109 protein-coding genes (2 of these 109 cut by a window edge) are annotated in these 112,916 nt (G+C 70.8%); 78 read left to right on the forward strand and 31 right to left on the reverse strand.

The window, feature by feature from the left end:
- The 3 genes in view from ACZ3I4_RS28595 to cofC are tightly spaced (at most 55 nt apart) and all read right to left on the reverse strand, a layout consistent with a single transcriptional unit that may run on beyond the window.
- A protein-coding gene (locus ACZ3I4_RS28595) for an RNA degradosome polyphosphate kinase (RefSeq protein ID WP_465385114.1) crosses the window boundary here: on the reverse strand, positions 1–1,614 show its 5' portion. The gene continues 648 nt to the left of window position 1, outside the view; only the first 1,614 of its 2,262 coding nucleotides appear in the window; it begins with the start codon at positions 1,612–1,614; its stop codon lies beyond the left edge, outside the window.
- A gap of 55 nt (positions 1,615–1,669) precedes the next feature.
- On the reverse strand, positions 1,670–1,867 hold the full coding sequence (locus ACZ3I4_RS28600; RefSeq protein ID WP_465385115.1) for a cold-shock protein: 198 nt from the start codon (positions 1,865–1,867) through the stop codon (positions 1,670–1,672).
- Between the two features lie 16 nt (positions 1,868–1,883).
- On the reverse strand, positions 1,884–2,531 hold the full coding sequence (gene cofC / locus ACZ3I4_RS28605) for a 2-phospho-L-lactate guanylyltransferase (protein WP_465385116.1): 648 nt from the start codon (positions 2,529–2,531) through the stop codon (positions 1,884–1,886).
- Between the two features lie 142 nt (positions 2,532–2,673).
- On the opposite strand from cofC, the gene ACZ3I4_RS28610 reads away from it, so the two are divergent.
- From ACZ3I4_RS28610 to ACZ3I4_RS28640, 7 genes are all read left to right on the forward strand, one after another.
- The gene (locus tag ACZ3I4_RS28610; RefSeq protein ID WP_465385117.1) at positions 2,674–3,402 is read left to right on the forward strand and encodes a lysophospholipid acyltransferase family protein; all 729 of its coding nucleotides are present in this window, start codon (positions 2,674–2,676) and stop codon (positions 3,400–3,402) included.
- Positions 3,402–4,397 (forward strand): NAD(P)H-dependent glycerol-3-phosphate dehydrogenase, encoded by a 996-nt coding sequence (locus ACZ3I4_RS28615; protein WP_465385118.1) that lies wholly within the window; start codon positions 3,402–3,404, stop codon positions 4,395–4,397. The genes ACZ3I4_RS28610 and ACZ3I4_RS28615 overlap by 1 nt, the downstream gene beginning before the upstream one ends.
- Positions 4,394–5,497, forward strand: coding sequence for a cystathionine gamma-lyase (locus ACZ3I4_RS28620; RefSeq protein WP_465385119.1), 1,104 nt, complete (start codon positions 4,394–4,396; stop codon positions 5,495–5,497). The genes ACZ3I4_RS28615 and ACZ3I4_RS28620 overlap by 4 nt, the downstream gene beginning before the upstream one ends.
- Before the next feature lie 14 nt (positions 5,498–5,511).
- Positions 5,512–5,868 carry a hypothetical protein gene (locus ACZ3I4_RS28625; RefSeq protein ID WP_465385120.1) on the forward strand — a complete coding sequence of 119 codons (357 nt, stop codon included), beginning with the start codon at positions 5,512–5,514 and terminating at the stop codon, positions 5,866–5,868.
- 84 nt (positions 5,869–5,952) lie between these two features.
- Positions 5,953–6,306 carry a GntR family transcriptional regulator gene (locus ACZ3I4_RS28630; protein ID WP_465385121.1) on the forward strand — a complete coding sequence of 118 codons (354 nt, stop codon included), beginning with the start codon at positions 5,953–5,955 and terminating at the stop codon, positions 6,304–6,306.
- Positions 6,303–7,184 carry an ABC transporter ATP-binding protein gene (locus ACZ3I4_RS28635; protein WP_465385122.1) on the forward strand — a complete coding sequence of 294 codons (882 nt, stop codon included), beginning with the start codon at positions 6,303–6,305 and terminating at the stop codon, positions 7,182–7,184. The genes ACZ3I4_RS28630 and ACZ3I4_RS28635 overlap by 4 nt, the downstream gene beginning before the upstream one ends.
- Entirely contained in the window at positions 7,181–7,858 is a 678-nt protein-coding gene (locus ACZ3I4_RS28640) for a hypothetical protein (RefSeq protein WP_465385123.1), read from the forward strand. The genes ACZ3I4_RS28635 and ACZ3I4_RS28640 overlap by 4 nt, the downstream gene beginning before the upstream one ends.
- 13 nt (positions 7,859–7,871) lie before the next feature.
- Here the strand turns inward: ACZ3I4_RS28640 and ACZ3I4_RS28645 are convergent, their stop codons facing one another.
- Positions 7,872–8,378, reverse strand: a complete 507-nt coding sequence (locus tag ACZ3I4_RS28645) for a protein-tyrosine phosphatase family protein (protein ID WP_465385124.1) — start codon at positions 8,376–8,378, stop codon at positions 7,872–7,874.
- 107 nt (positions 8,379–8,485) lie between these two features.
- Between ACZ3I4_RS28645 and ACZ3I4_RS28650 the strand changes: the two genes are divergently transcribed.
- Positions 8,486–9,580 (forward strand): D-alanine--D-alanine ligase family protein, encoded by a 1,095-nt coding sequence (locus tag ACZ3I4_RS28650; RefSeq protein ID WP_465385125.1) that lies wholly within the window; start codon positions 8,486–8,488, stop codon positions 9,578–9,580.
- On the opposite strand, the gene ACZ3I4_RS28655 is transcribed toward ACZ3I4_RS28650, so the two are convergent.
- Positions 9,577–10,212: a DUF3515 family protein gene (locus ACZ3I4_RS28655; protein WP_465385126.1), complete on the reverse strand. Its 636-nt coding sequence runs from the start codon at positions 10,210–10,212 to the stop codon at positions 9,577–9,579. The genes ACZ3I4_RS28650 and ACZ3I4_RS28655 overlap by 4 nt on opposite strands.
- Before the next feature lies 1 nt (position 10,213).
- Positions 10,214–10,447: an Lrp/AsnC ligand binding domain-containing protein gene (locus tag ACZ3I4_RS28660; RefSeq protein WP_465385127.1), complete on the reverse strand. Its 234-nt coding sequence runs from the start codon at positions 10,445–10,447 to the stop codon at positions 10,214–10,216.
- 102 nt (positions 10,448–10,549) lie between these two features.
- Here ACZ3I4_RS28660 and ACZ3I4_RS28665 point away from each other — a divergent pair, with 102 nt between their 5' ends.
- Together ACZ3I4_RS28665 and ACZ3I4_RS28670 are read left to right on the forward strand one after the other, a co-directional pair.
- Positions 10,550–11,488: a thiamine-phosphate kinase gene (locus ACZ3I4_RS28665; RefSeq protein ID WP_465385128.1), complete on the forward strand. Its 939-nt coding sequence runs from the start codon at positions 10,550–10,552 to the stop codon at positions 11,486–11,488.
- A 93-nt stretch (positions 11,489–11,581) separates the two neighbouring features.
- Positions 11,582–11,986: a GNAT family N-acetyltransferase gene (locus ACZ3I4_RS28670; RefSeq protein WP_465385129.1), complete on the forward strand. Its 405-nt coding sequence runs from the start codon at positions 11,582–11,584 to the stop codon at positions 11,984–11,986.
- A gap of 505 nt (positions 11,987–12,491) precedes the next feature.
- Here ACZ3I4_RS28670 and rpmB read toward each other — a convergent pair.
- The gene (rpmB, locus tag ACZ3I4_RS28675) at positions 12,492–12,683 is read right to left on the reverse strand and encodes a 50S ribosomal protein L28 (protein ID WP_026207002.1); all 192 of its coding nucleotides are present in this window, start codon (positions 12,681–12,683) and stop codon (positions 12,492–12,494) included.
- Positions 12,684–13,084: 401 nt separating this feature from the next.
- Here rpmB and ACZ3I4_RS28680 point away from each other — a divergent pair, with 401 nt between their 5' ends.
- Genes ACZ3I4_RS28680 through ACZ3I4_RS28690 form a run of 3 tightly spaced genes read left to right on the forward strand, consistent with a single transcriptional unit; the run spans position 13,085 to position 17,555 of the window.
- A complete protein-coding gene (locus ACZ3I4_RS28680) occupies positions 13,085–15,004 on the forward strand; it encodes a DAK2 domain-containing protein (protein WP_465385130.1) in 1,920 nt (639 codons plus the stop codon).
- On the forward strand, positions 15,001–17,223 hold the full coding sequence (gene recG / locus ACZ3I4_RS28685; protein WP_465385131.1) for an ATP-dependent DNA helicase RecG: 2,223 nt from the start codon (positions 15,001–15,003) through the stop codon (positions 17,221–17,223). The genes ACZ3I4_RS28680 and recG overlap by 4 nt, the downstream gene beginning before the upstream one ends.
- 2 nt (positions 17,224–17,225) lie before the next feature.
- A complete protein-coding gene (locus tag ACZ3I4_RS28690; protein WP_465385132.1) occupies positions 17,226–17,555 on the forward strand; it encodes a DUF952 domain-containing protein in 330 nt (109 codons plus the stop codon).
- Positions 17,556–17,610: 55 nt separating this feature from the next.
- Here ACZ3I4_RS28690 and ACZ3I4_RS28695 read toward each other — a convergent pair whose 3' ends face one another.
- The gene (locus ACZ3I4_RS28695) at positions 17,611–18,765 is read right to left on the reverse strand and encodes a cell wall anchor protein (protein ID WP_465385133.1); all 1,155 of its coding nucleotides are present in this window, start codon (positions 18,763–18,765) and stop codon (positions 17,611–17,613) included.
- Positions 18,766–19,109: 344 nt separating this feature from the next.
- On the opposite strand from ACZ3I4_RS28695, the gene rsmD reads away from it, so the two are divergent.
- From rsmD to mutM, 9 genes are all read left to right on the forward strand, one after another.
- The gene (gene rsmD, locus ACZ3I4_RS28700; protein ID WP_465385134.1) at positions 19,110–19,673 is read left to right on the forward strand and encodes a 16S rRNA (guanine(966)-N(2))-methyltransferase RsmD; all 564 of its coding nucleotides are present in this window, start codon (positions 19,110–19,112) and stop codon (positions 19,671–19,673) included.
- Positions 19,670–20,149: a pantetheine-phosphate adenylyltransferase gene (gene coaD / locus ACZ3I4_RS28705; protein WP_465385135.1), complete on the forward strand. Its 480-nt coding sequence runs from the start codon at positions 19,670–19,672 to the stop codon at positions 20,147–20,149. The genes rsmD and coaD overlap by 4 nt, the downstream gene beginning before the upstream one ends.
- Before the next feature lie 145 nt (positions 20,150–20,294).
- On the forward strand, positions 20,295–20,792 hold the full coding sequence (locus ACZ3I4_RS28710; protein ID WP_465385136.1) for an ATP synthase subunit B family protein: 498 nt from the start codon (positions 20,295–20,297) through the stop codon (positions 20,790–20,792).
- A 90-nt stretch (positions 20,793–20,882) separates the two neighbouring features.
- Positions 20,883–21,446 carry a YceD family protein gene (locus tag ACZ3I4_RS28715; protein ID WP_465385137.1) on the forward strand — a complete coding sequence of 188 codons (564 nt, stop codon included), beginning with the start codon at positions 20,883–20,885 and terminating at the stop codon, positions 21,444–21,446.
- 5 nt (positions 21,447–21,451) lie between these two features.
- A complete protein-coding gene (rpmF, locus tag ACZ3I4_RS28720) occupies positions 21,452–21,625 on the forward strand; it encodes a 50S ribosomal protein L32 (protein WP_465385138.1) in 174 nt (57 codons plus the stop codon).
- A gap of 68 nt (positions 21,626–21,693) precedes the next feature.
- Complete coding sequence (locus ACZ3I4_RS28725) at positions 21,694–22,647, forward strand: phosphate acyltransferase PlsX (protein WP_465385139.1); 954 nt, start codon at positions 21,694–21,696, stop codon at positions 22,645–22,647.
- Complete coding sequence (gene rnc / locus ACZ3I4_RS28730; protein WP_465385140.1) at positions 22,644–23,432, forward strand: ribonuclease III; 789 nt, start codon at positions 22,644–22,646, stop codon at positions 23,430–23,432. Before ACZ3I4_RS28725 ends, rnc begins: the two co-directional genes overlap by 4 nt.
- The gene (locus tag ACZ3I4_RS28735) at positions 23,429–24,595 is read left to right on the forward strand and encodes a hypothetical protein (RefSeq protein ID WP_465385141.1); all 1,167 of its coding nucleotides are present in this window, start codon (positions 23,429–23,431) and stop codon (positions 24,593–24,595) included. The genes rnc and ACZ3I4_RS28735 overlap by 4 nt, the downstream gene beginning before the upstream one ends.
- 19 nt (positions 24,596–24,614) lie before the next feature.
- The gene (gene mutM, locus ACZ3I4_RS28740; RefSeq protein WP_465385142.1) at positions 24,615–25,469 is read left to right on the forward strand and encodes a bifunctional DNA-formamidopyrimidine glycosylase/DNA-(apurinic or apyrimidinic site) lyase; all 855 of its coding nucleotides are present in this window, start codon (positions 24,615–24,617) and stop codon (positions 25,467–25,469) included.
- 3 nt (positions 25,470–25,472) lie between these two features.
- Here the strand turns inward: mutM and ACZ3I4_RS28745 are convergent, their stop codons facing one another.
- The 3 genes from ACZ3I4_RS28745 to ACZ3I4_RS28755 are packed head-to-tail and all read right to left on the reverse strand — an operon-like array spanning position 25,473 to position 28,944.
- Positions 25,473–26,048 carry a spherulation-specific family 4 protein gene (locus ACZ3I4_RS28745; RefSeq protein WP_465385143.1) on the reverse strand — a complete coding sequence of 192 codons (576 nt, stop codon included), beginning with the start codon at positions 26,046–26,048 and terminating at the stop codon, positions 25,473–25,475.
- Complete coding sequence (locus tag ACZ3I4_RS28750) at positions 26,045–27,361, reverse strand: hypothetical protein (protein ID WP_465385144.1); 1,317 nt, start codon at positions 27,359–27,361, stop codon at positions 26,045–26,047. Before ACZ3I4_RS28750 ends, ACZ3I4_RS28745 begins: the two co-directional genes overlap by 4 nt.
- Positions 27,358–28,944, reverse strand: coding sequence for a DUF3492 domain-containing protein (locus tag ACZ3I4_RS28755; protein ID WP_465385145.1), 1,587 nt, complete (start codon positions 28,942–28,944; stop codon positions 27,358–27,360). Before ACZ3I4_RS28755 ends, ACZ3I4_RS28750 begins: the two co-directional genes overlap by 4 nt.
- Before the next feature lie 1,474 nt (positions 28,945–30,418).
- Here ACZ3I4_RS28755 and ACZ3I4_RS28760 point away from each other — a divergent pair.
- The 3 genes from ACZ3I4_RS28760 (at position 30,419) to ACZ3I4_RS28770 (ending at position 35,094) form a co-directional block, all read left to right on the forward strand.
- Positions 30,419–30,613 (forward strand): hypothetical protein, encoded by a 195-nt coding sequence (locus tag ACZ3I4_RS28760; RefSeq protein WP_127497323.1) that lies wholly within the window; start codon positions 30,419–30,421, stop codon positions 30,611–30,613.
- 281 nt (positions 30,614–30,894) lie between these two features.
- Entirely contained in the window at positions 30,895–34,476 is a 3,582-nt protein-coding gene (gene smc / locus ACZ3I4_RS28765; protein ID WP_465385146.1) for a chromosome segregation protein SMC, read from the forward strand.
- 6 nt (positions 34,477–34,482) lie between these two features.
- Complete coding sequence (locus tag ACZ3I4_RS28770; protein ID WP_465385147.1) at positions 34,483–35,094, forward strand: HAD family hydrolase; 612 nt, start codon at positions 34,483–34,485, stop codon at positions 35,092–35,094.
- On the opposite strand, the gene ACZ3I4_RS28775 is transcribed toward ACZ3I4_RS28770, so the two are convergent.
- Positions 35,067–36,761, reverse strand: a complete 1,695-nt coding sequence (locus tag ACZ3I4_RS28775) for an alkaline phosphatase D family protein (RefSeq protein WP_465385148.1) — start codon at positions 36,759–36,761, stop codon at positions 35,067–35,069. The genes ACZ3I4_RS28770 and ACZ3I4_RS28775 overlap by 28 nt on opposite strands.
- 139 nt (positions 36,762–36,900) lie before the next feature.
- Between ACZ3I4_RS28775 and ftsY the strand changes: the two genes are divergently transcribed.
- The 7 genes from ftsY (at position 36,901) to ACZ3I4_RS28810 (ending at position 46,887) form a co-directional block, all read left to right on the forward strand.
- A complete protein-coding gene (gene ftsY, locus ACZ3I4_RS28780; protein WP_465385149.1) occupies positions 36,901–38,097 on the forward strand; it encodes a signal recognition particle-docking protein FtsY in 1,197 nt (398 codons plus the stop codon).
- A 48-nt stretch (positions 38,098–38,145) separates the two neighbouring features.
- Complete coding sequence (locus tag ACZ3I4_RS28785; protein ID WP_465385150.1) at positions 38,146–38,943, forward strand: phosphotransferase; 798 nt, start codon at positions 38,146–38,148, stop codon at positions 38,941–38,943.
- 235 nt (positions 38,944–39,178) lie between these two features.
- Positions 39,179–40,546 carry an ammonium transporter gene (locus tag ACZ3I4_RS28790; RefSeq protein WP_465385151.1) on the forward strand — a complete coding sequence of 456 codons (1,368 nt, stop codon included), beginning with the start codon at positions 39,179–39,181 and terminating at the stop codon, positions 40,544–40,546.
- Positions 40,547–40,581: 35 nt separating this feature from the next.
- Positions 40,582–40,920, forward strand: coding sequence for a P-II family nitrogen regulator (locus tag ACZ3I4_RS28795; RefSeq protein WP_166661209.1), 339 nt, complete (start codon positions 40,582–40,584; stop codon positions 40,918–40,920).
- 28 nt (positions 40,921–40,948) lie between these two features.
- Positions 40,949–43,216 (forward strand): [protein-PII] uridylyltransferase, encoded by a 2,268-nt coding sequence (locus tag ACZ3I4_RS28800; protein ID WP_465385152.1) that lies wholly within the window; start codon positions 40,949–40,951, stop codon positions 43,214–43,216.
- A 31-nt stretch (positions 43,217–43,247) separates the two neighbouring features.
- Entirely contained in the window at positions 43,248–45,839 is a 2,592-nt protein-coding gene (locus ACZ3I4_RS28805; RefSeq protein ID WP_465385153.1) for a glycosyltransferase family A protein, read from the forward strand.
- A gap of 43 nt (positions 45,840–45,882) precedes the next feature.
- Positions 45,883–46,887, forward strand: coding sequence for a class I SAM-dependent methyltransferase (locus ACZ3I4_RS28810; RefSeq protein ID WP_465385154.1), 1,005 nt, complete (start codon positions 45,883–45,885; stop codon positions 46,885–46,887).
- 435 nt (positions 46,888–47,322) lie between these two features.
- On the opposite strand, the gene ACZ3I4_RS28815 is transcribed toward ACZ3I4_RS28810, so the two are convergent.
- Positions 47,323–49,581, reverse strand: a complete 2,259-nt coding sequence (locus ACZ3I4_RS28815; RefSeq protein ID WP_465385155.1) for a glycosyltransferase family A protein — start codon at positions 49,579–49,581, stop codon at positions 47,323–47,325.
- A 73-nt stretch (positions 49,582–49,654) separates the two neighbouring features.
- On the opposite strand from ACZ3I4_RS28815, the gene ACZ3I4_RS28820 reads away from it, so the two are divergent.
- Genes ACZ3I4_RS28820 through ACZ3I4_RS28835 form a run of 4 tightly spaced genes read left to right on the forward strand, consistent with a single transcriptional unit; the run spans position 49,655 to position 54,889 of the window.
- Positions 49,655–51,646, forward strand: a complete 1,992-nt coding sequence (locus ACZ3I4_RS28820; RefSeq protein ID WP_465385156.1) for a glycosyltransferase family protein — start codon at positions 49,655–49,657, stop codon at positions 51,644–51,646.
- Positions 51,636–52,307, forward strand: a complete 672-nt coding sequence (locus ACZ3I4_RS28825; RefSeq protein ID WP_465385157.1) for a hypothetical protein — start codon at positions 51,636–51,638, stop codon at positions 52,305–52,307. Before ACZ3I4_RS28820 ends, ACZ3I4_RS28825 begins: the two co-directional genes overlap by 11 nt.
- Positions 52,304–53,911 (forward strand): hypothetical protein, encoded by a 1,608-nt coding sequence (locus tag ACZ3I4_RS28830; protein ID WP_465385158.1) that lies wholly within the window; start codon positions 52,304–52,306, stop codon positions 53,909–53,911. Before ACZ3I4_RS28825 ends, ACZ3I4_RS28830 begins: the two co-directional genes overlap by 4 nt.
- 42 nt (positions 53,912–53,953) lie before the next feature.
- Positions 53,954–54,889 (forward strand): class I SAM-dependent methyltransferase, encoded by a 936-nt coding sequence (locus tag ACZ3I4_RS28835; protein ID WP_465385159.1) that lies wholly within the window; start codon positions 53,954–53,956, stop codon positions 54,887–54,889.
- Here ACZ3I4_RS28835 and ACZ3I4_RS28840 read toward each other — a convergent pair.
- Positions 54,883–55,416 (reverse strand): CAP domain-containing protein, encoded by a 534-nt coding sequence (locus tag ACZ3I4_RS28840; RefSeq protein ID WP_465385160.1) that lies wholly within the window; start codon positions 55,414–55,416, stop codon positions 54,883–54,885. The two genes, ACZ3I4_RS28835 and ACZ3I4_RS28840, sit on opposite strands and share 7 nt — an antisense overlap.
- A gap of 180 nt (positions 55,417–55,596) precedes the next feature.
- Here ACZ3I4_RS28840 and ACZ3I4_RS28845 point away from each other — a divergent pair, with 180 nt between their 5' ends.
- From ACZ3I4_RS28845 to ACZ3I4_RS28875, 7 genes are read left to right on the forward strand one after another with little or no spacing between them, the layout of a single operon-like run.
- Entirely contained in the window at positions 55,597–57,147 is a 1,551-nt protein-coding gene (locus tag ACZ3I4_RS28845) for a glycosyltransferase (RefSeq protein WP_465385161.1), read from the forward strand.
- A gap of 1 nt (position 57,148) precedes the next feature.
- Positions 57,149–57,850 carry a hypothetical protein gene (locus ACZ3I4_RS28850; RefSeq protein WP_465385162.1) on the forward strand — a complete coding sequence of 234 codons (702 nt, stop codon included), beginning with the start codon at positions 57,149–57,151 and terminating at the stop codon, positions 57,848–57,850.
- A 60-nt stretch (positions 57,851–57,910) separates the two neighbouring features.
- Positions 57,911–58,879: a glycosyltransferase family 2 protein gene (locus ACZ3I4_RS28855; protein ID WP_465385163.1), complete on the forward strand. Its 969-nt coding sequence runs from the start codon at positions 57,911–57,913 to the stop codon at positions 58,877–58,879.
- Positions 58,866–59,243: a GtrA family protein gene (locus ACZ3I4_RS28860; protein WP_465385164.1), complete on the forward strand. Its 378-nt coding sequence runs from the start codon at positions 58,866–58,868 to the stop codon at positions 59,241–59,243. Before ACZ3I4_RS28855 ends, ACZ3I4_RS28860 begins: the two co-directional genes overlap by 14 nt.
- A 31-nt stretch (positions 59,244–59,274) precedes the next feature.
- The gene (locus ACZ3I4_RS28865; protein WP_465385165.1) at positions 59,275–60,162 is read left to right on the forward strand and encodes a helix-turn-helix domain-containing protein; all 888 of its coding nucleotides are present in this window, start codon (positions 59,275–59,277) and stop codon (positions 60,160–60,162) included.
- Between the two features lie 39 nt (positions 60,163–60,201).
- Positions 60,202–62,124, forward strand: coding sequence for a maleylacetate reductase and hydroxyquinol 1,2-dioxygenase domain-containing protein (locus tag ACZ3I4_RS28870; RefSeq protein ID WP_465385166.1), 1,923 nt, complete (start codon positions 60,202–60,204; stop codon positions 62,122–62,124).
- A complete protein-coding gene (locus ACZ3I4_RS28875) occupies positions 62,117–63,853 on the forward strand; it encodes an FAD-dependent oxidoreductase (protein WP_465385167.1) in 1,737 nt (578 codons plus the stop codon). The genes ACZ3I4_RS28870 and ACZ3I4_RS28875 overlap by 8 nt, the downstream gene beginning before the upstream one ends.
- Here ACZ3I4_RS28875 and ACZ3I4_RS28880 read toward each other — a convergent pair.
- A complete protein-coding gene (locus ACZ3I4_RS28880) occupies positions 63,848–65,095 on the reverse strand; it encodes a nucleotide sugar dehydrogenase (RefSeq protein WP_465385168.1) in 1,248 nt (415 codons plus the stop codon). The genes ACZ3I4_RS28875 and ACZ3I4_RS28880 overlap by 6 nt on opposite strands.
- The gene (locus ACZ3I4_RS28885) at positions 65,092–66,804 is read right to left on the reverse strand and encodes a stealth conserved region 3 domain-containing protein (RefSeq protein ID WP_465385169.1); all 1,713 of its coding nucleotides are present in this window, start codon (positions 66,802–66,804) and stop codon (positions 65,092–65,094) included. The genes ACZ3I4_RS28880 and ACZ3I4_RS28885 overlap by 4 nt, the downstream gene beginning before the upstream one ends.
- A gap of 202 nt (positions 66,805–67,006) precedes the next feature.
- On the opposite strand from ACZ3I4_RS28885, the gene ACZ3I4_RS28890 reads away from it, so the two are divergent.
- From ACZ3I4_RS28890 to ACZ3I4_RS28910, 5 genes are all read left to right on the forward strand, one after another.
- The gene (locus tag ACZ3I4_RS28890; RefSeq protein WP_465385170.1) at positions 67,007–67,237 is read left to right on the forward strand and encodes a hypothetical protein; all 231 of its coding nucleotides are present in this window, start codon (positions 67,007–67,009) and stop codon (positions 67,235–67,237) included.
- A gap of 65 nt (positions 67,238–67,302) precedes the next feature.
- Positions 67,303–68,859: a signal recognition particle protein gene (gene ffh, locus ACZ3I4_RS28895; protein WP_465385171.1), complete on the forward strand. Its 1,557-nt coding sequence runs from the start codon at positions 67,303–67,305 to the stop codon at positions 68,857–68,859.
- Positions 68,860–68,903: 44 nt separating this feature from the next.
- The gene (locus tag ACZ3I4_RS28900; RefSeq protein ID WP_465385172.1) at positions 68,904–69,485 is read left to right on the forward strand and encodes a Uma2 family endonuclease; all 582 of its coding nucleotides are present in this window, start codon (positions 68,904–68,906) and stop codon (positions 69,483–69,485) included.
- 70 nt (positions 69,486–69,555) lie between these two features.
- Positions 69,556–70,191 carry a Uma2 family endonuclease gene (locus ACZ3I4_RS28905; protein ID WP_465385173.1) on the forward strand — a complete coding sequence of 212 codons (636 nt, stop codon included), beginning with the start codon at positions 69,556–69,558 and terminating at the stop codon, positions 70,189–70,191.
- A 25-nt stretch (positions 70,192–70,216) separates the two neighbouring features.
- On the forward strand, positions 70,217–71,296 hold the full coding sequence (locus ACZ3I4_RS28910) for an amidohydrolase family protein (RefSeq protein ID WP_465385174.1): 1,080 nt from the start codon (positions 70,217–70,219) through the stop codon (positions 71,294–71,296).
- On the opposite strand, the gene ACZ3I4_RS28915 is transcribed toward ACZ3I4_RS28910, so the two are convergent.
- Positions 71,286–72,698: an outer membrane protein assembly factor BamB family protein gene (locus tag ACZ3I4_RS28915; protein WP_465385175.1), complete on the reverse strand. Its 1,413-nt coding sequence runs from the start codon at positions 72,696–72,698 to the stop codon at positions 71,286–71,288. The genes ACZ3I4_RS28910 and ACZ3I4_RS28915 overlap by 11 nt on opposite strands.
- A complete protein-coding gene (locus ACZ3I4_RS28920) occupies positions 72,688–73,227 on the reverse strand; it encodes a SigE family RNA polymerase sigma factor (RefSeq protein WP_465385176.1) in 540 nt (179 codons plus the stop codon). Before ACZ3I4_RS28920 ends, ACZ3I4_RS28915 begins: the two co-directional genes overlap by 11 nt.
- 76 nt (positions 73,228–73,303) lie before the next feature.
- Between ACZ3I4_RS28920 and proS the strand changes: the two genes are divergently transcribed.
- The 13 genes from proS to ACZ3I4_RS28985 all read left to right on the forward strand — a co-directional run bounded on the left by proS (position 73,304) and on the right by ACZ3I4_RS28985 (position 82,135).
- Positions 73,304–74,710 carry a proline--tRNA ligase gene (proS, locus tag ACZ3I4_RS28925; protein ID WP_465385177.1) on the forward strand — a complete coding sequence of 469 codons (1,407 nt, stop codon included), beginning with the start codon at positions 73,304–73,306 and terminating at the stop codon, positions 74,708–74,710.
- Positions 74,710–75,381, forward strand: coding sequence for a ribonuclease FAU-1 family protein (locus tag ACZ3I4_RS28930; RefSeq protein ID WP_465385178.1), 672 nt, complete (start codon positions 74,710–74,712; stop codon positions 75,379–75,381). The genes proS and ACZ3I4_RS28930 overlap by 1 nt, the downstream gene beginning before the upstream one ends.
- A 300-nt stretch (positions 75,382–75,681) precedes the next feature.
- Positions 75,682–76,197: a 30S ribosomal protein S16 gene (gene rpsP, locus ACZ3I4_RS28935; protein ID WP_465385179.1), complete on the forward strand. Its 516-nt coding sequence runs from the start codon at positions 75,682–75,684 to the stop codon at positions 76,195–76,197.
- A complete protein-coding gene (locus ACZ3I4_RS28940; RefSeq protein ID WP_014447131.1) occupies positions 76,175–76,432 on the forward strand; it encodes an RNA-binding protein in 258 nt (85 codons plus the stop codon). Before rpsP ends, ACZ3I4_RS28940 begins: the two co-directional genes overlap by 23 nt.
- A gap of 44 nt (positions 76,433–76,476) precedes the next feature.
- A complete protein-coding gene (gene rimM, locus ACZ3I4_RS28945) occupies positions 76,477–77,040 on the forward strand; it encodes a ribosome maturation factor RimM (RefSeq protein WP_465385180.1) in 564 nt (187 codons plus the stop codon).
- Between the two features lie 3 nt (positions 77,041–77,043).
- The gene (trmD, locus tag ACZ3I4_RS28950) at positions 77,044–77,802 is read left to right on the forward strand and encodes a tRNA (guanosine(37)-N1)-methyltransferase TrmD (RefSeq protein WP_465385181.1); all 759 of its coding nucleotides are present in this window, start codon (positions 77,044–77,046) and stop codon (positions 77,800–77,802) included.
- 123 nt (positions 77,803–77,925) lie between these two features.
- On the forward strand, positions 77,926–78,282 hold the full coding sequence (gene rplS / locus ACZ3I4_RS28955) for a 50S ribosomal protein L19 (RefSeq protein ID WP_465385182.1): 357 nt from the start codon (positions 77,926–77,928) through the stop codon (positions 78,280–78,282).
- Between the two features lie 166 nt (positions 78,283–78,448).
- Positions 78,449–79,336, forward strand: coding sequence for a signal peptidase I (gene lepB / locus ACZ3I4_RS28960; RefSeq protein WP_465385183.1), 888 nt, complete (start codon positions 78,449–78,451; stop codon positions 79,334–79,336).
- Entirely contained in the window at positions 79,333–79,974 is a 642-nt protein-coding gene (gene lepB, locus ACZ3I4_RS28965) for a signal peptidase I (protein WP_465385184.1), read from the forward strand. Before lepB (ACZ3I4_RS28960) ends, lepB (ACZ3I4_RS28965) begins: the two co-directional genes overlap by 4 nt.
- A 43-nt stretch (positions 79,975–80,017) precedes the next feature.
- Positions 80,018–80,464 (forward strand): NUDIX hydrolase, encoded by a 447-nt coding sequence (locus tag ACZ3I4_RS28970; RefSeq protein WP_465385185.1) that lies wholly within the window; start codon positions 80,018–80,020, stop codon positions 80,462–80,464.
- Positions 80,464–81,315, forward strand: coding sequence for a ribonuclease HII (locus ACZ3I4_RS28975; protein ID WP_465385186.1), 852 nt, complete (start codon positions 80,464–80,466; stop codon positions 81,313–81,315). The genes ACZ3I4_RS28970 and ACZ3I4_RS28975 overlap by 1 nt, the downstream gene beginning before the upstream one ends.
- On the forward strand, positions 81,312–81,635 hold the full coding sequence (locus tag ACZ3I4_RS28980) for a DUF2469 domain-containing protein (RefSeq protein WP_127497241.1): 324 nt from the start codon (positions 81,312–81,314) through the stop codon (positions 81,633–81,635). The genes ACZ3I4_RS28975 and ACZ3I4_RS28980 overlap by 4 nt, the downstream gene beginning before the upstream one ends.
- Before the next feature lie 50 nt (positions 81,636–81,685).
- Complete coding sequence (locus tag ACZ3I4_RS28985; RefSeq protein WP_465385187.1) at positions 81,686–82,135, forward strand: murein hydrolase activator EnvC family protein; 450 nt, start codon at positions 81,686–81,688, stop codon at positions 82,133–82,135.
- On the opposite strand, the gene ACZ3I4_RS28990 is transcribed toward ACZ3I4_RS28985, so the two are convergent.
- Together ACZ3I4_RS28990 and ACZ3I4_RS28995 are read right to left on the reverse strand one after the other, a co-directional pair.
- Positions 82,123–83,304, reverse strand: coding sequence for an aminotransferase class V-fold PLP-dependent enzyme (locus ACZ3I4_RS28990; protein WP_465385188.1), 1,182 nt, complete (start codon positions 83,302–83,304; stop codon positions 82,123–82,125). The genes ACZ3I4_RS28985 and ACZ3I4_RS28990 overlap by 13 nt on opposite strands.
- Before the next feature lie 17 nt (positions 83,305–83,321).
- Complete coding sequence (locus ACZ3I4_RS28995; protein ID WP_465385372.1) at positions 83,322–84,209, reverse strand: tyrosine recombinase XerC; 888 nt, start codon at positions 84,207–84,209, stop codon at positions 83,322–83,324.
- 119 nt (positions 84,210–84,328) lie between these two features.
- Between ACZ3I4_RS28995 and ACZ3I4_RS29000 the strand changes: the two genes are divergently transcribed.
- Positions 84,329–84,820 carry a DUF6636 domain-containing protein gene (locus ACZ3I4_RS29000; protein ID WP_465385189.1) on the forward strand — a complete coding sequence of 164 codons (492 nt, stop codon included), beginning with the start codon at positions 84,329–84,331 and terminating at the stop codon, positions 84,818–84,820.
- A gap of 30 nt (positions 84,821–84,850) precedes the next feature.
- Positions 84,851–85,315 (forward strand): pyridoxamine 5'-phosphate oxidase family protein, encoded by a 465-nt coding sequence (locus ACZ3I4_RS29005; RefSeq protein ID WP_465385190.1) that lies wholly within the window; start codon positions 84,851–84,853, stop codon positions 85,313–85,315.
- Positions 85,316–85,367: 52 nt separating this feature from the next.
- Here the strand turns inward: ACZ3I4_RS29005 and ACZ3I4_RS29010 are convergent, their stop codons facing one another.
- Both ACZ3I4_RS29010 and ACZ3I4_RS29015 read right to left on the reverse strand, forming a co-directional pair.
- Positions 85,368–85,772: a GntR family transcriptional regulator gene (locus ACZ3I4_RS29010; RefSeq protein WP_465385191.1), complete on the reverse strand. Its 405-nt coding sequence runs from the start codon at positions 85,770–85,772 to the stop codon at positions 85,368–85,370.
- Between the two features lie 476 nt (positions 85,773–86,248).
- Entirely contained in the window at positions 86,249–86,491 is a 243-nt protein-coding gene (locus ACZ3I4_RS29015) for a hypothetical protein (RefSeq protein WP_465385192.1), read from the reverse strand.
- 1,199 nt (positions 86,492–87,690) lie between these two features.
- Here ACZ3I4_RS29015 and ACZ3I4_RS29020 point away from each other — a divergent pair.
- Positions 87,691–87,876, forward strand: a complete 186-nt coding sequence (locus ACZ3I4_RS29020; protein WP_215784742.1) for a DNA-binding protein — start codon at positions 87,691–87,693, stop codon at positions 87,874–87,876.
- A gap of 88 nt (positions 87,877–87,964) precedes the next feature.
- Here the strand turns inward: ACZ3I4_RS29020 and dprA are convergent, their stop codons facing one another.
- From dprA to ACZ3I4_RS29035, 3 genes are read right to left on the reverse strand one after another with little or no spacing between them, the layout of a single operon-like run.
- Complete coding sequence (dprA, locus tag ACZ3I4_RS29025) at positions 87,965–89,173, reverse strand: DNA-processing protein DprA (RefSeq protein WP_465385193.1); 1,209 nt, start codon at positions 89,171–89,173, stop codon at positions 87,965–87,967.
- On the reverse strand, positions 89,166–90,692 hold the full coding sequence (locus tag ACZ3I4_RS29030) for a YifB family Mg chelatase-like AAA ATPase (RefSeq protein WP_465385194.1): 1,527 nt from the start codon (positions 90,690–90,692) through the stop codon (positions 89,166–89,168). The genes dprA and ACZ3I4_RS29030 overlap by 8 nt, the downstream gene beginning before the upstream one ends.
- Position 90,693: 1 nt before the next feature.
- Positions 90,694–91,053, reverse strand: a complete 360-nt coding sequence (locus ACZ3I4_RS29035; protein WP_465385373.1) for a YraN family protein — start codon at positions 91,051–91,053, stop codon at positions 90,694–90,696.
- Positions 91,054–91,208: 155 nt separating this feature from the next.
- Between ACZ3I4_RS29035 and ACZ3I4_RS29040 the strand changes: the two genes are divergently transcribed.
- From ACZ3I4_RS29040 to ACZ3I4_RS29075, 8 genes are all read left to right on the forward strand, one after another.
- Positions 91,209–91,898 carry a hypothetical protein gene (locus tag ACZ3I4_RS29040; RefSeq protein ID WP_465385195.1) on the forward strand — a complete coding sequence of 230 codons (690 nt, stop codon included), beginning with the start codon at positions 91,209–91,211 and terminating at the stop codon, positions 91,896–91,898.
- Positions 91,899–92,108: 210 nt separating this feature from the next.
- Complete coding sequence (gene rpsB, locus ACZ3I4_RS29045; protein WP_465385196.1) at positions 92,109–93,050, forward strand: 30S ribosomal protein S2; 942 nt, start codon at positions 92,109–92,111, stop codon at positions 93,048–93,050.
- Positions 93,051–93,082: 32 nt separating this feature from the next.
- Entirely contained in the window at positions 93,083–93,913 is an 831-nt protein-coding gene (gene tsf, locus ACZ3I4_RS29050; RefSeq protein WP_465385197.1) for a translation elongation factor Ts, read from the forward strand.
- A 101-nt stretch (positions 93,914–94,014) separates the two neighbouring features.
- Complete coding sequence (pyrH, locus tag ACZ3I4_RS29055; RefSeq protein WP_465385198.1) at positions 94,015–94,776, forward strand: UMP kinase; 762 nt, start codon at positions 94,015–94,017, stop codon at positions 94,774–94,776.
- A gap of 54 nt (positions 94,777–94,830) precedes the next feature.
- Positions 94,831–95,388: a ribosome recycling factor gene (gene frr, locus ACZ3I4_RS29060; RefSeq protein WP_465385199.1), complete on the forward strand. Its 558-nt coding sequence runs from the start codon at positions 94,831–94,833 to the stop codon at positions 95,386–95,388.
- Positions 95,388–96,383 (forward strand): phosphatidate cytidylyltransferase, encoded by a 996-nt coding sequence (locus tag ACZ3I4_RS29065; protein ID WP_465385200.1) that lies wholly within the window; start codon positions 95,388–95,390, stop codon positions 96,381–96,383. Before frr ends, ACZ3I4_RS29065 begins: the two co-directional genes overlap by 1 nt.
- 40 nt (positions 96,384–96,423) lie before the next feature.
- A complete protein-coding gene (gene rlmN / locus ACZ3I4_RS29070; RefSeq protein ID WP_465385201.1) occupies positions 96,424–97,602 on the forward strand; it encodes a dual-specificity RNA methyltransferase RlmN in 1,179 nt (392 codons plus the stop codon).
- 37 nt (positions 97,603–97,639) lie between these two features.
- Entirely contained in the window at positions 97,640–98,782 is a 1,143-nt protein-coding gene (locus ACZ3I4_RS29075; RefSeq protein WP_465385202.1) for a DivIVA domain-containing protein, read from the forward strand.
- Positions 98,783–98,829: 47 nt separating this feature from the next.
- On the opposite strand, the gene ACZ3I4_RS29080 is transcribed toward ACZ3I4_RS29075, so the two are convergent.
- Positions 98,830–99,063, reverse strand: a complete 234-nt coding sequence (locus tag ACZ3I4_RS29080) for a DUF2631 domain-containing protein (RefSeq protein ID WP_465385203.1) — start codon at positions 99,061–99,063, stop codon at positions 98,830–98,832.
- A 126-nt stretch (positions 99,064–99,189) separates the two neighbouring features.
- Between ACZ3I4_RS29080 and ACZ3I4_RS29085 the strand changes: the two genes are divergently transcribed.
- Positions 99,190–100,755: a Rieske 2Fe-2S domain-containing protein gene (locus tag ACZ3I4_RS29085; protein WP_465385204.1), complete on the forward strand. Its 1,566-nt coding sequence runs from the start codon at positions 99,190–99,192 to the stop codon at positions 100,753–100,755.
- A 265-nt stretch (positions 100,756–101,020) separates the two neighbouring features.
- Here the strand turns inward: ACZ3I4_RS29085 and ACZ3I4_RS29090 are convergent, their stop codons facing one another.
- A complete protein-coding gene (locus ACZ3I4_RS29090; RefSeq protein WP_465385205.1) occupies positions 101,021–102,634 on the reverse strand; it encodes a phytoene desaturase family protein in 1,614 nt (537 codons plus the stop codon).
- Between the two features lie 65 nt (positions 102,635–102,699).
- A complete protein-coding gene (locus ACZ3I4_RS29095; protein ID WP_465385206.1) occupies positions 102,700–103,533 on the reverse strand; it encodes a YhjD/YihY/BrkB family envelope integrity protein in 834 nt (277 codons plus the stop codon).
- A gap of 88 nt (positions 103,534–103,621) precedes the next feature.
- Here ACZ3I4_RS29095 and dxr point away from each other — a divergent pair, with 88 nt between their 5' ends.
- From dxr to ispG, 3 genes are read left to right on the forward strand one after another with little or no spacing between them, the layout of a single operon-like run.
- Positions 103,622–104,830, forward strand: coding sequence for a 1-deoxy-D-xylulose-5-phosphate reductoisomerase (dxr, locus tag ACZ3I4_RS29100; protein WP_465385374.1), 1,209 nt, complete (start codon positions 103,622–103,624; stop codon positions 104,828–104,830).
- Positions 104,830–106,092: a M50 family metallopeptidase gene (locus ACZ3I4_RS29105; RefSeq protein ID WP_465385207.1), complete on the forward strand. Its 1,263-nt coding sequence runs from the start codon at positions 104,830–104,832 to the stop codon at positions 106,090–106,092. The genes dxr and ACZ3I4_RS29105 overlap by 1 nt, the downstream gene beginning before the upstream one ends.
- Positions 106,093–106,103: 11 nt before the next feature.
- Entirely contained in the window at positions 106,104–107,276 is a 1,173-nt protein-coding gene (gene ispG, locus ACZ3I4_RS29110; protein ID WP_465385208.1) for a flavodoxin-dependent (E)-4-hydroxy-3-methylbut-2-enyl-diphosphate synthase, read from the forward strand.
- A gap of 693 nt (positions 107,277–107,969) precedes the next feature.
- On the opposite strand, the gene ACZ3I4_RS29115 is transcribed toward ispG, so the two are convergent.
- Positions 107,970–108,809 carry a GNAT family N-acetyltransferase gene (locus ACZ3I4_RS29115; protein WP_465385209.1) on the reverse strand — a complete coding sequence of 280 codons (840 nt, stop codon included), beginning with the start codon at positions 108,807–108,809 and terminating at the stop codon, positions 107,970–107,972.
- 125 nt (positions 108,810–108,934) lie between these two features.
- Between ACZ3I4_RS29115 and ACZ3I4_RS29120 the strand changes: the two genes are divergently transcribed.
- A complete protein-coding gene (locus ACZ3I4_RS29120; protein ID WP_465385210.1) occupies positions 108,935–109,519 on the forward strand; it encodes a PadR family transcriptional regulator in 585 nt (194 codons plus the stop codon).
- 727 nt (positions 109,520–110,246) lie between these two features.
- Here ACZ3I4_RS29120 and ACZ3I4_RS29125 read toward each other — a convergent pair.
- Positions 110,247–110,882 carry a CG0192-related protein gene (locus ACZ3I4_RS29125; RefSeq protein WP_465385211.1) on the reverse strand — a complete coding sequence of 212 codons (636 nt, stop codon included), beginning with the start codon at positions 110,880–110,882 and terminating at the stop codon, positions 110,247–110,249.
- Between the two features lie 93 nt (positions 110,883–110,975).
- On the reverse strand, positions 110,976–111,938 hold the full coding sequence (locus tag ACZ3I4_RS29130; protein WP_465385375.1) for an LLM class F420-dependent oxidoreductase: 963 nt from the start codon (positions 111,936–111,938) through the stop codon (positions 110,976–110,978).
- A gap of 131 nt (positions 111,939–112,069) precedes the next feature.
- On the opposite strand from ACZ3I4_RS29130, the gene ACZ3I4_RS29135 reads away from it, so the two are divergent.
- Positions 112,070–112,916, forward strand: the 5' portion of a protein-coding gene (locus ACZ3I4_RS29135) for an ABC transporter ATP-binding protein (RefSeq protein ID WP_465385212.1). The gene runs 176 nt beyond the window's last position; 847 of the gene's 1,023 nt are visible here — the first part of the coding sequence; it begins with the start codon at positions 112,070–112,072; the stop codon falls past the right edge of the window.

Here is a 112,916-nt window from a genome sequence, read left to right on the forward strand (position 1 = left end):
GCCGAAATCCTCGTACAGGCGGGCGGTCTTGGGGTGGTAGTTGCCCGTCCCGATGTGGCAGTAGCGGCGGATCTGGTTGCCCTCCTGTCGCACGACCAGAGCCGTCTTGCAGTGCGTCTTGAGACCGACGAGGCCGTAGACGACGTGGCAGCCGGCCCGCTCCAGCGTGCGTGCCCAGGCGATGTTGGCCACCTCGTCGAAGCGCGCCTTCACCTCGACCAGCACCACCACCTGCTTGCCGGCCGCGGCCGCGTCGACCAGCGCGTCGACTATCGGCGAGTCACCGGAGGTGCGGTAGAGCGTCTGCTTGATGGCCAGCACGTTCGGGTCGGCCGCGGCCTGCTCGATGAAGCGCTGAACGCTCGTCGAGAACGAGTGATACGGGTGGTGCACCATGATGTCGCTCTCGCGCAGCCGGTTGAAGACGCTGCGCGGCACCTCGCCGTCGGCCAGCTGCGGGTGCGTCGACGGCACGAAGGGGCGGTCTTTCAGATCGTCGCGGTCGCACTCGCCGAACACCTGCCACAGGGCCGACATGTCGAGCAGACCGGGCACCCGCTGCACGTCCGAGCTGACCACGTCGAGCTCGCGCACGAGCAGGTCGAGTACGTGATCGCTGATCGAGGCGGCCACCTCGAGACGCACCGGCGGGCCGAAACGGCGCTGCGCCAGCTCGCGCTCGAGGGCCTGCAGCAGATCCTCGTCGCGGTCCTCGTCGACCTCGAGCTCGGCGTTGCGGGTGACCCGGAACGGGTGCCACTCCTGCAGTTCCATGCCCGGGAACAGCTGATCGAGGTGCACGGCGATGAGTTCCTCGACCGGCAGGAAACGCACCGCCCGGCTGTCGTTCTGCACGGTCACGAACCGCGGCACGTTGTTCGGCACCTTGATGCGCGCGAACAGCTCGCCCCCGGCGTCCTCGGGGTCACGCAGCACGACCGCGAGGTTCAAGGAGCGGTTCGAGATGTACGGGAACGGGTGCGCCGGGTCGACGGCGAGCGGGGTCAGCACGGGGAAGACCTGCTCGCGGAAATACGTGCGCTGGCGCTCGCGCTCGGGGGCGTCCAGATCGGCCCACTTCACGATCTCGATGCCCTCGGCCTGCAGCTTAGGCCGCACCTCGTCGGCGAAGCAGGCGGAGTGCCGGGTCACCAGGTCGGCCGTGCGCTGCGAGATCGTCTCGAGCTGGTTGCGCAGCGACGACCGGTCGCCGCCGCGCATGGGCAGGCCCGCGTTGAGCCGCCGCTTCAGGCCCGCCACCCGCACCATGTAGAACTCGTCGAGGTTGCTGGCGAAGATGGCCAGGAACTTGGCCCGTTCGAGCAGCGGGGTCTCCGGGTCCTCGGCGAGGGTCAGCACCCGCGCGTTGAAGTCGAGCCAGGAGAGCTCGCGGTTGAGGAACCGGTCATCCGGCAGCTCGGGCCGCTCGGGCTCGGCCTGCTCGGTGCGGTCGCTGGTCTCGGTGCTGCTGGTCACCACTTGCTCCGTCGGTGTCGGATCTGCGGCTACCACGGTCTCGCCCACGGGTGCCGGATCGGTCGGGGTGGTACGGGGGAGATAGCGGCCGTTCGGGCCACGCCGGCGGGGTTCGGGGGTCCGGGGCGAGGTGTGCATCGCACCATCATTGCCGGTTTCCGCGGAACGTGAAACGGACGAGCTTTCGATGGTCTCAGGCAACTCCGGGAATTCTCACCTGCCGGACGCCTCCGTCGTGATCGGCCTCGATGTCGACGCGTTGGCCGAGCCGGAGTTTGCGCAGCCCCGAGGCGTCGAAGGCGGGTGCCCCGAAGGCCAGCTCAGTGCCGTCGTCGAGCAGCAGCGTGCCGCTGCGGGAGGCGGGGTCGAAGGTCGCGATGGTGCCCTGCATGCCTAGAAACTACCGGTCACGCCGCTGAGACGCAGGCCACCTCGAGTCCCAGGTCACGCAGCAGCTCACAGGTGTGCCGCCCGGCGCCCAGGCCGAGCACGGTGGTCAGGTCGGCCGGGGTGTCGACGTCCTGCCGCAGACCGGGCCAGTCGCCCTCCAGCGGGCTCGCCCCGGAGGCCGCGTGCGCCGCCGCCGAGCCGGGGCCGAAGTGCGGGTCGAGCGGCTCGCCCGGCCCCACGGCCAGCAGCACCGTGCCGGTGCCCGCGGCGTCGGCCACGAAGCCGCGCCCGGCCCGGGCCGCGGCCAGCGCCGCGTCCAGTTGCCCGGGACGCAGCGCGGGCAGGTCGCCGGCCAGCACGGCCCGATGCCGGCCCAGCCCGGCCACCTCGTCGGCGCCGTAGGCCATCGCCTCGTTGAGCCCCGCGTCCGGCCGGTCCGGCACCACCCGGGCGCCCAGGCCGGTCACCGCGGCCGCGGCCACCGGGTCGTCGGTCACCACCAGCAGCTCGGCCACCGCCGAGGCGGCCAGCACCGCCGACGCCGTGTCCCGCACCATCGCCAGCGCCAGGTCCCCGTGCCGGGCGGCCGGAACCGCGCCACGCAGCCGGCTCTTGGCGGCGCCCAGCCGCTTGACCGGCATCACCGCAGTCCAGTCCCGCACCATTGGGCCAAGTCTGCCAGCGATCGCCGCCGGCACCCCTACCTGGTACCGCAGCCCCGGAGCAGGCATGATTTCGTCGCAGGTAGGACGACAGGGTGGCGGGGGCCATGCCGCGTCAGAGCAGGATCAGCAGGCAGGAGGGGCCGTGGCACACCGCAGGCTCGGGTTCTGGCGGCGTTTCGCGGCGCTTCTGGTCATCCCGGTGCTGAAGGTCTGGACCAGACGGACCTGGCTGAACACCGACAAGATCCCGCCGTCCGGCGGCGTGATCATCGCCTCCAATCACGTGTCGCACTTCGATCCGGTCGTCGTCGGTTACTACCTCTTCAGCGCCGGCCGCTGGCCCCGCTTCCTCGGCAAGGCCAGCCTGTGGAAGGTGCCGCTGCTCGGCGGCTTCCTCCGCAAGGTCCAGCAGATCCCGGTCGAACGCGGCAGCGTCGAGGCCGTGAAGTCCCTCGACGTGCTGGTCGACGCGCTGCGGCAGGGCGGCGCGGTGGTCATCTATCCCGAGGGCACGACCACCCGCGAGCCCGATCTGTGGCCGATGCGCGGCAAGACCGGCGCGGCCCGGCTGGCCCTGCTGACCGGCGCGCCGGTGATCCCCGTGGCCACCTGGGGGCCCGAGGAGATCTTCGACCCGCGCACGAGCAAGTTGCGTTTCCGCCCGCGTACGCCCGTGACCGTCACCGCCGGAAAGCCGGTCGACCTGAGCAAGTGGCAGGGCGCGACCCCGACCCGCGCCGTGCTCGAGGAGATGACCGAAACGATCATGTACGACATCAGCGCACTGCTGGGCGAGCTGCGCGGCCAGACGCCGCCGGCCACCCTCTACGACCGCCCCCACAAGCGGATCACGAACGCCGAGGACGCCTGATGGCCCGCGCGGCGGTGATCGGGGCCGGCGCCTGGGGCACGGCCTTCGCCAAGATGCTGGCCGAGGCGGGCGCCGATGTCACGATCTGGGCCCGGCGCGAGTCCGTGGCCGCCTCGATCCGTGAGCAGCATCTCAACGAGAGCGCGCTGCCCGGGCTCAAGCTGCCCGAGCGGATCACCGCCACCAGCGACGTCGCCGAGGCGGTGTCCGGCGCCGAGCTGGTGGCGATCGCGGTGCCGTCGCAGACGCTGCGCGGCAACCTGGCCGAGTGGGCGGGCGCGTTCGAGCCCGACTCCACGGTCGTCTCGCTGATGAAGGGCATCGAGCTCGGCACGACCAAGCGGATGAGCCAGGTCATCGTCGAGACGGCACGCGTCGATCCCCGGCGCGTGGTGGTCGTGTCGGGGCCCAACCTGGCGCCCGAGATCGCCGCCGAGCAGCCCGCCGCGACGGTCGTGGCGGGCCACGACCACGACCGCTGCCGGGCCGTGCAGCACGCCCTCGCCCTGCCCTACATGCGGCCGTACACGAGCGAGGACGTGGTCGGCTGCGAGCTGGGCGGGGCCGTGAAGAACGTGATCGCCCTGGCCTACGGCATGGCCGCGGCGATGGGCCTGGGCGACAACACCAAGGCGTCGCTGATCACCCGCGGACTGGCCGAGACGGCCCGCCTGGGTGTCGCGCTGGGCGCCGACCCGCTCACCTTCGCCGGTCTGGCCGGCCTGGGCGACCTGGTCGCGACGTGTTCGTCGCCACTGTCGCGCAACCGCACTTTCGGCGAGCAGCTGGGACTCGGTAAGACTCTGGAGCAGGCGCAGGTCGCGGCCCGGCAGACCGCCGAGGGCGTGAAGAGCTGCCTGGCGATCCGCGATCTGTCGCGCGCCCACGGGGTCGAGATGCCCATCACCGAACAGGTGGAGCGCGTCTGCCACGAGGGTGTGGACCCGCGGGTCGCCGTCAAGCTGCTGATGGGTCGGGAGATGAAGCCAGAGTGACTTACTCGGACGGCACGCGGGTTGTACACGCCGGACTGCCGGAGGCCGAGGCGGGCGATCCGTTCCTGCCCGGCCCGGTCTTCGCCGCGCCCTACCACCTCGACCCGGCCGAGGGTCAGGTCGGCGACAACGGTTACGGCCGCCCCGACAACCCGACCCGGCGCCTGCTCGAGTCGGCGATCGGCGAGCTCGAGGGCGGCCCGGCGCTGACCTTCGCGAGCGGGCAGGCCGCCATCACCGCTCTGCTGCTCTCTGTGCTCCGTACGGGCGACACGGTGGCCCTGCCCTCCGACGGCTACTTCACGGTCCGCAGCTTCGCCGAGAGCACCCTTCGCGACCTCGGTGTGAAGTCGATCGCCGTGCCGACCGCCGGCCCCTATCCCGACTTCGCGGGCGTACGCCTCGTTCTGCTCGAGACGCCGGCCAATCCGGGCCTGGACGTCTGCGACATCCGCGCGGTCGCCGGCCTGGCCCACGCGGCCGGCGCGCTGGTCGCCGTCGACAACACCACCGCCACCCCGCTGGGTCAGAATCCGCTCGCGCTCGGGGCCGACCTGGTCGTCGCCTCCGGCACCAAGGCGCTGACCGGCCACTCCGACGTGCTGCTGGGCTACGTGGCCACCAACGACGCCGAGCTGTACGCCAAGGTCGAGAGCTGGCGCAAGCACACCGGCGCGGTCCCCGGCGCCTTCGACGCGTGGCTGGCCCACCGCTCGATCGCCACGCTCGACCTGCGCCTGGCCCGGCAGAGCCAGAACGCGGCCGCCGTGGCCGCGCTGCTGAGCGGGCGGGACGACGTCACCGGCGTACGGTGGCCGGGGTTGAGCTCCGACCCGTCCTATGCGGTGGCCTCGACCCAGATGCGGCGCATCCCCGGCGTGGTGTCGTTCGACCTCGGCGATGCCCAGCGGGTGGCCCGGTTCCTGACGGCGGCGTCGCTGGTCTTCGCGGCCACCTCGTTCGGCGGCGTGCACACCACGGCCGACCGGCGGGCCCAGTGGGGCGACGACACCACCCCGGGTTTCGTACGCCTTTCGTGCGGCATCGAAGACACGGTGGACCTGCTGGCCGACCTGACGGCCGCGCTCGACGAAGCCTGATCTACCGTGCCGGAGTGAGTTGGGACAGCTTCTCCGGTGACCAGGTAGCGGCGATGACGCAGGGCGAGAGCTTCTTCGCCTCGCCCGGCGAACGCGAATGCCCGGCGTGCGGCGCGGTGACTTTGCGGGCCTACGTGAACGCGCCCGCCAACGCCCGCCGCCCGACGCTGGTCAGCTACGTGTGGTGCCGCTCGTGCCGCAAGTTCGTCGGCACCCGGGCCAAGCACCCCGAGGGCCTGGTCTTCAGCGATCCCCTGGCCACGCTTCCGCCGGCCGAGCGGCGGGAGCTGGAGCGCAGCCTGGTCGGCTTCCTCGACCACCTGGACCGGCTCTGGGACGACGGCGTGCTGCCCCAGACTTTCGCGGCCTGAATCCAACACACCCTTGCCTCCGTTGTCCCGCGGGCTCTATGGTTCGTTACATCAGTAGTGAACCGCTGAACGAGGGAGGCTCGGGTGTTCCACGACCGCAGCCCCATCTATCTGCAGATCGCCGACGGCATCAAGAACGACATCCTGAGCGGGACCCTCAAGGAGGACGACCAGGTCATGTCCACGAATCAGTACGCCGCCTTCTACCGCATCAACCCGGCCACCGCGGCCAAGGGCTTCGCCCAGCTGGTCGACGAGGGCGTGCTCTACAAGAGGCGTGGCATCGGCATGTTCGTCAGCCCGGACTCGCCCGCCAAGCTGCGGGCCGAGCGGCGGCAGCGGTTCTTCGCCGAGGTGGTCGAGCCGATGCTCGACGAGGCCAAGCGGGTGGGCATCGACGTCGACGAGATCACCGACTATCTGGGGAGCCGGCGATGATCGAGATGCGGGGCGTCACGGTCCGGTACGGCAGCACGGTCGCCGTCGACAACGTCGATCTGACCCTGCCTGCCGACACCATCTACGGCCTGCTCGGCCGCAACGGCTCGGGAAAGACCAGCCTGCTCAGCGTCCTCGCCTCCTATCGCAGGCCAAGCTCCGGCTCGGTGCTGGCCGACGGCGAGGAGGCGTTCGAAAATCCGCGGATCATGCGGCGGACCAGCTTCATCCGCGACACCCTCGACCTGAGCGACTCCGACCGGGTCCGGCACGTGCTGGCCGTCGCCGGATGGCTGCGCCCGACCTGGGACGCCGAATACGCCGGCAAGCTGCTGGACATCTTCGAGCTCGACCCGCGCAAGCGTGTCTCGGCGCTGTCCCGCGGCCAGCGATCGATGCTCGGCGCGACCCTCGGGCTGGCCTCCCGCGCGCCGCTGACCATCCTCGACGAGACCTACCTGGGCATGGACGCGGTGGCCCGCACGCTCTTCTACCGCGAGCTGCTCGCCGACTACCTGGCCCATCCGCGCACGATCGTGCTCTCCACCCATCTCATCGAGGAGGTGGCCGAGCTGTTCGAGCGAGTGATCATCATGGACCGGGGCCGGATCCTGCTGCACGACGAGACCGATGCCCTGCGCGGCCGGGGTGTCACCGTGACCGGGCCGGCCGGGCGGGTCACCGCGTTCGCCGCCGGCCACACCGTGCTCGGCGAGCAGAGCCTCGGCGGCGTACGAGCCCTGACCCTGGACGGCCCCCTCGACCCGGACGAGGTGGCCCGCGGCGAGCGCGACGGCCTGACCTTCGGCCCGCTCGGCATCCAGGACCTCTTCGTCCACCTCACCTCGCAGCCGCAGACCCTGGAGGCGTCCCGATGAGCGTCAACGCGGTCCTGCTCCGCATCTTCCGGCCGATCATCCTCTGGGGCCTGGCGATCCTCGTCACGGTCGAGATCGCCGCCGTGCCGGTGATCCTGCTCGCCGGCCCGCTCCGGTTCAGCTTCTGGCTGGTCGTCTTCGGTTCGGCCGCCAAATACTGGCCGCTCGTCAGCGGCATCCTGCTGATCAGCTCGTTCTTCCGGCTGTTCGTCACCAACGGCGTGACCCGGCACGAGTTCCTGCGCGGGCTGGCCACCTTCTGGCTGGCCATCGTCCTCGTCGTCCCGGCGCTGGTCGTGCTCGGCCACGCCGCCGAGAGCCTGGTGCTGGGCCTGGCCGATGAGCGCGCCGGCAGCTACCCGGTGTTCCGCTTGGGCGACGCCGCGGCCGAATACCTGCATGTGCTTCCGGCCACGGCGGCCTACCTGACGTCGGGCATCCTGATTGCGGCCGGGTTCTACCGGTTCCGGCCGTGGACCGGGGTGCTGCTGATCATCCCCGCCGCGCTTCCGGCCGCGGCGGCCGACGGGCTCATCCGGATGGACGAGTTCGGGCACCTGACCCAGCGGGCGCCGTTCGCGGTCGCGCTGACCGTCTCGCTGGCGGCCACCATGGCGGCCGGACTCGCCGTGCATCGGCTGATGCGCGATGTGGCGGTCCGGCGTACGGGCTGAGGGTCCGGCTCTTTCAGGCCGAGTCGGCGAGCCGGCGCAACGGGTGCGACGAGACGAAGTCGTAGAGCCAGTCCTGGGTCACCGGCATCTCCGTGCCGCCGGTGACCCGGCTCAGCGCCTCACCCGGAGCGATTCCCAGCAGCACCAGCGTCGTGCAGGCCAGCAGCGTCGAACGTCCTATCCCGCCGAAGCACTGGGTCACGACGAAGCGCCCGGCCCGCACCTGGCCCGCCAGCTGACCGGCCAGCGCGACGACCTGCACGGCTTCGTCACGCGGGACGCCGCCGTCGGGCACCGGGAACGAGACGAACTGCAGCCCGTACGACGCGGCCACCGAGACGGTCTCGCCGAAGCCCAGCCGATGCTGTTCGACAGTGGTCAGGGCCGAGACGAGCACGTTGACCCCGGCGCGGGCCAGCGCGCCGAACTGCTCGACCGGCCAGGCGTCGGCGCGCGGGTGCGCGATCGTCGCCAATTGCCCGGGCCCCGGCCCGGCGATCACGTGGAGTGCTGCTCTCATGAACTGCCCGTTCCCCTGTCCCGGCCCCGAGGCCGGGTGATCCCGCGAGTGGCTAACGCAGAGTAGGGTCACCCCCGGCATGACCGCTAGCGAGAGGCCCAAAGAAAGTGACGACCCCTCGGAAAACCCGCGTCGCGATCGTCTTCGGCGGTCGCAGCTCCGAGCACGCCATCTCGTGTGTGAGCGCCGGAAGCATCCTGCGCGCGCTCGACCCGGACGAGTACGAGGTGCTTCCGGTCGGCATCACCCGTGAGGGCCGGTGGGTGCTTTCCGGTGACGATCCCTCGACGCTGGCGATCCGCGACAAGAAGCTGCCCGAGGTCACGGCGGCCAGCGGCCACGCGGTGGTGCTGGCGGCCGACCCGACGGCCACCGAGCTGATCGTGCACGATCCCGCCGAGGGCATGTCCTCGCTGGCCGGGGTCGACGTCGTCTTCCCGGTGCTGCACGGGGCCTACGGGGAGGACGGCACCATCCAGGGCATGCTCGAGATGGCCGGTCTGCCCTACGTGGGAGCCAACGTCTTCGCCTCGGCCGCGGCCATGGACAAGGAGTTCACCAAGAAGCTCGCGGTCGCCGAGGGGATCCCCGTCGGGCCGTACGTGGTGCTCCGGGCCGGGGTCTCGCTGGCCGAGGAAGACAAGGAACGGCTCGGACTGCCCGTCTTCGTGAAGCCGTCACGCGCGGGCTCGTCGCACGGCATCACCAAGGTCACCGACTGGGCCGACCTCGACACGGCCGTCGCCACCGCGCGCGAGATCGACCCCAAGGTGCTGATCGAGGCCGCGATCGTGGGCCGTGAGATCGAATGCGGCGTGCTCGAGGGTGAGGCCGGGGGAGCGCCCGAGGCGTCCCTGCTGGCCGAGATCCACGTCGACGCCAACGACTGGTACGACTTCGAGACGAAATACCTGCAGGGCAGCCGCTACGACATCCCGGCCGACCTGCCCGCCGACGTGACCCGTCAGGTGCAGGAATACGCGCGCCGCACGTTCACCGCGCTCGACTGCGCCGGCCTGGCCCGGGTCGACTTCTTCGTCACCGCCGACCACCAGGTCTACCTCAACGAGATCAACACGATGCCCGGCATGACCCCGACCTCGATGTTCCCGCTGATGTGGGCGGCCACCGGCCTCGAATACCCGAAGGTCGTCGACCGTCTGATCCGGACGGCGCTGCGCCGCGGAACCGGCCTGCACTAACCCTTGCAGCCGCTGGGCACGCCCTTGGTCGTGGACTTCACGGTCTTGACCACGGGCTCGGAGAACTCGTTGGCCCACTGCCCGGTCTGCTCGTAGCTGCCGGGCACACTCACCCGCACGGCGACCTCACGGTCCATCGTGGTGAACACGTCGGTGGCCGGCCCGTCGTCGGCCCACCAGCAGACGCCGTCCATCGCCAGCATCGTGGCGTCCAGCGGCACACAGCCGTCGGCGCCACCGTCGACCCGCTCGCACATCACCGGCTGCTTCACGCCGCAGGCGAGGGTGATCGCCGGCTCCCCCCAGGCCGCGTTCTGCTCGGGGCCGGCGGTCACCTTGCGGCCCGGCAGCCCGCGCAGTTCGGTCGGCAGCTGCGACGTGACCGCGAGACACACCTGGGTGGTGTGCGCGTCGAGAGCCGGGGCCGCCATCTGCACCGGCGTCGACGGCACCGGCGCCGGCGCGGACGCGCTCGGGGCCGCCGCCGTCTGTTCGCTTCCGGGCGTGAACTGCCAGAACGCGACGAGACCCACGATCACGGCGACGGGAACGGCGACCAGGGTGGCCCACAGGGCCGCGCTGCGCGTCGCTTTGTCCGTTGTCTTCGCCGGCGGGTTCTCGAGGTCGACCATGTCAGAGGTTTACCACGGAGCAGGTGAGGGTTCGCATGATGCCGGGCACGTACTGGACTTTGCTCACAATGAGACCACCGAGGTCGTCAACGGTGTGCGCCTGGGCCAGAACAACCACGTCATAGGGGCCGGTAACAGCGTCGACGCGGACCACACCGGGGATTTTGCCGATCGCCGCGGCCACGTCATGAGCCCTTCCGACCTCAGTTTGGATCAGGATGTATGCCTGTACCACGCTCCGACTCCATTCCGCCTCCGCCGTAACCCGAACGTGAAACTACCGTACGGATCCGCCCGACAGCGGGACGCCATCACCGCAGACGAAAGGCCGCACACCGTGAGCATTGCCGAGGCCGGAGAGTTCGGGCTCATCGCCCGGGTGGTCGCACGTCTCGAGAACGGTCCGGCGACCCTTCTCGGTCCGGGCGACGACAGCGCAATCGTCGCCGCACCCGACGGCCGGATCGTAGCCTCCACCGACGTTCTGGTCGAGGGCCGCCACTTCCGCCGCGACTGGTCGTCCGGCGCCGACGTGGGCCACCGGGCCGCCGCCGCCAACCTGGCCGACATAGCCGCCATGGGCGCGGTGCCGACCGCGCTGCTGGTCGGGCTGTGCGCGCCGAACGACCTCGAACTGTCCTGGGCCGAAGATCTGGCCGGCGGGCTCTCCGACGAGGCCGCGCTGACCGGCGCCTCGGTGGTCGGCGGCGACACGTCGGCCAGCCCCACCCTCACCATTGCGGTGACTGCCCTGGGCGACCTCGGCGGCCGCAAGCCCGTGCTGCGCAGCGGAGCCCAGCCCGGCGACGTGATCGCGATCGCCGGCCGGATCGGGCACGCCGCCGCCGGCTACACGGTCCTGTCCCGCGGCTTCCGCACCCCCAAGGCGCTCGTCGAGGCGTACCGGCGCCCCGCAGTCCCCTACGAGGCCGGCCCCGCCGCCGCCGACGCAGGCGCCACCGCGATGATCGACGTCTCCGACGGCCTGCTGCAAGACTTGGGCCACATCGCCCGGGCCAGCATCGTCGGCGTCGACGTGCGTACCGAAGCCTTCGAGGTGTCCGACCAGATGCGCGACGCCGCGGCCGCACTGGGCGTCGACCCGTTGCAGTGGATCCTCGGCGGCGGCGACGACCACGCGCTGGCCGCCACCTTCCCGCCCGGGGTCGCGTTGCCGCCCGGCTGGCTGGCCGTCGGCAAGGTCCACGAGGGCACCGGAGTCACCGTCGACGGCAAGCCGTGGGGCGGCCCGGTGGGCTGGGATCACTTCCGATAGGCGGCTATTAAACTCGGGCCCGTGCTACAAGGTTCCTCAGCTTCACTGTTCAAAATCAGGCAGGCCGATTTCGCCGAGCCGGCCGTGCGAGCGTTGCTCGTCGACGTGCTCGGCGAACTCTCCGAACGCTACGGCGGCACCGGCGACGACACCCCGATCGCCGACGACGACTTCACCGCCCCCAACGGCGCTTTCTTCGTGGCCGACGACGGCGAGCGCCTGATCGGTTGCGCCGGTTGGCGCCGCCACGGCGACGACGCCGAACTGAAACGAATGTTCACCGCCCGAACGGCCCGCGGCCAAGGCCTGGGCCGCCGCATGCTGGCCACGATCGAAACATCGGCCCGAGAATCCGGCTGCCGTCGCGTGATCCTCGAAACGGGCGACAAGCAGCCGGAGGCGGTCGCGTTGTATGTGTCGGCCGGCTACGAGCGGATCGAGGATTTCGGCTATTACGCGGGTCACGACAGCGTGCTTTCCTACGCCAAGACCCTTTAAGGCGTCTGCGTCGGGCAGCTTCTCCAGGTGGCGGTTAGCGCGGTACCCGGCAGCCGGTCGGTCCGTGCTGCGCGAAGCGCAGCTCGGCCTGAACGGACGTCGCTTGGCCCGGAGGTTGCTTGGCGCGAACGCGGCTTGGGGCCGGACATCTTGGCGCGGACGTCGCTTGGTTCGGATGGCTCATGCGCGGGCGCAGCTTGGCTGGATGGCTCTTGGCGCGGGCGCTGCTTGGCCCGGACGGCTCCTGGCGCGGACGTCGCTGGCTGGACGTTTTGGCGCCGGACGTCACTTATCCCGTACGCCTTGTCGCGCCGGACAGAAGCACTCGGCCGTTCGCGCTGTGCCGGCGACCGCTGTGCAACACCGGGCCGTAGCGCCCGACCGGGATGGGTCGTAGCGCCCAGCGGGGATGTTGCCGGTGGCTCCGCGGGCCTTCGTTCCGGCCTCGGAAGCACAACCAGCCCTCCGGTCACGTGGACCGCAGGGCTGGTTGTTCAAGCCTGAATCAGGCGCGGACGACCTTGCCGGCCTTGATGCACGAGGTGCAAACCTTGAGCTTCTTGGTCGTGCCGCCACCGGCCGGGGTGCGCACCGACTGGATGTTCGGGTTCCAGCGGCGGTTGGTCCGCCGGTGCGAGTGGGACACGTTGTGGCCGAAGCCCGGTCCCTTGCCACAGACGTCGCACACGCTAGCCACGGGATAACTCCTGAGTCGAAACGAAAGTAAAAAGGCGCCCAGCGAAGACAACCCCGCAGGCAACCCGGCAAGGTTACCCGATGCCGCCCCCCAACAGCTAATCGCCCCCGCTCCCCAGCGCATCCCGCCTCCCACCAGCTCATCCGCCCGCGGCGAACAGCCCAGCCCGCCCCGCGGCAGCCAGCCCAGTCCGATCGGCTGCCGCCAGTCAACCCGGGCCCCAACTAGCCCAACCCACCCGACCGGGGGCCTCCACCCTAAAGAGGAAAGGGCGCGCGTAGCTGAGTTATCCACAGCTGGCGGGCCGAAACGGCTGGGCGAAACGGAGTCGTCCACAGGCCGCGACACGGGGTCTGGTGCGCTCCCGAGAAGTTGTCGGGGGTCGTTAGTACGATTTTCGAGTGCTCGAGACGCTGGACGCCGCAGCCGTCCGCCGCTGGTGCGGCGGGGGGCTCATTGCGCTCCGGGTTCATCAGCGCGAGATCGACGAGCTGAACGTCTATCCCGTGCCCGATGGCGACACCGGCACAAACTTGGTGCTTACTCTCACATCGGCGCACGAGGCGCTGGAGGCTGCCGCGGCGGCGGAACCCGGGGGAGGCGCCGAGCAGCCCGGCCCGCCGGCGAATGCTTTGCGGCGTATGGCTCGTGGTGCGCTCCTCGGTGCTCGTGGCAATTCGGGCGTTATCGTGTCGCAGATTCTGCGGGGTATGGCTGACAGCCTTGCCGCGTCCGTCGCCGTCCGGGGGGCCGATCTGGCTCGCGCCTTACGTTCGGCTTCCGAGGCTGCCTATGCCGCGGTGGCGCGGCCGGTCGAGGGCACGGTGCTGTCGGTCGTGGCGGCTGCCGCCGATGCCGCGGGCCGGCTGAAGTCCGACGATCTCGTGGCTGTGGCCCGGGCGGCCGCGGTCGCGGCCGCCGAGGCCCTCGCTCGCACGCCGCAGCAGCTGCCCGCCCTGGCCCGCGCGGGCGTGGTCGACGCCGGCGGCCGTGGCCTGGTGGTCCTGCTCGAGGCCCTAGTCGAGGCCCTGACCTCCGCCGACAGCCGCCGCTCCGACCCGAAGAACGTCGACTCGCCGAGCCGCAACCCCGACGGTTCCACCCCGCCCGCTATCGCATCACACGGTTCCGACGATTCCCCGCCCCAAGCCCAGTCTGGTCTCGCGTCACACGGGCCCAGCGGATCCGCGTCGCAGGCCCCGCTTGGTCTCGGGGCGGATGGCTCCGCCGGTTCCACGCCGCAAGCGCCGCCGGGTTCTGTGTTCGGCGGAGCCGACGGGTTGCCGGGGGAGCCCGGCGGTGCCTCACCGGGCGGGCGCGACGACTCGGTGCAGCAGCGCAGCGCTGTCGGGGTCCCGGCGACGGAGAGGGAGACGGCGGAGGCGGCGGGGCACCACGGTCATCAGGGCGGCGAGGGGGCGTACGGGTACGAGGTTCAGTATCTGCTCGATGCCGGCGCTGACGCGGTCGACCGGCTGCGACTTGAGCTTGCGGGGCTCGGGGACTCGCTCGTGGTGGTTGGCACGGGGGATGGCGGCGTCGCCACCTGGAATGTTCATGTGCATGTGCCGGCCGCGAATATCGGGCCGGCGGTCGAGGCCGGTGTCGTCGCGGGGCGGCCGCATCGGATCACTGTTACGCCGCTCGATCATGGGCGGCGGGAGCAGCCCAGCGGGCGGGGCGCCGTTGTGGTGGCGGCGGGGGACGGGCTGACGTCGCTGTTCGAGGCCGAAGGGGCGACCGTGGTGGGGCGCAACCCGTCCACGGCCGAGATGCTCGAGGCCATCGAACGGTCCGGCGCCCGCTGCGTGGTGCTGCTGCCCAACGACGCCAACACCCAGGCCGTGGCGGTCGAGGCGGCGCGCGAGGCGGGGGAGTCGGGGCGTCAGGTCAGCGTCGTTCCCACGCGGTCGCCGGTGCAGGCGCTGGCGGCCCTCGCCGTACGGGATCCGGGGCGGCCGTTCGCCGATGATGTCATCGCCATGGCCGAGGCCGCGGGGGCCTGTCGTTACGGCGAGGTCTGCACGGCCCAGCGTGACTCGCTCACGGTGGCGGGGCCGTGCCGGGCCGGTGATCTGCTGGGGCTGGTCGACGGTGAGGTGCATGTCATCGGTGACGACCTGGCCCAGGTCAGCGCCTATCTGATCGATCGCATGCTCGGCGGCGGCGGGGAGTTGGCGACGCTTGTGCTCGGGGCCGACGCCCCGGCCGAGCTCGAGGGGAAGTTGCGCGATCATGTGGGCCGCGGCTGGCCCTTCGTCGAGCTGGAGTGCTATGCGGGCGGACAGCCCCGCTACCACCTGCTGGTTGGAGTGGAATGAGCGAGAGCGGGACCGAGACGCCAACCGAGGTCAAGGAGTGCACGACCGGCACGCCCCTGGCCGCGGTGCTCAAGAAACAGGAGGCCAAGGCCCTCGCCACCCACCTCGACCTGCACACCGCGGGCGACCTGATCTATCACTTCCCCCGGCGCTACGACGAGCGCGGCGAGCACACCGACATGCACGGCCTGCAGATCGGCGAGCAGGTCACCGTCCTGGCCCAGGTGCAGTCGATGAACGTCAAGCCGATGCGCCAGCGCCGCGGCAACATGCTCGAGATCACCATCGGGGACGGGTCGGGGGCCACGCTGACCTGCACGTTCTTCAACCAGGCGTGGCGCGAGCGGGAGCTGCGGCGGGGGCGCTGGGGGCTGTTCGCCGGCAAGGTCACCGATTTTCGGGGCAAGCGCCAGCTCAACAGCCCGGCGTATCAGCTGCTCAGCGCCGACGCCACGCAGGACGAGGCGGCCGAGGAGATCGAGGAGTTCGCCGGCGCGCTGATCCCGGTCTATCCGGCCGCGCAGGCCGTGCCCACGTGGACGATCGCCCGCTGCGTGCGCACGGTCCTCGACACGTTCAAGCCGCCCAAGGATCCACTGCCGGCCGCCGTACGGGCCAATCGTGATCTCGTCGGCATCGGCATGGCTCTGCGGGAGATCCATCGTCCGAGCTCGCGGGGTGCCCTCGAGACGGCCAAGAAGCGCCTCAAGTGGGACGAGGCCTTCGCGGTGCAGCTCACGCTCGTGCAGCGCCGGGCCCGGGCCGCCGCGTCTCCCGGCCGTTCCCGTCCCCGTTCCGAGGGCGGCATTCTGGCCAAGTTCGACGCCGGTCTCCCGTACGAGTTGACCGAGGGCCAGGCGCAGGTGGGCGAGGAGATCGCCGCCGACCTGGCCAAGCCGCACCCGATGCACCGCCTGCTGCAGGGCGAGGTCGGTTCGGGCAAGACGCTGGTCTCCGTACGGGCGATGCTGCAGGTCGTCGACGCCGGGGGGCAGGCCGCGCTGCTGGCGCCGACCGAGGTGCTCGCCACCCAGCACTACCGCGGCATCGGCGCGCAACTGGGCGCCCTGGGCCGGGCCGGTGAGATCGACGGCGACCCCGCGGGCACCCAGCTCACCCTGGTCACGGGCTCGCTCGGCGCGGCCGCCCGGCGCGCGGCGCTGGCCAAGGTCGCGGACGGCACGGCGGGCATCGTCGTCGGCACGCACGCCCTGCTCTACGAGGGCGTCGACTTCCACGACCTCGGGCTGGTCGTGGTCGACGAGCAGCACCGGTTCGGCGTCGAGCAGCGGGACGCCCTGCGCGCCAAGGCCGCGACCCCACCCCACGTCCTGGTCATGACGGCCACCCCGATCCCTCGTACGGTGGCCATGACCGTCTACGGCGATCTCGAGACGTCGGTGTTGTCGCAGCTTCCGCGTGGCCGCTCACCGATCGCGTCGCACGTCGTGCCGCCCGAGAAGCCCGCCTTCCTCGACCGGGCCTGGCGTCGTGTGCGCGAGGAGGTTCAGAAGGGCCATCAGGCGTACGTGGTCTGCCCGCGCATCGGCGACGGCGGCAGCGAGGAGGACGCCGAGCCGCCGGGCGACAACGAACCCGCACGCCGCCCCCCACTGGCGGTCACCGAGGTGGCGCCGATCCTGGCCGAGGGCCCGCTGCACGGCCTGCGGATCGGGGTGCTGCACGGCAAGCTGCCGGCCGACGAGAAGGACGCCGTGATGCGCCGGTTCGCCGCGGGCGACCTGGACGTGCTGGTGGCGACCACGGTGATCGAGGTCGGCGTCGACGTCCCCAACTCCACGGTCATGATCATCATGGATGCCGACCGGTTCGGCGTCTCGCAGCTGCACCAGTTGCGGGGCCGGGTCGGCCGGGGCTCGGCGCCGGGCATCTGCCTGCTGGTCACCGAGTCGGTCGAGGGCACGCCGGCCCGGGAGCGGCTGGACGCGGTCGCCTCGACCACCGACGGCTTCAAGCTCAGCGAGATCGACCTGGAGCAGCGCCGCGAGGGCGACGTGCTGGGCGCCTCGCAGTCGGGCAAGCACTCGCACCTGCGGCTGCTGTCGCTGCTGCGCGACGCGAAGCTGATCACCGAGGCCCGCGCCGAGGCCGACGCGCTGGTCGGCGACGACCCGGACCTGGCCAAATACCCCGCGCTGGCCGCCTCGGTGGCCGCGCTGGTCGACGAGGAACGCGCCGAGTACCTGGAGAAGGGCTGACGATGATCCTGCACATAGTCCCGCGCACGGCGTGGGAGGCGGCGCGGGCGGCCGGCGTCTACGAGGGCGACACGCTGGCCACCGAGGGCTTCATCCACTGCTCGACCGAGCATCAGGTGCACAAGCCGGCCACGTTCCTGTTCCGCGGCCGCGACGACCTGCTGCTGCTCGTGCTCGACGAGTCGCGCCTGCCCGTCCCGCTCCGCTGGGAAGAGTCCGACGGCGACGTCTTCCCGCACCTGTACGCGGCCCTGCCGCTCGACGCCGTAGCCGCCGTTCACGACTATCGCCCGGGCCCGGACGGGTCGTTCCAGCCGCCGACCGGCCTCTGAGCAACAAAAAAGGCGCCCCGGCCGAAGCCGGGGCGCCTTTCTCGTCTGACGACTATCAGGCGGTGAACTTCACCTTGCGGCGGCGGGCCATGAAGAACAGCACCGCGCCCAGGGCCAGCAGGACACCGGCGCCACCGGCGATGCTGCCGGCGACCGGACCGGTGACGGGCAGGCCGCCACCCTCACCCGGGGAGGTCTCGGTCGGGGTCGGGGTCGGAGTCGCGTCGCAGTCCTCGGGCTTCTCCAGCGAGTCCCACTTCAGCGCTTCCTGCGCCTCACCGTTGATCGTGGCGTTGACGATCAGGCCCTTCTGGCCCTTGATGGTGACGGTCTTGGTCTCGCCCGGCTTGGCCACCAGGGTCTGGGCCTCGCCCTTGTTCGGCTTGAGGGCCAGGGTGATGGTCTCGTCGCCCTTGGTGTTGTCGATCCCGAAGATCAGCGAGTCACAGGTGACCTCGTAGCCGACCTCGGCCTGACCACCCTCGGCCGGCGGGGTGCAGTCGCCCGGCTTCTCCCACTTGCCGACCAGGATCGGCTTGCGGCTGTTGCCCTCGAAGACCAGAACCTTCTCGGCGTTCCCGGCCGGGATGGCAACCGTCACCGGCTCGTCGCCGGCCTTGACGGTGACCTTCTTCTCGAAGTCCTTCGAGCCCTTGATCGTGAACACGGCGTCGGCGGTGGCGTCCTTGCCGTTGGCCAGGGTGACGTTCACGCCCTCACACGAGGAGGCGATCTGCGCGTCCGGCTTCGGCGACTCCTCCTTGGAGCAGGTGCCGTGGAACTTGACGAAGCCCTTCTTGTGGTCGTACTGGACCCACTCGTCGCTCCACTTGACCTGGACCTCGAGCTTCGCGCCGCGGGCACCGCTGTCGCCCTTGACCCGCTGCGTGCCGACGAGCGGCTCGTTGCTCTTGTGCGGGAAGGCCGGGTCGGCGTCGTCCGGCGTGTGGGCGATGCCCTCGACCGGGGTGGGGTACGCGTCGACCGCGAGGAAGCGGTAGTTCTCCGCGCCGGGCTCGTTGCCGTTGTCGGTGTTCACTTGCCAGGTGACGACCCAGTCACCCGTGGTGGTGTCACACGCCGCGCTGCCCTTGACGAAGCTGTCGTGGGCGGAAGCGGGCGAGGAGAAGAACGCAACACCGGACAGACCGATGAGCGTTCCGGCAGCCACGGCGGTAAAGCGCCGCAGCTTGGACTTCAGCAGGTTCACGCCTACTCCTGTCTGGGGAAATCAGGGGTACGGCGCAAGGAAGCGGCGGGCCTTTCGCCGGCGGTTCGGGCGATGGCCTGCGACAACGCCTCCCCACGTCGCCAGCCGGCAGTCGGTGGAGACGCCGGCAACAGCGCCTGACCCTAACGACTAATGAGAATCTGGGAAATCCCTCAGAGGCGCTTAAAGGTGTTGATGCAGATCCGTGATTTTCCATTTACCGAACGGGTTCGCGTCGATGCCCAGAGTGGCCGGCCGCTGCGGAATTGTTCACTCCTCGGTTGCGGTGTGTAAGTGGTGAAGTAGCTTCGAGTCGTGTTCACCGCAGAACCCCGCGAGGCGCCATGACCAGGATCATCGCCGGTTCGCACGGCGGGCGGCGACTGTCCGCTCCGGCCGGTGCGCTGACCCGGCCCACATCGGACCGTGTCCGTGAGGCCTTCTTCAGTGCGCTCGATTCGATGATCGACCTCAAGGGCGTCCGGTTCGCGGATTTTTACGCCGGTTCGGGGGCCGTCGGTCTGGAGGCCCTGAGTCGGGGGGCAAGTCACGCCCTTCTGGTCGAATCGGACGCTCGGGCGGCGCGGACCATCCGCGACAACATCGTGGCGCTGAAGGTCGGCGGCGCGGCCCGTCTGGTCACCGGCAAGGTGGCCCAGGTCGTCGCCGGCCCGCCGGACGGGGGCGCCTACGACGTGGTGTTCGCCGACCCGCCGTACGCGGTGACCGACGCCGAGCTGGTCGAGGTGCAGCAGTCGCTGATCGACTTCGGATGGCTGGCGCCGGACGCGGTCGTGATTCTCGAACGGGCCACCCGTGGCGGGGCAGTGAGCTGGGTGGACGGCGTCACTGCCGACCGCAGCCGGAAGTACGGGGAGACCACGCTTTGGTACGGTCGCCGATCATGAGACGAGCGGTGTGTCCCGGCTCCTTCGACCCGGTCACCAACGGCCACCTCGACATCGTGGGCCGGGCCTCCCGGCTGTTCGACGAGGTCATCATCGGCGTTCTGATCAATCAGTCGAAAACGGGCCTCTTCACGATCGAGGAGCGGATCGAGATGCTCGGCGAGGCGACCGCCTCGTACGAGAACGTCCGGGTGGCCTCGTTTCACGGGCTACTCGTCGACTTCTGCCGGGATCAGGGCGCGGCCGTCGTGATCAAGGGGCTGCGCGCGGTCAGCGACTTCGACTACGAGTTGCAGATGGCGCAGATGAACATCGGGTTGTCCGGCGTGGAGACCCTCTTCATGCCCACCAACCCGCTCTACTCTTTCCTCTCGTCGAGCCTGGTGAAAGACGTCGTCAAGTGGGGTGGCGACGCCTCGGCGTACGTGCCCGACTTCGTCGGCGAGCGGCTGGTCACGCGCCTGAAGCAGATCTAGCCCGTACGCGGGGCTTCGGCGCGGCGAAAACGGGCACGCCGGTGACGCAGTAACGTGATCGCACTACCCTGCGTGGGGCAGTGTCAGCGCCTCCGCCCGGTCTTGGGTGGCGGGCGGGGCGGTTGGATGGAGGAATGAGGCACCGGTGGATCCGCTGGACCGCATCGACGAGCTCATCGAGATCGTGCAGGAGTCGCGCTCCGTCCCCATGTCGCGAACGAATTTCATGTTCGACCGCGCGGAGATGATCGAGCGGCTCGACGAGCTCCGGTCCGAGCTGCCGTCCGAGCTGCGCAAGGCGGCCGCCGTGCTGGACGAGCGCGATCGGATCATCGAGGCCGGCCGTCGCGAGGCCGACCGGATCATCAGCGAGGGTGAGACCGAGCACGCCCGTCTCGTCTCGGTGAACGAGATCACCGTGTCGGCCGAGCACGAGGGCGCCCGGATCATCGCCGAGGCCCGCACCGAGGCCCAGCGGCTTCGTGAGGAGGTCGACGACTACGTCGACACCGCCCTGGCCAACTTCGAGCAGTTCCTGACCAGGGCGCTGGCGTCGATAGAGCGTGGCCGCGACAAGATGCACGCGCTGCGCGAGATCGGCACCTTCCAAGGGGAAGACAGCGAGCGCCCTTTGCCGTTCTAGATGAGTCCGAGGTAACCACCCCGGATTCGACGGTAGGGCGGCAGCTCAGGTAACCTTTTCTGTCGGCCTACCCATGGCTGAGGAAACACTATGCCTAAGACACCACAGAGTCACCTGGACCCCAGGCAGCCGCTTGTCGTCGACACGACGAAGCTTCCCCGGCAGCCTGGTGCGACGCGTGCCCTGACCAGGGTGATCCCGGCACCGGTCGACCTCGGTGTGGAAATGATTTCGGTCCCCGAGGGGTCGGACGTCGAGCTCGATCTGATGCTCACGTCGGTCTCCGAGGGGGTTTATGTCAGCGGCAGGGTCCGCGGTTCGCTCACGGGCGAGTGCGGTCGCTGCCTCAACGAGATCAACGAGTCCTTCGACGTCAAGATCGCGGAGTTGTTCGCGTACGCGGACAGCACCACGGAGGAGACGACCGACGAGGACGAGGTTGGCCGGATGCAGGGCGACCTGTTCGACCTGGAACCGGCGTTGCGGGACGCGGTGGTGCTGACGCTGCCGACCACCCCGCTTTGCCGGCCGGACTGCCCAGGCCTGTGCCCCGAGTGCGGGGTGCATTTCGACGACCTTCCGGCCGATCACAGCCACGAGGACGTCGATCCCCGCTGGGCCGCTTTGCGTAACCTGTCACAGACTGAGGAGTAGGAACCGTGGCCGTCCCCAAGCGCAAGATGTCGCGCAGCAACACCCGGTCTCGCCGGGCGAACTGGAAGGCGACCGCGGTCTCGACCGTGGAGTGCCCCCAGTGCAAGTCGCCGAAGCTGCCGCACACCGCCTGCTCGGTCTGCGGCACCTACAACGGCCGTCAGGTCCTCGAGGTCTGAGCCGCGCTTAAGTGACTCGCCCCCTTGCCGGGCGGGTCGCACCTGCGCAACGGCGACCGATCGGTGCCATGGCTCCCGGACAGGCAACTGTCGGGGAGCCGGGCACCGCGCGGATCGCCGTCGACCTCCTCGGCGGGGACCAAGCTCCCGCCGTCGTGGTTGACGGCGCTCTGCGTGCCTGCCAGGCCGACCCGGCCCTTCACCTGTTGCTCGTCGGCCCCCTAGAGGCAGCCGGCGAGATTCTTGGCGCCCTCCCACCGAGCGATCACGCCCGGATCAGCACGCTGCCCATAGCCCCGGGCGACCCGGTCGACAGCTGGGTCGAGTCCGGGGTGCGTTCGGCCGTGCTCGCCGTCGCCCAGGGCGCCGCCGACGCCGTTCTCTCCGCGGGCAACACCGGCGCCACCGTCACCTCGGCCGCGCTCGGTCTGGGCCGCCGCCCGGGAGTGCGCCGTCCTCCGCTGGCCGCCGTGCTGCCCACCCGGGCCGGGCGGATCGTCCTGCTCGACGTGGGCTCCTCGGTCGACCCCGACGAGGAGACCGTGGCCATGCACGCCCGGCTCGGTTCCGCGTACGCGAACGTGGTCCACGGAATCGATGAGCCCCGTGTCGGCCTGCTGACCATCGGCACCGAACGCGGCAAGGGCGACCGCCTCCGTCGTGCCCTCCCACCCCTGCTCGCCGGTCTCGACCTGCCCGGCGGTGGCCGCTACGTGGGCCTCATCGAGGGCAACGACGTGGTCACCGGCTCGATCGCCGACGTCGTCGTGACCGACGGTTTCACGGGCAATGTCCTGCTCAAGGGGCTCGAGACGGCGTACGCGGAAATCGGCAGCCCGAATCCGCAGATCCCGCCCCGCGCCGCCCTGCTCCTTGGCGTCGACGGCACCGTCGTGGTCTGTCACGGCGCCGCGTCCGGCCCCGACCTGGCGGCCGGCATCGCCTTCGCCGCCCAGCTCCATCGCCAAGCCGCGGTCGCGGCAATGGCCGAGATGATCGAAACACAACGAGGTGTCTCATGATTGACAAGCGCCGCCGGCCGCCCACCCTGCCGCTGGAGGAGGCCTTCGGCGTTCCCCTCGAGCCGGAGCTGCTCGAGCGTGCGCTCACCCACCGGTCGTACGCGTACGAGCACGGTGGCCTGCCGACCAACGAGCGCCTGGAGTTCCTGGGCGACTCGGTGCTCGGCGTCGTGATCACCTCGGCGCTCTTCCACAACCACCCCGACCTGCCCGAGGGCCAGCTGGCCAAGCTGCGCGCGAGCGTGGTCAACATGCACGCGCTGGCCGACGTGGCCCGCGGCCTGGGCGAGCACGGACTGGGCCGGCACCTGCTGCTGGGCAAGGGCGAGGAGACGACCGGCGGCCGCGACAAGGCCAGCATCCTGGCCGACACGCTCGAGGCGCTGCTCGGCGCGATCTATCTCGAGCACGGCCTGGACGTCGCCGGCGAGGTGATCCACCGCCTGTTCGACCCGCTGATGGCCGAGTCGGCCGGCCGCGGCGCCGCCCTCGACTGGAAGACCAGCCTGCAGGAGCTCACGGCCGCGCTCGGCCTGGGCGTGCCCGACTATGTGATCGAGGACTCCGGCCCGGACCACGCCAAGACCTTCACGGCCTGGGTGGTCGTGGCGGGCGAGCGCTACGGCGGCTCCGAGGGGCGCAGCAAGAAGCAGGCCGAGCAGCGGGCCGCCGCGGCCGCCTGGCGCATTCTCACCGAGCGTACGAGCGAACCCGACGGCGCCGTGCTCGACAAGGCGGCCGGCGTCCCGATCGGCGACGAGAAGCCGGACGACGACAGCCAGTGAGCCTCGCGGTGGACGAGCGCGCCGGGCCGAAGCGGCTCTGGGACCTGGCCGACGGCTGGCGCGGCGCCGGCATCGCGGCCGGCATCTTCGCGCTGACCCGGATCGCGCAGCTGATCATCCTGGGCTGGCTCGACGCGGCCGATGACCAGCCGGTGGGCGTACGGGACCGCCTGCTCGTCTGGGACGGCGGATGGTTCCTGCGCGTGGCCGTCGACGGCTACCCGCACGGCTACACGTTCGACGCGGCCGGCCGCATGGAGGGCAACGAGCTCGCGTTCTTCCCGGTCTATCCGATGCTCATCCGGATCGTGGCCGCGCTCGGCATCCCGGCCGGCACGGCCGCGCTGATCGTCAGCTGGCTGGCCGCCCTGGCCGCGGCGGTCGCGGTCTATCTGCTCGCCACCTCGCTCTACGACAGGCGCGTCGGCTGGGCCCTGGTGGCCATCTGCTTCAGCGCTCCGGTGGCGATCGTCTTCTCCATGGCGTACTCGGAAGGGGTTTTCCTCGCCCTGGTCGCCGGGATGCTGGTCGCCGCGCACCGGCGCGTGTGGTGGGCGGCGGGGCTGCTCGGTCTGGCCGCGGCGCTGACCCGGCCCACCGGCGCCGCCGCGGCCGTCGGGCTCGCCGTGGCCGCGCTGCTGGCGATCCGCCAGGACCGCAGGCGGGCCTGGGAACCGCTCGGGGCCGCGGCGCTCGCGCTGCTCGGCGTTCCGCTGTTCCTGGCCTGGGTGGGCTGGCGTGTCGGCGACCCCTCGGCGTGGTTCCGCATCCAGGCCGCCGGGTGGGGCACAGCCTTCGACTACGGCTCGAGCACGCTGCGCTTCCTCGGCTCAACGCTGTCCACCGGGGACGGCTGGGTGCCGGTCAGCGTCGCCTTCCTCCTGCTCGCCGCCGTGGCCGCGGCCGGGGTCGCGCTGGCCGGGCGGCCGTGGCTGCCGCTGGCCGTCTACGGATTGATCGCCATGGTGCTCGTCTACGGCCAGGCCGGTTTCTACCACTCGAAGCCGCGCCTGCTCGTGCCCGTACTGTTGACGCTGCTCCCGGCCGCGGTCGCCGCCGGCCGGGCCCGTCCGCGGGTCGCGGTGCTGTCGATCGCCGCGTGGGCCGCGTTCGGCCTCTGGTACGGCGCCTACCTGGTCGCCGTCTGGCCCTACACGCTCTGATCTTTCACAAGGAGTCGAAGTGCCCGAGTTGCCCGAGGTCGAGACCGTGCGGCAGGGTCTGGCCAAGTGGGTCGTCGGCCGCACGATCCGGACCGTCGAGGTGCATCACCCCCGCGCGATCCGCCGCCACTTGACGGGCGACGCGCACTTCATCGCCCTGCTGACCGGCCAGACGATCACCGACGTGTCGCGCCGCGGCAAATACCTGTGGTTCCCGCTCGATTCCGGCGACGCGATCATCGGCCACCTGGGAATGAGCGGCCAGCTGCTTATGCAACCGGCCGAGGCCGAGGACGAGAAGCACCTGCGGATCCGGTTCACCTTCACCGACGACGGCCCGCAACTACGCTTCGTCGACCAGCGCACGTTCGGCGGGCTGTCGGTCTCCGAGGGCGGCGCCGAACTGCCCGGCGAGATCGCGCACATCGCCCGCGACCCGATGGACCCGCTGTTCGACGACGAGCTGTTCGTGGCCCGGCTGCGCGCCAAGCACACCGAGATCAAGCGGGCGCTGCTCGACCAGACCCTCATCTCGGGCGTGGGCAACATCTACGCCGACGAGGCGCTGTGGCGGGCCCAGCTGCACGGCGCGCGGCTCACAGATCAACTGACCCGTCCCGCCGTACGTCGTCTGCTCGCCCACGTGCGGGACGTGCTCGCCGAGGCCATCGTGGCCGGCGGGACCAGCTTCGACGAGCTCTACGTCAACGTGAACGGCGAGAGCGGCTACTTCGACCGGTCGCTCAACGCCTACGGCCGGGAGGGCGAGCCGTGCCACCGGTGCGGCACGATCATGCGCCGCGAGCAGTTCATGAACCGGTCCTCGTTCAGCTGCCCGCGCTGCCAGCCCCGCCCCCGTACGCTCCGCGCCTGAGGTCTATTTCCCGCCGCCGGCTTCCGCTCCGCCGCCCGCGTAGGACTCGGCGCTGACCTTCGGGCCGGCGTCGGTGGCCAGGCCGAACCCGGCCCCGCGCCGGCCCATCAGGCGACGCGCGGCGGTGAGCAGGGCGGGCGGCACGCCGTGCACGATGTGGCCGTCGCCCGGGCGTACGCCGTCGCCGTCCCAGCTCTGATAGGCCGACCAGGGGCCCTCGAAGGTGCAGATGCGCACGCCCAGGTCCCGATAGAGCGGATGGGTCGGCACACCCGGGTTGAGCACGACCCGGTGCAGGCCGCGGCGGGCGGCCAGCCGGATGGTCAGCGCGACCGGGCCGACCCCGCCCGAACCGGCCGGCGCCCGATCGAGGAAAAGCCCCTCGGCGCCGTCCTCGCGCCAGGCGTCCACGTCGGCCAGCACGTCGGCCAGCGAACGGCTGCCCCAGTCCAGGTCGATCCGGCCCAGCGACTGGTGCAGGGTGCGGCGGTCGCCCGGCACGTCACGGACGATCCAGGTGTCGCCGTCCAGAGGCAGCTCCGGCGACGGGTGAGCGTACGGGGGGAACAGGGTCTTCACGATGTTCTCCGGGTGTCGTCAGGGGTCTGGGCAGGTTGGGCGATCAGGGCCACCAGCAGAAGACCGGACAGGTGGGTGGCGGCCAGCACGGCTACGGCGTCGGGCAGCGGGCCGGACGACGGCAGCGGGAGGAACGGGAGGACGGCGGTGGCCAGCGGAGGCACCGCGGCCAGGGAGGCGGCGATGCCCGTACGTTTGCGGGCGGCCAGCAGATAGGTGATGGCGAAGACGCCGCCGAGCAACATGCCGCCGGACAGCCCGAGCACGCCCGACTGGGTGTCGGCCAGCCCCGGCAGCCCCGCGGGCAGGCGGTACGCGGCGACGGCCAGCGCCACACCCACGGCGAACGGCGGCAGCAGCCCGGCCAGCGTGATCATGGTGACGCCGCGGACGTGCCGGTCGAAGTCGGCGCTGTTCTCGGCCGCGTCCAGACCGGCCTGGACCTGGCCGGTGTGCCAGCCGATCAGCGCCTCGAGGATCGGCACGGCGAGCAGCAACGGCAACCAGAACGGCGCGGTCGAACCGGACGGCCCGGCCTGCCACACCAGGCCCACGCAGATCGCCTGGGACGCGCCGATGATCAGATAGCCGCCGCCGCGCCGCACCTCGGCCGGGGCCAGGCGGGGCCGCCGCGAGCGTCGTCCGGCCACCACGACCGGCTGGAACGCGCGGATCACGACGACGACGATCGCGGCCGGCAGCAGCGTGCCCACCGGTTTGATCTCGGCCAGGGTGATCGCGGCCAGCGCCCAGCACGGCAGGCTCCACAGCACGATCGCCGCCTCGGCCCGCGTCACCAGGGCGGCCGTCACCGTGGCCAGGGTGCCCAGACCGCCCAAGCCGACCACCAGGGCGAGCCCACGGTCGGGGCCCACCAGGGTGGACGGCGCGATCCAGACGAGCGCGCACCACAGCCCGGCCACCGCGACGAAGCCCAGCCCGACCAGGCGGGCCGCGGCGGCCGAACCGGCCCGCCGAGCCACCGAGACCCCCGTGCAGGTGAGTGCCTGGGCCGCCGCCCAGCCGAGCAGCAGCGTGGCCAGGGGCACCGGCCAGGCGACCCGGCTCAGCGGCTCGGCGGCGGCTGCGGCCACGCTGAGCGGGCCGAGATAGAGGGCGCAGCGCAGCAGGGCGGCCCGCAGATAGGAGCGTTGCGGCCGGGCGCGGTGCTGACGGACCACCGGTTCCGGCTCGACGACGGCCGGTGGCGGTCTCTCGGGCAGCGGCGTCAGCGAGTGCCGGGGCATCCCGCTGACCCGGCGACGATGCGTACGCCTCGTGGCCGTGCGCGAACGTCCGTGGGTGACCGTCATCCGTCCGTCCTTTCACTGACCAGCCAGCGCAGGGTGACCGGGGGTTCGGAGCGCGGGGCCGGCACGGCGAGCGCCAGCTCGAACGCGGTCGGCGGGGGCGGCGCCGCGAGATCGGCGTAGAGCGCGCCGTAGACCCGCACCACCCGGTCGTTGGTGAAATGCATGAGCGCGCGCCGCCGGGCGGCGTCACCCAGGGCGCGGCGGCGTCCGGGCGCGCGGAGCAGGTCGACGATCGCGATCGCCAGCTCGGCCGGATCGTCCGGCTGGACCAGCACGCCCGCGTCCCCGAGCGTTTCGCCCGCCGGTCCCACGTCGACGCCGACGACCGCGCGGCCCGACATCATGGCCTCGATCAGCCGGTACGGCGGGTCGGCGGGCCCCGGCACGTGGGCGACCACGTGACCGGCGGTGTAGCGGTCGCGCGGATCGGCCGGCAGCGGGTGCAGCCGTACGGCCCGGCCCAGCCCGGTGCGCTCGATCTGCTCGGCGCAGAACTCCTCGTGCGCGGCGGTGACGCCCACCAGGTGCAGCACCGTACCCGGGACGGCCGCGGCGACCTGCTCGAACGCGGCCAGCAGCGGGGACAGGCCGCTGTCCGGGCCGCCCGAGCCCGCCCAGACCACGGCCGGGCCCGAATCGAGCTCGGGCGCACCCGGATACTCCGACGGGTCGACCCCGGCGGGCACCTGCACGAGCTTGGCCGCGTGGGCGCCGTGCCGCAGGGCCCAGCTGTGGTGATACGCGCTGAGCGGGGCGATCAGGCCGGCCTCGGCGTACCCGGCGCGGGCGACCGAGCCGCGGAACCGCCGCAGGACCGTGCGCACGGCCGGGGAGAGGCGCTCCTCGTGCGGCTTGTGCCGGGCGACCGGGGCGCGGGCCTCGGTCAGCAGCAGCGGGACGCCCTGCCGCCAGCGTCCGGCCAGCGCGGTGAGCAGCGGGGTGGTGCCGCCGATGCAGTGCACCAGGTCGGCGCCGGGCAGATCCACGGTGAGCGCGCCGAGGGCGTGGCGCAGGAGCGTTGCCGCCGTACGGGCGTCGCGCACACTGAGCCGGGGAAGCGGAAGCTCGCCGGGCTCGGCATGTCCCGTGCGCCAGGCGTCCATCAGCGCGTCGGCCAGCGGCAGGCCCGGCAGCACCTTGGTGTTCTCGGCGAGCTGCCGCAGCGCGTCCGAGAAGATCGTCTCGGCGTTCTCGGCCTCCCCGATCAGCCCCGTGCACAGCAGGGCGGCCGCCGCCCGGGCCCGCTCGGCCGCGTCGCGCCTCTCCTGCCGGTTGGGCTTCTTCTCCTTCTGCGGCTCGCCGTCCCCGGGCTCGTCCGGGCTGTCCGGGCGGCCGTCCCGCCACAGCTCGTGCCGTTTGAGGTCGCGCCCGATGGCCACGGCCCGCGCCGAGCTGACGTTGAGCGGCAGCGGATAGGCCGGGGCGGCCGGCGGTTCCCGGTCGGTGACGGTCAGCAACTCGAACTGGAAGCGTCGCAGCCCCTCGACGAGGGTCCGGCACCATCCACTGAGAGCGTCGCGCCGATACGGGTACCCGCCGCCGGTAAGCAGACAGATGCGCTCGCGCGACGGGTTCGAATTCACGATGGGGGCAACGAAACAGCCCCCCACACACCCGACACAGTGTCAACTAGGCGACACAATTACGCGCTTTTTACCCGATTTGCCGCCCTATTTGTAACAAAAGTCCGATTCGGTCCCTCAAGATCTCGGCCGTTCGTCCCGCCCAATCGCTCTCCCCGTACGCGGTGCCAGGCTCGCGGGGCGCCCCATCTCCGAGCCCTGAATCGATCATGTTGCCGTCGCCCCCCATGGCCCACCCTCCCTGGGGGCCACCGCCTCAGCCGATTGTGGCGAAGTTTGCCGATCTTGGGATTCGGCCCTGTGGATATCCGGCGTCTGTGGATAACGGAATTGATCTAGGGGCTGTGGTGTATGGCGGGGGCCGCTGAGGCGTGGATCAACCGGTGACGACGACGATGCCGGCGGCGGGCGAGTCGATCCGCAACGTTGTCGGTGTCGCGTACACAGCGGACCGAATCGATCGAGCGGGATTCCGGAGCGATGACGGCCACGGTGACCGACTCGTGTGCGGGGTGCCGCGCGGGCGGCTCGGTGGATCACGTGGCAACCCTCAAGCTGCCGGCGTGGCTGTGAAGCAAGTGGCCAATGCGGGTGACCGGCGGGCGGTACCAATGGGACGGCAGGGGAGCGGGCGGGCGCGGCCGGCGGGCGAGTTGGCGGCACTCGTGGGCTGGGGCGCGGGGCGGTGTGCGCGGCGGGCGCGGCCGACGGTGGCGAGTTGGCGGCACTCGTGGGCTGGGGCGCGGGACGGTGTGCGCGGCGGGCGCAGCCGACGGTGGCGAGTTGGCGGCACTCGTGGGCTGGGCCGCCCGGCGGTGTGCGCGGCGCGGCCTTGGATGGCAGCGCCCACTGGGTTGTGGGCGGTGCCGTGGATGGGTGGCGCTGCGGTGGTCGGCGGCGCGAGGTGGGTCGCCGGCGTCGCGTTGCTGGTGAGGCCGGAGTTGTCCCGCTCCTGCCGCGAGGAATGGGAGCGCTGCCACGTCCAGGGGAAGGCGTGCAGAGCCCAGCTGCTTTCTGTGGGGTAGTTGTGGCCGGAGTGAGAAAACGGGTCGCGCTCGCGCTGGAAAGTGGCACAGAGTGGGCTTGGCCGATCGGGTAAGCCGCCTCGGGCGTCCGTTTTGGATCTTCTGGAGGGTGGGGAGGAGCGGGCACGAGTGGTGTCAAGCGGCTGTTTGGCCTGATGACGGCCGTTAGGGTGGCATGATTCACTGCTTCACCACGGCGGGACGCCTCCGCAGCGCTTGACGGATTCTGGGCGACGGCGGACTATGGAGGTGTCGCCAGTCGCGCCCACTCACGCCCGTTTCCAGTCGGACGTGAGCGATCTGCACTCTTAGAAAATATTCTTAGTGTGCATGATTCTGTGCTCAAGCGTGCCCTTGAGTGCATTGTGGGCTGCGTGCTGGGCGCGCGTAGGCCGGCCTCTCCGGCAACGCTTTCCATAAGAAGAAGCAGTGCTTCTCAAGGAGTCACCATGGCGAAGGCCCTCTTTGGCCACGTAGGTGCAGCGCCCGACCGGCGCCTGCTCGACGAGGTCACCCGTCTGCGTTCCAGGGTGCAGGCCCTGGAGTTCGAGGTCACCCGCCTGCGGGCGGAAAATGATCGTCTGGCGGCCGCAGCCGCGGAGGCAGACGATTTCGCGCGGCTCACCGAGCCCGCTCTGACCTGAGCTCCATCGGCCGCCGCGGTCGTGTGATCCGCGGCTTGGCGGCCACGAATTCCCCCCTCGCACCACAGACGCACACCGAAATCGCGCGCCTCCACCCCGTGGCGGCGCGCATCTTTTTGCCCACTTCCGAGGTAGCGGATCGTGATCACGTCCGGCGCGGGGCGTGACCGTGTGTACCTTTTTGTCCGGTTTCCCTGGTGCTCGGAGCGGCGGGTACGGCTGGTGACGCTTGCCGGGGGTAATCTGCGCCGAAGCACATCACGACCGACCCTCGGAGATCCGTGCACCTCAAGAGCCTGACGGTCAAGGGCTTCAAGTCCTTCGCCTCCGCTACGACGCTGCGGCTGGAGCCGGGCATCACCTGTGTGGTGGGCCCCAACGGCTCCGGCAAGTCCAACGTCGTCGACGCCATCGCCTGGGTCCTCGGCGAGCAGGGCGCCAAGGCGTTGCGCGGCGGCAAGATGGAGGACGTCATCTTCGCCGGCACGTCCGGCCGGGCGCCGCTGGGCCGGGCCGAGGTGACGCTCACGATCGACAACAACGACGGGGCGCTGCCGATCGAGTACACCGAGGTGTCGATCACCCGGCGGATGTTCCGGGACGGCGCCAGCGAGTACGAGATCAACGGGAACGCGTGCCGGCTGCTCGACATCCAGGAGCTGCTCAGCGACTCCGGCATCGGCCGTGAGATGCACATCATCGTCGGGCAGGGCCGGCTCGACGCCATGCTGCACGCCAAGCCCGAGGACCGGCGCTCCTTCATCGAGGAGGCCGCGGGCGTACTCAAGCATCGCAAGCGGAAAGAAAAGGCGATCCGCAAGCTGGACGCGATGCAGGTGAACCTCAACCGGCTCACCGACCTCACCGCCGAGCTTCGGCGCCAGCTCAAGCCGCTCGGCAAGCAGGCCGAGGTGGCCCGGCGCGCGGCCGGCATCCAGGCCGACCTGCGGGACGCCCGGCTGCGGCTGCTCGCCGACGACCTGCACACGCTGCGCACCACCCTCGACAAGGAGATCGCCGACGAGTCGGCGATGCGCGAGCGGCGCGGCCAGGTCGAGGACGAGAACCGCGAGGTCCAGCGGCATCTGGCTGACCTCGAGTTCGCCCACGCCGAGGACGCTCCGCTGCTGCAGGCCGCGCAGGACGTCTGGTACAAGTTGTCCGCCCTGCAGGAGCGCTTCCGCTCGACCGAGCAGCTCGCCACCGAACGGCTCCGCCACCTGGCGGCCACCCCCGACGAGGAGCGGCCCGGTCGCGACCCCGACCAGCTGGTCGCCGAGTCGGAGCGGGTGCGCGAGCAGGAGGAGGAGCTCCGCGAGGCGCTCACCGACGACCAGATGCGCCTGGCCGAGGCGATCGAGCACCGTCAGGATCTCGAACGCCAGCTCGCGGCGGCCGAGGGCGCCCTGCGTACGGCGGCCAAGGCCATTGCCGACCGCCGTGAGGGCCTGGCCAAGCTCGTCGGCAACGTCAACGCGGCCCGGGCCCGCACCGAGGGCGCCACCGACGAGATCGAACGCCTGGCCGCCGCCCACACCGACGCGATGATGCGCGCCGAGGCGGCTCAGGCCGAGGTGGACGCCGTCGCCGCCGAGTCGTCCGAGGCCGACCGGGGCAACGCCGAACTGGACGAGCGGCACGCCGAGGCGGTCGACCAGCACGACCGGGCCGCCGCGGTCGTCAAAGAGCTTTCCGACACCGAGCGTACGGCCGAGAAGGACGCGGCCAGCTGGAAGGCTCGCGAGGAGGCCCTGGCCCTCGGGCTCAAGCGCAAGGACGGCGCGGGCGCGCTGCTGGCCAAGGCCGGTGAGGTGCCCGGCCTGCTCGGCAGCCTGGCGTCGATGCTCACCGTCCAGCCCGGACACGAGGCCGCGCTGGCCGCCGCGCTCGGTTCGCTGGCCGACGCCGTCGCGCTCTCCGGAGTGGACGAGGCCGTCGAGGCCATGCGTACCCTCAAGATCGCCGACGCCGGGCGGGCCGCGCTGGTCGTGGCCTCGCCGGCCGGGCCCGGCATGCAGGGATCGCTGGACACGCTGCGCCCGGTCCTGCCCGAGGGCGCGGTCTGGGCGCCGGACGTGATCGGCTGCCCCGACAGCATCCGCGCCGCCCTGAACCGGTCGCTGCGCGATGTCGTCCTGGTGCCCGATCATGCCGCCGCCGTCGCGCTGATCGCCGCCAACTCCGAGTTGCGGGCGGTGACGCCGGACGGCGACGTCCTGGGCGCGTACGCGGCCGCGGGTGGCTCCGGAAAAGGGACCAGCTATCTCGAGGTGCAGGCCGCCGTCGACGAGGCGGCGTCCCGCCGGGCCGCCGCCGAGCAGTCGATCGGGCAGCTCAAGCAGCAACTGGCCGACGCCCGGGCCGAAGTGGCCCGGCACAAGGAGGCCGTGAATGTCGCGGCCGCGGCCAAGCGCGCGGCCGAGGGTGAGCGCAACGCCGCCGCCCGCCGGCTCGCCGAGCTGGGTGCGGCCGCCCGGTCGGCCAAGGCCGAGACCGAGCGCCTCGGGGCCGCGCGGCAGAAAGCGGAGTCGGCCCGCGAGGCCGACCTGATGCGGGTGGTCGAGCTGGAGGAGCGGCTGGCGCTGGCCGAGGCGACCCCGATCGACGAGGAGCCCTCCACCGAAGAACGCGACCGGCTCGCCGCGCTGGTGCCGCAGGCCCGGCAGAACGAGATGGAGGTGCGGCTCGCGGTCCGTACGGCCGAGGAACGGGTCTCCTCGATCGCCGGCCGGGCCGACTCGCTGCTGCGCCAGGCCAACGCCGAACGGCAGGTGCGGGAGCGGGCCGCCGCCCGTCGCGCCGCCCGGGCCCGGGGCGCCGAGATCGCCAAGGCGGTCGCGCTGGGTGCCGCCGGCGCGCTGGCCCGCGTACGGACGTCGCTGGCCGCGGCGATCGAGGTCCGCGACGAGCTGGCCCAGGCGCGCACGCTGCGCGAGGCCGAGCTGCAGGAGGTGCGGGCCGGGGCGAAGCGCCTGGTGTCCGAGCTCGAGCGGCTCACCAACGAGGTGCACCGCGACGAGGTGGCCCGGGCCGAGCAGCGCCTGCGGATCGAGCAGCTCGAGGCCAAGGCGGCCGAGGACTTCTCGCTCGACGTCGACACGCTGATCACCGAGTACGGCCCGGAGCAGCCGGTGCCGCCCACCCAGGCCGAGGTTGCGCTGGCCGAGAAGGACGGCAAGCCCGAACCGCAGGCGGTGCCGTTCCACCGGCCCACCCAGGAGAAGCGGGCCAACAAGGCGGAACGCGACCTGGCCCTGCTCGGCAAGGTCAACCCGCTGGCGCTGGAGGAGTTCGCGGCGCTGGAGGAGCGGTTCAAGTTCCTCTCCGACCAGCTCGAGGATCTCAAGGCCACCCGCAAGGACCTGCTGACCGTGGTCAAGGACGTCGACGACCGGATCCTCGAGGTCTTCACGTCGGCCTTCGAGGACACGGCCCGCGAATTCGAGGCCGTCTTCCAGGTGCTCTTCCCGGGCGGCGAGGGCCGGCTGGTGCTCACCGACCCCGAGGACATGCTGGCCACCGGCGTCGAGGTCGAGGCCCGGCCGCCGGGCAAGAAGATCAAGCGGCTGTCGCTGCTCTCCGGCGGGGAGCGCTCGCTGACCGCGGTGGCCATGCTCTGCGCGATCTTCCGGGCCCGCCCCTCGCCCTTCTACATCATGGACGAGGTCGAGGCGGCCCTCGACGACGTCAACCTGGGCCGGTTGATTACGCTCTTCGAACAGCTGCGGGAAAAGAGCCAGCTGCTGATCATCACGCACCAGAAGCGCACGATGGAAGTCGCCGACGCGCTGTACGGCGTCACGATGCGCGCGGGTGTGACCCAGGTGATCAGCCAGCGGCTCAAGCACGATTCGGAGGACTAGTTGCGCATGTCGCGCGAACGCGCCCAGGCCCTGCTCATCGACCTGGACGGCGTTCTGCGCCGCTGGGACCCGGCCCCGATGATCACCGTCGAGGTGGAGAACGGGTTGAAGCCGGCCGCCCTGCTCGAGACGGCGATGTCGTGGGACATCTACCGTCCCGCGGTGGCCGGCGAGATCACCGACGCCGAGTGGATGGAGCTGGTCGCCTCGCGGCTGCCGCTCGACATCGAGGCGGCCCGGGCGGCGGTCGCCCAGTGGCAGTCCTACCGCGGCGAGCCCGACCCCGAGGTGCTGGCGTTCGTGCGTGAGGTGCGGGCCGCGGGCCGCAAGGTCGGCCTGGCCACCAACGCCACCGACCGCCTCCGCGGCGACCTGGACGCTCTGGGCCTGGCCGCCGAGGTCGACGTGGTGGTCAGCTCGTGGGAGATCAAGGCCCACAAGCCGGCGCCCGAGTTCTTCGGGAAGGCGTGCGAGCTGATCGGATTCCCGGCCAAGCTCGTCCTGTTCATCGACGACGACGACCGGGCCGTACGCGGGGCGCGCGTGGCCGGCCTGCCCGCGTACCGCTGGAGCGGCCCCGAGCACCTGGACTATCTGCGCAAGGCGCTCGACATCTGATCCGGGTAGGCGACCTCGGCCACCTCGAACAGGCCTCCCTCCTTGTCGGTGCCCTCGACCCGGACCAGGGCCCCGGGCCCGTTCAGCTCGAGGGTGCTGATCGCGTTGCCGAAGTACGGGCCGGCCAGGCGCTTCCACGTCCAGGCGGGACGGCGGACGCCGGCCGAGCGGGCCACCTGCCGTACGGCGTGGGCGGCCGCCCGGGACCAGCTGAACCGCATCAGCGGGCGCATGAAGGCCGGCACCTGGTTGTGGACCGGGGAGCAGGTCAGCTGCATGACCGGGGTGGCCATCCGGGTGCCGAAGTGTGCCTCGGCCACGTACGAGTGGTGGACGTCACCGGACAGGACGCTGATCGTGGCCGGGGCCGCGTAGGCGCCGCCCGCACCGACCCGGTGACCGGGGGCGCCGGTGCCGCCCTCGCCGAGCCGGCGGAACAGCTCGCCCAGGGCGTTGAAGCTGCGGCCGAAGGCGGCCCAGTGTTCCAGGTCGACCGCGCGGCGCAGCTTTTCGGCCGCGTTGGCCACCCAGGGGCGGTGGGAGGCGGCGGTGCTCTCGTTCCACGACTCCAGGTAGTGGATCGCGGGCGGCATCAGCCAGGGCAGGGACGAGCCGACGACCAGGTGGTCGTACTCGCCGTGGGCCTGGTCGACGAACCAGTTCCATTCGGCGGCGGGCAGCATCTCGCGACGGTCGGGCGTGAGCACGCGGCTGCAGCGGTTGTCCAGCATGACCAGGCGGGTGCGGCCCACGTCGAGGGAGTAGCTCCACTGGTACGGCTGCTCGCCGCTGTCGACCGTACGGCCGAAGTCTTGAAGTAGGTCGGTGGCGTCGTCGACCGTGGTCACCTTCTGGAACAGCGGGTCGGCGGCCAGCTCGTCGGGGCTCATGTTGCCCAGGTGCTGATAGACCCAGTACGACGCGAGGCCGCCGGTGATCCGCTCGATCCACCAGGGCTCCGCGAGCATCTCCCGGTGCCACGACTCGGAGGTGTTCCAGTCGTCGATCAGCTCGTGGTCGTCGAAGATCATCACGCTCGGCACGGTCGCGAACAGCCACCGCACCTCGGGGTCGCGCCACGACTCCAGATAGAGCTTGGTGTATTCGTCGAACGTGATGACCTGGTCGGACGGCCCGTCGTGGCCGGCCGGGCGGCGTTTGCGCAGGAAACGGCGGACCTTGGCCGAGGTCTTGTCGGCGTACACCTGATCGCCGAGCAGCACGATCAGGTCGGGCCGGAGCTCCGGGTCCTGCGGGTCGGTCATCATCCGGCGCGCGTACGCGTCGAGGGCGTCCGGCGGCAGCTTGCGACCGGTGGCGTGGGGCGTCGCCTCGCGGCAGGACCCGAAGATCATGCGTACGGGAGCCTCGGCGTCGTCGGCCGGGCGGGTGCGGATGACCGACGGCGGGTACGTCGACTCCGACGACGGCCAGACCTGGCGATCGTCGAGAAACACCTGGTAGGCGCTGGCCGCGGCGGGACGCAAGCCCTCGACGACCACGATCGCGTAGTGATGCCCGTACGCGGTGAAGGTGGGGGTGGAGCCGGCGCCGCCGCCCTCGGCCTCGACACGCACGAACGCGGGTTCCGTCGTCTCGACCCAGATGGTGGCGCGGTCACCGGTGACACGGCGTAGCAATGGGCCTATCAGCAGCTGAGCGGTCACCGGACGGCCGCCGGGGTGTGACGCATGGGAGAGCCTCCACGCAGGGATGAGGGGCCCCCATCCTCCTGCACATGTGATGCAGGATGCCACTGGGCAGCCGACGCCACACGAGCCACGGACATCTGTCAGGATTTCCGCTATGGAATACGTGGTCGCCGCAGTCATCCTGCTCGTCGTCCTGCTGGCCGGCGCGATCGGTCTGGTCGTGCCCCGCATGCGCCGCCGTGAGCTTCCGCCGTCGGAGACCGGCGGCGACACCACGACCCTGGAGCGCCCCTCCGCCGCCGAGCCGGGTGTCCAGACACCCCCGCTGGTCGTGCCGGCCGAGGCCGACGAGGGCCTTCCGCCGCTGCTGGAGAGGGAGCCGGAGGTCGTCGAGCCGGAGGCCCCGGAACTCGATCGGCCGGAGCCCACGGCCGGTCGCCTGGTGCGGCTGCGGGCCCGCCTCTCGCGCTCGCAGAACATCTTCGGCCGCGGCCTGCTCACCGTGCTCTCCCGCGATCACCTCGACGAGGACGCCTGGGAGGAGATCGAGGACAGCCTGATCACCGCGGACGTCGGCGTCGAGGCCACCCAGGTCATCGTCGCCCGTCTGCGTGAGCGGGTCCGGGTGCTCGGCTCGCGTACGGTGGCCGAGGTCCGGGAGCAGCTGACCGAGGAACTGGTCGCCGCGCTCGACCCCGAGATGGACCGCACCCTCAAGACCACCCCGCACGACGGCCGTCCCGCGGTGATGCTGGTGGTCGGCGTGAACGGCGCCGGCAAGACCACCACCTGCGGAAAGATCGGCCGGGTGCTGATCGCGGACGGGCGTTCGGTGCTGTTCGGCGCGGCCGACACCTTCCGCGCGGCCGCGGCCGACCAGATCCAGACCTGGGGCGAGCGGGTCGGCGCCGAGACCGTGCGTGGCCCGGAAGGGGGAGATCCGGCCAGCGTCGCTTTCGACGCCGTGAAGCGGGGTATCGACACCGGGGTGGACACCGTGGTGATCGACACGGCGGGCCGGCTGCAGAACAAGGTCGGCCTGATGGACGAGCTCGGCAAGGTCAAGCGCGTGGTCGAGAAGCACGGCCCGGTCGACGAGACCCTGCTCGTGCTGGACGCGACGACCGGTCAGAACGGTCTCGAGCAGGCCCGCGTGTTCACCGAAGTGGTGGACGTGACCGGTGTGGTGCTGACCAAGCTCGACGGCACCGCCAAGGGGGGAATCGTCATCGCCGTCCAGCGCAAGCTGGGAATCCCGGTCAAGCTGGTGGGCCTGGGCGAGGGTCCGGACGACCTGGCCCCGTTCGAGCCGGCGGCCTTCGTCGACGCTTTGCTTGGCAGCGCCACGTAGTCTCGGAAGTCCAGTCCGGTTGACCAGAAGAATCCAGTAGCGGGGAGGGTGTTGGTGACGCAGGAGCGGGAGATCCCGCTGCACGGCGGAAACGTCAGCACCGTCTCCAAGGTCGGCGACACCGTGCGGCGCAACGCCGGGCCGTGGACGCCGGCCGTGCACAGCCTTCTCAACCACCTCGAGCGGGTCGGTTTCACCGGCTCGCCGCACGCCCTGGGCATGGACGACAAGGGCCGCGAGGTGCTGTCCTACCTCGACGGCGAATGCGGCGAATACCCCCTGGCCCCGCACTGGGTGACCGAGGAAGCGCTGGTCACCGTGGCCACGATGCTGCGGATGTTCCACGACGCGCAGTACGGGTTCGTGCCGCCGCCGGGCGCGGTGTGGCGCTCGTTCGGGCCGCCCCCGCCCGACACCGAGGTGATCTGCCATCACGACGCCGCGCCGCACAACGTGGTCTGGCGGCCCGACGGCACCCTCGCGCTGATCGACTTCGACCTGGCCTCGCCGGGCGCGCGCATCTACGACGTGGCCTACGCCGCCTGGACCTGGGTGCCGCTGTTCAGCGACCGGGATTCGTACACGCTCGGCTGGAAGCGCCCCAACCGCCCGCGCCGGCTGCGGCTGTTCGCCGACGCGTACGGGCTCATCCCGCGCGACCGGCACCGGCTCGTCCGCATGATCCGCAAGAGGATCGTCGACCACGTCGAGGGCATCCGCCGGATGGCCGCGGCCGGCGACCCGGCGTTCGTTCGCATTGTTCACAAGGGCCATCTCCGGCGCCCGATGCGTGATCTGAGGCTGCTCGATTACGAGCGCCACACCCTCGAATACGCGCTTCGGTGATCGGCTGTTGACAATCGGCCGCGGAGTTGATGCGCCGATTAGCCCAGTTCATGCCGGTTTTGCGCGCGGACTGTGAGGCTTTCTTCACACGTACGAAACAGTCCGTCACGTTCCGGAAATCGCGCGTAGACCGTGCGTGAAACCTCCGACCGGAAGTCTCTCGTCACGAAACCGGCCGACCGGCGACGCCGCCCATGGCTGTGTGTGAGACACCTTCATTCCGAGAGGAGGCAGCGTGGAGATCGACACCGGCAATACCGCCTGGTTGCTCCTGTCGTCTGCGCTCGTATTGCTCATGACTCCGGGTCTGGCGCTGTTCTACGGTGGCCTCAACCGGTCCAAGGGCGTTCTGAACATGATGCTGATGAGCTTCTCCGCCATCGGCCTCATCTCGATTCTCTGGGCCGTCTACGGCTTCTCGCTCTCATTCAGCGCGAACGGCTCCGAGGGCATCAACAAGATCATCGGTAACTGGGGTTACGCCGGAACCTCCACCAGCTGGGTCGGCGACATGTGGGGCGAGACCGGCATCCCCACGTACGTCTTCATGGCCTTCCAGATGATGTTCGCGATCATCACCGTGGCCCTGATCAGTGGGGCCGTGTCCGACCGCTTCAAGTTCGGCGGCTGGATCCTCTTCGCGTTCGGCTGGTTCACCATCGTCTACGTGCCCGTGGCCCACTGGGTCTGGGGCGGTGGCTGGATCGGCGCTCAGCTCAAGGCGCTCGACTTCGCCGGTGGCACCGCGGTGCACATCAACGCCGGTGCGGCGGCTCTCGCCCTGGCGCTCGTGCTCGGCAAGCGCATCGGCTGGCCGCGAGAGAACATGCGCCCGCACAACGTGCCGTTCGTCGCCCTCGGCGCCGGTCTGCTGTGGTTCGGCTGGTTCGGCTTCAACGCCGGCTCCGAGCTCACCGTCGACAGCACCACCGCGGTCGCCTTCGTCAACACCCAGCTCGCCACCGCGGCCGCCGTGGTCGGCTGGCTCGTGGTCGAGTGGATCCGCGACCGCAAGCCCACGCTGGTCGGTGGCTCCTCCGGTGCGATCGCCGGTCTGGTCGCCATCACCCCGGCCTGCGGGTTCATCGCCCCGCTGCCCGCCGTGCTGCTCGGCCTCATCGCCGGTGTGGTCTGCGCGCTGGCTGTCGGCCTGAAGTACCGCTTCGGCTACGACGACTCGCTCGACGTCGTCGGCGTCCACTTCGTCGGCGGCTGGATCGGCTCGCTGTTCATCGGCCTCTTCGCCACCACCCAGGTCAACGGCGCGATCACCGACGTGCTCGGTGCGTCCGAGGGCCTGTTCTACGGTGGCGGCGCGACCCAGCTCGGCCGCCAGTTCGTCGGCAGCCTGGCCGTCACGGTCTACTCGTTCGTCATCGCGGGTGTTCTCGCCCTGATCCTCAAGGCCGTCAAGCTCGGCCGGGTCAGCGAGGACGCCGAGGTCGGCGGCATCGACATCAGCGACCACGGCGAGTCGGGCTACGACATCACCCCGGCCGGCGGTTCCGGTGGTGGCGGCGCGTTCGCCATGGCCGGTCTCAAGCCGAACTCCGCGGTGGACGCTGACGGTAAGGCTGACGTCAGCCAGAAGGTCGCCGGTTAGATAGTCCTATGACTGCACCGATGGAAGGACTGAGCATGAAGCTGGTGACCGCGGTCATCAAGCCGTACCAGCTCGACGCGGTGAAGGAGGCTCTGCACGCGCTCGGCGTGACCGGCCTGACCGTGAGCGAGGTACAGGGCTACGGCCGGCAGAAGGGCCACACCGAGGTGTATCGGGGCGCCGAGTACACGGTGGAGTTCCTGCCCAAGATCAAGGTGGAAGTGGTGACGGACGAGATCGACGTCGAGAAGATCGTCGACGCTGTCGTCACCGCGGCCAAGACCGGCAAGATCGGCGACGGCAAGGTCTGGGTCACGTCGGTCGACGACGTCATCCGGGTCCGCACCGGCGAGCGCGGCCTCGACGCGCTCTGATTCGATCGACACGATACCGAAATAGCTGATGCCTACCATGTCCAGCGAGCCGCCGACCCCGCCGCAGGTGCCGGTTGGTGGCTCGCTGGACAAACTTCGTGAACACATCGGCGCCGCCGCCCGGCAGGACCGGGCCGCGGCGCTCGACACCTGGCTGCGCGAGATGTTCCCCAAGCACGTGCCCGGGGTCAGCCTGGTCGCGGTGGGCGGGCTGGGCCGGCGCGACTGCGCCCCCTACAGCGACCTCGACCTCGTTCTTCTGCACAACGGCGCGGCCGGCATCGACCGGATCGCCGCCTCGCTCTGGTATCCGATCTGGGACGCCCGGCTCGGCCTCGACCACTCCGTGCGCACGCTGCCGGAGGCGCTGTCGGTCGCGCACGACGACGTCAAGGTCTCCCTCGGCCTGCTCGACGCCCGCCACGTGGCCGGCGACGCGAACCTGACCGCCGAGCTCGTCGCGGCCGCGGGCGACCAGTGGCGCCGGACCGCCGTGCGGCTGCTGCCGGCGCTCAAGGAACTGACCACAGCCCGCTGGGCCAGCCACGGCGAGCTCGCGTTCCTGCTCGAGGGCGACCTCAAAGAGGCGGCGGGCGGGCTGCGCGACGTGACCCTGCTGCGCGCGATCGGGCGCGCCGGGGTGGCCGACACCATGCGCCCGGCCGTCCGGGCCGCGAACCTGCGCCAACTCGACATCCGCGACGCCCTGCACCTGGCGGTCGGGCGGCGCGTCGACCGGCTGGTCGCCCAGGAGCGCGCCGCCGTGGCCGAATTGCTGGAGCTCGACGACGGGGACGCGCTGCTGCGCCGGGTCGCGGGCGACGCCCGTACGGTGGCCCACGCTCTCGACGACGCCTGGCGGGCCGCCGACCGGCTCCGCAGCGGACGCCGCCGGGGTGTGCCCGCCGGAGTGGGAACCCGCCGGCCGGTCGCGCGGGACGTGGTCGAACAAGACGGCGAGCTGGTGCTCGCCCGCACCGCCATCGGACCGAAGCCCGACCCCAGCCTGTCCCTGCGCGTCGCCGCCGCGGCCGCCGTCGTGCAGCTGCCCATCGCCCGCGCCACCTGCGAATGGCTGGCCTCGTTCTCGCCGCCGCTGCCCAACCCGTGGCCGCCCGCGGCCCGCGCGGCCCTCGTCTCGCTGCTCGGCTCGGGCGCCGGCCTGCTGCCCACCTGGGAGGCGTGCGACCGGTACGGGCTGATCGACGCGTGGCTGCCCGAGTGGGCGCGGATGCGCAGCCTGCCCCAGCACCACCCGATCCACCGGTTCACCCTCGACCGGCACCTCGTGCAGGCCGCGTACGAGGCCACCGCGTACGCGCGGGAAGTGGATCGTCCGGACCTGCTGCTGATCGGCGCCTTCCTGCACGACGTGGGCAAGGGACTGCCCGGGGACCACAGCGTGGTCGGCGCCCCGATCGCCGGCGAGATCGCGACCCGGATCGGGCTGCCGCCGGCCGACGTGGCCACGATCGAGAAACTCGTACGGTTGCATCTGCTCCTGCCCGACGTGGCGACCCGCCGCGACCTGAGCGACCCGATGACGATCACCTCGGTGGCCGGGGCGGTCGGCGACGCCACCACGCTCGACCTGCTGCACGCGCTGGCCCGCGCCGACTCGCTGGCCACCGGCCCGGCCGCCTGGTCGGACTGGAAGGGCCGGTTGATGAGCGAGCTGGTCGACCGCGTGCACACCGCGCTCGACACGGGGGAGCTGCCGGAACCCCCGGCCGCCGACCCCGAGCTGCTCGAAGGTGACCTGCCCGCCGTCCACCTCGACGGGGACCGCCTGGCCGTGGCCGCCGCCGACCGTCGCGGGCTGCTCGGCGCGGTCGCCGCCTGCCTGGCCATGCACCGGCTCGACGTGGTCGGCGCGAACGCCTCGACGGTCGACGGGCGGGCCATCGTCGAGTTCTTCACCCAGCCTCGTTACGGCAGCCCGTACGATCCGGTCGCGCTCGCCGCCGACCTGCGCCGGGTGGCCGCCGGGGACGTGTCGGTGACCCAGCGGGTGCGGGCCCGGGCGATGAGCGCGCGGGGCGGCACGGCCTCGCCGCGGGTGGTCTGGCAGCGGGACGTGGCGACCGACGCGGCCGTGCTGGAATTGCGCGCGGCCGACTCGCCCGGGCTGCTTTACCGGGTGGCGACCGCGCTCGACGAGGCCGGCGCCGAGGTGCGCGCGGCCCGCATCTCGACCCTCGGCGGCGACGTGGTGGACGCGTTCTACCTGGTCGGGTCGTGGGCCTCGGCGGCCGAGCGCGATCGGGTGACCGCCACCGTGCTGGCCGCGGTGTAACCAACTCATCCGTCACCGCGTTAGCCGGTGCATGCGGCCACACCCATCCGGACTGCTCGATGATCATGTCACCGCGGTCGGCTCCCGGCTCCGGCTCGCGCTGACCGCCACGGCCGCGCGCAACCGTTCCCTGGACGCCCGGGCCCTGATGGCCCGGGCCGCGCTGGGCGAACACGCCACGCTCGATCAACTGCTCCGGGCTGCCCGCACCGGCGACCGGCGGTGGCTGCGGCGCCTCCGCCGCAAGATCGACCCCGGGCTGGTGGCCGTGATCGCGCACAGCCTGGGACTGCAGGAGCTGCTGCCGACCGACCGGGACGACGCGCTGGCCCTGTTCGAGCTGGTCCGGCGGGCCTGCGGGGCTCGGGCGCTGTCGCCGGCCAACCAGACGCTGCACGTTCAGCTGGCCCTGGTTCACCAAGGGCCGGATCGGGCGCGATCGTTGATGCGGCGCTATCTGAAGATCGGGGAGTCGTCGCGGCCGGGGTTGCAGGCCGATCTGCTTGCGGGCAAACGGGGGTGGGCGGCCGCTTTTCAGGCGCTGATGCCGGTGCCGGGGCCGTTGGTGGGCGCTCCCGTCGCTTCGCCGGCTGGTGGTGCGGTAGCCGCCGGCGGCGCTCCGGTCGTTTCCCCGGCTGGTGGTGCGGTCGCTTCCTCGGCTGGTGGTTCGGTCGCTTCCGCCGTCGGTGCTTCGGTCGCTTCGGCGGCCGGTTCGGTGGCTGACGCGGCCGTGGCGCCGTTCGATCGGCTGATCACGGCGGCGCCGGACCGGGTCGAGGGGTCGCATCGCGTTTCGGTGATCGTCACGGCGTACCGGCCGGACCTGGGGCTGATCACCGCGGTTCGCTCGATCCTGGCGCAGAGCTGGGCCAACACCGAGATCATCATCGTGGACGACGCCTCGCCGCCCGAGTTCGAGCCGGTCCTGAGCGAGGCGGTGGCGCTCGGCGACCGGATCACGCTGATCCGAATGCCCCACAACTCGGGCACGTACGCGGCCCGCAACGCCGGACTCGACGCGGCCGGCGGCGAGTTCGCCACGTTCCAGGACTCCGACGACTGGTCGCACCCTCGGCGCATCGAGCTGCAGGTGCGCCCGCTGATCGAGGACCGGCGGCTGGTGGCCACGACCTCGGACGGGCTGGCGGTCACCGACCAGCTGATGTGCACGCGGCCCGGGGTGCGCAGCGGACGGTTCAACCCGTCCTCGTTGCTGCTGCGGCGAAGCACGGTGCTGCGGACCGTCGGCTACTTCGACCGGCTGCGCAAGGCCGCCGACTCCGAATACATCGGGCGGATCCAGGCCGCGTTCGGCTCCGGGCGGGTGCGGCACCTCGACTCGCTGCCGCTCGCGCTGATCCGGCTGTCGGCCGGGTCGCTGTCCCGCTCCGAGATCCGGGCGCACTGGATGCATCCGGCCCGGACCGCCTACATGTCGGCCTATCAACGGCATCACCAGCTGATCGCGCAGCGGCGGGCCAGCGCCTACCGCCCCGCGGACGGGTCGGACCGCGCTTTCCCGGCGCCGGACCACCTGCTCGGCACGGTGCGGGACCGGGCGTACGACGTGGTCATGGTGGCCGACTGGCGGTTCCTGGAGAGCGCGCAACGGACGGCCCTCGACGAGCTGCGCGCACTGAGCTCGGCCGGGCTGCGGGTGGCGGTGCTGCAGCTCGATTCCTACCGCGCTCTCCAACTGCGCCGGGCACCGTTCGCGGCGGCCGTGCAGGATCTGGTCAACGCCGGGACCGTCGACCGGATCGCGCTGGAGGATCCCGCGTTCGCGGCGCTGCTGGTGATACGGCAGCCCGGGGTGCTGCAATTCGCTGCTTCCACCGCCGGCGTACGGGCCGAGCGTGCTCTGATCGTGGCCGACCGGGCGCCCGTACGGGCCGATGGCAGCGATCACCGTTACGACCCGGCTGTGTGTGCGGACGTGGTGCGTGCGCTGTTCGGGGCCGATCCCACGTGGGCGCCCCAGGATCCCGGCGTGCGGGCCGCGTTGCGTGCGGTGGACGACGTGGACCCGGACGACTGGCCGCTCGCCCTGGCGCCGGCCGGGTGGGTCGCCGATCGTACGGGGGCCTCGGCGGGGTCGGCGATTGTCGGCACGGACCTGTGCGACGCGGCGAACTGGCCGCCCGACGCCGCCGACAGTCTCGCCGTGTGCCGCCGGTTGCCGCTGGCCGACGTACGGGTGAGGCTTCCGGATCGGCCCGCGGGCACGTACGAGGTGCCGGTGGCGTCGACGTGGCTGGGCTTCCAGACGGGCGACCTCGAGCCGCGGCCGTTTCTGCACCAGCTCGACTTCTATTTGCACTTTCCGCCGCGGGAGCAGTCCGAGTGGTATTCGCGACCGGCGTTGGAGGCCGCGGCGGCCGGATGTGTGGTGATGACGCCCCCGCGGTATCGGGGCCTCTACGGCGATGCGGCCGTGTATTGCGCTCGCTCCGAAGTGGACGCTCTGATCGCGCGCTATCGGGCCGATCCGGCGCTCTTCGCCGAGCAGAGCCGCCGGGCGCGGCAAACCGCGGCCGCCGCTTACGACCCGGACCGCCTCGTCTCACGGATCCGGGCGTTGCTGCCGGTGGCGTCGCCGCGCTCTCTGCTGACGATCCCGTAACGGGCCGGGTCCCGCCGCCGTTGAGTTCGATGTGCGGATCACTATGACCAGGCTGCTGCGGTTCGCCCGTGCCGTCGCCGGCCGGCTGCGCCGACTGTCCCGGCGGCAGATCGCCGGCCTGATCGTCATCGTGCCGCTGGCCGTGGGCGTCGCGGTCTCGTCGGTGATCGGGCCGGCCGCCGTGGCCACCTGCTTGCTCGCGCTGCTGCTGATGGCCGTGCCGGCCGGGGTGGTCTATCTGTCCCGCCGGATCACGCGCAGCTTCCGCACGACCCAGGAGGCTGTGCGTGAGTTGCGCACGACCGTCGATCAGTTGCAGCGCCGGGTGATCGCCGCGGTCGAGAAGGAACGGCTGGCCGCGGGGGACCGGCATCAGGAGATCACCGAGGCGATGGCCCGGACCGAGCGGCTCACGGGCCGCGGAGCCGAACTGCTGCTGCGCGAGCAGAGCCGGGACATCGAGGCGCTGTTCCAGCTTTTTCAGGCGGTCAAGCCGCGCGCGCCGATGCCGTCCGCTCGGCCGACCGACCTGCTCGGGCTCGTGCACGTCACCCGGGATCGGCGGCCCGGACTGATGGTGGCGCTGGGCTGCGGACCGGCGCTCGTCTGGCTGGGATATGCGTTGTCGGCGCCGGGTGGCCGCCTCGTTGCTGTCGATCATGATGCTGGCCGCGTTTCGCTCGTACGGGGGCTGCTGTCTGAGCACGGGTTGAGCTCGGTCGAGGTGCGGCAGGTGCCGCTGGCCGAACTGGTGGTCGAGGGGCGGACCGTGGACTGGTACGACGTCGACGCCTTGGAGGGGCTGACCGACATCGACCTGTTGCTGGTGGACGGGGAGCTGGCGCCGGCCTCGCCGGACCCGCTGGCGCCCGCGCTGCACGTGCTGGGGCGTCGGCTGGGTGTCGGAGCCGCCGTCGTGGTGGACGAGGAGCCGCGGGTGGCGCCACGCCAGGGTGGTGGCTTCGGCTTGACCGTGCGGCGGCGCCTGCCCGGGCGGTGGACCGTGCTGACGCAGGCACAGAGTACGGCCGCTTCGACCCCCGTTTAGGGGCCTGTGGACAAGCCGGCAGCCGCTTCCGCGGCCTGTGGACAACTCGACTGATCAACTTTGGGAGCGGGTAAAATCGGCCGCCCCCACCCCCACCCAAGGGCGGGCACCCGGTCCGGCGGCGGGCCGATCCGGCCGGACCGTGGCGGCGGAGGCTGGGCGGCCTGGCCTGGAAATACCGCTGCCCCGCCGCGGGGGACGGCGGGGCAGCGATACGCGGGGTGGGGGTGTGTTGCTTCCCCGCATGTCGGGGCGGCGGGGGCCGCTCCGAATCTTTGTGGCTTGTGCCCTTACGAATCGGTCGTGCGCGGATCGGGTTGACGATCCGGTCGGGTGCCAAACGGTCCCGGTTGGGTTGCGAAAGGGATGCGGCCGGGCCGGGAGTGCGGAGCCGGGCAGGGATCGCGCGGCGGCAGCCGGAATCGAGCGGCCGGCTCAGCCCTGGGAGGCCAGCCAGGCGACCCGTTCCGCGTACAGCTCGTGGGCATGATGACGGCGCACGAAGGCGGAACCCCGGGTGGCCTGGTCGCGCAGGGCCCGGCGGTCGGCGTGGAGCCGGGCGACGGTGTCCGGCACCTCCTCGGGTGTGCAGTAGACCGCGGCCTCCCCGAAGGCCGCCGCATAGCGGTACGGCAGGACGGCGACGCAGCCCGCAGCCAGCGCGGCCAGCACGTCTGGGGCCGGGTCGGCGGGCTCATCGTCGGCGGGCAGGTGCAGGTAGAAGTCGATCTGGTAGAGGAAAGAGCGCAGGGTGACGTCGCCGGGGGCGTAGACCAGCCAGCTCCGGGGTGGGCCGAAGCGGCCGAACGAGCGGGATGCCGAGCCGGCCGTGTCGAGCAGGCGGACGTCCATGTGGGCCGAGTCGGGGAGTTCGTCGCGCAGGCGCTGCCATTCGGACCGTCCGCCCCGGCAGTGGCGGCCGATCACCGGGCGGTCGGCCCGCGGGCCACGGCGGTCGAGCCGCCACTGGGCCGCGTCGAGCGTGCTGGGCAGGTCGAGTTTGGCCAGGGCGGCGTCGGAACCGGAGAGCAGGCGCCGGCCGTCCGCGCCGGCCGGTGCCCACAAAGGTTTGCGGCCGAACAAGCGGAGTGCTGCCGCCGCGGCCTGCGGGACCACGGTGGCGTCCTCGATCACGACCCGTTGCGCCCGTACGCCGCTGGGCAGGTCAGGCGCGTGCTGGAGGACGCGCGCCGAACGGGCCACGACCAGCCGGGCCCGTACGTCGTCGGTCAGCTCGACCTGGGTCAGATCGCCGCTGTTGATCAGTGACTGGACAGCGGGATCGAGGTTCTGCGGGCCCTCGCGCAGGTTGGTCAGCACGTCCAGCTGCAGCAGGGCGGCCCGCAGCCCCCGGGCGGCCAGCGCGCGCAACTGTCCCACTCCGGCGACCCCCGCGCCGCCGGCCGTGGTCCAGTCGCCCGCGAGCACCGCGTCGTACGCCTTGGCCCCGGTCTCCCCGAGCAGCCGCCGCGGCGCCGCAAAAGCCCGCGCCGCCCCGGAAGAGCCCCGCGCAGCGGGAGAAGAAGAAGCCCGCGACGCATGCCACGTCTCGAAGGCCGAACGGTAGGACCGCCGCGCCGGATGCGTCCATCCCGGCCGGTAGTCGTCCGCGGAAAGGGAACCGGCCCGCACCCGGATCAGCGCCAACGGCGGCCCGTCCAGGTGGTAGGTGGCCGACCGTCCGAACACCGCGCGAGCCCGCGAGAGGTACTCGGCGTCACCCCCCTTGCGTACGGCGTCGAAGTGGCCGACCGACCGGAGAGTCCGCTCCCGCCGCATCATCAGCGACGACAGGTTGTACGAGGCGATCGATGTCATCCCGGGCCGCGTCACCACCAGATAGGGCGTCACCCGCATGCCGTTGCTGGTGACCGAGAAGATGTTCTCGTCCGCGAGCAGCGGCGCCACCTGGCGTTCCAGCCGCAGCGGATGGGACCAGTCGTCGGCGTCCTGGAAGGTCACGAAGTCTCCGGTCGCCGCGTCCAGCCCGGCGTTGCGGGCCACGTAGGTTCCGGCGTTGACGAGCATCCGGATGACCCGTACGCGCGGGTCCAGCGCGGCCACCGCCCGCAGCACCGGCTCGAACTCCGAGGGCGATCCGTCGTCGACGACCAGGATCTCGTGGTTGGTCCACGTCTGCCGCACGAGGGAACGCACCGACGTCAGCAGCGACTGGTCGGGCTGCCACGTGGTGACGATCGTGGTGATCCGGCGTGGGTGCCCGGTCCGCTGCACCGGCCCGGTCGTGACGCGGTCGAGCGGCGTGCCCGGTCCGTCCGGCACCAGCATCCGCGGCGCGGGCAGCAGGGAAACGAAATTCCAGGGTCCACTTCCGTTCGCGTACGGGTTGGCCAGGTCGGCGGTCAACGCGAGGCGCACCGGGGACGGCACCGACGGATACGACGCGAGCAGTTCGGCGGCTCGGGCCGGGTCCCCGGAGGCGTACGCGATCTGGCCGTGCAGCCCTTGGTGAACGGCCGCGATCTCGCCGCGGGCCCGCAGCCCGTCCAGCAGGGCCAGCGCGTCGGCCTGGTCGTCGGCCCGCAGGTCCTGCAGCGCGATCACCCGGGCCAGTTCGCCGACCACCCACGGATCGCCCGTCTCGGCCGCCCGGGCCAGTGGTGCGCGCGCGGCGATCGACCGTGCCTGCAGGGCGGCGACGGCAAGAGGATGCGGCACGTTGGTGTCTCCCACGACCGGTCCAACGATCAAGGAGCCTGGGTGAATTGTCCGTATCGCCCGGTTGGTACGCGTCGTTGACCAAGCCGTGTACGACGTCGCCATCCTGTCCGACCTGCGGTATCCGGGCGGCAACTCGGCGAGCATCGTCGCGGAGGTGCAGGCCCAGGCGGCGGCCGGTCTGACCACCGTGCTGATCCACGTGCCCTCGCCGCACCTGCGGCACGCCCGCCCGTTCGACTCGCGGATCGTGGCCTGCCTGCGCGACGGCCTGGCCGGCCTGGCCGACGACGACGGCGCCGAGATCGCGGCCCGGGTCCTGCTGATCCGCCGGCCCCGCATCTTCACCGAGGATCCGGCCGTGGTGCCCGCGATCCGGGCCGGGCACACGATCGTCGTGCTCAGCAAGCCGCCCGGGGACGAGTTCGACGAGGTGCGCGAGCGGGTGGGGGGCTATTTCGGGGATTCCGTGGTGTGGGCGCCGGTCAGCGCCCGCGTCCGCGAGAACGTGCTGCGGGTCGCGCCCGGAACCGCCCTGCCCGACACCGATTGGCATGAGATCGTCGACGTGGCCGACTGGTGGATCGAGCGCCGTCCACATGCGACGGTGCCGGTGATCGGCCGGCACGGGCGGCCCGATCCGGTGAAGTGGCCGCGCGATCCCGGCGAGCTGCTGGCCGCCTATCCCGACGCGCCCGACATCCGGGTGCGCCTGCTGGGCGGCGGCGAGGCCGTCGTCCAGCGTCTGGGCCGGCGGCCCGCGAACTGGGAGGTCGTCGAGTTCGGCGCCGAGTCGCCCCGCGAGTTCCTGGGCACGCTCGACTTCTTCGTCTACTTCCCCGATCCCGAAGGGGCCGGATCCTTCAGCCGTACGATCCTGGAGGCCATGGCGAGCGGGGTGCCGGTCATCACCGGCCCGCATTTCCGATCCGTCTTCGCCGAGGCCGCGGTCTACACGAACCCGGCCGGGGTCCGCGATCTCGTCCGGCGTCTGCACCAGGACCGGCCCGCGTACGAGGCCCTGGCCGCCCGGGCCCGTTCCTTCGTGACCGAGCATTTCGGCAGTGCCTCGCACATCGCCCGGCTGGCGTCCCTGGGCGTGCTCCCCCGCGGGGTCGTCCCGTCGCCGCGGGAGCGGATCGAGCCCAGCGCCCGGCCCACCCGGCGGGTGTTGCTCGTGGGCGACGACATCGCCCGGTTCCGCGCCATCGCCCGCCGGCTGCCGGCCGATCTCGAGCCGATCGTCGTTGCCGGGTCGGCCGGGCTGCCCGCCGCGCACGCCGCCGGTCTGCTCACCGAGTACCTGCCGTCGGCGACCGATCTGGGCGTGGCCGAGAACCGCTGGGCCGGCTTCGTGCGGGACCGGCTGCGGCATCTGATCGAGCTCTACGGCCCGCGCGCGGTGCTGGTCGCCGGGGTGCCGCACGACGGGATCGCCGCCGCCGTCGAGGAGAACGAGCTGCCCTGGCTCTGGCTGCGCCCGGCGATGTGGCGGCGCGGCACCGGCGGGCAGTGGGCGGCCCGCGGCGCGCTGTTCGCGGGCATTCTGGAGCCGGGCGAGTTCGCGGCCGGTGGCGACGAGGGCTGGACCACGACGGCCCGCGCCGGGGTGCACACGGTCGACCCGATCACCGAGCTGCCGCGCCGCCCGCGCCGGCATCCGGGGGAGAACACGCTGCTCTGCCGGGGCGTCGTGGCCTCGCTGCCCGGGTTCACGGTCACCGAGGCCCGCCCGGGTCACCTGGAGGGGATCACGCTGGCCGTGTCCCGGGCCGATTACACGAACTTCCACGAGCTGATCGGCGCCGGGGTGCCGACGGTGTTCGTGCCTGACCCGCAGGGCGCCGACGACGAACTGGCCCGCGCGCGGTTCGCCGCGGCGGCCGGGGTGGCGCTGTGCGCGACCGACGACGACGCGGCGGCCGAGGCGCTCGAACAGCTCGCGGACCCGGTGGCCCGGGAAGCGCTCAGCCGGCGTTGCGCCGAGCTGTCCTTCGGCAACGGCGCCGGCGACGCCGCGGCCTGGCTGGCCGGTTTCTGCCGGGAACGATCCGAGACGGAGGCCCGAGGTGTTCGATGAGCTCGACGCGGCCGACCTGGCGCTGGCCCGCTGGGAGGTGGCCACGCTTACCGGCCGGCTGCGCTGTGTCGAGGACGAGCGCGATGCCGCCGTACGGGACCGGGACCGTAACCGGGAGCTGGTGCTGGCGTTGCGCCGCAGCCGCTCGTACCGGCTCGGCCGCGCGCTGGTCGACCTGGCCCGCGATCCGGTGCGCACGGGCCCGTCGATCGCCGGTCGGGCGGCCCGTCGGCTGCGCCGTCGCGAGGCGATCGAGGCGGCCCGCCCCCGGCCGCCGGCCCCGCTCGCGGCGCCCGTGCCGGCCCGCGTCTATGTGGCGATCGGGTTGTCCCGGGCCGGTTCGCACGCGTTGATCCGGGCGCTGCGCCAGCGGGTGCTGGTCGACGCCGATCATCTGCCCGTGGTGGTCACCGATCAGCCGGCGCTGCGCGGCCTGCAGGTGCCGGGTGTGGTGCTCGAATATCTGCCCGACCCGGCGACCTGGTCCCGCCATGATCCCGGGTCCCGGTGGGAGGTGCTGCTGGCCGAGCGGGTGGCCCAGCTGTGCCGCGACCACCGGGCCTCCCGCGCGGTCGTGATAGATCCGCGGGACCCGCCGACGCTGGCCCAGCTGCTCGAGAGCGTCACCGATCGATCGGCGGGGTCGTTGACTGGCACATGAGTGCCCCGACGACGACCGCCCCGACCGCCGTCCCGCGTGTGGGGATGCGCTTCGTCGTCGAGGGGCCGCCGATCGGCGCGCTGTGGCGGCGGGCGTTGCTGCGGGTCGTGCTGGTGCCGTTGCCGGTGCTCGCCCCGCTGGTCGCGCTGGCGCCGAGCCGCGATCACCGGTTCAACCTGTACTGGCACGGCGGCCTGTTCCGCGACGACCCGCTGCGGATCGTGCCACACACCGTCGATTCGCTGCCCGGCTATCTGCGGCTGGGCAACTTCCGCCTCTTCGGCCGGATGCTGGAGAAGGCGCTGGACACGCTCGCGTACGCCCTCAGCGAGGTCCTCGGCCTGCCGGTCAACGTCGGGTTCCGGCTCGTCTCGTTCCTCTCCGCCCTGCTGTTGTGCGTGGTCGCCGTGCTGCTGGCCGAGAGCGTCGTCGCCCGCGGCAAGTTGTTCCGCCGCCCACCGTCCACAGTGGCCGCCGTGGTGCCGTTCGGGGTGGCCGCCGGGTTCGTCGCGGCCGGCGGGTCGAGCCCGATCGTGTTGTTCGGCGGTCTCTATCTCGCGTCGGCCGCTCTCGTGCTGGCCGTGACCGCCGCGCTCTGCCGGATCGACCCCGATCGGCCGTTCCGCGTCTGGTGGATGCCGTTGCTGATGCTCGGCGGCGCGGCCCTGGCCGCCTTCAACGAGATCGCCTATCTGGCCCTGCCGCTGGCCACCGTGGCCGTTCTGGCCCGGGGCCGGCTGGTGCTCGGCCTGACCCCGGGTCGCCTGTTCACCGCCGCGCCGGCCCGCGCGCTCGCGTTGGTGTGGCTGGGTTTCCTGCCGATCTTCCTGGCGGTCCGGGTGGTCATCCAGCGCTACTGCTCGACCGGCGACTGCTACAAGGGTTCCGACGTGCGGCTCACCGCCGACACGTGGGAGGCCCTTCCCGTACGCGCGATCGACTGGCTCCCGCCGATGATGTGGCGGGCCGCGACGGCCGGTGGCAGTTCCCGGCCCTGGGTCGGCGGCATGGTCCTGGCCGTCGCGCTGGTCGTGCTCGGATTGCTGGCCTGGCACGCGATCCGCGACCTGCCCCGGCTGTCGCAGGTCGGCCGGCGCGCCGCCCTGGCCCTGGCCCTGACCGCGGGCACGCTGATCGTGGCGGGCGCCGCGATGGGCTCGCTCAACGCCGACGTGCAGCAGCTCGTGACGGCCGGCAAGTGGGGCTGGGGCTGGCGTGACTCGGCGGTGACCACCACGGCGGGGGCGCTGCTGATGGCGGCGATCGCTCACCTCGTACGGAAACGCGCGGTGCTCCTGGCCGCCGTGGTGCTGCTCGCCGCCGCGGCTGTCGTGTCGGCCGCGGCCAACAAACGGCAGCGGGACACGGCGTCGGCCTCGCCCGCGGCCCGGCTCGCGAACCGGGTCGCCGTCGAGATGGCCGATTTCGACCCGGGCCCCGAGGGCGCCGCCCGCCGGTGCGCGCTGCGGGCCGAGTTCCTGAAGCTGTACCCCGATTCCCCGTTCTCGGTACGCCGGTTCGACGAGTCGCTCGAGGTGGCGTCCCGGCAGCGCGCGGGCGTCGCTTTCTGCCCGGGCGTAACCGGCGGGACCGGCCCGCGTTGACGAGGACGGGTTAATGATCAGCTGACCAGCGGGGAGGGACCGATGCGCCGGTTGCGCAACCTGACCAGGCGTCAGGCGATCCTGGTGGCCGGCGCGTGCGTGCTCTGCGCGGCGGTCGCGGCGGCCGCCCTCACCGGGAACGTCACCGTCGCGCTGACCTTGCTGGCGGTGTTCTTCACGATCCTGTTCGGCGGTCTGCTGCTGATCGCCCGGCGGATCTCCGGGCTGGCTAGGGCCCAGCGCCGGCAGCAGAACGACGTGCGCGCGGTGCTCGACCAGACCCAGCGGCGGCTGCTCGGCGCGATGGAGGAGTTGCTGCTGCACTCGGGCGACCGGCATCGCGAGCTGACCGACTCGCTGGCCGGGCAGATGCGCACGCACACCCGTGACATCGAGGCGATCGTCCAGCTCTTCCAGCGGATCACGCCGCGGGCGCCGATGCCGCCCGCGCAGGCGCCGGCCGAACTGCTCGAGCTGCTGCACCTCATTCGCACCCGCAAGCCGCGGTTCGCGCTCGAACTGGGCAGCGGGGCGTCGACCGTCTGGCTGGCGTACGCCCTGGAACAGGTCGGCGGCCGGCTCGTGTCGCTGCACCACGAGGCGGGCGCAGCCGAGCCGGTCCGGGCGGCCGTGGCGGCGCATGCGCTCGTTCCCGTGGCCGAGGTGCGGGAGGCGCCGCTGCGTCCGGTGCCGGTCGGGGAGCGCACGTTCGGGTGGTACGACCTGGAGGCGCTGGCCGACGTGCACGACGTCGACCTGCTGGTGATCGGCGGGCCGCCCGGCTCGACCGGGCCCGACGCCCGGTTCCCGGCGATGGCGTTGCTCGAGGAGCGGCTCGCCGACGCGGCGGCGGTGTTCGTGCCCGGCGAGCGCGACGTGCTGGGCCGGTGGCTGGAAACGACGGAGGGCCTCACCCGCGAAGGTGAGGCCCTGCTGTCCTATCGCCGTGTGGTGCGGCAGTTGAGCCGGTCTCAGTAACCGAACTCCTGCGAGAAGTAGGTGGTGCCGTTGGCCGAGTACACGGCGCCGACGCCGACGGCCTTGGCGGTGCAGTTGAGGAGGTTGGCACGGTGACCCGGGCTGGCCATCCACGCCTTCACGACGTCGGCGCCACTGCGGTAGCCGTACGCGATGTTCTCGCTCAGCGGGCGGGCGTAACCGGCGGTCTTGATGCGGTAGGCGAACGACGAGTTGCTCGCGCCGACGTGGCTGAACTTGCCGGTGCGGGCCATCCAGGTGCTGTGGCCGACGGCCGCCTTGGTCAGGCTCGGGCTGGCGACGACGGCCTTGCAGCCGTGGGCGGCGCGCATCTTGTTCGTGTAGGTCACGATGTCGGCCTGCATCGTCGTGGTGCTGACGGTCGCGGCCTGGGCGGAGGATGCGAACGCGACCATCACAAACAGGGTGGCGGGGATCATCGCGATCAGGGCCAGACGCTTGGTGATCGAGGAGCGCATCGACTGCCTTTCGTTGGTGTCCGCGCCGGCTCCTACCGCCGCGTTCACGGTTCTGTTCGGCGCCGAGGCAGTGAAGATGACCCATGTACGGGTGCACTGACGATGCCCTTCGGTTGCCGCCCGGTTGACTACCCGGCCACGGTTTCCGTGACGTTGCCATCACGGTGAGTGCAGGTGATCGTTGATCCCCAAGACGGACAAAACGGACCGTGGAGAGGGGGATTCGCGGTGACGGCGACCGTTCACGACGTGGCGATTCTGGCCGATTTCCGCTTCGCCGGGGCGGGTGTGGCGGCCGAGGTGCACGCTCAGCACGAGGCGGCGCTGAGCACGCTGCTGGTGCACGTGCCCCGGGACGCGCGCCCGCTGCCCTTCGCCCCGGAGGTGCGCGACCTTCTGCGGGACGGCGCGGCCACCCTGGCCCGGGAGGACCAGCCCGCGTCCGTACGCCTCCTGATCGCTCGCGGCCCCGACCTGCTGGCCGAGGCGCGCCGATGGGTGCGGGCCGAGCACACCGTCGTGGTCGCCGCGCAGGCTCCTTCCCCGCACGACCTGCCCGACGACGTCGAGTGGGCGCCGGTCGACGACCGGGTGCGCGAGGCGATGCCGCTGCTCTGCCGGATGACAGTGCAGAACTGGCACGAGATCGTCGACGCGGCCGCCTCGTGGCAGGAGTTCCCCGAGCGTTTCCGGGCGCTGGAACGCACCACCGGGCATCAGTCGCACCTCCGGCGGCTCGCCGGTTTCGGCATCCGGCCCCGGATCAGCGCGCCCGCCCTGCCCCGCGAACCCGGTCCGGTGCCGCCCGCACCGACCCGCCGGGTGCTGCTGGCCGGCTCGCCGACCCGGCTGACCGCGATCGCCCGGCGACTGCCGGCCGCCCTCGCGCCGGTGATCGCCACCCAGTCGTACGCGACCCCGTGCACCGGCTTCCTCACCGAGCACATCCCGTCCCGCGAAGCGCTCGGGGTGTCCGGCACGGCCTGGAACCGGATGCTGCGCGACCGGCTCGCCCACCTCGTCGACCTGCACCGGCCCGAGATCGTGGTGGTCGACGACCTGCCGCACGAGGGCGTCGTCGAGGCCGTGCGGGCCCACCCGGGCGTGCTCTGGGTGTGGATGCGACGGGCGATGTGGCCGCGCGACACCGGACAGGAATGGATCACCGAGGGCAAGGTCTTCGACCACGTGCTCGAACCCGGGGAGTTCGCCGCGCTGGCCGACGACGGCCCGACCGTGGCCGACCGGGCCAACGCGCACCGGGTCGAGCCGATCACCCTGCTCGACGCCGGTGATCTGCTCGATCCGGCGGCGGCCCGGGCCGAGCTCGGGCTGGACGACCGGCCGGCCGCGCTGGTGCGGCTGGGCGACACCCGGATCGTCGAGCGGCTGGAAGGCCACGGCTTCCAGGTGGTCGTCCGCGACGCCGGGGTGAGCCGCTATCTGCGGGCGTTCGACCTGGTGGTCAGCGCGGCCGGCTACGACGAGTACCACGAGCAGCTGCGCTTCGGCATTCCCACGGTTCTCGTGCCGGAGCACGGCCCGGCGCTCGACGACCAGATCGGCCGGGCCCGCTATGCCGACGCGGCCGGGGTCGCGCTGGCCGTGGAGGACCCGGATTCCGACGAACTGGAGCGGGCGCTGGACACGGCGGCCCGCCCCGACAAACGTGCCGTGCTGCGCCGCCGTTGCGAGGAGCTGACGTTTTCCAACGGCGCGTCCGCGGCCGCGACCTGGCTCGGTGGGCTGGCCGCCCGCCACGACCGGAACGGAGGCTGACATGCCCGAGACCGCTTTGCAGCCGATGGTGAAACAGGCATTGCCCGTACGGGAACCGCTCGATGCCGGTCAGCGGGCGCGCTGGGAACTGGCCGCGATGGCCGGCCGGCTGCGCATGCTCGAGGCCCGGCTCGTCGAGGAGCGGCACCGCGGCGACGAGCTGCGGCGCGAACGCGACCGTGAGCGCCGCCGGGCCGACCGCCTGCGCCGCAGCGAGTCCTACCGGATCGGGTCCGGGCTGCTCGCGTTGCTCGAGAACCCGGTGCGGACCGTGCCTCGTCTGGGCCGGGCCCTGCTGCGACGGCTGCGCCCGGCCCGCCGCCCGGCCGTCCCGGCGCTGGAGCCGACCGGCACGCCGGCCGCCGTCGCCTCGCGCCCACCCGTCCACCTGTACGTGGTGATCGGGCTGGAGTTCCCGGCGGTGCGCGAGTTCGTGCTGACCCTGCGGCAGCGGCTGCTGGTCGACCCCGACCACCGGCCCGTCGTGATGACCGACTGCGAGTCCTTCGCCCTGCTGCGCGACCTGGGCGTGCTGCTGGAATACCTGCCCGACCGGGCCACCTGGGAACGGCACCGGCCCGACCGATCGTGGGAGGACGTGCTCTCCGAGCGGCTGTCCCGGCTGTACCGCGACCACGAATCGGTCCGCACGATCATCATCGACCGCACCCAGCCGCCGACCCTGGCCGAGCTGTTGCGCTGAGCCAATTTGTAACTTTTGCCGCCGCGCCGTCGTTGGGCGAGCGTGACCGTATCGAGCCCGATGATCTCCGTGGTCGCGCCCGTCTTCAACGAGGGCGCCGGCGTGGAACGCTTCGTGGGCCGCCTCTCCGAGGTGCTCGCCGCGGCCGGGCTGGCGTACGAGCTCGTGCTGGTCGACGACGGCTCGACCGACGACTCCTGGGACCGCGTCGCCGGGCAGGCGCGGCTCGACCCGCGGGTGCGCGGCATCCAGCTGTCCCGCAACTTCGGCAAGGAGGCGGCCGTGCTGGCCGGGCTGGAACACGCGGCCGGTGACGCCGTGGTGGTGATCGACTCCGACCTGCAGCACCCGCCCGAGGCCATTCCCGAGATGGTGCGGCGCTGGCGCGAGGGCGCGCACGTGGTCGAGGCGGTCAAGCGCAACCGCACCGGTCAGGGCCTGGTCGGCCGGCTCGGCGGGCGGCTGTTCAACCGGGCGTTCACCGGCCTGACCAGGGTCGACCTGGTCGACGCGACCGACTTCCGGCTGCTGGCCCGCCCGGCGCTGGAGGCGCTGCTGCGGCTGCCCGAGCACTCGTCGTTCTTCCGCGGCACCAGCAGCTGGATCGGCTTCCGGCGAAGCACCATCGAGGTCGACATCGAGCAGCGCGCGGGCGGTCGCTCCCGCTGGTCGTTCGGCTCGCTGTTCCGGCTCGCGGTCAACGGGCTCACCTCGTTCACCTCGGCCCCGCTGCACCTGGTCACCCTGGTCGGGCTGGCCTTCGCCGGGTTCGCCGTGCTGCTCGGGGCGCAGACCCTGATCCGCTGGATCGGCGGCGACTCGGTGGCCGGCTTCCCCACCGTCATCCTGCTGCTGCTCGTGATGGGCACGTTCCTGCTGCTCGGCCTGGGCGTGATCGGCGAATACCTGGCCCGCATCCACGAGGAGGTCCGGGGCCGGCCGCGTTACCTGGTGCAGGAGCGGTCGGGTGTCCTGGCCGAGACGTCGGTTCCCGAGCAGTGGCTCCGCGCGGACCGTGCGGACCGCTGAGCTTGTCCGGTACGGGGTCAGCGGCGCGGCCAGCGCGCTGACCCACCTCGGCGTGGGCTGGCTCCTGGCCGCGGGGCTGGGTGTCCGGGCGGTGCTCGCGTCGGCGGCCGGCTTCGGGGCGAGCGTGCTGGTCTCGTACGGGCTGCAAAGGTCCTGGGTCTTCCGCTCGACGACCGCTCACGTGGTCGCGGGCGGGCGCTTCCTGGCCGTGACGGCCGTGGCGCTCGCCCTCAACAGCGGAATCCTGATGCTCGGCACGGAGGTGCTGGCCGGGCCGTTCGCGCTGGTGCAGGCGGTGGCGCTGGTCGCGATCCCGGTCGTCAACTTCGCGCTGCACTCGTGCTGGACCTTCCGCGTCCCTTGATTTCGATCATGTTTACGTATGTCATTGTCGTGTGACGGAGCTCACGGTCCACGACACCAACGGCATTCTCCGCCAGCCCTGGGTGCGTCCCGAACGCACCAGCCTCGGCCTGGGCTGGGAATCGCTCTATGTCTCGACCCAGAGCGAGCGGCCCTATCAGGCCAGTTTCGGCGGCGCGCCCAGCCACCTGGTGATCCTGCACCGCAACGGCCCGGTCACGGTGCGCCGCGGGCATCTCGGACTGACCAGCTCCCGTACGGTCCCGCCCGGCGGCCTGTTCGTGCACCCGGCCGGCAAGGAACTCACCGTCGAGCTCGGCGGCGCGCTCGACACCGTGCACGCCTATCTGACCGACGAGCTGCTGTGCCGGGCCCACGACGACGAGCCGGTCGAACTGGCCGAGGAACTGGGCGCCCTCGACCCGCTCGTCGAGCACCTGCTGCTGACCCTCGACCGGGTGATGCGCGAGTGGGAGCCCACGGCCCGCACCTATGTGGACCATCTCGGGCACGCGCTGGCCGCCCAGTTGGCCCGGCAGCACAGCGTGCGGGGCCGCCCCGCGCCCCCGCCCCGGGCCGGCGGGCGGGCCGGACTGACCGATCGGCGGCTCAACGCCGTACGGGAAATGGTGGAAACGCGGCTGGGCGAGCCGCTGCCGCTGCGCGAGATGGCCGCCGTCGCCGGGCTGAGCGTCAGCCAGTTCGGCCGGCAGTTCAAGGCGCGCACCGGGCTGTCCCCGCACCAGTTCCTGATCCAGCGCCGGGTCGACGCGGCCGGCCTGCTGCTCCGCGGCACCACGATGCCGATCGCCGAGGTGGCCCAGCGGTGCGGCTTCTCGCATCAGGAACACCTCACGCGGGTGTTGCGCGCGCATCTGAACACCACGCCGGCCGCGATGCGCGTTTCGTGCAGCGCTTAGGTGCAGGAACCGTTCCGCCCGGACGCCGACACTGAGCGGGTGGAGCCGTTCGAACACAACGCTCATGCCTCCCGGGTGATCTTCGGGCTGGGAACCCTGGGCCGGCTGCCCGACGAGGTGGCTCGCCTCGGGGCCTCCCGGGTGCTGATGCTGGGTGGCCGTTCCGCGCTCGTCTCCGGCGCGATGGTCGTCGCGCGGTTCGAGGACGTCGCGATGCACACGCCGGTCGAGGTCACCGGGCGGGCGCTCGACCTCGTACGCGAGCACGACGTGGACTGCCTGGTGTCGATCGGCGGTGGATCGAGCACGGGGCTGGGCAAGGCGCTGGCCGCGCGCACCGGGTTGCCGCAGATCGCGGTCCCGACGACGTACGCGGGCTCGGAAATGACGCCGGTCGTGGGCGAGACCTCGGACGGGAAGAAGACCACCCGCAGCGACCCGGCCCTGGTGCCGCGGACCGTCATCTACGACGTCGCGCTGACCCTCGGGCTGCCCGTCGAGCTCTCGGTGACCAGCGGGCTCAACGCGATGGCCCACGCGGTCGAGGCGCTGTACTCGCCGCAGGCCGACCCGGCCGTCGACAACTTCGCGCTGGACGCCCTGGCCCGTTTCGCCCGGGCGCTGCCGGTGATCGTCTCGCGGCCCGGCGATCTGGAGGCGCGTTCGGATGCTCTGGTGGGGGCCTGGCTCGCCGGGATCTGCCTGGGAACCGTGGGGATGGGCCTGCACCACAAGCTTTGTCACGTGCTGGGCGGGTCGTTCGGGATGCCGCACTCGCCTACGCACGCCGTGGTGCTGCCGCATGTGATGGCCTACAACGCGGAGGCCGCTCCCGATGCGATGCGGCGGATCGCCTCGGTGTTCGGCGCCTCCGACGCTCCGGCGGCCGTCTTCGACTTCGCCGCTCGGCTGGGCGCGCCGGCCTCGCTGGCCTCGCTCGGGATGTCCGCCGAAGATCTGCCCGCAGCGGCCGAACTGGCCACCGCGCAGCCGTATCCCCATCCCCGCTCGCTGTCCGCGCCGGGCGTCCTGTCGGTTCTGGAACAGGCGTGGCGAGGCGATCGGCCCGCCACGGGTGACCGGCCCGACATCGGCGACCGGCCCGACCTCGGCGGGCTCACCGAGGAGGTGGTGGCCAGCTTTGCCGGGGCGGCCGAACCGCGTACGGCGGAACTGCTCGGGGATCTGGTGCGGCGGCTGCACGGGTTCGTGGCCGACAACGACCTCACCGAGGACGAGTGGAAGACGGCGATCGGTTTCCTGACCCGTACGGGCCAGATGTGCTCGCCCACGAGGCAGGAGTTCGTGCTGCTCAGCGACACCCTGGGAATCTCCAGCGCGGTCGATCGGCTGACCAATTCGCGGTCGCCCGAGACGACGCCGTCGGCCGTGCTCGGCCCCTTCTACGTCGAAGGGCCGCCCTCGGTGCCGTCCGGCACCAACCTGGCCGAGGGGCTGCCCGGGGTGCCGTTGCGGGCCGACATCCGGATCGTCGGCCTCGACGGGCAACCGGTGCCGGACGCTGTCGTGGACGTGTGGCAGTCCAATGCGGACGGTTTCTACGACGTGCAGCTGCCCGAGCTCGAAGGGCCGGTGCTGCGGGCGCGGCTGCGCAGCGATGCCGACGGGCGCTTGTGGTTCCGGTCGATCCTGCCGTCGGAGTACCCGATCCCGGACGACGGGCCGGTGGGGCAGATGCTGCGGGCCACCGGGCGGCATCCGTACCGGGCCCCGCATCTGCACTTCATGATCAGCGCGCCCGGGTATCGGCGGCTGACCACCCAGCTCTTCGTCGCGGGCGGGCCGTACCTGGACTCCGACGCGGTCTTCGGCGTCAAGAACGACCTGATCGTCGAGTTCCCGCCCGCCCCCGACGGCACGCGCACGGTCGAGTTCACCTTCCGCATCGCCCCGTCTCTTCCTTCCCCATCTCTTCGTTCCCCCGGAGCCGAGCATGAGTGACGTCGAGACCGAGGTGCTGATCGTGGGCAGCGGGCCCGCCGGCGGGGCCGCCGCGCTCCTGCTGAGCACCTACGGCGTGCCGAACATGGTGGTCACCAAGTACGGCCGCCTGTCGGACACTCCCCGCGCCCACATCACCAACCAGCGGACGATGGAGGTGCTGCGCGACGCCGGCCTCGAGGAGCAGGTGATCGCCCAGGCCACCCCGCAGCATCTGATGGGCGACACGGTCTTCTGCTCCAGCCTCGCGGGCGAGGAACTGGGCCGGCTGCACACCTGGTACACGCATCCGGCGCGCAAGGCCGACCACGACCTGGCCTCGCCCTCGAGCATCTGCGACATGCCGCAGCACCTGATGGAACCGGTGCTGATCGCGAACGCGGTCGCCCGGGGGACGTCGTTGCGCTACCAGACCGAGTACCTGTCGCTCTCGCAGGACTCCGAGGGCGTGACGGCGACCGTACGGGACCGGTTGCGGGGCGACGAATACCGGATCCGCGCGAAGTACCTGATCGGCGCGGACGGCGGACGCAGCCGGGTCGCCGAGGACATCGGGCTGCCCATGGTCGGCCAGATGGGCGTGGCCGGGAGCATCAACATCGTGTTCGAGGCCGACCTCACGGCGCTGACCGCCCACCGGCCCAGCACGCTCTACTGGGTGCTGCAGACCGGCTCCGACGTCGGCGGCATCGGCATGGGGCTGGTCCGCTGCGTCCGGCCGTGGCACGAGTGGCTGATCGTCTGGGGCTACGACATCAACGGCGAACCACCGGACCTCACCGAGGAGTACGCCCGGCGGATCGCGCACCACCTCATCGGCGACGACTCGGTGCCGGTCACCATCAAGTCGTCCTCGGCGTGGACGGTCAATCACATGTACGCCGAGACGTACCAGAACGGCCGGGTGTTCTGCATGGGCGACGCCGTGCACCGGCACCCGCCGTCCAACGGGCTCGGCTCCAACACGTCGATCCAGGACGCCTACAACCTGGCCTGGAAGCTTCGCGCGGTGCTGAACGGGTCGGCCGCGCCGGCGCTGCTGGACACGTATTCGGCCGAGCGCGCGCCGATCGGCCGGCAGATCGTCGACCGGGCCAACCGCAGCATCGGCGAGACCGCCCGCATCTTCGACGCGCTGGGCATGCTCACCACCGAGGACCCGGTGCAGCTGCAACGCAACATCGACGCCCGCAAGCTGGCCACGCCCGCGGCCGAGAAGCAGCGGCGGGAACTGCGCGAAGCCATCGAGTTCAAGAACTACGAGTTCAACACGCACGGCGTCGAGCTCAACCAGAGATACGCCTCCGACGCGATCGTCCCCGACGGCACGGTCATGCCGGTGAACCCGCGCGACGACGAGCTCTACCACTTCCCGACGACGTGGCCCGGCGCGAAGGTGCCGCACGCGTGGATCGGCCGGGACGCCACCCGCCTGTCCACACTGGATGTCGGCGGTGGCGGCCGATTCGTTCTGCTGACCGGTCCGGGCGGACAGCCCTGGGTCGAGGCGGCCGCCACGCTGGACCTGACGGCCGTCGTCATCGGTCCCGGAGCCGACTACGAGGACATCTACGGCGACTGGGCCCGGCTGCGCGAGGTGGGCGACTCCGGTTGCGTGCTGCTCCGCCCGGACAACTACGTCGGCTTCCGCAGCGCCGAGCTGCCCGCCGACCCCTTGGACACGTTGCGTTCCGCCCTGAGCCGGATACTGGGGCAGGGCGGGCTATAACCGGTGGGCCTCCGGGACCGTGGTGGCGCCCCGGGTGTCGAAGAAGCGCTTGGCCAGGGAGGCCAGCCCGTCGGCGTCGTAGGCGCGGTGGTTCTGCACCAGGATCACCAGGTCGGCCGAGGTCACCGTGCCCAGCAGATCGTCGGCCCGGGGCACGATCCAGTCGCTCACGTACGGGTCGTGGAAGAGCACCCGGGCGCCCAGGGCGGCGAGCTGGCGGGCCAGCGGGGTGGCCGGTGACTCGCGCTGGTCGGCGATGTTCGGCTTGTAGGTGACGCCCAGCAGCAGGATCGTCGCGCCGTGCACCGCGTGGCCGTCGGAGTTCAGCAGGTTCTGCGCGCGACGGGCCACATAGGACGGCATGGTCGCGTTGATCTCCTGGGCCAGCTCGACGAAACGGAACGGGTAGCCGAGCTTGCTGCGGACGTTGTGCGACAGGTAGTTCGGGTCGATCGGGATGCAGTGACCGCCCACCCCGGGCCCCGGATAGAACGCCTGGAAGCCGAACGGCTTGGTCGACGCGGCCCGGATCACGTCCCACAGGTCGATGTTCAGCTCGTGACAGAACCGGGCCATCTCGTTGACCAGCGCGATGTTCACGTGGCGGTACGTGTTCTCCAGCAGCTTCGCGGTCTCCGCCTCCCTGGTTCCCCTCGTACGCACCACCGACTCGACGAAACGCCCATAGAAACCGGCCGCCCGCAGGGTGCAGGCCGGCGTGAATCCGCCGACCACCTTGGGGGTGTTGCGTGCCCCGAAATGCGGGTTGCCGGGGTCGATGCGCTCCGGCGAGAACGCCAGATGGAAGTCCACGCCCGCGGTCAGGCCGGACAACTTCTCCAGCAGCGGCCGGACGACCTCGTCGGTCGTACCCGGATAGGTGGTGGATTCGAGCACCACCAGCATGCCGGGCCGAAGGTTGCGCCCGATCGCCGAAGTCGCGCTCGTGACCGCGGTCAGGTCGGGCCCGTCCCCCTCGGCGAGCGGTGTGGGCACGCAGATGACGGCCGTGCCCGCGGTGGCGACGAGCGACTCGTCGGTGGTGACCCGGAAACCGCCGGCCAGCATCTCGGCGATGTCGGCGTCGGAGAGGTCGTCGACGTGCGACCGGCCCTCGGCCAGCGAGGCGACCACCCCGGCGTGCACGTCGAAGCCGAGCACGGACAGCCCGGCCCGGACGGCCTGCTGGGCCAGCGGCAGACCGACGTACCCCAGTCCCAGCACGACGACGTCCGCGCTCATCGGACCACCTCCGGGACGACGGCCGCCCGTTTGATCTGGCGCGCCACCACCGGCGTACGGGAAACCGGGGTCTCGGTCTCCCACCGGGACGGGAAGGGCAGATAGGCGGGCAGGAACTCGGCCAGCAACGCCGCCTGCTCGGGCACCACACCGGCGTCGGACTCGGTGTCGTTGAGGCAGAAGGCGTCGAGGTGGCGCCGGTGCAGCAGCCGGGCCAGCTGGAACGGCGTCGCCGGATCGGCCAGGTCGGTGTAGAGATAGCTGATCTGCCCGGGGGCCGCGCGACCGGTCAGATAGGCGTAGTACTGCTGCAGCGACGACAGCATGGCGATGTCGTCGGGGTGCCGGAACTGGTGCGCCGCGGTCGCCTCGACCTCCTGAGCGAACCGCAGCTCGATCTCGGCCAGCACACTGCGCCGCGACGGGTGCGGGGTGTGCTTCATCTTGCGGGTCAGCACCCGCCCGAACGCGCTCTGGATGAGCTGGCGGTTGTTCTTGCCGGCCGAGTCGGCGGGCGCGTCGGCGGACGAGCGCGGCGCCGAGTCGACCAGCGCCCCGGACGGGAAGAACCGGGTCAGCCCGCCCGGGGTGAAGAACAGTTCGGGGGCCACCGGCCGGCCCAGGAACACGTCGTCGTTGAGGTAGAGGAAGTGCTCGGCCAGCCCCGGGATGTGGTGCAGGCGCGTCTCGATGGCCTGCGAGTTGAAGGTGGGCAGCCGCCCGGCGCCGCCGAAGATCTCGCGGTGGCTGACCACGGTCAGGTCGCCCCGGGTGGTGTCGAGCCACGGCGGGACCTGCCCGTCGGTGACCAGAAAGACATGCCGGATCCAGGGCGCGTACGCGTGCAGCGAGCGCAACGAATAGCGCAGCTCGTCGCGCGAGACGAACCGCGAGTCGTTGGCCGTCTGCGGGCTCGTGCCGGCCACCCATCCGTTGCGGCGCAGCGCCTCGGCCTTGCGCGCATGCCAGGCCGGGTCGCCGCCGTCGACCCAGGTGTAGACGGCGTCGATCGGGAACGCGACCCGGTCCGGGCTGACCATCGTGAACACCTCCCGCGTGCGGTAGCGGCGGGTCGTGCCGGGCGCGCCGAACGGGCCGAACACCGGCTCGGCCACCACGATCTCGGGCTCGTCGGCGGCGACCACGTCGGCCACCGGGTTGCTGCGCGGTCCGAGCAGGGTGCCGCCCTCGCGACGCCAGAATTCAATGTCGCAGCCGTACGCGGTCCCGAGCGTGACGCGGCCCTGCGGGTCGGTGACCGGCCAGCACACGCGCACGACCCGTCCCGGGACCACCCGGTCGAGCCGGCCCTCGCCGCGGGCGGTCACGGTGGTCAGCGCGGTCAGGGCCCGGGCCCGGTCGGCCTCGTCGACGGCCACGCCCGTACGGGTCGGGGAGTGCACCGGAATCCGGAACCACTCGATGCCCGCGCTGGTCAGGGTGTCGAGCACGCGGTCGAGGTTCTCCCGGCGTACGGACGCGGGGTCGGCCTGAAGGGCACGCCGGGCCGTGAGCCGCCCGGCCGCCGTGCGGACCCGCAGAGCCGGCGCGTCCCCGATCGGCTTGAGCCGGGGACGGGGGCCGAGCGGCACGATCCGCCGGGCCACCCGCAGGCGGCTCGCCGGCGGCACGAGGGGGAGGAGCCGGTGCTGCAGCTGGGCGAGCAGGCGCCGCCGCACGGGCCAGGGAGCCAGCCTGAGGATGCGCACGCCGTCGTCCTTCCGCCGGGGTCCGTTCGGTCACGTCCCACAACGGGTGCGTCGGGAAGAAGTTGCGGCGCGCCGCCCCCATCACCCTCTGAATTGGTGGTATAGCGGCATTTCGGACATCGGGTTCAGGGTTACCACCGATGCGCCCGGTTGCCCCGGTGCGTCATGGTGGAGTCCGCAGCTTCGACTCGGGGAGGCCGAGATGGGTAAAGCCGTGGCGTTTCTGGTGGCATTGATCGCCGGAGTGATCGTGGTCGGCTGGGTGGTCAGCTCGTTGATCGGGCCGGCGCTGTTCTACCTGATCGTGGGCGCTCTCGCGGTCGGCGGAGGCTACTACCTCTACACCAAGGCCAAGAAGTCGATCGCCCCCGGCACGCGCACGCAGCGCCGGATCGAGGCGGCCGCGAAGACGTACCGCATGCGGAACCGGTAAGGCTCCCCGCGGGCGGCTAGGCTTGCGGGCATCGCCGCTATTAACGACCACTGGGATGTCTCACCGTGTTTGACACATTGAGTGACCGCCTTTCCGGCATCTTCACCAAGCTCCGGGGCAAGGGCAAGCTCACCGACGCCGACATCGACGCCACCGCTCGCGAGATCCGTCTCGCTCTGCTGGAGGCCGACGTCGCGCTGCCCGTGGTCAAGGCCTTCATCTTCAACCTCAAGGAACGCGCCCGGGGGGCCGAGGTCTCCCAGGCGCTCAACCCGGCGCAGCAGATCATCAAGATCGTCCACGAGGAGCTCATCAACATCCTCGGCGGCGAGGGGCGGCGGCTCCAGTTCGCCAAGCAGCCGCCCACGGTGATCATGCTGGCCGGTCTGCAGGGCGCCGGTAAGACCACCCTGGCCGGCAAGCTGTCCCGCTGGCTCAAGGGCCAGGGTCACCAGCCGATGCTGGTCGCGGCCGACCTGCAGCGCCCCAACGCGGTCAACCAGCTTCAGGTCGTCGGTAGCCGGGCGGGCGTCGACGTCTACGCGCCCGAGCCCGGCAGCGGCGTCGGCGACCCGGTCAAGGTCGCGCGCGACTCGATCGAGGTCGCCAAGCGCACCGCCAAGGACATCGTCATCGTCGACACCGCCGGACGCCTCGGCATCGACGAAGAGATGATGCAGCAGGCCCGCGACATCCGCGACGCGGTCGGCCCCGACGAGGTCCTGTTCGTCATCGACGCCATGGTCGGCCAGGACGCGGTTCAGACCGCCGAGGCCTTCCGCGACGGCGTCGGCGTGACCGGCGTGGTGCTCTCGAAGCTCGACGGTGACGCCCGCGGTGGCGCCGCCCTCTCGGTCCGGCACGTCACGGGCCAGCCGATCCTCTTCGCGTCGACCGGTGAGAAACTCGAGGACTTCGACCTCTTCCACCCCGACCGCATGGCCAGCCGGATCCTCGGCATGGGTGACGTGCTGACCCTCATCGAGCAGGCCGAGCAGGCCTTCGACGAGGATCAGAAGGAGAAGATGACCGGCAAGCTGCTTGCCGGCGAGACCTTCACCCTCGAAGACTTCCTCGACCAGCTCATCGCCGTGCGGCGGATGGGCCCGATCGCCAACATCCTCGGCATGATGCCGGGCATGGGCCAGATGAAGGACCAGCTGGCCGAGCTCGACGACAGTCACTTCGACCGGGTCACGGCGATCATCCGCTCGATGACCCCGCAGGAGCGCACCAACCCCAAGATCCTCAACGGCTCCCGCCGGGCCCGCATCGCCAACGGCTCGGGCGTCACCGTGATGGACGTCAACCAGCTGCTCAACCGCTTCGCCGACGCGCAAAAGATGATGAAGCAGATGAGCGGCATGATGGGCCTGCCCGGCGGCGGCCGTCGCAAGGCCACGAAGAGCCCGAAGAACAAGCGGAAGGGCACCAAGGGCGGAAACAACCGTCCCCGTACGGGCGGCGGCGGCCTGCCCGCGGGCTTCCCGGGCGGCATGCCCCAGCTCCCGCCGGGCCTCGACCCGAACGCCCTGGGCGGCGCGGGCGGCGGCTTCAACCTGCCCAACCTCGACTTCAACAAGCTGATGAAGCAGCAGAAGGACGACAAGGACAAGAACTGACCTGAAGTATCGCACCATAGTCGCGTGACTATTACCATGCGACTATGGTTGCTGACTTCGTGTTGCCCGACGTCGATTTCACGGTCGACGAGCTGTCGATCCTGCCGGATGAATGCCGTTACGAACTGATCGAGGGCCGGCTCGATCTGTGGGACCGCGCCCCACTATCGGATCTGGCCGGCCTCGCCCTGATGGCCACCTTGAAGGCGTCCTGTCGTCCAGGCTTCGATGTGGTGGCTCGGCCGGCGCTTTGGCCGGAGAGCGAAACCATGCCGGCGCCGGATTTGGTGGTGGCGGGGCCAGGCGGTGACAGCGATATCAGGCTGGTGGTCGACGTCGTGCGGCCGCACTGGCTCTTCGCCGAGATGCTGGAAAGGTTCCGCGCCTACTCCGAGCGCGACGTAGCCGCCTACTGGATCTTCGAGCCCGCCGAATCGATTGGTGCGGCTCTGACCGTCTTCCGCCGGGGTTCGAGCGGCGATCTCGACGACGTGACGAGCACCCGGGGCCCCTTCGCGGTGGAGGATCCGTTTCCGGTGACCCTGGATCTTCCGCTGCTCTCTGACCGGTGGCCGCAGACGTTCGAGTATCGCGGACGAAACGTTGTGGCGCCTGCTGCTGGGTAGGCTCCGAAGCGACCGGGCATGCCGATGGCCGGCGCCGAGATGGCATAGAGCAACTAGTCGGGTGTCTAGTATGGTCGAGCGCGATCCCATCGAGGAGGAATCGATGACTGCTGTTCTGCCGCTGGTCGACCCTCACCTGCTCGAACGACGTGACTTGACCGTCGACGACATTGCGAGCCTTCCCGAGAATCTTCGATACGAATTGATCGAAGGAAGACTCGTCTTGACGCCCCATGCCAAGCCTATCCACCAGTTGATCAGCAAGAATGTTGGATACGCCATCGATCGGCACTGTCCCGAAGAGTTCATTCTCAACATCGAGCAGGCAGTTCTCATTGCCCGGCACACGGAGCTTCGCCCGGACGTGGTGCTGCTGTCGGAGAACGCGCCGGACACCTCACCTGTGCCGCCGGACGACGTTCTTCTCGTAGCCGAGGTGATCTCCAAGTCCTCACAGCACACCGATCGTGAGGACAAACTCAAGCAGTACGCCGGCGCGGGCATCCCGCATTATTGGATCATCGATCCGCTTTCGGAACGGGTCGCCTTCACGCAGTTCGTGCTGGAGGACGACGGGCAGTATTCCCAGCTGCTGCATACGGAAGAACTAGTCACGGTCCACCGGCCATGGGACATCACGCTGGACCTGCCGGCATGGACGCGGAAGCGAGATCGCATCAGGGCTCACGCCCGCCCGCGCGGCTAAGGCCTCGATCGGGTAGGACTGTCCTATGGCGCTACATGTGCGGGGGGCTGTCCTACCCGAGGGGGAAGTCAGGGATCTCTGGCTGGTGGGGGACACGGTCACCTACGAGCCTGTGCGGGGTGCTGAGACGATCAGTGACGGTGGGTTCGTGGTGCCGGGACTGGTCGACGCCCACTGTCACCTGGGGATCGCGTTCGGGGCCAAGCCGATCACCAGCCTCGATCAGGCGCGCGAGCTGGCGGCCATCGATCGGGACGCGGGGGTGCTGGCCCTGCGGGACGCGGGATCGCCCTATCCCTATCCGGAGCTCGAGGACGAGGACGGCATTCCGCGGCTCGCCCGGGCCGGGCGGCACGTGGCGGCGCCGCGGCGCTATCTGCGGGACGTCGGGGTCGAGGTCGAGGGCGAGGCCGACGTGCGGGCCGCGGTCACCGAGCAGGCCAAGGCCGGCAACGGGTGGGTGAAGCTGGTCGGCGACTGGATCTCGCGGGACGCCGGTGACCTCGCGCCCTCGTGGGACGCGACGACCATGGCGGCGGCCGTCGAGGCTGCGCACGCGGCCGGAGCGCGGGCCGCCGTGCACACTTTCTCCGAGGAGGGCGTCGAGATCATGGTGCGGGCCGGGATCGACTCGGTCGAGCACGGCACGGGGCTGTCGCTCGACCTGATCGACGAGATGGCCCGGCGGGGCACGGCCCTGGTGCCCACGATGATCAATATTCGGACCTTCGGGGGGATCGCCGACCGGGCCCGGGGCAAGTTCGACACGTACGCCGACCACATGGTCTCGCTGCAGCAGCGGTTCCCGTCGGTCGTCCGGGCCGCGTACGAGGCCGGGGTTCCGATCTATGTCGGCACCGACGCCGGCGGCGGCATCCGGCACGGGCTGGTCGCCGAGGAGATGCTGATCCTGCAGGAGGCCGGACTGCCCGCCGAGGAGATTCTGGCCAGCGCGTCCTGGCGGGCCCGCGAGTGGCTGGGCTTCCCGGGGCTGGTCGAGGGCGGGCTGGCCGACCTGGTCGTCTACGAGACCGACCCGCGCGCGGACCTGCGAGTGGTCCGCGCGCCGAGCCGGATCGTGCTCAAGGGCAAGGTCATCGTTTGAGCTGGTAGATCCGCAGGTCCTTCGCGGTCGGGCAGACCAGCCGGTCGGGGGTGTGCACGCACGGGCCGGTCCGCGCGGGCAGGGTGCCGAGCCCGGTGACCGTGCCGTAGGTGGCGGTCACGACCGACACCTCACCCCCGGTCAGCGGCGGCATGACCAGCACATAGCCGCCGTCCAGCCACTCGGGCTCCCCGTCGGAGGTGCGGAACATCTCGCGCCCGTTGCCGTCCAGCAGCACGCCCGGGCCGCCTTCGCCGCCGACCAGCGTGTCGAGGCCGGACGCGGCGATCGAACCGGTGCCCGGCGCGGGCACCGACCAGGCCACTCCGCCCCGCAGCGTGTTGACGGACAGCACCCGGGTCGCGCTGTCGCCCTCACGATCGAGCACCCAGACCGCGTCCGGGTCCGAGACGGCCATGCCGCCGAACGAGTGGCCGAGCTCGCCGCGGAAGACCTTCTTCGAGGCGCCGGTGCCCAGGTCGGTGATGACCACCCGGTACGACTCGGTGTCGCAGCAGCCCGGTCCGCCGTCATAGAGCTTTCCCTCGTACGCGATCAGCTCGGTGCCGCCGGCCGGAGGCGAGACCGGCGTCATGATCTTCCGCACCGCGCCGCTGACGATGTCGAGCACCTGCACCTGGCCGGACCGGCGCACGATGACGAGCCGGTTGTCGGTGAACCCGTCCCTGAGCCGTTCCTGTCCGTAGATGCGCATGCCGAGCACCTGGTCGACCCGGTCGGCGGTCGGGCTGATCGACCACAGGCTCCGGCCGGTCCTCAGGTCGTAGGCGTCGACCCGGCCCGTGTCGGAGTTCCGCTGGACCAGCACCTGCTGGTGCACCACCCACTCGCCCAGGTGACTGCTCGTGAAGTCCCACCGCGAGCTGCCGTCGGCCGGGTCGAGCACCCAGGTCTGCCCGCCGCCGGAGCTGACCAGCACCGCGTCGTCCGTGGCGGTCACCGAAGGGGTCATGTCGGCCCCGGTCGCGAACCCCTCGATCCGCCAGACGACCTCGCTCGTGCGCGCGTCGGCCGCGACCACCGCGATCTTGTCGCCTACCTTCCAGGAGTCGTAGACCCGGCCCTTCACGATCACCGGCGCGGTCTCCCCGGCCGTCCGGCCGTACGGAATCGGCCGGCCCACCTGCGGCAACGGGGCGCCGGTGGCGGGGGTGGTGGAGACCGACGGGGCCGGCGCGACCGTCTTGTTGTCGGATCGCCGGTCGGGACCGGCCGCCACACCGATACCGGTGAGCACCAGGCACACCGCCGCGCCCGCCGCCAGCAGTCCGTTGCGGGAGCGCTGCCGGCCACGCCGGCGGGCCTGGGCGGCCGTGTTGAGCGGGATCGCGTCGGCCTCGCGGGCCACCGAGGCGAAGATGTCGTCGAGTTCAGCTGGCATCGTCGGCTCCGTTCGTGGCTTCGTGCGAGCGACCGTTCGTGGCCAGCGCGGGCGCCTGGCCGCCGAGCGCGGCGGCCAGGCCGGTCCGGCCGCGGGACAGCCACGACTTGACCGTGCCGACCGACGCGCCGGTCTCGTGGGCGATCTCGGCGATCGACCGGTCGAGCAGGTAGTGCAGGGCGAGCGCGCGCCGGTGCACCATCGGCAGCGTCCGCATCGCGCCGATCAGCAGCACGGTGTTCTCCGAGGGCGGCGGGGTGTGCGGCTGGGGCGGTTCGGCGGCGGCTCTTGCTCGTCGTACGCCGAGGCGCCGCCACCGATCGGTCGAGAGCCGGTTGACCACGAGCCGTAGCCAGGCCTCCCGGTCCTCGTAGTCGGCCAGCCGGCGCCAGCGCTGCCAGGCCCGCGCGTACGCCTCCTGCACCAGGTCCTGCGCATCGCCCGGGTCGCCGGTCAGCCCGTACGCGTACCGGGCCAGGCGCCGGGACGTGTCCCGGTAGAAGTCGTCGAACTCGTCGGTCGGTCGCATTCCCCACCCCCTTCCACCCAGGACACGACATGCCCACCCGCAGGGTTGCGCACCGACGCGACTAGGATGTCGCGTCATGGCCCGTGTGCTCACTCCCCGTGCAGAAGACTTCCCCCGCTGGTATCAGGATCTGATCTCGAAGGCCCAGCTGGCGGACAACGGTCCGGTGCGCGGCACGATGGTGATCAGGCCGGTCGGCTGGGCCATCTGGGAACGCATGCAGGCCGACATGGACCTGCGCATCAAGGAAGAGGGCGTGCAGAACGCCTACTTCCCGCTGTTCATCCCCGAGAGCTACCTGCGCCGCGAGGCCGACCACGTCGAGGGCTTCTCGCCCGAGCTGGCCGTGGTCACCCACGCCGGCGGCAAGCAGCTGGCCGAGCCGCTGGTCGTGCGGCCCACCAGCGAGACCGTGATCGGCGAGTTCATGGCCAAGTGGGTCGACTCCTACCGTGACCTGCCGCTGCTGCTCAACCAGTGGGCCAACGTGGTGCGGTGGGAGCTGCGTCCGCGCACGTTCCTGCGCACCACCGAGTTCCTCTGGCAGGAGGGCCACGACGCGCACGCCAGCGAGGAACTCGCCCGTGAGCACGCTCGCAACATCCACCGGAACGTCTACCAGGCGTTCATGGAGGAGCTGCTGGCCATCCCGGTCGTGCCCGGCCGCAAGACCAGGGCCGAGCGCTTCGCCGGCGCCACCAACACCATGACCGTCGAGGCCATGATGGGCGACACCAAGGCGCTGCAGATGGGCACGTCGCACGAGCTCGGGCAAAACTTCGCCAAGGCCTTCGACATCACGTACTCGTCGAAGGAGGGCACGGTCGAGCACGCCTGGACGACGTCGTGGGGCACCTCCACCCGCATGGTGGGCGGGCTGATCATGGTGCACGGCGACGACAACGGCCTGCGCCTTCCGCCCCGGCTCGCGCCGATCCAGGTGCAGATCATGGTGGTCAAGGCGGGCGAGGGCGTGGTCGAGGCGGCGGGCAAGCTCCGCGACGAGCTCAAGACCGCGGGCGTACGGGTGAAGCTCGACGACCGGGCCGACATCCCGTTCGGCCGCCGGGCCGTCGACGCCGAACTTCAGGGCATCCCCATCCGCATCGAGGTCGGGCCGCGTGACCTGGCCAACGGCAGCGTCACGATCGCGCGCCGCATCGACGGCTCGAAGACCCCGACGCCGCTGGCCGACGTGGCCGGCGCGGTGACCAGCGCCCTCAAGGCCGACCAGCAGCGCCTGTACGACGAGGCCGCGGCGTTCCGCGAGGCGAACACGGTCGAGGTCAAGACGCTGGGCGAGGCGATCGAGGCCGCGCAGACCGGCTGGGCCCGGGTGCCGTGGTCGGCGGTCGGCGAGGCGGGCGAGAAGGAGGCCAACGGCAAGGCCGTCACGGTTCGCTGCCTGGTCCGTCCCGACGGCGGCATGCCCGACTCCGACGAGGAACCCGGCCTGGTCGCCTACCTGGCCCGCTCGTACTGATGCGCTTCGAGCCCGGCCGGCTCATCCTGCACCGCGACACCCACCACGGCCGGCTCGGTTTCGTGAACCCCGTGCGGGTGATCTCCGACGACGATCGCGGGCTGCTGGTCTGGCTGGCCCGCGACTCGGCGGCTGCGCTGGAGACGACGATCGACGGGCGGGGGCCGCGGGACATGCCGTCGTTCGCCGAGTGGGAGGCGGCCGCCAAGCGGGCGACGTTCACCACCTGGCGCGGGCCGGGTGTGCTGCGCTTCTTCCCGGCCGGCGCGAACCACTCGGTCTGGTTCTTCCGCACCGAGAACGACGCCTTCAAGAGCTACTACGTCAACTTGGAAGAGTCCGCGGTCCGCTGGGACGACGGCACGGTCGCCGGCATCGACGTGATCGACCAGGATCTCGACATCGTCGCCACCCCCGATCCGGCCACGGGCGATCTCGTCTGGCAGTGGAAGGACGAAGACGAATTCGAAGAGCGCCTGGCTCACCCCGACCTCTACTGGGTCCCCGACGAGCAGGCAGTCTGGTCCGAGGGCTTCCGAGTCATCAAGCAGCTCGAGGCCCGCGACTTCCCCTTCGACGGCACCTGGACAAACTTCAACCCCGACCCGTCCTGGCCGACCCCCACAGACCTGCCCGACGGCTGGGACCGCCCAGTAGTAGCCCGCCGTTGACCTCGACCTTGGTCTTCTGAGCGCAACCACTCACGCACGTGGAGCGAAGCGACCCTCGGCGGGAGCGACGGTCCGCACCCCCCACCCCGCTACGACATCTGCCCTTTGCCCTTGCTTATGGCTTTTCCGAGCCCGATTGGGACTCCCTCCCTCCCATCTGGCAGAATGGTCCTCTGGTATTCGGCTCGCGTGAGGCGCCCTCTAACTCCTCTGCGCTGCCAGTCCTCGAGACGACGGCTTCCCTGTCCCCACGGGGGTGCCCATTCTCAACCACGCAGTCATTCAGGAGCGAAGAGAACCGTGGCCGTTAAGATCCGGCTCCTGCGGATGGGCAAGATCCGCAACCCGCAGTACCGCATCGTCGTCGCCGACTCGCGCACCAAGCGCGACGGCCGCGCCATCGAGTACGTCGGCATCTACCAGCCGAAGGAACACCCCTCGGTCATCCAGGTGAAGTCCGAGCGTGTGCAGTACTGGCTCTCCGTCGGCGCGCAGCCGAGCGAGGCCGTGCAGCGCATCCTCGAGAAGACCGGCGACTGGCAGCAGTTCAAGGGCCTGCCGGCCCCGCCGCCGCTGCTCGTCAAGGAGCCGAAGCAGAGCCGCACCGAGGTGTATGAGGCCGAGGCCAAGTCGGCCGCCGGCGTCGCCGACACCCCGGCCAAGAGCACCAAGCCGGCCAAGAAGGCCGCCGCTGCGCCGGAGGCCGCCGCGGCCAAGCCGGAGCAGACCAAGGCTGTCGACCCGGCCGAGCCGAACCGTGAGGCTGTCGCCGAGACCGCAGAGGACCCGGCCGGTGCCGGCGCCGACGCGAGCTGACGGGGCGCTCCGGCCGGCGCTGGAGCACCTCGTCAAGGGCATCGTCGACAACCCGGACGACGTCCGGGTCCGGCTGGTCGACTCGCGTCGCGGCAAGCGGCTCGAGGTTCGCGTGCACCCGGAGGACCTCGGTACGGTCATCGGGCGCGGCGGTCGCACGGCCAAGGCCCTGAGGCAGGTCATCGGGTCGATCGGTGGGCGCGGCATCCGCGTCGACATCGTCGACGCGTACTGACCGGAGCTTCCGAACGGCTTCGCCGTAATGCAAAGGAAGTTCGAGTGCTCCTTGTAGTCGGTCAGATCGGTAAGCCGCACGGCATCCGGGGCGAGGTCTCGGTGGTCGTGCGGACCGACGAACCGGAAGAACGTTTCGTCCCCGGGTCGGTGTTCGTGACGGAGGTCCCTCGGGTCCGCCGTGTGAGCACCGGCCCGGCGGCCGCTCCGGGGGTTCGTTTCGACGTGCCCAAGCAGCTCACGCTGGAGGAGATCCGCTGGCATCAGGGCCGCGGGATCGCCCAGTTCGAGGGCATCCACGACCGCAACCTCGCCGAGGAGCTGCGCGGCGTGTTCCTGCAGGTCGACAGCGAGGATCTGACGCCGCCGGACGATCCGGACGAGTTCCTCGACCATCAGCTGGCCGGGTTGCGGGTGGAGTCGGCCGACGGCACCCTGCACGGCACCGTGCTGCGTATCGACCATGCTCCCGCCTCCGACCTGATCGTCCTGCAGAAGGCGGCCGGTGGCACGGCGCTGATCCCCTTCGTGACCGCGATGGTGCCGACCGTGGATGTGGCCGGGGGCAAGATCGTGGTCGATCTGCCCGAGGGCCTCCTGGATCTGTAAGACATGCGCGTCGACATCATCTCAATCTTCCCGGACTACTTCGCACCCCTTGAGCTGTCGCTGATCGGCAAGGCGCGGACGACCGGGCTGCTCGACCTGACCGTGCACGATCTGCGCACCTGGACGTCGGACGTGCATCGGACCGTCGACGACACCCCGTACGGGGGTGGGCCGGGCATGGTCATGCGGCCGGAACCGTGGGGTCAGGCGCTCGACGCGGTCGGGGACGGGACGCTCATCGTGCCGTCGCCGGTGGGGAAGCCGTTCACGCAGGCCGACGCGTACTCGTTGGCCTCTCTCGATCATCTGATCTTTGCCTGCGGCCGGTACGAGGGCATCGACCAGCGGGTGATCGACGACGCGGCGTCCCGGATGCCCGTGCTCGAGGTCTCGCTGGGCGACTACGTGCTGTTCGGCGGCGAGGTCGCGGTGATCGTGATCATGGAAGCGATCACCCGTCTGCTGCCCGGGGTGCTCGGCAACGCCGACTCGCTGACCGAGGAGTCGCACGCCGCCGGGCTGCTCGAGGCGCCGGTCTACACGAAGCCTGCCTCCTGGCGCTCGCGGGAGGTTCCGGACATTCTGCGGTCCGGGGATCACGGCCGGATCGCCCGGTGGCGCCGCGATCAGAGCCTTCTCCGTACGGCGTCCCGGCGGCCGGACATGCTCGCGGCGTACCCGTTCGAGCAGCTCGACAAGGCGGACAGGAAGACGCTCGACGAGGGCGGATTTCAGATCACGCCTCCCGGTGTGGCAAAGTAGGGAGGTTGCCGATTTCTCCCGCGCCGCGGGGTGAGGTCGAGGGCCCTTCGAAGTGGTGAGGGGCCAGAAGTACCCAGCCGCGCACCGAACTCCCGGTGCGCTCCAAAGAACGAGGATGCAGCGATGAACACGCTGGACGCTCTCGACGCCCAGTCGCAGCGCACCGACATTCCGGACTTCCGGGCCGGCGACACCCTCAAGGTGCACGCCCGGGTCGTCGAAGGTAACCGTTCCCGCGTCCAGGTTTTCCAGGGCGTCGTCATCGCCCGTCAGGGCGCCGGCCTCCGGGAGACCTTCAAGGTTCGGAAGATCAGCTTCGGCGTCGGTGTCGAGCGGACTTACCCGATCAACAGCCCGGCGATCGACCGGATCGAGGTCGTGAGCCGCGGTGACGTCCGTCGCGCCAAGCTCTACTACCTGCGCGAGCTCCGTGGCAAGAAGGCCAAGATCAAGGAGCTTCGGGAGAAGCAGACCGTCTGATACTCATCAATTCGTGCACGCGCGCACTACTCTTGCCGTGTGCCGGATGGGATCAGTGTGAACCCTTCCAGCACTACCGCCCGTAAGTCCTCGCGAGAGGCAATATTCGGGCGGTAGTGCTGTATCCGGGGTTGGTTCGGCCGGTCGGCGGCGGGAGATGCGAAGCATGGAACCGATGGAGGGCTACGGCCCGGCTTCTCGGCGGCGACGGGGATTGGTCCGCCGCAAGGAGATGCCACTCTGGCAGGAACTGCCGCTGCTGCTGGTGGTCGCCTTCTGCCTCGCCGTTCTGATCCGTACGTTCCTGGTCCAGGCGTTCTACATCCCCAGCGGGTCGATGGAGAACACGCTTCTGGTCAAGGACCGCGTGCTGGTCAACAAGGTCATTTACGACATGCGCGATCCGGTGCGCGGCGAGATCGTGGTCTTCCGCGGCGACGAGAACTGGACGCCCGAGGTCGCCGAGCCGGTCAGCAATTCGTTCGCGGCCAAGCTCGGCCGCACGATCGGTGACCTGGTCGGGGTCAGCCGCCCGGGGGAACGCGACTTCATCAAACGGGTGATCGGCCTGCCGGGTGACAAGGTCGCCTGCTGCGATGCCAAGGGGCGGATCACGGTCAACGGCGTCGGCATGGACGAGCCGTACATCGCCGACGGTTTCAACTCCGACCTCAACCAGCCGCCCAACCCCAACCAGTGCACCAGCCGGCGATTCAACGAGGTGATCGTCCCGGAAGGTGAGATGTTCATCATGGGGGACCACCGGGAGGTCTCGCAGGACGCGCGCTGCCAGGGTCCGGTTCCGATCAGCAACATCATCGGCCGCGCGTTCGTCATCGTCTGGCCGAGTAACCGGTTCACCAGCCTGTCCGTGCCCGACGTGTGGAAGGCGTACGCCGCCGATCATCCGACCGCGGCCGCCCCGGTGCTCGAACCGGTGCGGAAGGGAAATCCCGTGACCGAGGTTTTCGCCCTGCCGTTTCTGTTAAGTACCGCGTTATCCGCGCGTTCCGGACTGCCGTTCGTGACACGGCGACGTAGGCTCCCCTCGTGATTGACGAGCAGACCGAAAAGCGCAAGAGCTCCTTCTGGCGCGAGCTTCCGATCTTGCTGGGTGTGGCGGTCCTGGTCGCCGTGCTGGTGCGCGCATTCGTGCTGCAGACCTTCTACATCCCGTCGCCGTCCATGGAGCACACGCTCAACGTGCTCGACCGGGTGCTCGTCAACAAGCTGGTCTACGACTTCCGCGACCCGCGCCGCGGCGAGATCATCGTCTTCGAGGCGCCGAGCCAGTGGCAGTCGGGCGCCGAGGGCGAAGACTTCATCAAGCGCATCATCGGGGTGCCGGGCGACCACATCTCGTTCACGGAAGCCGACAACAAGCTGAAGATCAACGGCGTGCTGCTCGACGAGCCGTACGTCTTCAAGGACGACGCCGGCCAGCAGGACCCGCCGGCCGACGGGGATTTCGACATCACCGTGCCGCCCAACCGGCTCTGGGTGATGGGCGACCACCGCTCGGCCTCGGGTGACTCGCTCGAGCACTACCAGGACAGCAACGAGAACGTCATGGAGGCGACGATCCCCGAGGAGTCGATCGTCGGCCGGGCGTTCACGGTGTTCTGGCCGGTCGGACGGGCCACGTGGCTGTCGGTGCCGGACGGCTTCAGCTCGATCCCCGACCCCCAGTAACACCCGCTCGTAAGATCCACCTTCGGCGCAATAGGCTGGGCGCGTGACCGTTGTCGAACGCCGCGCCGCCCGCGTGCTGCTCGTCGACTCGGCCGGGCGGGCCCTGCTGCTCTACGGCGGCGATCCGGCCCGGCCCGACACGAGTTGGTGGTTCACCCCCGGCGGTGGGCTGGAAAGCGATGAGACGCCCGCTCAGGGCGCCGCCCGCGAACTGTTCGAAGAGATCGGCCTGCGGGTCGACCCGGCCGAGCTGGGCGAGCCGTTCTTCAGCCACGTCGCCGAGTTCAGCTACGACACCCGCGACTACCGCCAGGAACAGGATTTCTTCGTGCTGCGCGTCCCCGGCTGGCAGGTCGACTTCGCCGGCATGGACGCGGAGGAGAAGGCGACGATCACCGCGCACCGCTGGTGGTCGGCCGACGAGATCGAGTCCAGCTCCGAGTCGATCTTCCCGGTCGAGCTCGCCGAGATGTTGCGGCGGCTCTCCTGATGCTGGCACCTCCCCGCACCGTCGTCCGCCGTGAGGCCGGGCTCTGGGCGCTCGAACGGGCCCTGCAGCGCCGCGGCTTCCGGCACGTGGCCGGGGCCGACGAGGCCGGCCGGGGCGCCTGCGCCGGGCCGCTCGTGGCCGCGGCCGCCGTCCTGCCCGAGGGCAAGCGCGGCGAGATCGACGAACTGGCCGATTCCAAGTTGCTCACCCCGGCCGCCCGCGAGCGCGTCTACGAGCAGGTCGTGCAGCGCGCGCTGGCCTGGTCGGTGGTGATCGTGCCGGCCACCGAGGTCGACGCGCGCGGCCTGCACGTCTGCAACCTGGCCGCCATGCGCCGGGCGCTCGCCTCGCTGACCACCTCGCCGGAATACGTGCTGACCGACGGGTTCCCGGTCGACGGCCTGGGCGTGCCCGGCCTCGCGGTCTGGAAGGGCGATCGGGTCGCCGCCTGCGTGGCCGCGGCCAGCGTCCTGGCCAAGGTCACCCGGGACCGCATCATGGTGGAGATGCACGACCAGTTCCCGGCGTACGGGTTCGCCGTGCACAAGGGTTACATCACCGACGAGCACAGCGCCGCCCTCAAGCAGCACGGGCCGTGCGCCGAGCACCGGTTCTCGTACGTCAATGTGGCCGCAGCCTCGGGTCGTGGCAACCGTCCGCCACGCGCCCGGCGACCGGTGCAGCGCGCCTTGCCAGAGGCCGCCCAGGCAGTACTGTTTGAGGCATCCGGCGCTGAGCCGCCCGTGCCGGCCGAGGCCGCTGAGAGTACCGTCGGCGTGGCGTCGGGCGACCAGCGTCAGACGTCGCCGTCGGTGGGGGAAGATGAGGCCATGGAGGGCGAGAAGCGATGAGCGCAGAGGATCTCGAGAAGTACGAGACCGAGATGGAGCTGCAGCTCTACCGGGAGTACCGCGACATCGTCCGCCAATTCTCGTACGTGGTGGAGACTGAGCGCCGGTTCTACCTGGCCAACCAGGTCGATCTGCACGTGCGCAACTCCGACGGCGAGGTGTATTTCGAGGTCGAGATGCACGACGCCTGGGTGTGGGACATGTACCGCCCGGCCCGGTTCGTCAAGAACGTGCGGGTGATGACGTTCAAGGACGTGAACGTCGAGGAGCTCGAGAAGCCGGACATCTCCCTGCCCGATGAGCCCGGCTTCGGCAGCTGAGTTATCCACAGGGCCGTTTTCCACGGTCCTGATGCGGCAGATTTCCCGGCATGGTTCTGCTGTCACTGCTCGCCCTGCTGACCTTCGGGTGGCCCGTCGCGCCGCCCGTCGTCGCGCGTCCCTTCGACCCGCCCGCCCAGCCCTGGCTCGCCGGGCATCGCGGGATCGACCTCGCCGCTCCGCCGTCGACGGTGGTGCGGTCGCCCGGCCCGGGCACGGTGCTCTTCGCGGGCCGTGTCGCCGGGCGACCGGTGGTGAGCGTCGCGCACGCCGGCGGCCTGCGCACCACCTACGAGCCGGTCATCGCCACGGTCGCGGCCGGTGACGTCGTCACCCGCGGCGACCCGCTCGGCCGGCTCGATCCCGGCCATCCGGGCTGCGACGCGACGGCCTGCCTGCATTGGGGGCTGCGCCGCGGTTCGCTCTATCTCGACCCGCTCGCGCTGCTCGGCCTCGGCCGGGTGCGGTTGCTGCCGGTCGACTCCGCTCAGCGGCGATAGTCGTGCAGCAGCTGGGGGAGTTGTTCGGCGAACCGGTCGTATTCGTCGGCCCGGTTGTAGACCTGGGCGCTCAGACGCAGCAGGCCACGGCCGCCCCACGCGTTCACCGCGGTCTCCACGGCCAGCTTGTCGGCGATGTGCTGCCGCAGCGCCCGCGCCTCGGGCGGGGTGGTGGCCAGCCCGGCCGGCAGCGGCACGATCCGCATCGAGACCTCGCTGTCACCCGGCTCGGGCAGCTCCTGCGCCTCCAGCGCCGCCCCGACCACCCGCTGGCCATAGGCGGCGAGGGCCGCGTTGTGCGCCCGCACGGCGTCCCAGCCCAGGGTGCGCAGCGTGAACAGGCCGGTCGGGGCGGCCAGCCAGGGCGTGTGGTCGAGCGTGCCCTGCATCTCCACCGACAGCGGATATCCCTGCTCCTGCTCCCACGAGACGACCGGCGGCTCGATCTTGCGGCGCCACTCGGGAGCCACCGAGAGCAGGGCCGTGCCGCGCGGGGCGAAGGCCCACTTGTGCAGGTTGCCCACCCAGAAATCGGCCCGGATCGAGGCCACGTCGATCGGCAGCATGCCGGGCACGTGCGCGGCATCGACCAGCACCGGGATGTCGTGCTGGTGGGCGGCGGCGGTGATCTCGCGCACCGGAAAGATCTTGGCCGTGGCCGACGACAACTGATCGAGGATCAGCAGCTTGGTGCGGCCGGGGCGCAGGGCGGCCCGGATCCGGCTGACCACCTCGGCGTCCGTGGCGGCCAGCGGCAGCGCGACGGTGCGCACGGTCGCGCCGGCCCGGCGGCAGCGGCGGCGGGCGGCGATGGCCACCGCGCCATAGCTGTGATCGGTGAGCAGCACCTCGTCGGCCGACTCGAGCCGCACCGAGTTCAGTGCGATCGAGACGCCGGTGGTCGCGTTGGCCACCAGGGCGCTGCCCTCGGGGTCGGCGCCCAGAAAGGCGGAAACGTGGCGCCGGGTGTGGATGACCCGGTCGCCCAGGCCCTGGGTGAAGAAGCGCAGCGGGTTCGACTCGATCTCGTCGCGCAGACGTTGCTGAGCGCGCTGCACCCCGATCGGCACGGCGCCGAACGAGCCATGGTTGAGATAGGACACACCCGGGTCGAGCGAAAACAGAAGGCGGGCACCTGGGATGGGGGCGGGCGGTTCTCCGGCGCTCACCCTCCGATCGTACGGGGTCACGCGCGCGGGTGCGCCTGTTTGAAGGCCGCCCGCAGGCGCTCGGTCGACACGTGGGTGTAGATCTGCGTGCTCGACAGCGAGGCGTGCCCCAGCAGATCCTGCACCGCGCGCAGGTCGGCGCCGCCGTCGAGCAGGTGGGTCGCGGCCGAGTGGCGCAGGTCGTGCGGGCTGGTGTGGGGGAGCCCGGCCGCGCGGGCGGCGGCGTCCACGATGCGGCGCACGACCGTCTGCTGCAGGCGGCCGCCCTTCACACCCAGAAAGAGGGCGTCGCCGCTGCTCTTGACGGCCAGCTTCGGGCGGGCGTGCCTGCGGTATTCGTCGAGCGCCTTCTGGGCGGGAATGCCGTACGGGACGGCCCTCTCCTTGGCGCCCTTGCCGAAGACCCGCACGACCCGCCTCGCCTCGTCCAGGTCGGCCTGGTTGAGACCGCAGAGTTCGCTCACCCGTACGCCGGTGGCATAGAGCAACTCCAGGACGGCTCGGTCGCGCAGCTTATCGGGCTCCTGGTCCTGCGTCGCCGGTTCGACCAGCGCGGCGGCCTGGTCGGCGCGCAGCACGGTGGGCAGAGTGCGGTGCGCCTTGGGGCTGGACAGGTGGGCTCCGGGGTCGGTCGTGGTGCGACCCGTGCGGAACGCCCACGCGGTGAAGGCGCGGGCGGCGGCGGCCCGCCGTGCCTGCGACGTCCGGGCGGCGCCCTGACGCATGCGGGCGGCGAGCCAGCCGCGCAGCAGCCCGATGTCGAGCTCGGCCGGCGTGGTGGCGCCGGAGTCGGCCGCGTGGTCGAGCAGCGAGACGACGTCGCCCAGATACGCCCGTACGGTCTCGGCCGACCGGTCCTCGACCCGCACGAGGTGGTGACCGAACTCGTCGACCGCCGCCCGCATCTCCGGGGGCAGTCGCTCATGCAGTTCGCGCGTTCCCACATGTCGACGGTCTTCGCTTCGCGCGTGATCGTCAAGGGGCCACGCACGGTCTTGGCCCGTGTTCCTAGACTGCCTTCACCATGGCAGCGATCCGCGGCATCCTCGTGCTGGCCCTGTTGGGCGTGCTCTCCGGCTGTTCCCCGTCCGGCGGCGAGGCAACGCCGACCCCCACTCCCTCGGCCAGGGCCGGCTTCGGCGGCCCCGACCCGACGCCCGTCGAGGCCGTGGTGGTCGACGAGCAGATGTTCAACACGCCGTCACAGAACATCGCGTGCGCCCTGACCAAGTCCGAGGTGCGGTGCGACATCGTCCGCAAGGGGTGGTCGGCGCCCTCGCGGCCGGCCGACTGCCGGCTCGACTGGGGGAGCGGGCTCGTCGTCACGGGCGGGAAGGCCACGTTCGCCTGCGCGGGGGACACCCTCGTGGGGACGTCCGACAGCACGCTCGAGTACGGCGAGGCCATCCGGGCCGGCACGGTTCGCTGCGACAGCCTCAGCTCCGGCCTGACGTGCAAGGACGTCGACACCGGACACGGGTTCACGATGGCGTCGGCGGACTACGACCTCTTCTAGTTGTCGTACCCCCGCCCTAAGGTCACGGTCATGGCTAGCTGGCATGAGATCGAGAAGGATGCACCGCCCGCCTTCACCGAGCGGGTACGGGCGCTGTTCGACGCGGGCACCAACAAGACGATCGCCACCCTCCGGCGTGACGGTTCCCCTCGCATCAGCGCGAACGAGGCCAAGTTCGACGACGGCGAGCTGACCTTCGGCATGATGGCCGACTCCATGAAGCTGCGGGACATCCGCCGCGACCCCCGGCTGGCCATGCACGCCCCGACCCTCGAACCTCCCGCCGCCAATCCCGAGGCCGGCCCCGGCGACGCCAAGCTGGCCGGCGTGGCCGTCGAGATGGAGCCACCGCCCGACTGGCCACACGGCGATTCCGGCCTGTTCCGCATCGACATCCACGAGGTGGTGCTGACCTACGTGGGCGTCCCCGCCGACCACCTGGTCATCGAGTCTTGGCACACGGGCCGCGGTTACACCCGCCAAACCCGAGCCTGATCCCGCTCGAGCCGACGTCGGCTTTGGCCCGCGGATCGGCCTCCGTGGTTTCCTACGGACGAGTGAGCTGAACCCGGTCGGCCGGGTGGACGGTCTCGGTGCCGTCGGTGGCGGTCACGACGAGAACGGGGACGCCCTCACCGAGGCGGTACTTGCGGCGCTCGGCATCCGTGGGCATGCGGGCACCGGCGCGTTCGCCACGGGCCAGCGCAATCAGCTCCGTAGGCTCGGGCACCCGCACGAAGGTGCCGCGCGGCCGGTCGACAGTCACCAGACCCTCGGTGCGGAGCTGCCCGATCGCCTGCCGGACGGTGGTGCGGCTGATGCCATATTCCTGCGCGAGACGCAGTTCGCTGGGCAGCGGCTCCCCGGGCCCCAGCTCGCCCGACTCGATCTGATTGCGCAGCAGGTCAGCCAGCTGGCGAAAGACCGCACGGTCCGCGGACGGATCGATCATGGTGCCCATCTTACGTGACCACGATGCTCCATCGGATTGTACGTATGAAGCCATGTAGGTATGATAGTCCTTGCCGCACTGAGAAGGCTGAGACTTGATCGGGCGGCTGGGCGGGCGGCAGCCAAAGCCGCGAAACGAGGTGCGTCAGCACCCACGGGACGGTCTAGCCGTCGCCCGTTCTTCCGCTCCTCCGGAGCGCACCCACCACTCCCGACCGCACAAACCGTGACAGCCAAGCCCCGATCCCGATCCCGATCCCGATCCCGTCCGGGACGAGCAGTCGGGCGAGTCCAAAGAGGACCGCGCGGATGCTGAGCTTCAACGCGCGGTCTGAAAGCCGGCTTCTGCACGGCTCCCGGCTCGATCCTGGAACAGCACGCGGACCCGGCACAGGCGAAACTCCGCCGTATCCTCTCGCCAGCCATGAGCTGCCCGCCGCAGAGTTCCCGACCGGCTGCGAGGCGGCTGCCGGATCGTCAGGCTGCGATCACCTTCGGCTGCGTCGGTTTTGATTGGCCGGCGCGACCCTGAGGAGCCGGGTCGTCCGGAACGATGGCAGCCCTGCGCGCCCAGGCCAGGAAGCGTTCGAAGAGGTTCGCAGGCGCGAGATGCCCGGTGGCCACCGAGTCGCCGAGCGCGTCGTACATCTGAGCGGTCATATAGACGATCAGCACCGACGGAAAACCCTGGAACTCCTGAAGTAACTTCTCCTTCGCCACCCGGCACGGCCACGGGTCCCCGCAGACCAGGCAGTCCCATCCGGGCCTGGCGTTCAAATGGCCCGGTGCCGAAACCCCCACAGGCGGCCGGGCCTCGAGCGGCGTGGACTCCTGTGGACTTCCGGAAGCCCCCGCCTCTTCGGACCGGTCGGATCTCCGGGAACCGCTCGACCCGGCGCCCCGCGGATCAGGCAGGTCCGGCCGGCCGGAGTCCCGGGAACGGCTCGACGCGGAGCCCCGCGGATCGGGCGAACCCGGCCGGTCGGATCTCCGGGAACGGCTCGGTGCGGCGCCCCGCGGATCGGGCGGGTCCGGCGGCGGTTCTGTGGTGGTCATAACGGTTCCCCCAAAGTGCCCGGTTCCGGGCGATGGCGCCGCCCAGCCGCGCCGTGATCGAGCGCGTCGGCTCACCACGCCGGGGACCCGGCGAGCGGATGCCGTACGCCGATCGGTTACAAGTGAGTCCAGGAGCCACCTGGATCTCGACTTGTCGGAGCGGAAACGGCCGACGATTCCGGCCTTTTGCCGAAGTTGGTTCTAGCTCTGCCTCTGATGCGCAAGTCCGGATGTCGAGGCGCCTGGCGGTAACTTGCAGTCACCGATTCGCGGCCTTCGCAGAATGTTCTCGCTGCAGCGCATCGCTCCTCGCGGGGCAGTGCGGGGCCGGGTAGCTCGGCCGCCGTCGGTAGACACGGGCCGACGACGGCCGCCCCCGTTTGCATGGTGGCCTTGGAGTTCAACCGAAAGCACCGGGCTGCTGCCGCCCGACGGCATCTGGGGTCTCCGCGCCGGAGAGTGGGGGCCGTCGGGCGGGCAGCGCGACAGGGACGTGAGTTCACTCTCTGTCATGCCCGGTCTCATGAGTTCTGCGTGGCTGTACCTCCTTTCCGTCGCGGGGGCTTGTGAGGGCGGGGAAAGGTCTGGCCGGAGGAAGGCGCCGCGGGGAGGGAAGGGGAGCGGCGCCGCGGGGACGAGGGCGTCGATGCACGGAGCGGCCAGGCCGCAGCTGCACCGGCGCCAGAGTGACCGCCACGTGCGTCGATGGAACGGGCCGACAGGCACGAGCGGGATAGTCTGGCGACGCCTAGTCATGGGAACAGTGTAGATGACATACGACTAGCTGTCTCCTATCAACTTGATGATTGACTAATAGTCTCGCGCCTACGGTCGATCATGTGGCAGCGAAACCGATCAGGCTCATGGGGGCGCACGAGATCCGCATCCGTCTGGGTGGGGTGAGCCGGCAGCGTGCGTACCAGATCACCAGTCGCGCCGACTTTCCCAAGCCCGTCGCCGACCTCGCCCAGGGCAAGGTGTGGGCGACCGACGACGTCGAGGCGTGGATGAAGGTGCACCGCCGCGATCTGGACGACTCCGAGGACTGACCCGGCCGAGCGCCGGAGGGGCACGACAGCGAGGGTGACCGGGAGGCGCCCGCCATCGTGCTGCGCAAAGGAGAAACGGGAACACGGTTCACCGGCCGTTCCGGCCCAGGGCCACACCGGTGCCGCGCCGTTCGATCAGGCCGGTCAGCTCCAGCAACGACAGCCGCCGCAGCACGAGCCGTAACGACAGGCCGGCGCGGACGGCGAGCTCCTCGGGCGTGACCGTTCCCCGCCGCGGCACGGACTCCAGGATCACCGCCGACTCCTCGTCGAGCGCGTCCCGCCGATGTTCCGGCCCGCGCGGCACGGCGCCCTGGTATTCGCCGATCCGGCCCACCGTCTCGAGCACGTCCGCCAGCCCGGTGACCAGGGTCGCGTCGGGCCGGGAGCGCAGCAGCTCGTGGCATCCGACCGACATGGCCGACGTGATCGGCCCGGGCACGACCATCGCCGGCCGCCCCAGCGCAAGCACCCGCCCCATCGTCTGGATCGCGCCACTGCGCGCGGCCGCCTCGACCAGCACCGTCCCGGCGGTGGCGGCCGCGATCACCCGGTTGCGGATCAGGAACCGATGCTTGAGCGGCTCCGACCCCGGCGGCCATTCGCTGATCAGCAGGCCCGTCTCGGCGATCTGCTCGAACATCGCCGAGTTGCCCATCGGATAGGGCCGATCCACCCCGCAGGCGAGGACGGCCACCGTACGACCACCGGCCGCCAGCGCCGCCCGATGAGCCGCCGCATCGATCCCGAACGCGCCGCCCGACACCACCGCCCAGCCGTTCTCGGCCAGCCCGTACGCGATCTCGTGGGTCGCATGAACGCCGTAGCTGGACGCCGCCCGGGCTCCCACCACCGCGACCGACCGGTCGAGCGTCTCGCCCAGCGGCCCGTCCCCGCGAACCCAGAAGCACAACGGCGGCCGTACGTCCTGGTTGACGCGTTGCGTTCCCTCGAGCGTCAGGGTGGCCAGCGACGTCACCCGCGTCGGCCAGTCCTCGTCCGACGGCACGACAATGCGCGCGCCCAGCCGTTCGGCCCGGCGCAACGTCAGCTCGGCCAGCCGCCGCGGATCCAGGTGGGCCGCCTTCGCCTTGGCCGCCGCCCGCAGCGACTTGTCGGGCACGTCACCACCGAGCAATCGGGCCAGGGCCGCCTCGGCGCCGCTCTCTTCCACAAGCGACCAGACCGCCCGGTTCCCCGGCTCGGCCAGCCAGGTCAGGGCCACCCGCGCAGCCCGGTCGGCGTCGCCGGGCGACAGCGCGGGCGAGCCGGGGGAGGAGGAGAAGAGATCACCCACGGCGATCACCCATGCGCAGCTGGATGGCCTCGTTGACCTCGGACCGGGCCGGGCGCTCCCGGCCGTCCAAGTCGGAAATTGTCCAGGCCAAGCGAAGCACCCGATCAAAGCCGCGCGCCGACAGCAGGCCTTTGTCGAGCGACGCCCGCAGCACGTCGGTGTCGGCGCCCGGCAGGCGCCACGGCGTGCGCCGGAGGACCGGCCCGGGCACCTCGGCGTTGACCCGCCATCCGCCGCGCGACGACCATCGGGCCGCCGCTGCGGCCCGCGCCGTGGACACCCGGCTCGCGACCTCGGCCGACGACGTCGCCGAGGTGGTCGCCGTGGTCAACTGGGCGGCGGTCAGCGGCGCGAGCGTCAGCCGGATGTCGATCCGGTCGAGCAACGGCCCGGACAGTTTGGCCACGTATCGCCGCCGCACGGCCGGTGGGCAGGTGCAGTACTGATCACCGGCCGGACTCGCACACGGGCAGGGGTTGGCCGCCAGCACGAGTTGGACGCGGGCCGGGAATTCGGTCGTGCCCCGCGCCCGGGCCAGCACGATCCGTCCGGTCTCCAGCGGTTGCCGCAACGCCTGCAGGGTGGCCGTCGGGATCTCGGCCGCCTCGTCCAGGAAGAGAACGCCCCGGTGGGCGAGCGACAACGCCCCCGGCCGGGCCAGTCCGCTCCCTCCGCCGACGATCGCCGCGGCCGAAGCGGTGTGATGGGGCGCCTGGTAGGGCGGCCGCCGCACCAGCCGCCCGTCCGGTGGCAGCACCCCGGCGATCGACTGCAACGCCGTCACCTCGAGCGCCGCCTCGTCGTCGAGTTCGGGCAGGATCGACGGTAAGCGTTCGGCCAGCATCGTCTTGCCCGCACCGGGCGGCCCGAACAGCGCCAGGTGATGCCCGCCCGCGGCCGCCACCTCCAGCCCGTACCGGCCCATCTCCTGCCCGGCCACGTCGGCCAGGTCGGGACCCGAGGGCGGCGGCCCCGGCTCCGTCGGTGGCGGGTCGAGAAGTTCCCCGTGGCCGCGCACGAAGTCGACGAGCCGGCGCAGGCTGTCGACGGCACGGACGGTCACCCCCGGCACCACGGTGGCCTCCCGCGCGTTGGCCAGCGGCACGATCACCTGAGTCAGCCCGGCCGGAACCGCCGCGGCCACCATCGGCAGCACCCCGCGGACCGCCCGGACCTGGCCGTCGAGCCCGAGTTCGCCGAGCACCACCACCTTGTCGAGCGCGTCCAGCGGCAGCTCTCCCGCGCTGGCCAGCAGCGCTGCCGCGATAGCGAGATCGAAGCCGCTGCCGTGTTTGGGCAGCGCGGCCGGCAGCAGGTTCACCGTGATCCGCCGGTTGGGCCACGACTGGCCCGAGTTGACCACGGCCGCACGCACCCGGTCGCGGGCCTCGTGCAGGGCGGTGTCGGGCAGCCCGGTCAGCGTGACCACGGGCAGTCCCTGGGACAGGTCGGCCTCGACCTCGACCACGTGCCCGGTCACGCCGAGCAGGCCGACGCACAGCACCCGCGCGTATCCCATGTCAGAACGCCGCGCGAATGTGCGTGATCTGGTCGCCGCCACGGGGCCGGGGCAGCACCTCGACCACGTCGAAGCGGACCTCCCGGGGGCGTATGCCCGCCTCGGACAGCCATCGGAGCGCGAGATGCCGCAGCTTGCGCACCTTGTGATAGGTCACCGCGGCCGACGGCGGGCCGAACCGGTCGCTGCGGCGGGTCTTCACCTCGCAGAACACGATGTCCTCGCCGTCGCGCAGCACGAGGTCGACCTCGCCGTCGGCGCAGCGCCAGTTCCGGTTGAGGACCACGAGCCCTTGCTCCTGGAGGTGCTGGGCCGCGACCATCTCGCCGTACGCGCCCACCGCTCGCCTTTGCGTCGTCATGCCGGACAACCTGGCCCGGACGAGCGCGGCGCGCATCCCGCCCACCCCAAGATCTGTGGACAGAGCGCAACTGTGGAAAACCGCTGTGTCACCGTCCAGGTGTGTTATGGGGCCAGCGGTGGCATTCACGCCCGTAGTCACTTAAGTTGCGCATCGTGGAAGGACGCCGTTACGCCGAGGAGCCCGAGCCCAGCTGGTATTCCGGGCCGGGTCAGTACTCACGATCGACCGACTCCGACGTGTCGGGCTCGATCCCGGTCGCCAACCCGTACGACTCGGGCATCCACGAGCGACCGAGCGGCGCGTTCCGGCTGCCGGAGCAGCGTCCGTCCGCGCCCCCGTACGCGTCTCCCGACCCGGTCACGTCGAGCGGCAGCCACGCCCGCCTGTCCGAGCCCGAGCCCCGCCTTCCGGTCCGCGGCCCGGAGTACCCGACGATCCAGCCCACGAGCGCGGCGGCCGAGCCCACCGCCCTCGTCCCTCCGGTGCCGGGCCGGAAGGTGACGGAGCGGCCGGTCGCGGACAGGCCGGTGACCGAGCGTCGCGCGGAGAGCGTCTATCAGTCCAAGCGCCCGATGACGTCCTTCGTGATCGCGATCGTCACGGCCGTCCTGATGATCCCGGTCGTGCGGTTGCTGATCGACGCGACGTTCACCGGTGATCCGGCCGCCGGCGCCATCGTTCCCGCCGTTCTTCTCACGCTCGGCTTCACGCTCACCGGGATCGGGCTGTTCGCTCTGGCGCGGGTGGGCCCGATCACGCGCGAGACCTGGCTGCGGCCTCCGGTGGCGTACCTCCCGGCCGGTTTGATCTTGCTCTTGGCCGCCGGGCTGGCTGCCGCGTAAGGGCAGTCCGACGCTTGGCGTATGCTGGTTGACGGCGACCGCCTCGTGCGGTCGACCTCGCGTGCCCTCTGCAAGGTCCTTTTGACGGGGCCTGCAGCGACGGCCCTCCCTGGTCTCGATCATCTCGGGTCCGACTGTGGCCGGCGACCGGGCACCAGGACGCTCACCGCCGGTGAGGGTGTCAACCAGGGATCCATAGGAGTAATCACCATGGCCGTCGTGACCATGCGTCAGCTGCTGGAAAGCGGTGTCCACTTCGGGCACCAGACCCGGCGCTGGAACCCGAAGATGAAGCGCTTCATCTTCACCGAGCGTAACGGCATCTACATCATCGACCTGCGCCAGACGCTCGATTACATCGAGAAGGCGTACGCCTACGTGCGGGACACCGTCGCCGAGGGTGGCCACATCCTCTTCGTCGGCACCAAGAAGCAGGCGCAGGAGGCCATCGCCGAGCAGGCGACGCGGGTCGGTCAGCCGTACGTGAACCACCGCTGGCTGGGCGGCATGCTCACCAACTTCCAGACGGTTTACAAGCGTCTTCAGCGCATGAAGGAGCTCGAGGCTCTGGGTGACCTGACCGGCACCGCCGCCGGGTACACCAAGAAGGAGACCCTCCAGCTCTACCGCGAGAAGACCAAGCTCACCAAGACCCTCGGTGGCCTTCGTGACATGACCAAGACGCCGTCGGCGATCTGGGTCGTGGACACCAAGAAGGAGCACATCGCCGTCGACGAGGCCCGCAAGCTGGGCATTCCGGTCATCGCGGTGCTGGACACCAACTGCGACCCGGACGAGGTCGACTTCCCGATCCCGGGCAACGACGACGCGATCCGTTCCGCCGAGCTGCTCACCAAGGTCATCGCCGCGGCGGTCGCCGACGGTCTGATCGCCCGCTCCGGCCGTGGCCGTGGCGGCGCCGACGAGAAGCCCGAGCCGGGCACCGTCGCCGCCGGCGAGCCGCTGCCCGAGTGGGAGCGCGACCTCTACGAGGGCGCCGAGAAGAAGGCCGACGACGCTCCCGCTGCTGAGGCTCCCGCTGCTGAGGCCCCGGCTGCTGAGGCCCCCGCCGCTGAGGCTCCCGCAGCTGCCGCCGCCGAGGCCCCGGCCGCCGAGCCGGTTCCGGCCGCCGCAGCAGCACCCGCCGAGTAAGTCACCGACGAACCTGACATCGAGAGAGAGTCATGGCTAACTACACCGCCGCGGACGTGAAGAAGCTCCGCGATCTGACCGGTGCCGGCATGATGGACTGCAAGAAGGCGCTCGAGGAGGCGGCCGGCGAGTTCGACCAGGCCGTCGAGTTCCTGCGCATCAAGGGTGCCAAGGACGTCGGCAAGCGCGCCGGTCGCACCGCCGCCAACGGCATCGTCGCCCACTCGGGCAACGCGTTGCTCGAGCTGAACTGCGAGACCGACTTCGTCGCCAAGACCCCCGACTTCGTCGCGCTGGGTCAGCAGCTGGTCGAGTTCGGCGAGCAGAACAAGGTTGCCGACGCCGCCGGGCTGCTGGCCGCCACGCTGCCGGACGGCAAGACCGTCGCCGACACGATCCAGGAGTACTCCGCGAAGATCGGCGAGAAGATCGTCGTGAACCGCTTCGTGGTCGTCGACGGCACCGTCGCGGTCTACCTCCACCGCAAGGCCCAGGACCTGCCGCCGCAGGTCGGTGTCCTGGTGGAGTACACCGGCAAGTCGGACGAGGCGGCCGACGCGGACGCCCGCGGCATCGGCATGCAGATCGCCGCCATGCGCCCGCGCTTCCTCAACCGCGAGGAGGTGCCGGCCGACGTTGTCGAGTCCGAGCGCCGCATCGCCGAGGAGACGGCCAAGGAAGAGGGCAAGCCCGAGAAGGCCCTGCCCAAGATCGTCGAGGGCCGGGTGAACTCCTTCTTCAAGGACTTCGTCCTCCTCGAGCAGTCGTCGGTCGTCGACAACAAGAAGACCGTCAAGCAGATCGCCGACGAGGCCGGGCTGACCATCACCCGCTTCGTCCGGTTCGAGGTCGGCCAGGAGTAAGCGGCCGCCGCTGGAGGCAAGGGAGGCCGGGTACGCGATTCTGCGTCCGGCCTCCTTCTCCCATAAGGTCTCTCTGAGTGTTCTAAGGGAAGGCGGGTCTCATGACGATGGTGACCGAGCAGGCAAGTCCGGTTGGCAGTCCGATCCCGCCATCCGCGCGGCCCCGCAGGGTCGTGCTGAAGCTCTCCGGTGAGGTGTTCGGCGGCGGCGCGGTCGGCGTCGACCCCGACATCGTGCAGGGCATCGCCCGGCAGATCGCGACCGTGATCCGCCGCGGCATCCAGGTCGCCGTCGTCGTCGGTGGCGGCAACTTCTTCCGCGGCGCCGAGCTGCAGAAGCGCGGCATGGACCGCAACCGCGCCGACTACATGGGCATGCTCGGCACGGTCATGAACGGCCTCGCCCTGCAGGACTTCCTCGAGAAGGAGGGCATCGAGACGCGGGTGCAGACCGCGATCACGATGGCCCAGGTCGCCGAGCCCTACATCCCGCTGCGCGCCATCCGGCACCTCGAGAAGGGCCGCTGCGTCATCTTCGGCGCGGGCGCCGGCATGCCCTACTTCTCCACCGACACCGTCACCGCCCAGCGCGCCCTCGAGATCCACGCGGATGTCGTGCTGATGAGCAAGAACGGTGTCGACGGCGTCTACACCGCCGACCCCCGCGTCGACCCCGACGCCAAGAAGCTCGACCGCCTCACCTTCTCCGACGTCATCCAGCAGGGTCTGCGGGTCGCCGACCAGGCCGCCTTCAGCCTCTGCGAGGAGAACGACCTGCCCATGCTGGTCTTCGGCGCCCAGGGCGACGACACCATCGTCCGCGCGGTCAGCGGCGAGAAGATCGGCACGCTGATCACCGCCTGACTCCGTCCACACGTCCCCGCACCACCGAAGAAAGCAAGGAGGCGAGAAGAGCCGGTGATCGACGAGACCCTCTTCGAGGCCGAAGAAAAGATGGAGAGCGCGGTCGAGCACGCCAAGGAGGAGTTCGCCGCGATCCGCACCGGGCGGGCCACCCCGGCCATGTTCTCCAAGATTGTGGTCGACTACTACGGCGCGCCCACACCGGTGACGCAGATGGCCTCGGTCGGTGTTCCGGAGCCGCGCATGGTCATCGTGAAGCCGTATGACGCGTCGCAGCTCGGCGCGATCGAGCGGGCGATCCGCGATTCGGACCTCGGGGTCAACCCCAACAACGAGGGCACCCAGCTGCGCATCCACCTGCCGCAGATGACCGAGGAGCGCCGCCGCGACATGATCAAGGTCGCGCGCAGCAAGGCGGAGGAGAGCCGGGTCGCGATCCGGAACGTCCGCCGCAAGGCCAAGGAGCAGCTCGACCGCCTGGTCAAGGACGGCGAGGCCGGCGAGGACGACGGCCGCCGCGCCGAGAAGGAGCTCGACGACACGACGCACAAGTACGTGTCCGTCGTCGACGAGCTCCTCAAGCACAAGGAAGCCGAGTTGCTCGAAGTCTGATGTCCTACCTCGATCCGCGTGCCGGGCGTAGCGCCGGCGACGACCCGAGCGTGCCGGCGCCGTACGCCTATGGCTCCGGCGACAACGGCACCCAGGCGCAGCCGGCCTGGCACGCGGGCGAGGACATCCTTCCCACGACCGAAGAGAAGCCGCAACTGGGGCGAAGGCGCGCGAAAGGCCGGGCCGGGCGCAACCTGCCCGCCGCGATCGGCGTCGGCGTCGGCCTGATCCTGGTTGTTCTGGGCTCCCTGGTGTTCTGGCCCGACGCTTTCCTCGGCGTCATCGCCCTGGCCTCCGCGGTCGGCGTATACGAAATGGTCCGTGCCCTGCGCGCCACCGGGGCCGACGCCCCGCTGATCCCGCTGATCGCCGGTTCCGTGCTGATGGTCGGCCTGGCCTGGCACGACGGCCCCGACGCGCTGCTGCTGGGCCTGGTAGTGACGATCGCCGCATCGGTGATCTGGCGCATAGCCGACGGCGCGGCCGCATTCCGCCGCGACCTCGTGGCCAGCGTCATGATCTCGATCTACGTGCCGTTCCTGCTGAGCTTCGGCGTCCTGCTCCAGCTGCCCGACGCCGGCGAGGACGGCCGGTGGCGGGTGCTCTGCACGCTGCTCGCCGTGGTGCTTTCCGACACAGGCGGATATGCGGTCGGCGTCTTCTTCGGCAAGCACAAGATGGCCCCGGCGATCAGCCCCGGCAAGACCTGGGAGGGCTTCGTCGGCTCGATGGCCTCGGCCGCCATCGGCAGCGCCCTGCTTCTGCATTTTCTGCTGGACGTCCCCTGGTATTGGGGCGTGCTGTTCGGCGCGCTCATCTCGGTCGTCGCGGTGGCCGGTGACCTGGCCGAGTCGATGCTCAAGCGCGACCTGGGCCTCAAGGACATGAGCAACCTGCTGCCCGGCCACGGTGGCCTCATGGACCGGCTCGACTCCATCCTGTTCGCCGTGCCCACGGCGTACCTGATCTTTGCGCTGATCGGGGCGAACACGTGATCGGCACGCACACAGGCGAGCGTGCGAGACTGGTTGTGCCATGACGATTCTTCCGGTCATCCCGACCAGCCTCGACCAGCCCGATGCGGTGGCCACCAAGCGCCGTCCGTCGATGCCCCCTCGCCACCTCGCCGACCTCGACCTCGCGGCCCGCAAGGCGGCGGTCACCAGCCTCGGCGAGCCCGCGTTCCGGGCCAAGCAGATCTCCACGCACTACTTCGGCCGCCTCGTGCGCGACGCCGACGCGATGACGGATCTGCCCGCCGCGTCCCGCGCCCGGATCACCAGCGACCTGCTCCCCACGTTGCTCACCCCGGTTCGCGAACTGGCCTGTGACGACGGCGCGACCCGCAAGACGCTGTGGCGGCTGCACGACGGCTCGCTCGTGGAAAGCGTCCTCATGGGCTATCCCGACCGGGTGACGGCGTGCGTCTCGAGCCAGGCCGGCTGCGGCATGGCCTGCCCGTTCTGCGCCACCGGCCAGCAGGGCCTGACCCGCAACCTCTCGATCGCCGAGATCGTCGACCAGGTGGTCTATCTGGCCGGTGTCGCCGCCTCGGGCGCGGTCACCGGTTCACCGCCGCGGCTCTCGCGTGTCGTCTTCATGGGCATGGGCGAGCCCCTGGCCAATTACCCCCGGGTGATCGAGGCTGTGCGCAGGCTCACCACCCCGGCGCCGGAGGGTCTGGGGCTTTCGCAACGGCACATCACCGTCTCCACCGTGGGTCTCGTACCGGCTATCCACCGTTTGACGGCCGAAGACCTCAATGTGACCCTTGCGCTGTCCCTGCATGCCCCCGATGATGATCTGCGCGATGAGCTAGTGCCCGTCAACCAGCGCTGGAAGGTGGCTGAGGTGCTCGACGCCGCGTTCGATTACGCGGCCCGGACCGGACGCCGGATCTCGATCGAGTATGCCCTGATCAGGGACATCAACGATCAGCCCTGGCGAGCCGACCTCCTCGGCAAGCTTCTGCGCGGCAAGCTGGCGCATGTGAATCTCATCCCGCTGAACCCGACACCGGGCAGCAAGTGGGATGCGAGTCCGAAACCGGTCGAGCGCGAGTTCGTCCGCCGGCTGCGCGAAGCCGGAGTGGCGACGACGGTCCGCGATACCCGGGGCCGGGAGATTGACGGCGCCTGTGGCCAACTGGCCGCGGGCGAGCTCACGGAGGCGAGCGCTGGGGGCGCCGCCGCCGACGCGGAGGTGGCACAGTGACTGGGCGCAGGTCCCAGCGAGCGGAGTGGGAGACGTTGTGACGAGTCAGGGGCAACGTTTCCGGCGGCGTGCGCTGCGCCGCGGCTACAAGGTGGACGAGGTCGACGCCTTCCTCGACCGGGTCGAGGCCACCCTCGCCGGCGAGCAGGTGGGTCCGCCCGTCGGTGCGCAGGAGGTGCACGACGTGGTCTTCCGCGTGCGCTTCGGCGGCTACGACGAGTGGCAGGTCGACCTGCACCTGGACCGGGTCGAGCGCCAGCTGGCCGAGCTCGAGGACCGTGGCGGCCGCGGCGCGCCCGCGCCCGACCCGATGCGTGACTCCCTGCGGGGCGGCCTCTCCGCGGCCAAGCCCGGCCTGGGCGCGGCCATGAGCGGCGGCGGTGGCATGGGCGGTCCGGGCATGGGTGGTGGCATGGGCGGCCGGATGGCCCCGCCCACCGAGCGCCTTCCCGCTCCTCCGGTGCGCGACGACCGCTTCCAGCAGCAGCCCCCGCAGCGCGGCCAGATGCCGCCGGACCCGTACGGGCGCTATGACGAGCCGACCGGCTACGGCCAGCCGCAGCAGCCCCAGTTGCCGCAGCGGCCCGCCCCGCCGCCGCCGGCGTACGACCGTGACCCTCGTGACGCTCGTGACGCTCGTGACCCGCGCGGCTACGACCGCGGCGGCTACGACACCGGCAGCTTCGAGCAGCCGCCCAGTGGCTTCGACGGGTTCGAGGCGGGCCGGCACGGCAAGACCGACATGACCGCCGAGATCCGCATGCCGCAGCGCGAGCAGCAGGATCCGCGGGGCGGCTACGGCGGCCCCCCGATGAGTGGTCCGCCCATGGGTGGCCCGCCAATGGGCAACGCCCCGATGAGCGGCCCTCCGATGGGTTACGGCGAGCCGCAGCAGCCTCAGTTGCCCCCGCCGATGGGCGAGCCCGGCGGCGAGCTCTACCGGGTCGACCAGCTGCGGCGCACGTTCCAGCCGCGGCGCTTCGGCAGCGGTTACGACCCGAGCCAGGTCGACCGGCTGTTCGAGGGCATCCTGCAGGCCATGACCGGCCGCGGACCGATGCCGGTGCCGGAAAACGACCTCGACATGCTGCAGTTCGGCCTGGTGCCCGGCGGTTACTTCGAGGCCGAGGTCGACGCCGCGCTGCGCGAGGTCAAGGACATCCTGACCAGACGTCGCTAGATGAGAAAAGGGGCCCCACGAGGGCCCCTTTTCGTGTGGCGCGGGGCCTACTGGTCTTCGGGCTTGAGGCCGTTGCGCCGCAGTACGGTGTCGGCGAGCACGGCGAGAACAAGGCCGGCCGCGAAGAGGACGAGCCAGATGTTCTCGGTGTTGCCCTCGTGGTTGCCCCAGAAGAACATCAGAATGATCGCGGCCGAAATGATCGCCGCGCGTCGGGCCTGCTTCCGGTTGCCCGGCTTGAGCTGGTCGGGGGCATAGACCGGTTCCTGATCGGCAGCCACGCCTGGTCCTTCCTCGAGGGTCCGTCTCGTCCGGATCAGTTTCGCACGACGGCTCCGCGCGCGGCCCACCAACCCGGACCCGGTACCTTCGATGCGGTCGGGTTCATGGATCGAGGGAGTAGAACGGTGCGGATCACGGGCACTGGACACGCGAGCATGCGGATCGACACGGCCGCGGGCAGCATTCTGTGCGATCCCTGGGTCAATCCCGCCTATTTCGCCTCATGGTTCCCTTTCCCTGACAATTCGCTCCTGGATTGGGAAACCCTCGGCGACGTCGACTACCTCTACGTGTCGCACCTGCACCGCGACCACTTCGACGCCGAGCACCTCAAGCGGTTCATCAGCAAGAAGGCGACGGTGCTCCTGCCGGAGTATCCGACCAGCCAGCTCGAGGACGAGCTGCGCGCCCTGGGCTTCACCAGCTTCTTCAAGACCCGGTCGGACGAGGTGCACGAGCTCGACGGCGGTCTCAAGATCATGATTCAGGCGCTGATCAGCCCGACCGACGGCCCGATCGGTGACTCGTCGCTGTGGGTCGAGCACGACGGCGTCCGCGTGCTCAACCAGAACGACGCCCGGCCGACCGACCTGACCCGCTTCAACGAGCTGGGCCACGTCCACGCCCACATGCTGCAGTTCTCCGGCGCGATCTGGTACCCGATGGTCTACGAGCTGCCCGAGGCGGCCAAGACCGCGTTCGGCAAGCAGAAGCGCGACCGCCAGTTCGACCGCACCTGGCGCTACATCGACGACCTGAAGGCCGACCACGTCTTCCCGATCGCCGGCCCGCCGTGCTTCCTCGACGACTCCCTCTGGCAGTTCAACGACATCTTCGGCGACGAGGGCAACATCTTCCCCGACCAGTCCGTCTTCATGGCGGAGTACGCCAAGGTCGGCGGCACCAACGGCATCGTCCTGCTCCCCGGCAGCGAGACCTCCCTCGACGCCGGGGGGAACGCGACGACCACGCACCCGACCGACGTCGACGAGTTCTTCGGCAACAAGCAGGCCCACCTGGAAGAGATGCGGGAGCGCAAGGCCCCCGTCATCGAGGCCGAGAAGGCCTCCTGGCGCCACCCCGAGATCGACGTGCTGGGCGCGCTCAAGAAGCGCATCGAGCCGCTCCTCGAAGAGTCGATCTACATGGCCCAGGGCGTCGGCGGCCCGGTCCGCTTCGACCTGACCGACTCCTTCGGCCCCGACGGCGAGATCCTCGAGTCGATCGTCGTCGACTTCCCCGGCAAGCAGGTCCGCCCCTACGCCGACGAGAAGGTGCGCTACCGCTTCAAGACCGGGCGCGCCCTGATCGAGCACCTCATCCACATCGACGAGGGCGACTGGGTCAACTCCCTGTTCCTGAGCTGCCGCTTCTCTGCCGCCCGCATCGGGCAGTACAACGAATACGTCTACGCGTTCTTCAAGTGCCTCAGCGAGGAGCGCCTGCAATACGCCGAGGGCTGGTACGACGAGCACGAGAAGGCCGTCGAAGCCGAGGACACGGTTCTGGGCGATTGGACCGTCCAGCGCCGCTGCCCGCATCTCAAGGCCGACCTGAGCCGCTTCGGCATCGTCGACGGCAACGTCCTGACGTGCCAGTTGCACGGCTGGAAGTTCGACCTGCCAAGTGGACGTTGTTTGACCAGCGTGGGACACAAGATTCGCGCCGAAAAGACCGAAGCCACCGACTAACTGCCCAAGTCAAGAGCAGATGTCGTAGCGGGGTGGTGGGTGACGGACCGTCGCTCCCGCCGAGGGCCCGGGCGGGGCGAGCAGGGCGCTGGCGCGCCCAGAACGCTCACCCCACCCGGGCGACCTGCGTAAGTGGTTGCGCCCAAAGTTCAAAAGCCCGACCCCCGCACGGCGCGACACGTACAGGGCTCGACTTCTCAGGCGTGGTCCGGCCCAGGTGCCCGGGCGCGATCTGGTCCGGGCGCGGCGGTGCTGCGGCGTACTGCTAACCGATTTCCAAGTCGCGGAGGATGCGCTGGGCGGCGTTGTGGCCGGCCGCTCCGATAACGCTGCCGGCCGGGTGAGCGCCCGCCGAACCCGCGTACAGCCCGTCCAGCCCGGTGAAATACGGCATGCGCTCGTCGAAGGCGACCGTGTTGTCGACGTGGTGGATGTGGCCGCCCGTGATGCCGAAGTGCCTCTCGATGCCGGGCGGGGTCAGCGGCATCATGTCGACGATCAGATCGCGCGTGCCGGGCGCGTACCGCTCGCAGATGTCCAGCAGCCGGTCGACGTACGCGGGCAGCTCGGCCTCCCACGACGACCCCACCGGCGCGTACGGCACCGACTGCACGAACAGCGCCGACGAGTGATGACCCTCGGCGTCCTGCAGCGACGGGTCGACCGTGGTGTGCAGATACCACTCGATCGTCGGCTCCGACGGCAGACGCCCGGCCTGCACGTCGGCCCACATGCCGCGCAGCGCGGCCATCGGGGAGTCGGTGCCGGGCTGACCGGCCAGACCGGCCGAACCGGGCAGCAGGTGGATCGTCGAACCGAACGGCGAGGCCGAGCCGGGCGGCAGGCAGGTGAACTGGGGCAGGCCGCGCAGGGCCAAGTTGAGCTTGAGCGTGGAGCCGGGGCGCTTCACCGCGGCCATGCGATCGGTCAGCGCGGCGGGCAGGGTGCCGGACGGCACGAGATCGATCAGCCGATACGGGTCGCAGGCGCCGAGCACCACGCGGGCGCTGATCGTGCGGCCGTCGGCGAGCACCACGCCGCTCGCCGCCCCGCCGTCGACGGTGATCGCCTGCACGGGCGCCCCGGTCGAGATCTGCGCGCCGGCCGCCCGCGCGGCGTCGGCGAACATGCGGGTGACCGTGCCCATGCCGCCCTCGGCGATCATCCACGTGCCGTCCGAGCCGGGCAGGCGGCACATGTTGTGCACCAGGAAGTTGTGCCCGGTGCCGGGGTCGTCGGGGCCCGCATTGAGGCCGGAGAGTCCGTCGGTCACCGCGTACATGCTCACCAGCAGTTCGCTCTTGAAGCCGAACCGGGCGAGATAGTCGGCCACCGAACCGCGTACGAGGTCAATGAAAGTGCTCTGAAGCTGGGGCCGGATGTAGCGGTCGGCCATCTGCTCGACGCTGCCGGGCTCGGCGAGCCAGGCCGGGGCCAGGTCGGCCCGCAGCGCGCCGATCTCGACCGCCAGCTGCTCGTCGGCGGCGGCGTCACGCGGCGAGAAGAAGCGCTCGAGCTGCTCGCGGGTGGCGGCGTGATCGCGGCCGAAAAGCAGGTAAGGCGAGCCGGCCGGGCCCGGCGTGGGCAGGAAGTAGTGCGGGTCGCGGCGCAGCACGGGGATGTCCACCTCGAGCGTGCGCAACAGCTCGGGCGGCATCAGACCCAGAAGGTAGGAGCCGGTGGAGTGGCCGAGGCCGGGCGCCTGGGGGAACGGGTGCTCGGTGCGGGCGGCGCCCCCGATCACGTCGGTGGCCTCCAGAACGACGACGTTCAGGCCGGCGCGCGCGAGCAGGATCGCCGAGACGAGGCCGTTGTGACCTGCGCCAATGATCACTACGTCGGATCGGGTCGGGAGCCCGGCGGCGGGATTAGCGGTCATGACGCCTGAGCGTAGCGCGCCCTAACCCGGGTGATCGTCAGCTGTTCGGCCGTGAAGAAATCAGCTCACGATTCACGTCGGGCCTGGTAGGCGCTCGCGCTCCGGGTCGCCGTGTAACCGGCCAGAACGATGACGTGGAACAGATAGAGCCACAGGCCGACGGCCACCATGCCGCCGATCTCGTCGAAACCGCCGAACGGCGCGCCCAGGTCGAGCGGGAACGAGCAGAAGAGCACGAAACCGTGCAGGAATCCGGACAGGTTGGCGGCGGTGAACGACCCGACCAGCACCGTCGACAGCCATCGGGGGCGGCCCGGCGCGACATAGCGGTAGACCCAGATGAGAACCGGCGTGAGCACGAGCCATGCGGCCAGGAACGAGAGCACGACGCCGAGGACGGCGTACCAGCCGCCCCGCAGCCACAGGCTGCTCGTCGAGGGCAGCGCGAGGAACATGGCCAGCAGCAGCGCCGGCGCCGCGGCCAGCAGGGGCAGCCAGAGGAGCCGGCCGCGCCAGCCGACGAGCGGCTCGCCACCCGGTTCCGGGGTGCGCAACGACACGAAGGCCCGGCGCAGGCCCTCGCCGTACAGGGTCGCCGGAAGCAGGCTGGCCAGCGCGAACAGCGGCGTGAGATGCAGCCCGGCCTCGATCAGCGCGCTCAGGGCCTGCGGCGCGCCGATCTGGTCGGGCAGGGCGGCGATGGTGCGGCCGGTGAGCCGTCGCACCCGGTCGGCGCCCGCTATCCATCCAGTGATCCAGATGGCCAGCAGGGCGATCGGCACCACCGCGATCCCGGCGTAGAACGTGACCGCCGCCGCGTGCAGGGCCAGGTCGCGTCCGCGCAGCGGCCGGAACGGCAGGGCCAGCACATGAACAGCCCGTCGGACCCACCCCGTCATGGCGATCTTCATACCCAGTTGTCCACAGCCCGACCCGTTATCCACAGCACGGACACTGGGCGCGAACCGGGTGCGGGCATCCGGGAAGATGGGCGGCATGCGCGACCTCGTACTGCTCGGCTCGACCGGGTCCATCGGCACCCAGGCCATAGATATCGTGCGGCGCAACCCGGAGCGGTTCCGGGTGGTGGCCCTCGGCGCGGGCGGGGGCAATGTCCAGTTGCTCGCCGCGCAGGCCCTCGAGCTGGGCGTCGAGGCGGTGGGCGTGGCGCGCGCCTCCGTGGTGCAGGATCTGCAGCTCGCCTTCTACGCCGAGGCGCAGCGCCGCGGCTGGGCGACCGGCGACTTCAAGCTCCCCAAGATCGTGGCCGGTCCCGACGCGATGACCGAGCTCGCCCGCTGGCCCTGCGACGTGGTGCTCAACGGCGTGGTCGGCAGCCTCGGCCTCGCCCCCACGCTGGCCGCCCTCGAGTCGGGGCGCATCCTCGCCCTGGCCAACAAGGAGTCGCTGGTCGCCGGGGGCCCGCTCGTGCGGCGCATCGCCAAACAGGGCCAGATCGTCCCGGTCGACTCCGAGCACTCCGCGCTCGCCCAGTGCCTGCGCGGCGGTTCGGCGGCCGAGGTCCGCCGGCTCGTGCTGACCGCCAGCGGGGGAGCGTTCCGCGGCCGCCGTCGCGAAGACCTGGCCAACGTCACGGTCGACGACGCGCTCAAGCACCCGACGTGGGACATGGGCCCGGTCGTGACCATCAACACGGCCACGATGGTGAACAAGGGCCTGGAGGTGATCGAGGCGCACGAGTTGTTCTCGGTGGCCTACGACGACATCGAGGTCATGGTGCACCCGCAGTCGTTCCTGCACTCGATGGTCGAGTTCCACGACGGGTCGACGCTGGCCCAGGCCAGCCCGCCCGACATGCGGCTGCCGATCGCGCTCGCGCTGGCCTGGCCTGAGCGGGTGCCCGAGGCCGCGCCCGGGGTCGACTGGCGTGAGGCGCACAACTGGGAGCTGCGGCCGCTCGACGACGAGGCCTTCCCGGCCGTACGCCTGGCCAAGCACGCCGGACGCGAGGGCCACTGCCGTCCGGCCATCTACAACGCCGCCAACGAAGAGTGTGTGGCCGCGTTCGTCGCCGGTCGGCTACCTTTTCTGGGCATCGTCGACACGTTGGAACAGGTTCTCGCGGCGGCCCCCGAGTTTGCCGAGCCGAGTACCGTCGAAGAGGTGCTCGCCGCCGAATCATGGGCGCGCACCCAGGCACAGCAGATGATCGCTACTGCGGCAAAAGGAGCTTGATGCTGTACTGGCTGGGGGTGGCCGCCTTCGCGCTGGCCATCCTGATCTCTGTGAGCCTGCATGAGCTCGGCCACATGCTCACGGCCAAGGGCTTCGGCATGAAGGTGTCGCGCTACTTCGTCGGCTTCGGCCCCACGCTCTTCTCCTTCCAGAAGGGCGAGACGGAGTACGGGCTCAAGGCCATCCCGCTCGGCGGCTTCTGCAAGATCGTCGGCATGACGCCGCAGGACGACGACGTCGCCCCCGAGGACCAGCCCCGCGCGATGTGGCGGTTCCCGGTGTGGAAGCGCACGGTCGTCATGTCGGCCGGCTCAGTCACGCACTTCCTGCTGGCCGCCGTGGCCGCCTACTTCGCCGCCATCTCGCTCGGGCTGCCCAACACGGCCTACCCGCAGACCGACACCGACACCCTGGCCCAGAAACCGATCATCACGATCACCGAGTGCACCTGGGTCAACCTGCCGACCGCCCAGCAAGACTGCGTGCCCGGCCAGAACGGCGCGATCGCGGGCCCGGCCTACGCCGCCGGTCTGCGCGACGGCGACCTGATCACCCGCGTCGGTGACACCCCGATCACCACGTACGGGCAGCTCACCGAGGCGATCCGGTCCCTGCCCGCGGGTCAGGTCCCGTTCACCTACGAGCGCAACGGCACCCCGGCCACCGCGAACGTCGACCTGGTCGCGGCCCAGCGCGCCCCGGTCACCGACTCGGACGGCGCCACCACCACGGTGTCCGTGGCCGGCGTCGGCTGGGACCAGCGCAGCGTCCCCACCATGATCGAGTACGGTCCGGGCGAGGCGTTCGGGGCGACCGCGGACTACGGCTGGTTCCTGTTCAAGAACACGTTCGAGGCCATGAAGCGGATCCCCGACAAGGTCCCCGCCCTGTGGCACTCGATCACCGGTGAGGAGCGCGACCCGGAGACCCCGATCAGCGTGGTCGGCGCCAGCCGGCTGGGCGGCGAGGCCCTCGAGAACGGCGTGCCCGAGCTGTTCCTCAACATCTTCATCTCGCTCAACGTCTTCATCGGCATCTTCAACCTGCTGCCGCTGCTGCCGTTGGACGGCGGTCACATCGCCATCGCCTGGTACGAGCGCGTCCGGTCGTGGCTCTACGCTCGATTCCGTAAGCCCGACCCGGGCCGTGTCGACTACTACAAGCTGATGCCTGTCACCTATGCAGTCATCCTGATTGGCGGTGCGTTCACCCTGCTGACCGTCACCGCTGACATCATCAACCCGATCACGATCTTCAAATAGGTGATGCTCTAGTGACCGCAATCAGTCTCGGTATGCCGGCCGTGCCCCCGCCGCCGCTGGCCCCTCGCCGGCACAGCCGGCAGATCATGGTGGGCAACGTGCCGGTCGGTGGCGGCGCCCCGGTCAGCGTGCAGTCGATGACCACCACGCTGACCTCCGACATCAACAAGACGCTTCAGCAGATCGCCGAGCTGACCGCGTCCGGCTGCCAGATCGTCCGCGTCGCCGTGCCCTCCCAGGACGACGTCGAGGCGCTGCCCGCCATCGCGAAGAAGTCGCAGATCCCGGTGATCGCCGACATCCACTTCCAGCCGAAGTACGTGTTCGCGGCCATCGACGCCGGCTGCGCGGCCGTCCGGGTCAACCCCGGCAACATCCGCCAGTTCGACGACAAGGTCAAAGAGATCGCCAAGGCGGCCTCCGACGCGGGCGTGCCGATCCGCATCGGCGTGAACGCCGGCTCCCTCGACAAGCGGCTGCTGCAGAAGTACGGCAAGGCCACCGCCGAAGCGCTGGTCGAGTCGGCGCTGTGGGAGTGCTCGCTGTTCGAGGAGCACGGCTTCCGCGACATCAAGATCTCGGTCAAGCACAACGACCCGGTCGTCATGATCCGGGCCTACCGCCAGCTGGCCGAGCAGTGCGACTACCCGCTGCACCTGGGCGTCACCGAGGCCGGCCCCGCGTTCCAGGGCACGATCAAGAGCTCGGTCGCTTTCGGCGCCCTGCTGGCCGAGGGCATCGGCGACACGATCCGCGTGTCCCTGTCGGCCCCGCCGGTCGAAGAAATCAAGGTCGGCCAGCAGATCCTCGAGTCCCTGGGCCTGCGCGAGCGAGGCCTCGAGATCGTCTCGTGCCCCTCCTGCGGCCGCGCCCAGGTCGACGTCTACACGCTGGCCGAGCAGGTCACCGCCGGCCTCGAGGGCCTGCCCGTGCCGCTCCGCGTCGCCGTCATGGGCTGCGTCGTCAACGGCCCCGGCGAGGCGCGCGAGGCCGACCTCGGTGTCGCCTCCGGCAACGGCAAGGGCCAGATCTTCGTCAAGGGCCAGGTCATCAAGACCGTCCCCGAGTCCATCATCGTCGAAACCCTGATCGAAGAGGCCCTGCGCCTGGCCGACGAAATGGGCGCCGACCTCCCCGAAGAACTCCGCGACCTCCTCCCCGGCCCTCAGGTCACGGTCCACTGACGCCACTCGCAAGATACCCTGACGCAGCTCAACCACGAATGGCCTCGCCGTCCTGACGGCGGGGCCATTCTGCGTCAGCCCCGACAGCCCCACCGAATTCCTCTGTCCCCGGTTGCACGGCGTCACCAGATTCACGGCGTCACCGGATTCACGGCGTCACCAGATTCACCGCGTTACTGGGTTCACGGCGCTGCTGGGTCGACGGCCTCACCAGAGTCACGGCGTTTCTAGATACACGGCGTTTCTGGGTTCGCCGCGTTACTGGGTTCATAGCGTCACCGGATCCGCGGCGTCACCGGATCCGCGGCGTCACCGGATTCACGGCGTCACCAGATTCACGGCGTCACCAGATTCACGGCGTCACCAGTTCACGGCGTCACCGGATCCACGGCGTCACCGGATCCACGGCGCTGCTGGGTCGACGGCCTCACCCAAGTCACGGCGTTCCTAGATACACGGCGTTCCTAGATACACGGCGTTTCTGGATTCACCGCGTTACCGGGTTCGCGGTGTCACTGGGTTCACGGCGTTACTGGAGCCACCGTGTTGCCGGGTTCGGCACGCTGCAGTTCCCACCACGCCGCCGGTAGCGGGGGACGGCCTCTCGTTGCACCCAGCCCGTCCGGAGCGGCGGGACCTGAATGGTGCTTCTGTCTTGCGGCCACGACTCGTACGGGCAAACGGTGTTGATTTTTAGAACAGCACCGTCGCGAACGAGCCGGCCGACGCGAACCCGCACCGTGCGTAGACGCGCCGTGCTGCCGCGTTGTAGTCGTTCACGTAGAGGCTCACGGTGGGTGACACCCGGCGCAATGCGTCGCGTACGACAGTGGCCATCGCCGGGGCGGCCAAGCCTCGGCCGCGGAACTCCGGGTCGACCCAGACGCCCTGCACCTGGGTTGTCCGGTTGGTCACGATGGCCAGCTCGGCCTTGAAGATGACGCGGTCGCCGACGAACCGGGCGTAGGCGCGCTTGCCCTTGACCAGCTCGACGATGCGCCGACGGTAACCGCGGCCGCCGTCGTCGAGCAGGGGGGAGACGCCGACTTCCTCCGTGTACATCGCGACGGCGGCCGGGAAGAGCGCGTCGACCTCGTTGGGTCGTACGAGCCGGACTTCGGGGTCGGCGGGGATGATCGGGTCGCGGTCGGCCACCATCAGCGGCTGGTTGGGGCGGATGTCGCGGGCGCGCCCCCAATGGCCGCCGAGCCGGTCCCACAGGTCGAGCACTGCGTCGGAGCGTCCGATGATCGACGAGCAGATGCGCGGCTCGGCCCCGAGCATCTCGGCGAACGCGGCGGTGGCGGCGGGCGTGGTGCACACCGGCACGAGGTGGGCTCCCGACCAGATCAGCGACTCGACGCGGCGGCCGGGACCATACCCGAAGATCCGCCCGTCCGAGCGCCACCAGTTGAGCCCATGGGCGGCCACCCGCTCGGCAATCTGAGCGCCGGCGTAGGGGTCGCGATCGAGGATCTTCTCGACCTGCGCGCGCTCGGTCTCACCGAGCTGGCGAATCGGCACCGTCAGCACAGCTATCACATTGCCAGATCAGCGGCCCCCCACACCCATCGCGACCCCGGTCTGCCAAAGAAACCCTTGTCGCCGACACGTTGGCGATATATCGTCTAACTATCGCCAACAGATCGGAGATAGTCATGAGGTACCAGCATCCCGGCCCGCAGGGCTTCCGTCACCGCGGTTTCACCTTCCCGCCCGGCTTTCCGTTCGGCGGCCCCGGCGACTTCAATCCCGGCGGCCCGTGGGGTCCCGGCGGACGTGGCGGCTCCCGTCGAGGCGGGCGAGGCGGTCGCCCCAACGTCCGCACGGCCGTCCTGGCGCTGCTCCTCGAGCGGCCCATGCACGGCTACGAGATGATCCAGGAGCTCGACTCCCGCACCAACGGCATCTGGCGGCCGAGCCCCGGCTCGATCTACCCGACGCTGCAGCTGCTGGAGGACGAGGGCCTGATCGAGCCGGAGTCCGAGGGCAGCCGCAAGAGCTACCGCCTGACCGAGGCCGGCCGCACCGAGGCCGAGGCCACCGCGCAGAACCCCCCGTGGGCCAGCATCGGCGACGACACCATGTCGCAGGTGCAAGACTTCCGCGACGCGGCGGTCGGCATCATGGGAGCCCTCAAGCAGGTCGGCTTCAACGGCACCCCCGAACAGCGCCAGCGAGCCCTCGAAATCCTGAACGAGACGAAGCGCAAGCTGTACGCCATCCTCGCCGACGGCGAGTGACTCGATCCCGGAAAGCGCACCCCGGTTGTGGGTGCGCTTTCCGCGTTTCTGGCGCTCCCGGTTTTTGGGAGCGCTTTCCGCGTTCGTGACGGCTTTTTTGGGCGTACGCGGAAGCCCAGCCCCCAACCGCAACGCCGCGTCCCCGCCGCTGCGGAGCCGCCGCCTGCAACAACAGGCCGTCCCCGGCCGTCGGCCCGGATTGACTCAACGCGCCCGGTGCTCGCGGTCCTTCCGGTGGCTCTGTTGTGCCCGAGAGAATCGAGCGCGGGACGACCGCGATCCGCTGAGCTTTGGAAAGGCCGGGCTGCCCATTTGATTCTGCCGCAACCTACCGCTGGCGGTCTTGCCTGATGGGCCGCCAGCCCGGCTGTTCGAATGCAGGATGCATCGGCGGTATTAGTGTCGTGTGATGTTGGTCGGCGGGCGGCCATAGGTTCATCTGGCCTCCGGCTCCGAGGGTCCAGCCGCCGCCGAGCCGGTGCGAGGTGAGGCTGTGCGGCACGAGGCTGTGTGAGGCGCGGCTCTGCGGATCGAGGCTGTGCGGGACGCTGAGCCGTTTCCGTACCGGTCAAAGGCGAACACCAGGGGCCGATCCCGGGTCGGAGACCTGCGGCGGGATCGGCCCCTGGTGTCGCGGGGAAGAGGCGCTGGCGCGGCGGCGCGGGGTGCGGCTTCGTCGGGCTGCGCGGGCTTTGGACGGGGAAGGGGGAGTTGGGGCGCCGAGGGGTCAGCGGGGAAGGGCGAACGCCAGGGGAACCGAAGCGGGCTCGGACTGCCACGTGCCGAAGAGGATGGCTCCGGGGTGGGAGACTGCCCGGTCGAGGATGCGGGGGATGGTCAGGGTCAGTTTGTCGGTTTCGATGACTGTCGGGTTGGCCGGGTCGACGTGGATGATCGCCGTGACCGCCCGGGCCTCGGCGAACTCGTTGATCAGGCTGGTGGTGATGGTCATGCTGGGCTGGCGGGGCTCCAGGTGGCCGTCGGTTTCGATGTATTCCTGGGCCTGGCCGCTGCCGGTGAGCAGGGCCTGGGCGAGTGCTTCGGCGTAGACGACGTCGCCGGTGCCGTCGTACACCCAGCGCCGGCCCAGGACCGAATGCTCGGTGGTGCCGACCAGCCACTCGTCGCCGCCCTCGAGCGGGGCCGGGCGGTAGGTCAGCGGGACCTGGTAGGTCGGCCCCTCGCCCGCCTTGACCAGCAGCGTTTCGATGCCGACCTCGCCTTCGGGGTCGTCGAACCGGTAGGACGCCACCCGTTCGACCGCGGCGCCGGCGGTGCCCTGATACCACGAGCGGCTCGGGAGCCACGCCGCCAGCAGTTCAACCTTGGTGGGACTCAAAGTCGCCTTGTGGATCAATGCCATGCGCCGCATCGTAGTTTCCCCATGCGCCCCAGGGGCACCGGCAATCAGCCCGACTGTCCCGTACTCCCGCCGTCCTGCACGAATATCCCCCGGTCAGCGGCCCAGCGCGGTCAGCACGCCGACGATCGCGGCGGCGTCGCCGGACTCCAAAACCGGCGTCGGGAGCAGGGCCATCGCGGGGACGGTGATGCCCGCGGCCACGTACGCCTCGACCTTGGCCCGGCACTCGTCGGGGGAGCCGTGCACGATCAGGTCGTCGACGACGGAATCGGGGATCGCGGCCAGGGCCGCCTTGCGGTCGCCGGACGACCAGGCCTGCCACATCGGGGCCAGAATGTCGCCGCGACCGAGCCAGCGGTGGAACTCGGCGTACGCGGGAACGGTCAGGTAGGCGGCGATCATGCGACGGCCGATCCGGCGTGCATGGTCGGAGTCGTCGGTGGGGCAGACGAAGATCCGGGCGGCCACGTCGAAGTCCGGTTTGTCGGTCTTTACCTCGGCCAGGGCCGTCGTGACGTCGGCCGGGGAGAGCCAGTTCAGGATCACGCCGTCGGCCTCGGCGGCGGCCAGGCGGAGCATGCCGGGGCGCAGCGCGGCCAGCAGCACCTGCGGCGGGACCGCGGGTGGCCGTTCGAGCCGGAACCGGCGTACGGCGAAGGTCTCGAACTGCTTGTCGACGAGCTCACCGGCGAGCGCCGCCCGCAGGAAGCGCAGCATGTCGCGGCTGCGCTGGAACGGCTCGGTGAACTCGGCCGCGTTCCAATCGCCCACCACGACCGGGGACGAAGCGCCGATGCCCAGCTGGAACCGGCCCGGGGCGGCCTCGGCCAGCGCGGCCGCGGTCATCGCGAGCAGGCCGGGACCGCGGGTGAAGACGGGCGCGATCGCCGTGCCCAGCCGGAACTGCGGCGCCCAGGCCGCGGCCAGAGTCAGCGGGGTGAACGCGTCGGAGCCGGCCACCTCCGACGACCACAGGTCGGTGAAGCCGGCGTCGCCCAGCGCGGCGAACGCGGCGGCATGGTCGGAGAGCGGGATCCCGCTCAGGGGAACGGTCATGCCCCATCGCATCGACATGACCACGATCCTGCCCTGGCGCGGCAGTGAGGTCCACCACCGGGGCGTGGCATCGATCAATGTGGGAGCTATCTTTTTGAACTGACCAGTCAGTCTAACTTTGCGAGGCGGCCATGCCGGTTCTCACCGCGCGCGGGGCGGGCGTCCGCCGGCGCCACCGACGACGCCGCGGGGGTGATCCGTGGCTGTTCCGCGATCTCGACGTGACGATTGAGCCCGGCGATCTGGTCGCCGTGGTCGGCCCGCCCGGCAGCGGCCGCACGACGTTGCTGCTGGCCCTGGCCCGGCGCTTCCGTCTGGCGACCGGCCGCGTCGAGATCAATGGCCGCGCGTCCCTCGGCTACGTGCCCGAGGTGTCGGCGCCCGAACCTGTCTTCACCGTCACCGAGCACGTCCGCGAGCGGCTGGCCCTGCTCGGCCGCCCCCGATCCGAGGCGGCTGCGGTCCCGTTGCGGGGTCTCGATCCGCACAAGCAGGGTCAGGAGCTTTCCCCGTACGAGAAACAGGTCCTCGGTCTGCTCCTGGCCGAGCTCGCCGCCCCGGCCGTGATCGCGCTCGACGGCCTCGACGACGGCCTGGACGCCCACGAGCAGGCCGCCCTACGCCAACTGATCACCGAAACCACAGCCCGCGGGGTGGCAGTAATCGTGACCGCCCGCGAGGTGTTGCCTGCCGACTACTCGACGGTGATCCATCTCGCCCCTGATGACGCACAACCTCACAAATCGCCAAACCTCAAGCCGGACCCGGAGTGGCAGGCGGACTCAGGGTGGGGGCCTTCGGCGGCAGAGGCCGAGGCCGGCCCGGCGAGGGAGGACCTGGGGGAGGGGGACGCGCGCTCTCAGGAGGAGAACGCGGCGCAGGTAGATGCTGCGTCTGAGTTTGAGAACGCCGGCTCGGATGCAGCGCAGGTCGACGTGGGCTCCGATGCGGTGGACGCCAACGCAGACGCGGTCCAGG

Source organism: Actinoplanes sp. NPDC021490 (assembly GCF_055562135.1).

Coding starts and splice junctions, on each gene's coding strand:
- ACZ3I4_RS29120 (WP_465385210.1), top strand. CDS start 108,935: ATGAGGTACCAGCATCCCGGCCCGCAGGGCTTCCGTCACCGCGGTTTC.
- ACZ3I4_RS28890 (WP_465385170.1), top strand. CDS start 67,007: ATGGGTAAAGCCGTGGCGTTTCTGGTGGCATTGATCGCCGGAGTGATC.
- ACZ3I4_RS28900 (WP_465385172.1), top strand. CDS start 68,904: ATGGTTGCTGACTTCGTGTTGCCCGACGTCGATTTCACGGTCGACGAG.
- ACZ3I4_RS29020 (WP_215784742.1), top strand. CDS start 87,691: ATGGGGGCGCACGAGATCCGCATCCGTCTGGGTGGGGTGAGCCGGCAG.
- pyrH (WP_465385198.1), top strand. CDS start 94,015: ATGACGATGGTGACCGAGCAGGCAAGTCCGGTTGGCAGTCCGATCCCG.
- ACZ3I4_RS28810 (WP_465385154.1), top strand. CDS start 45,883: ATGACCAGGCTGCTGCGGTTCGCCCGTGCCGTCGCCGGCCGGCTGCGC.
- ACZ3I4_RS28690 (WP_465385132.1), top strand. CDS start 17,226: ATGATCCTGCACATAGTCCCGCGCACGGCGTGGGAGGCGGCGCGGGCG.
- ACZ3I4_RS28980 (WP_127497241.1), top strand. CDS start 81,312: ATGAGCGCAGAGGATCTCGAGAAGTACGAGACCGAGATGGAGCTGCAG.
- rpsB (WP_465385196.1), top strand. CDS start 92,109: ATGGCCGTCGTGACCATGCGTCAGCTGCTGGAAAGCGGTGTCCACTTC.
- proS (WP_465385177.1), top strand. CDS start 73,304: ATGGCCCGTGTGCTCACTCCCCGTGCAGAAGACTTCCCCCGCTGGTAT.
- ACZ3I4_RS29125 (WP_465385211.1), bottom strand. CDS start 110,882: ATGGCATTGATCCACAAGGCGACTTTGAGTCCCACCAAGGTTGAACTG.
- ACZ3I4_RS29010 (WP_465385191.1), bottom strand. CDS start 85,772: ATGATCGATCCGTCCGCGGACCGTGCGGTCTTTCGCCAGCTGGCTGAC.
- ACZ3I4_RS28805 (WP_465385153.1), top strand. CDS start 43,248: ATGCGGCCACACCCATCCGGACTGCTCGATGATCATGTCACCGCGGTC.
- ACZ3I4_RS29005 (WP_465385190.1), top strand. CDS start 84,851: ATGGCTAGCTGGCATGAGATCGAGAAGGATGCACCGCCCGCCTTCACC.
- ACZ3I4_RS29065 (WP_465385200.1), top strand. CDS start 95,388: ATGTCCTACCTCGATCCGCGTGCCGGGCGTAGCGCCGGCGACGACCCG.
- ACZ3I4_RS28715 (WP_465385137.1), top strand. CDS start 20,883: ATGCCTAAGACACCACAGAGTCACCTGGACCCCAGGCAGCCGCTTGTC.
- ACZ3I4_RS28910 (WP_465385174.1), top strand. CDS start 70,217: ATGGCGCTACATGTGCGGGGGGCTGTCCTACCCGAGGGGGAAGTCAGG.
- rnc (WP_465385140.1), top strand. CDS start 22,644: ATGATTGACAAGCGCCGCCGGCCGCCCACCCTGCCGCTGGAGGAGGCC.
- ACZ3I4_RS28725 (WP_465385139.1), top strand. CDS start 21,694: ATGGCTCCCGGACAGGCAACTGTCGGGGAGCCGGGCACCGCGCGGATC.
- ACZ3I4_RS28995 (WP_465385372.1), bottom strand. CDS start 84,209: ATGCGGGCGGCGGTCGACGAGTTCGGTCACCACCTCGTGCGGGTCGAG.
- ACZ3I4_RS28600 (WP_465385115.1), bottom strand. CDS start 1,867: ATGCAGGGCACCATCGCGACCTTCGACCCCGCCTCCCGCAGCGGCACG.
- ACZ3I4_RS28655 (WP_465385126.1), bottom strand. CDS start 10,212: ATGGTCGACCTCGAGAACCCGCCGGCGAAGACAACGGACAAAGCGACG.
- ACZ3I4_RS28615 (WP_465385118.1), top strand. CDS start 3,402: ATGGCCCGCGCGGCGGTGATCGGGGCCGGCGCCTGGGGCACGGCCTTC.
- ACZ3I4_RS29105 (WP_465385207.1), top strand. CDS start 104,830: ATGCTGTACTGGCTGGGGGTGGCCGCCTTCGCGCTGGCCATCCTGATC.
- ACZ3I4_RS28835 (WP_465385159.1), top strand. CDS start 53,954: ATGCGCCGGTTGCGCAACCTGACCAGGCGTCAGGCGATCCTGGTGGCC.
- ACZ3I4_RS28930 (WP_465385178.1), top strand. CDS start 74,710: ATGCGCTTCGAGCCCGGCCGGCTCATCCTGCACCGCGACACCCACCAC.
- ACZ3I4_RS28750 (WP_465385144.1), bottom strand. CDS start 27,361: ATGACGGTCACCCACGGACGTTCGCGCACGGCCACGAGGCGTACGCAT.
- ACZ3I4_RS29030 (WP_465385194.1), bottom strand. CDS start 90,692: ATGGGATACGCGCGGGTGCTGTGCGTCGGCCTGCTCGGCGTGACCGGG.
- rlmN (WP_465385201.1), top strand. CDS start 96,424: ATGACGATTCTTCCGGTCATCCCGACCAGCCTCGACCAGCCCGATGCG.
- ACZ3I4_RS28830 (WP_465385158.1), top strand. CDS start 52,304: ATGAGTGCCCCGACGACGACCGCCCCGACCGCCGTCCCGCGTGTGGGG.
- lepB (WP_465385183.1), top strand. CDS start 78,449: ATGGAACCGATGGAGGGCTACGGCCCGGCTTCTCGGCGGCGACGGGGA.
- ACZ3I4_RS28985 (WP_465385187.1), top strand. CDS start 81,686: ATGGTTCTGCTGTCACTGCTCGCCCTGCTGACCTTCGGGTGGCCCGTC.
- ACZ3I4_RS28770 (WP_465385147.1), top strand. CDS start 34,483: ATGTCGCGCGAACGCGCCCAGGCCCTGCTCATCGACCTGGACGGCGTT.
- trmD (WP_465385181.1), top strand. CDS start 77,044: ATGCGCGTCGACATCATCTCAATCTTCCCGGACTACTTCGCACCCCTT.
- ACZ3I4_RS28915 (WP_465385175.1), bottom strand. CDS start 72,698: ATGCCAGCTGAACTCGACGACATCTTCGCCTCGGTGGCCCGCGAGGCC.
- ACZ3I4_RS28635 (WP_465385122.1), top strand. CDS start 6,303: ATGATCGAGATGCGGGGCGTCACGGTCCGGTACGGCAGCACGGTCGCC.
- ACZ3I4_RS28645 (WP_465385124.1), bottom strand. CDS start 8,378: ATGAGAGCAGCACTCCACGTGATCGCCGGGCCGGGGCCCGGGCAATTG.
- coaD (WP_465385135.1), top strand. CDS start 19,670: ATGAGACGAGCGGTGTGTCCCGGCTCCTTCGACCCGGTCACCAACGGC.
- ACZ3I4_RS28760 (WP_127497323.1), top strand. CDS start 30,419: ATGGCGAAGGCCCTCTTTGGCCACGTAGGTGCAGCGCCCGACCGGCGC.
- ACZ3I4_RS28880 (WP_465385168.1), bottom strand. CDS start 65,095: ATGAGCGCGGACGTCGTCGTGCTGGGACTGGGGTACGTCGGTCTGCCG.
- ACZ3I4_RS29090 (WP_465385205.1), bottom strand. CDS start 102,634: ATGACCGCTAATCCCGCCGCCGGGCTCCCGACCCGATCCGACGTAGTG.
- ACZ3I4_RS28640 (WP_465385123.1), top strand. CDS start 7,181: ATGAGCGTCAACGCGGTCCTGCTCCGCATCTTCCGGCCGATCATCCTC.
- dxr (WP_465385374.1), top strand. CDS start 103,622: ATGGGCGGCATGCGCGACCTCGTACTGCTCGGCTCGACCGGGTCCATC.
- ACZ3I4_RS29035 (WP_465385373.1), bottom strand. CDS start 91,053: ATGACGACGCAAAGGCGAGCGGTGGGCGCGTACGGCGAGATGGTCGCG.
- tsf (WP_465385197.1), top strand. CDS start 93,083: ATGGCTAACTACACCGCCGCGGACGTGAAGAAGCTCCGCGATCTGACC.
- ACZ3I4_RS28800 (WP_465385152.1), top strand. CDS start 40,949: ATGCCTACCATGTCCAGCGAGCCGCCGACCCCGCCGCAGGTGCCGGTT.
- rsmD (WP_465385134.1), top strand. CDS start 19,110: ATGACCAGGATCATCGCCGGTTCGCACGGCGGGCGGCGACTGTCCGCT.
- ACZ3I4_RS29130 (WP_465385375.1), bottom strand. CDS start 111,938: ATGACCGTTCCCCTGAGCGGGATCCCGCTCTCCGACCATGCCGCCGCG.
- ACZ3I4_RS29095 (WP_465385206.1), bottom strand. CDS start 103,533: ATGACGGGGTGGGTCCGACGGGCTGTTCATGTGCTGGCCCTGCCGTTC.
- ACZ3I4_RS28975 (WP_465385186.1), top strand. CDS start 80,464: ATGCTGGCACCTCCCCGCACCGTCGTCCGCCGTGAGGCCGGGCTCTGG.
- ACZ3I4_RS28850 (WP_465385162.1), top strand. CDS start 57,149: ATGCCCGAGACCGCTTTGCAGCCGATGGTGAAACAGGCATTGCCCGTA.
- ftsY (WP_465385149.1), top strand. CDS start 36,901: ATGGAATACGTGGTCGCCGCAGTCATCCTGCTCGTCGTCCTGCTGGCC.
- ACZ3I4_RS28855 (WP_465385163.1), top strand. CDS start 57,911: ATGATCTCCGTGGTCGCGCCCGTCTTCAACGAGGGCGCCGGCGTGGAA.
- ACZ3I4_RS28875 (WP_465385167.1), top strand. CDS start 62,117: ATGAGTGACGTCGAGACCGAGGTGCTGATCGTGGGCAGCGGGCCCGCC.
- rplS (WP_465385182.1), top strand. CDS start 77,926: ATGAACACGCTGGACGCTCTCGACGCCCAGTCGCAGCGCACCGACATT.
- ACZ3I4_RS28920 (WP_465385176.1), bottom strand. CDS start 73,227: ATGCGACCGACCGACGAGTTCGACGACTTCTACCGGGACACGTCCCGG.
- ACZ3I4_RS29000 (WP_465385189.1), top strand. CDS start 84,329: ATGGCAGCGATCCGCGGCATCCTCGTGCTGGCCCTGTTGGGCGTGCTC.
- ACZ3I4_RS28795 (WP_166661209.1), top strand. CDS start 40,582: ATGAAGCTGGTGACCGCGGTCATCAAGCCGTACCAGCTCGACGCGGTG.
- recG (WP_465385131.1), top strand. CDS start 15,001: ATGAGCGAGAGCGGGACCGAGACGCCAACCGAGGTCAAGGAGTGCACG.
- ACZ3I4_RS28905 (WP_465385173.1), top strand. CDS start 69,556: ATGGTCGAGCGCGATCCCATCGAGGAGGAATCGATGACTGCTGTTCTG.
- cofC (WP_465385116.1), bottom strand. CDS start 2,531: ATGGTGCGGGACTGGACTGCGGTGATGCCGGTCAAGCGGCTGGGCGCC.